104 protein-coding genes, 3 tRNA genes, 1 pseudogene and 1 riboswitch are annotated in these 107,571 nt (G+C 64.6%); of the genes and pseudogenes, 55 read left to right on the top strand and 53 right to left on the bottom strand.

Going from position 1 to position 107,571, the window contains the following annotated elements; genetic code table 11:
* Positions 1–135: transposase (locus F4U95_RS18790; protein ID WP_150426657.1), on the top strand; the 135-nt coding region annotated here is incomplete at its 5' end.
* Positions 136–233: 98 nt separating this feature from the next.
* Positions 234–671, top strand: a complete 438-nt coding sequence (locus F4U95_RS18795; RefSeq protein ID WP_150426658.1) for a hypothetical protein — start codon at positions 234–236, stop codon at positions 669–671.
* 129 nt (positions 672–800) lie between these two features.
* Here the strand turns inward: F4U95_RS18795 and F4U95_RS18800 are convergent, their stop codons facing one another.
* The 3 genes from F4U95_RS18800 to F4U95_RS18810 form a co-directional block, all read right to left on the bottom strand.
* On the bottom strand, positions 801–1,121 hold the full coding sequence (locus F4U95_RS18800) for a DMT family transporter (RefSeq protein ID WP_150426659.1): 321 nt from the start codon (positions 1,119–1,121) through the stop codon (positions 801–803).
* Positions 1,122–1,223: 102 nt separating this feature from the next.
* Positions 1,224–1,299, bottom strand: a tRNA-Lys gene (locus F4U95_RS18805).
* A gap of 56 nt (positions 1,300–1,355) precedes the next feature.
* Positions 1,356–1,442 (bottom strand) — tRNA-Tyr (locus tag F4U95_RS18810).
* Positions 1,443–1,545: 103 nt separating this feature from the next.
* On the opposite strand from F4U95_RS18810, the gene rlmB reads away from it, so the two are divergent.
* Together rlmB and F4U95_RS18820 are read left to right on the top strand one after the other, a co-directional pair.
* Complete coding sequence (gene rlmB, locus F4U95_RS18815; protein ID WP_120250896.1) at positions 1,546–2,286, top strand: 23S rRNA (guanosine(2251)-2'-O)-methyltransferase RlmB; 741 nt, start codon at positions 1,546–1,548, stop codon at positions 2,284–2,286.
* A 27-nt stretch (positions 2,287–2,313) separates the two neighbouring features.
* The gene (locus F4U95_RS18820; RefSeq protein ID WP_150426660.1) at positions 2,314–3,057 is read left to right on the top strand and encodes a hypothetical protein; all 744 of its coding nucleotides are present in this window, start codon (positions 2,314–2,316) and stop codon (positions 3,055–3,057) included.
* A 21-nt stretch (positions 3,058–3,078) separates the two neighbouring features.
* Here the strand turns inward: F4U95_RS18820 and F4U95_RS18825 are convergent, their stop codons facing one another.
* Positions 3,079–3,396 carry a 2Fe-2S iron-sulfur cluster-binding family protein gene (locus F4U95_RS18825; protein ID WP_150426661.1) on the bottom strand — a complete coding sequence of 106 codons (318 nt, stop codon included), beginning with the start codon at positions 3,394–3,396 and terminating at the stop codon, positions 3,079–3,081.
* Between the two features lie 73 nt (positions 3,397–3,469).
* Between F4U95_RS18825 and F4U95_RS18830 the strand changes: the two genes are divergently transcribed.
* The 3 genes from F4U95_RS18830 (at position 3,470) to F4U95_RS18840 (ending at position 4,837) form a co-directional block, all read left to right on the top strand.
* Positions 3,470–4,087 (top strand): DNA-3-methyladenine glycosylase family protein, encoded by a 618-nt coding sequence (locus F4U95_RS18830; RefSeq protein WP_150426662.1) that lies wholly within the window; start codon positions 3,470–3,472, stop codon positions 4,085–4,087.
* A 3-nt stretch (positions 4,088–4,090) separates the two neighbouring features.
* Complete coding sequence (locus tag F4U95_RS18835; RefSeq protein ID WP_120250900.1) at positions 4,091–4,327, top strand: DUF2188 domain-containing protein; 237 nt, start codon at positions 4,091–4,093, stop codon at positions 4,325–4,327.
* A gap of 75 nt (positions 4,328–4,402) precedes the next feature.
* On the top strand, positions 4,403–4,837 hold the full coding sequence (locus F4U95_RS18840; protein ID WP_150426663.1) for a response regulator: 435 nt from the start codon (positions 4,403–4,405) through the stop codon (positions 4,835–4,837).
* Here the strand turns inward: F4U95_RS18840 and F4U95_RS18845 are convergent.
* Positions 4,785–6,311 carry a sensor histidine kinase gene (locus tag F4U95_RS18845; RefSeq protein WP_150426664.1) on the bottom strand — a complete coding sequence of 509 codons (1,527 nt, stop codon included), beginning with the start codon at positions 6,309–6,311 and terminating at the stop codon, positions 4,785–4,787. The genes F4U95_RS18840 and F4U95_RS18845 overlap by 53 nt on opposite strands.
* A gap of 8 nt (positions 6,312–6,319) precedes the next feature.
* Positions 6,320–7,603 (bottom strand): UDP-N-acetylglucosamine 1-carboxyvinyltransferase, encoded by a 1,284-nt coding sequence (gene murA, locus F4U95_RS18850; RefSeq protein ID WP_120250903.1) that lies wholly within the window; start codon positions 7,601–7,603, stop codon positions 6,320–6,322.
* Between the two features lie 206 nt (positions 7,604–7,809).
* Between murA and F4U95_RS18855 the strand changes: the two genes are divergently transcribed.
* Positions 7,810–8,544, top strand: a complete 735-nt coding sequence (locus F4U95_RS18855; RefSeq protein WP_150426665.1) for a Crp/Fnr family transcriptional regulator — start codon at positions 7,810–7,812, stop codon at positions 8,542–8,544.
* Positions 8,545–8,562: 18 nt separating this feature from the next.
* Here the strand turns inward: F4U95_RS18855 and F4U95_RS18860 are convergent, their stop codons facing one another.
* The gene (locus F4U95_RS18860; RefSeq protein WP_150426666.1) at positions 8,563–9,129 is read right to left on the bottom strand and encodes an HNH endonuclease; all 567 of its coding nucleotides are present in this window, start codon (positions 9,127–9,129) and stop codon (positions 8,563–8,565) included.
* Positions 9,130–9,223: 94 nt separating this feature from the next.
* Here F4U95_RS18860 and gluQRS point away from each other — a divergent pair, with 94 nt between their 5' ends.
* The 6 genes from gluQRS to egtD all read left to right on the top strand — a co-directional run bounded on the left by gluQRS (position 9,224) and on the right by egtD (position 14,340).
* A complete protein-coding gene (gene gluQRS / locus F4U95_RS18865; RefSeq protein WP_150426667.1) occupies positions 9,224–10,138 on the top strand; it encodes a tRNA glutamyl-Q(34) synthetase GluQRS in 915 nt (304 codons plus the stop codon).
* A gap of 11 nt (positions 10,139–10,149) precedes the next feature.
* Entirely contained in the window at positions 10,150–10,380 is a 231-nt protein-coding gene (locus F4U95_RS18870; RefSeq protein WP_120250906.1) for a twin transmembrane helix small protein, read from the top strand.
* Positions 10,381–10,459: 79 nt separating this feature from the next.
* Positions 10,460–11,029, top strand: a complete 570-nt coding sequence (locus F4U95_RS18875; protein ID WP_120250907.1) for a cob(I)yrinic acid a,c-diamide adenosyltransferase — start codon at positions 10,460–10,462, stop codon at positions 11,027–11,029.
* A gap of 142 nt (positions 11,030–11,171) precedes the next feature.
* The gene (locus F4U95_RS18880) at positions 11,172–12,026 is read left to right on the top strand and encodes a GGDEF domain-containing protein (protein ID WP_120250908.1); all 855 of its coding nucleotides are present in this window, start codon (positions 11,172–11,174) and stop codon (positions 12,024–12,026) included.
* Between the two features lie 84 nt (positions 12,027–12,110).
* Positions 12,111–13,379: an ergothioneine biosynthesis protein EgtB gene (egtB, locus tag F4U95_RS18885; RefSeq protein WP_150426668.1), complete on the top strand. Its 1,269-nt coding sequence runs from the start codon at positions 12,111–12,113 to the stop codon at positions 13,377–13,379.
* A 1-nt stretch (position 13,380) separates the two neighbouring features.
* Positions 13,381–14,340, top strand: coding sequence for an L-histidine N(alpha)-methyltransferase (gene egtD, locus F4U95_RS18890; protein WP_150426669.1), 960 nt, complete (start codon positions 13,381–13,383; stop codon positions 14,338–14,340).
* Between the two features lie 212 nt (positions 14,341–14,552).
* On the opposite strand, the gene F4U95_RS18895 is transcribed toward egtD, so the two are convergent.
* From F4U95_RS18895 to F4U95_RS18905, 3 genes are all read right to left on the bottom strand, one after another.
* The gene (locus tag F4U95_RS18895) at positions 14,553–15,260 is read right to left on the bottom strand and encodes an HAD family hydrolase (protein WP_150426670.1); all 708 of its coding nucleotides are present in this window, start codon (positions 15,258–15,260) and stop codon (positions 14,553–14,555) included.
* Positions 15,261–15,415: 155 nt separating this feature from the next.
* Entirely contained in the window at positions 15,416–16,462 is a 1,047-nt protein-coding gene (locus tag F4U95_RS18900; RefSeq protein ID WP_150426671.1) for a DUF1176 domain-containing protein, read from the bottom strand.
* 67 nt (positions 16,463–16,529) lie between these two features.
* A complete protein-coding gene (locus F4U95_RS18905) occupies positions 16,530–17,843 on the bottom strand; it encodes a NupC/NupG family nucleoside CNT transporter (RefSeq protein WP_120250912.1) in 1,314 nt (437 codons plus the stop codon).
* Between the two features lie 196 nt (positions 17,844–18,039).
* On the opposite strand from F4U95_RS18905, the gene F4U95_RS18910 reads away from it, so the two are divergent.
* Genes F4U95_RS18910 through F4U95_RS18920 form a run of 3 tightly spaced genes read left to right on the top strand, consistent with a single transcriptional unit; the run spans position 18,040 to position 21,032 of the window.
* Positions 18,040–18,933: a dioxygenase family protein gene (locus tag F4U95_RS18910; protein WP_150426672.1), complete on the top strand. Its 894-nt coding sequence runs from the start codon at positions 18,040–18,042 to the stop codon at positions 18,931–18,933.
* A gap of 18 nt (positions 18,934–18,951) precedes the next feature.
* Positions 18,952–19,719, top strand: coding sequence for a response regulator (locus F4U95_RS18915; protein ID WP_150426673.1), 768 nt, complete (start codon positions 18,952–18,954; stop codon positions 19,717–19,719).
* Positions 19,716–21,032, top strand: coding sequence for an ATP-binding protein (locus F4U95_RS18920; protein ID WP_246171642.1), 1,317 nt, complete (start codon positions 19,716–19,718; stop codon positions 21,030–21,032). The genes F4U95_RS18915 and F4U95_RS18920 overlap by 4 nt, the downstream gene beginning before the upstream one ends.
* Before the next feature lie 10 nt (positions 21,033–21,042).
* Here F4U95_RS18920 and F4U95_RS18925 read toward each other — a convergent pair whose 3' ends face one another.
* From F4U95_RS18925 to typA, 7 genes are all read right to left on the bottom strand, one after another.
* Positions 21,043–21,510: a MarR family transcriptional regulator gene (locus F4U95_RS18925; RefSeq protein WP_150426674.1), complete on the bottom strand. Its 468-nt coding sequence runs from the start codon at positions 21,508–21,510 to the stop codon at positions 21,043–21,045.
* On the bottom strand, positions 21,488–21,925 hold the full coding sequence (locus tag F4U95_RS18930) for a hypothetical protein (protein WP_150426675.1): 438 nt from the start codon (positions 21,923–21,925) through the stop codon (positions 21,488–21,490). Before F4U95_RS18930 ends, F4U95_RS18925 begins: the two co-directional genes overlap by 23 nt.
* Positions 21,926–21,984: 59 nt before the next feature.
* Entirely contained in the window at positions 21,985–22,329 is a 345-nt protein-coding gene (locus F4U95_RS18935) for a hypothetical protein (protein WP_150426676.1), read from the bottom strand.
* A gap of 67 nt (positions 22,330–22,396) precedes the next feature.
* Complete coding sequence (locus F4U95_RS18940; protein WP_150426677.1) at positions 22,397–22,888, bottom strand: helix-turn-helix domain-containing protein; 492 nt, start codon at positions 22,886–22,888, stop codon at positions 22,397–22,399.
* 226 nt (positions 22,889–23,114) lie between these two features.
* Positions 23,115–23,516: a DUF805 domain-containing protein gene (locus tag F4U95_RS18945; RefSeq protein WP_150426678.1), complete on the bottom strand. Its 402-nt coding sequence runs from the start codon at positions 23,514–23,516 to the stop codon at positions 23,115–23,117.
* A gap of 79 nt (positions 23,517–23,595) precedes the next feature.
* Positions 23,596–23,763: a hypothetical protein gene (locus tag F4U95_RS24830; protein WP_170267505.1), complete on the bottom strand. Its 168-nt coding sequence runs from the start codon at positions 23,761–23,763 to the stop codon at positions 23,596–23,598.
* Between the two features lie 147 nt (positions 23,764–23,910).
* Entirely contained in the window at positions 23,911–25,728 is a 1,818-nt protein-coding gene (typA, locus tag F4U95_RS18950) for a translational GTPase TypA (RefSeq protein ID WP_120250918.1), read from the bottom strand.
* A gap of 155 nt (positions 25,729–25,883) precedes the next feature.
* Between typA and F4U95_RS18955 the strand changes: the two genes are divergently transcribed.
* Complete coding sequence (locus F4U95_RS18955) at positions 25,884–27,152, top strand: aminotransferase class V-fold PLP-dependent enzyme (RefSeq protein ID WP_150426679.1); 1,269 nt, start codon at positions 25,884–25,886, stop codon at positions 27,150–27,152.
* Positions 27,153–27,418: 266 nt separating this feature from the next.
* Positions 27,419–28,969 (top strand): S10 family peptidase, encoded by a 1,551-nt coding sequence (locus F4U95_RS18960; protein ID WP_150426680.1) that lies wholly within the window; start codon positions 27,419–27,421, stop codon positions 28,967–28,969.
* 34 nt (positions 28,970–29,003) lie between these two features.
* On the opposite strand, the gene F4U95_RS18965 is transcribed toward F4U95_RS18960, so the two are convergent.
* On the bottom strand, positions 29,004–29,699 hold the full coding sequence (locus F4U95_RS18965; protein ID WP_150426681.1) for a DUF899 family protein: 696 nt from the start codon (positions 29,697–29,699) through the stop codon (positions 29,004–29,006).
* A 132-nt stretch (positions 29,700–29,831) separates the two neighbouring features.
* On the opposite strand from F4U95_RS18965, the gene F4U95_RS18970 reads away from it, so the two are divergent.
* The 4 genes from F4U95_RS18970 to F4U95_RS18980 all read left to right on the top strand — a co-directional run bounded on the left by F4U95_RS18970 (position 29,832) and on the right by F4U95_RS18980 (position 32,403).
* Positions 29,832–31,049, top strand: coding sequence for a toxic anion resistance protein (locus F4U95_RS18970; RefSeq protein ID WP_150426682.1), 1,218 nt, complete (start codon positions 29,832–29,834; stop codon positions 31,047–31,049).
* Positions 31,050–31,146: 97 nt separating this feature from the next.
* Positions 31,147–31,857: a hypothetical protein gene (locus tag F4U95_RS18975; protein ID WP_150426683.1), complete on the top strand. Its 711-nt coding sequence runs from the start codon at positions 31,147–31,149 to the stop codon at positions 31,855–31,857.
* An 18-nt stretch (positions 31,858–31,875) separates the two neighbouring features.
* A complete protein-coding gene (locus tag F4U95_RS24835) occupies positions 31,876–32,028 on the top strand; it encodes a hypothetical protein (RefSeq protein WP_170267506.1) in 153 nt (50 codons plus the stop codon).
* 108 nt (positions 32,029–32,136) lie between these two features.
* Positions 32,137–32,403 carry a hypothetical protein gene (locus F4U95_RS18980; protein ID WP_150426684.1) on the top strand — a complete coding sequence of 89 codons (267 nt, stop codon included), beginning with the start codon at positions 32,137–32,139 and terminating at the stop codon, positions 32,401–32,403.
* Between the two features lie 226 nt (positions 32,404–32,629).
* Here F4U95_RS18980 and F4U95_RS18985 read toward each other — a convergent pair whose 3' ends face one another.
* The gene (locus F4U95_RS18985; protein WP_150426685.1) at positions 32,630–33,487 is read right to left on the bottom strand and encodes an SMP-30/gluconolactonase/LRE family protein; all 858 of its coding nucleotides are present in this window, start codon (positions 33,485–33,487) and stop codon (positions 32,630–32,632) included.
* Positions 33,487–34,632 (bottom strand): aldose epimerase family protein, encoded by a 1,146-nt coding sequence (locus F4U95_RS18990; protein WP_150426686.1) that lies wholly within the window; start codon positions 34,630–34,632, stop codon positions 33,487–33,489. The genes F4U95_RS18985 and F4U95_RS18990 overlap by 1 nt, the downstream gene beginning before the upstream one ends.
* A 122-nt stretch (positions 34,633–34,754) precedes the next feature.
* On the opposite strand from F4U95_RS18990, the gene F4U95_RS18995 reads away from it, so the two are divergent.
* The 3 genes from F4U95_RS18995 to F4U95_RS19005 all read left to right on the top strand — a co-directional run bounded on the left by F4U95_RS18995 (position 34,755) and on the right by F4U95_RS19005 (position 37,431).
* Complete coding sequence (locus F4U95_RS18995) at positions 34,755–36,062, top strand: sugar MFS transporter (protein ID WP_150426687.1); 1,308 nt, start codon at positions 34,755–34,757, stop codon at positions 36,060–36,062.
* A gap of 122 nt (positions 36,063–36,184) precedes the next feature.
* Positions 36,185–36,538, top strand: coding sequence for a gamma-glutamylcyclotransferase family protein (locus F4U95_RS19000; RefSeq protein ID WP_150426688.1), 354 nt, complete (start codon positions 36,185–36,187; stop codon positions 36,536–36,538).
* Positions 36,535–37,431 carry a bestrophin family protein gene (locus F4U95_RS19005; RefSeq protein WP_150426689.1) on the top strand — a complete coding sequence of 299 codons (897 nt, stop codon included), beginning with the start codon at positions 36,535–36,537 and terminating at the stop codon, positions 37,429–37,431. Before F4U95_RS19000 ends, F4U95_RS19005 begins: the two co-directional genes overlap by 4 nt.
* A gap of 3 nt (positions 37,432–37,434) precedes the next feature.
* Here F4U95_RS19005 and F4U95_RS19010 read toward each other — a convergent pair whose 3' ends face one another.
* Positions 37,435–38,199, bottom strand: coding sequence for a FadR/GntR family transcriptional regulator (locus tag F4U95_RS19010; RefSeq protein ID WP_172598781.1), 765 nt, complete (start codon positions 38,197–38,199; stop codon positions 37,435–37,437).
* A gap of 204 nt (positions 38,200–38,403) precedes the next feature.
* On the opposite strand from F4U95_RS19010, the gene araD1 reads away from it, so the two are divergent.
* The 7 genes from araD1 (at position 38,404) to F4U95_RS19045 (ending at position 49,724) form a co-directional block, all read left to right on the top strand.
* On the top strand, positions 38,404–39,396 hold the full coding sequence (gene araD1, locus F4U95_RS19015; protein WP_150426690.1) for an AraD1 family protein: 993 nt from the start codon (positions 38,404–38,406) through the stop codon (positions 39,394–39,396).
* 10 nt (positions 39,397–39,406) lie between these two features.
* Positions 39,407–40,333, top strand: coding sequence for a Gfo/Idh/MocA family protein (locus F4U95_RS19020; RefSeq protein WP_150426691.1), 927 nt, complete (start codon positions 39,407–39,409; stop codon positions 40,331–40,333).
* 19 nt (positions 40,334–40,352) lie between these two features.
* A complete protein-coding gene (locus tag F4U95_RS19025) occupies positions 40,353–41,921 on the top strand; it encodes an alpha-N-arabinofuranosidase (RefSeq protein WP_120250931.1) in 1,569 nt (522 codons plus the stop codon).
* 107 nt (positions 41,922–42,028) lie between these two features.
* Positions 42,029–43,078: an arabinan endo-1,5-alpha-L-arabinosidase gene (locus F4U95_RS19030; RefSeq protein WP_150426692.1), complete on the top strand. Its 1,050-nt coding sequence runs from the start codon at positions 42,029–42,031 to the stop codon at positions 43,076–43,078.
* Between the two features lie 38 nt (positions 43,079–43,116).
* Positions 43,117–44,544, top strand: coding sequence for a glycoside hydrolase family 43 protein (locus tag F4U95_RS19035; RefSeq protein WP_150426693.1), 1,428 nt, complete (start codon positions 43,117–43,119; stop codon positions 44,542–44,544).
* A 251-nt stretch (positions 44,545–44,795) separates the two neighbouring features.
* Positions 44,796–47,582, top strand: a complete 2,787-nt coding sequence (locus F4U95_RS19040; protein ID WP_150426694.1) for a TonB-dependent receptor — start codon at positions 44,796–44,798, stop codon at positions 47,580–47,582.
* Positions 47,583–47,699: 117 nt separating this feature from the next.
* Positions 47,700–49,724 carry an MGH1-like glycoside hydrolase domain-containing protein gene (locus F4U95_RS19045; protein ID WP_150426695.1) on the top strand — a complete coding sequence of 675 codons (2,025 nt, stop codon included), beginning with the start codon at positions 47,700–47,702 and terminating at the stop codon, positions 49,722–49,724.
* Between the two features lie 158 nt (positions 49,725–49,882).
* Here F4U95_RS19045 and F4U95_RS19050 read toward each other — a convergent pair whose 3' ends face one another.
* Complete coding sequence (locus tag F4U95_RS19050) at positions 49,883–50,620, bottom strand: hypothetical protein (protein ID WP_120250934.1); 738 nt, start codon at positions 50,618–50,620, stop codon at positions 49,883–49,885.
* 199 nt (positions 50,621–50,819) lie between these two features.
* A complete protein-coding gene (locus F4U95_RS19055; RefSeq protein ID WP_120250935.1) occupies positions 50,820–51,122 on the bottom strand; it encodes a hypothetical protein in 303 nt (100 codons plus the stop codon).
* 437 nt (positions 51,123–51,559) lie between these two features.
* On the opposite strand from F4U95_RS19055, the gene lptB reads away from it, so the two are divergent.
* Positions 51,560–52,342: an LPS export ABC transporter ATP-binding protein gene (gene lptB / locus F4U95_RS19060; RefSeq protein WP_120250936.1), complete on the top strand. Its 783-nt coding sequence runs from the start codon at positions 51,560–51,562 to the stop codon at positions 52,340–52,342.
* A 45-nt stretch (positions 52,343–52,387) separates the two neighbouring features.
* Entirely contained in the window at positions 52,388–53,923 is a 1,536-nt protein-coding gene (gene rpoN, locus F4U95_RS19065; protein ID WP_150426696.1) for an RNA polymerase factor sigma-54, read from the top strand.
* 273 nt (positions 53,924–54,196) lie between these two features.
* On the opposite strand, the gene F4U95_RS19070 is transcribed toward rpoN, so the two are convergent.
* Positions 54,197–54,409: a helix-turn-helix transcriptional regulator gene (locus tag F4U95_RS19070; RefSeq protein WP_120250939.1), complete on the bottom strand. Its 213-nt coding sequence runs from the start codon at positions 54,407–54,409 to the stop codon at positions 54,197–54,199.
* Positions 54,406–54,825: a hypothetical protein gene (locus tag F4U95_RS19075; protein ID WP_150426697.1), complete on the bottom strand. Its 420-nt coding sequence runs from the start codon at positions 54,823–54,825 to the stop codon at positions 54,406–54,408. Before F4U95_RS19075 ends, F4U95_RS19070 begins: the two co-directional genes overlap by 4 nt.
* Before the next feature lie 316 nt (positions 54,826–55,141).
* Between F4U95_RS19075 and F4U95_RS19080 the strand changes: the two genes are divergently transcribed.
* The 9 genes from F4U95_RS19080 to F4U95_RS19115 all read left to right on the top strand — a co-directional run bounded on the left by F4U95_RS19080 (position 55,142) and on the right by F4U95_RS19115 (position 62,088).
* Positions 55,142–55,996: a D-amino-acid transaminase gene (locus F4U95_RS19080; protein WP_150426698.1), complete on the top strand. Its 855-nt coding sequence runs from the start codon at positions 55,142–55,144 to the stop codon at positions 55,994–55,996.
* A gap of 244 nt (positions 55,997–56,240) precedes the next feature.
* Complete coding sequence (locus tag F4U95_RS19085; protein WP_246171645.1) at positions 56,241–57,284, top strand: MarR family transcriptional regulator; 1,044 nt, start codon at positions 56,241–56,243, stop codon at positions 57,282–57,284.
* A 59-nt stretch (positions 57,285–57,343) separates the two neighbouring features.
* Positions 57,344–57,419 (top strand) — tRNA-Val (locus F4U95_RS19090).
* A gap of 213 nt (positions 57,420–57,632) precedes the next feature.
* Positions 57,633–57,800 (top strand): hypothetical protein, encoded by a 168-nt coding sequence (locus tag F4U95_RS24635; RefSeq protein WP_161600416.1) that lies wholly within the window; start codon positions 57,633–57,635, stop codon positions 57,798–57,800.
* 45 nt (positions 57,801–57,845) lie between these two features.
* Positions 57,846–58,073, top strand: coding sequence for a zinc-finger domain-containing protein (locus F4U95_RS19095; protein ID WP_150426724.1), 228 nt, complete (start codon positions 57,846–57,848; stop codon positions 58,071–58,073).
* A gap of 85 nt (positions 58,074–58,158) precedes the next feature.
* Positions 58,159–59,601 carry a metalloprotease TldD gene (gene tldD / locus F4U95_RS19100; RefSeq protein ID WP_150426699.1) on the top strand — a complete coding sequence of 481 codons (1,443 nt, stop codon included), beginning with the start codon at positions 58,159–58,161 and terminating at the stop codon, positions 59,599–59,601.
* 54 nt (positions 59,602–59,655) lie between these two features.
* Positions 59,656–60,231, top strand: a complete 576-nt coding sequence (locus F4U95_RS19105; protein WP_150426700.1) for a DUF924 family protein — start codon at positions 59,656–59,658, stop codon at positions 60,229–60,231.
* A 158-nt stretch (positions 60,232–60,389) separates the two neighbouring features.
* Complete coding sequence (locus F4U95_RS19110) at positions 60,390–60,728, top strand: P-II family nitrogen regulator (protein ID WP_004209785.1); 339 nt, start codon at positions 60,390–60,392, stop codon at positions 60,726–60,728.
* Positions 60,729–60,741: 13 nt separating this feature from the next.
* Complete coding sequence (locus F4U95_RS19115; RefSeq protein ID WP_150426725.1) at positions 60,742–62,088, top strand: ammonium transporter; 1,347 nt, start codon at positions 60,742–60,744, stop codon at positions 62,086–62,088.
* Between the two features lie 174 nt (positions 62,089–62,262).
* Here the strand turns inward: F4U95_RS19115 and F4U95_RS19120 are convergent, their stop codons facing one another.
* The 4 genes from F4U95_RS19120 to crtY all read right to left on the bottom strand — a co-directional run bounded on the left by F4U95_RS19120 (position 62,263) and on the right by crtY (position 66,622).
* Entirely contained in the window at positions 62,263–63,213 is a 951-nt protein-coding gene (locus tag F4U95_RS19120) for a phytoene/squalene synthase family protein (RefSeq protein ID WP_150426701.1), read from the bottom strand.
* A 162-nt stretch (positions 63,214–63,375) separates the two neighbouring features.
* Positions 63,376–63,957 carry an LOG family protein gene (locus F4U95_RS19125; protein WP_120250947.1) on the bottom strand — a complete coding sequence of 194 codons (582 nt, stop codon included), beginning with the start codon at positions 63,955–63,957 and terminating at the stop codon, positions 63,376–63,378.
* Between the two features lie 26 nt (positions 63,958–63,983).
* Positions 63,984–65,477, bottom strand: coding sequence for a phytoene desaturase (locus tag F4U95_RS19130; protein WP_150426702.1), 1,494 nt, complete (start codon positions 65,475–65,477; stop codon positions 63,984–63,986).
* A complete protein-coding gene (gene crtY / locus F4U95_RS19135; protein WP_150426726.1) occupies positions 65,477–66,622 on the bottom strand; it encodes a lycopene beta-cyclase CrtY in 1,146 nt (381 codons plus the stop codon). The genes F4U95_RS19130 and crtY overlap by 1 nt, the downstream gene beginning before the upstream one ends.
* A gap of 65 nt (positions 66,623–66,687) precedes the next feature.
* On the opposite strand from crtY, the gene F4U95_RS19140 reads away from it, so the two are divergent.
* Positions 66,688–66,960 carry a metal/formaldehyde-sensitive transcriptional repressor gene (locus F4U95_RS19140; RefSeq protein ID WP_120250949.1) on the top strand — a complete coding sequence of 91 codons (273 nt, stop codon included), beginning with the start codon at positions 66,688–66,690 and terminating at the stop codon, positions 66,958–66,960.
* The gene (dmeF, locus tag F4U95_RS19145; protein WP_150426703.1) at positions 66,957–67,988 is read left to right on the top strand and encodes a CDF family Co(II)/Ni(II) efflux transporter DmeF; all 1,032 of its coding nucleotides are present in this window, start codon (positions 66,957–66,959) and stop codon (positions 67,986–67,988) included. Before F4U95_RS19140 ends, dmeF begins: the two co-directional genes overlap by 4 nt.
* A gap of 3 nt (positions 67,989–67,991) precedes the next feature.
* Here the strand turns inward: dmeF and F4U95_RS19150 are convergent, their stop codons facing one another.
* The 4 genes from F4U95_RS19150 to F4U95_RS19165 form a co-directional block, all read right to left on the bottom strand.
* Positions 67,992–68,582: a histidine phosphatase family protein gene (locus F4U95_RS19150; RefSeq protein ID WP_150426704.1), complete on the bottom strand. Its 591-nt coding sequence runs from the start codon at positions 68,580–68,582 to the stop codon at positions 67,992–67,994.
* A gap of 10 nt (positions 68,583–68,592) precedes the next feature.
* Positions 68,593–69,399, bottom strand: a complete 807-nt coding sequence (locus F4U95_RS19155) for a 3-deoxy-manno-octulosonate cytidylyltransferase (RefSeq protein WP_150426705.1) — start codon at positions 69,397–69,399, stop codon at positions 68,593–68,595.
* Entirely contained in the window at positions 69,396–70,355 is a 960-nt protein-coding gene (locus F4U95_RS19160; protein ID WP_150426727.1) for a KpsF/GutQ family sugar-phosphate isomerase, read from the bottom strand. The genes F4U95_RS19155 and F4U95_RS19160 overlap by 4 nt, the downstream gene beginning before the upstream one ends.
* Before the next feature lie 352 nt (positions 70,356–70,707).
* Positions 70,708–71,706, bottom strand: a complete 999-nt coding sequence (locus tag F4U95_RS19165; protein WP_150426706.1) for an NAD-dependent epimerase/dehydratase family protein — start codon at positions 71,704–71,706, stop codon at positions 70,708–70,710.
* A 194-nt stretch (positions 71,707–71,900) separates the two neighbouring features.
* Here F4U95_RS19165 and F4U95_RS19170 point away from each other — a divergent pair, with 194 nt between their 5' ends.
* The gene (locus tag F4U95_RS19170; protein ID WP_150426707.1) at positions 71,901–73,034 is read left to right on the top strand and encodes a GNAT family N-acetyltransferase; all 1,134 of its coding nucleotides are present in this window, start codon (positions 71,901–71,903) and stop codon (positions 73,032–73,034) included.
* Positions 73,031–73,900, top strand: a complete 870-nt coding sequence (locus F4U95_RS19175; RefSeq protein WP_150426708.1) for a cupin-like domain-containing protein — start codon at positions 73,031–73,033, stop codon at positions 73,898–73,900. The genes F4U95_RS19170 and F4U95_RS19175 overlap by 4 nt, the downstream gene beginning before the upstream one ends.
* Here the strand turns inward: F4U95_RS19175 and F4U95_RS19180 are convergent.
* The 3 genes from F4U95_RS19180 to bla are packed head-to-tail and all read right to left on the bottom strand — an operon-like array spanning position 73,878 to position 76,461.
* Positions 73,878–74,945: a GNAT family N-acetyltransferase gene (locus F4U95_RS19180; RefSeq protein ID WP_150426709.1), complete on the bottom strand. Its 1,068-nt coding sequence runs from the start codon at positions 74,943–74,945 to the stop codon at positions 73,878–73,880. The two genes, F4U95_RS19175 and F4U95_RS19180, sit on opposite strands and share 23 nt — an antisense overlap.
* Before the next feature lie 39 nt (positions 74,946–74,984).
* Positions 74,985–75,350, bottom strand: a complete 366-nt coding sequence (locus tag F4U95_RS19185; RefSeq protein ID WP_120250957.1) for an Mpo1-like protein — start codon at positions 75,348–75,350, stop codon at positions 74,985–74,987.
* A gap of 55 nt (positions 75,351–75,405) precedes the next feature.
* The gene (gene bla, locus F4U95_RS19190; RefSeq protein ID WP_150426710.1) at positions 75,406–76,461 is read right to left on the bottom strand and encodes a class A beta-lactamase; all 1,056 of its coding nucleotides are present in this window, start codon (positions 76,459–76,461) and stop codon (positions 75,406–75,408) included.
* 109 nt (positions 76,462–76,570) lie between these two features.
* On the opposite strand from bla, the gene ung reads away from it, so the two are divergent.
* Both ung and F4U95_RS19200 read left to right on the top strand, forming a co-directional pair.
* On the top strand, positions 76,571–77,284 hold the full coding sequence (ung, locus tag F4U95_RS19195) for a uracil-DNA glycosylase (RefSeq protein WP_150426728.1): 714 nt from the start codon (positions 76,571–76,573) through the stop codon (positions 77,282–77,284).
* Positions 77,285–77,398: 114 nt separating this feature from the next.
* Positions 77,399–77,749: a glycine zipper 2TM domain-containing protein gene (locus F4U95_RS19200; protein ID WP_150426711.1), complete on the top strand. Its 351-nt coding sequence runs from the start codon at positions 77,399–77,401 to the stop codon at positions 77,747–77,749.
* Between the two features lie 200 nt (positions 77,750–77,949).
* Here F4U95_RS19200 and rpoZ read toward each other — a convergent pair whose 3' ends face one another.
* The gene (rpoZ, locus tag F4U95_RS19205; RefSeq protein WP_120250960.1) at positions 77,950–78,294 is read right to left on the bottom strand and encodes a DNA-directed RNA polymerase subunit omega; all 345 of its coding nucleotides are present in this window, start codon (positions 78,292–78,294) and stop codon (positions 77,950–77,952) included.
* Positions 78,295–78,422: 128 nt separating this feature from the next.
* Between rpoZ and F4U95_RS19210 the strand changes: the two genes are divergently transcribed.
* Positions 78,423–79,625, top strand: coding sequence for a phospholipase D-like domain-containing protein (locus F4U95_RS19210; protein ID WP_211364015.1), 1,203 nt, complete (start codon positions 78,423–78,425; stop codon positions 79,623–79,625).
* A gap of 36 nt (positions 79,626–79,661) precedes the next feature.
* On the opposite strand, the gene F4U95_RS19215 is transcribed toward F4U95_RS19210, so the two are convergent.
* The 8 genes from F4U95_RS19215 to F4U95_RS19250 all read right to left on the bottom strand — a co-directional run bounded on the left by F4U95_RS19215 (position 79,662) and on the right by F4U95_RS19250 (position 86,229).
* The gene (locus F4U95_RS19215; RefSeq protein WP_120252187.1) at positions 79,662–80,027 is read right to left on the bottom strand and encodes a hypothetical protein; all 366 of its coding nucleotides are present in this window, start codon (positions 80,025–80,027) and stop codon (positions 79,662–79,664) included.
* Between the two features lie 171 nt (positions 80,028–80,198).
* On the bottom strand, positions 80,199–80,759 hold the full coding sequence (locus F4U95_RS19220) for a hypothetical protein (RefSeq protein WP_150426713.1): 561 nt from the start codon (positions 80,757–80,759) through the stop codon (positions 80,199–80,201).
* Complete coding sequence (locus F4U95_RS19225; protein ID WP_150426714.1) at positions 80,752–82,104, bottom strand: sensor histidine kinase; 1,353 nt, start codon at positions 82,102–82,104, stop codon at positions 80,752–80,754. Before F4U95_RS19225 ends, F4U95_RS19220 begins: the two co-directional genes overlap by 8 nt.
* Entirely contained in the window at positions 82,097–82,807 is a 711-nt protein-coding gene (locus tag F4U95_RS19230; protein WP_150426729.1) for a response regulator transcription factor, read from the bottom strand. The genes F4U95_RS19225 and F4U95_RS19230 overlap by 8 nt, the downstream gene beginning before the upstream one ends.
* A 104-nt stretch (positions 82,808–82,911) precedes the next feature.
* Positions 82,912–83,742: a sulfite exporter TauE/SafE family protein gene (locus F4U95_RS19235; protein ID WP_120252189.1), complete on the bottom strand. Its 831-nt coding sequence runs from the start codon at positions 83,740–83,742 to the stop codon at positions 82,912–82,914.
* Positions 83,743–84,054: 312 nt separating this feature from the next.
* The gene (gene ald / locus F4U95_RS19240) at positions 84,055–85,170 is read right to left on the bottom strand and encodes an alanine dehydrogenase (RefSeq protein ID WP_150426715.1); all 1,116 of its coding nucleotides are present in this window, start codon (positions 85,168–85,170) and stop codon (positions 84,055–84,057) included.
* Positions 85,171–85,275: 105 nt separating this feature from the next.
* On the bottom strand, positions 85,276–85,992 hold the full coding sequence (locus F4U95_RS19245) for a CbtA family protein (RefSeq protein ID WP_150426716.1): 717 nt from the start codon (positions 85,990–85,992) through the stop codon (positions 85,276–85,278).
* A gap of 9 nt (positions 85,993–86,001) precedes the next feature.
* Positions 86,002–86,229 (bottom strand): CbtB domain-containing protein, encoded by a 228-nt coding sequence (locus F4U95_RS19250; RefSeq protein WP_120252190.1) that lies wholly within the window; start codon positions 86,227–86,229, stop codon positions 86,002–86,004.
* 198 nt (positions 86,230–86,427) lie between these two features.
* Here F4U95_RS19250 and F4U95_RS19255 point away from each other — a divergent pair, with 198 nt between their 5' ends.
* From F4U95_RS19255 to cobO, 4 genes are all read left to right on the top strand, one after another.
* Positions 86,428–86,994 (top strand): histidine phosphatase family protein, encoded by a 567-nt coding sequence (locus F4U95_RS19255; protein WP_150426717.1) that lies wholly within the window; start codon positions 86,428–86,430, stop codon positions 86,992–86,994.
* Between the two features lie 64 nt (positions 86,995–87,058).
* Positions 87,059–87,308, top strand: a riboswitch (cobalamin riboswitch).
* Between the two features lie 183 nt (positions 87,309–87,491).
* Positions 87,492–88,526, top strand: coding sequence for a cobalamin biosynthesis protein CobW (cobW, locus tag F4U95_RS19260; RefSeq protein WP_150426718.1), 1,035 nt, complete (start codon positions 87,492–87,494; stop codon positions 88,524–88,526).
* Positions 88,526–92,263, top strand: a complete 3,738-nt coding sequence (gene cobN, locus F4U95_RS19265; protein ID WP_150426719.1) for a cobaltochelatase subunit CobN — start codon at positions 88,526–88,528, stop codon at positions 92,261–92,263. Before cobW ends, cobN begins: the two co-directional genes overlap by 1 nt.
* 63 nt (positions 92,264–92,326) lie before the next feature.
* Positions 92,327–92,935 carry a cob(I)yrinic acid a,c-diamide adenosyltransferase gene (gene cobO, locus F4U95_RS19270; protein WP_120252192.1) on the top strand — a complete coding sequence of 203 codons (609 nt, stop codon included), beginning with the start codon at positions 92,327–92,329 and terminating at the stop codon, positions 92,933–92,935.
* A 140-nt stretch (positions 92,936–93,075) separates the two neighbouring features.
* On the opposite strand, the gene F4U95_RS19275 is transcribed toward cobO, so the two are convergent.
* The 8 genes and pseudogenes from F4U95_RS19275 to F4U95_RS19310 form a co-directional block, all read right to left on the bottom strand.
* The gene (locus F4U95_RS19275) at positions 93,076–93,924 is read right to left on the bottom strand and encodes an ABC transporter substrate-binding protein (protein WP_150426720.1); all 849 of its coding nucleotides are present in this window, start codon (positions 93,922–93,924) and stop codon (positions 93,076–93,078) included.
* A gap of 218 nt (positions 93,925–94,142) precedes the next feature.
* Positions 94,143–94,982 (bottom strand): annotated as a pseudogene (locus tag F4U95_RS19280) (cell wall hydrolase); the annotation flags it as partial.
* Between the two features lie 3 nt (positions 94,983–94,985).
* Complete coding sequence (locus tag F4U95_RS19285; RefSeq protein WP_120250969.1) at positions 94,986–95,465, bottom strand: MarR family winged helix-turn-helix transcriptional regulator; 480 nt, start codon at positions 95,463–95,465, stop codon at positions 94,986–94,988.
* A 90-nt stretch (positions 95,466–95,555) separates the two neighbouring features.
* A complete protein-coding gene (locus F4U95_RS19290; RefSeq protein WP_150426722.1) occupies positions 95,556–98,639 on the bottom strand; it encodes a UDP-N-acetylmuramoyl-tripeptide--D-alanyl-D-alanine ligase in 3,084 nt (1,027 codons plus the stop codon).
* Entirely contained in the window at positions 98,636–99,826 is a 1,191-nt protein-coding gene (locus tag F4U95_RS19295; protein WP_120250971.1) for a beta-barrel domain-containing protein, read from the bottom strand. The genes F4U95_RS19290 and F4U95_RS19295 overlap by 4 nt, the downstream gene beginning before the upstream one ends.
* Positions 99,823–102,009: a type I secretion system permease/ATPase gene (locus F4U95_RS19300; RefSeq protein ID WP_246171643.1), complete on the bottom strand. Its 2,187-nt coding sequence runs from the start codon at positions 102,007–102,009 to the stop codon at positions 99,823–99,825. Before F4U95_RS19300 ends, F4U95_RS19295 begins: the two co-directional genes overlap by 4 nt.
* The gene (locus F4U95_RS19305; RefSeq protein WP_246171644.1) at positions 102,006–103,337 is read right to left on the bottom strand and encodes a TolC family protein; all 1,332 of its coding nucleotides are present in this window, start codon (positions 103,335–103,337) and stop codon (positions 102,006–102,008) included. The genes F4U95_RS19300 and F4U95_RS19305 overlap by 4 nt, the downstream gene beginning before the upstream one ends.
* Positions 103,338–103,456: 119 nt before the next feature.
* The gene (locus F4U95_RS19310; RefSeq protein WP_281347242.1) at positions 103,457–107,566 is read right to left on the bottom strand and encodes a BapA/Bap/LapF family large adhesin; all 4,110 of its coding nucleotides are present in this window, start codon (positions 107,564–107,566) and stop codon (positions 103,457–103,459) included.
* Positions 107,567–107,571 lie beyond the last annotated feature (5 nt).

The following is a 107,571-nucleotide window of genomic DNA, read 5'->3' on the forward strand; positions in this document are numbered from 1 at the left end:
AAAAGCCGCAACCGGATCGAGATCATGTTTGGCCGCCTCAAGGACTGGAGGCGCGTTGCAACACGCTACGACAGGTGCCCCAACGTTTTCCTCTCCGCTGTCGCGCTCGCTGCTACCGTCCTGTTCTGGCTATGAGTCCTGACCCTAGCTATTACAGTGATACCAGTCACAACGCTGCAATTCAGGATGATGAAGTCAGTCGGATCTTTTGCATCCCGACCTGGCGGGAACGATTGGACGGCAAGACCTATACCAATATTCAGGGCCACAGGATTGAATACAAGGAGGACGATATCGTCCTACCGGTAGTGTTTAACGACTACTATCTCTACAGCCTATGTGACCACATCTATTACAGGATGCCCACGGACTTCGGAGCGGATGCCGCGCTAGTGATTCACGATCCTGTACGGTTTACTCAACGAGTTATCTCAACATTCCTCGCTGCCCACCCTGATTGGGAGGCGTTAGAAGGGCCGGTCACATATTATGATCCATACTTAGACTACACCAGTTTCCGCGTGCCCGAAATGGCAAAGCCATTTGGCTATTCATACCAGCGGGAAGTGCGGATCGCATTCAAACCTCGACGGCGACCCGCGACAAAGATGGAGCCTGTTTTCCTGAACATCGGGCCGATGGACGACTACGCAGAACTTCTATGGGCATGATGCCGGACCTCAAGGGGATGCCACGTTAAAACGACCGGCTCAGTTTGATACATCCATCTGAATGTCCGTTACTGGGCGCAAACCGAATCTCCGCCTACGGATTGATTTAGGCGCAAACCAGTCCCCCCCTCACCCGTTCCCAAACACCTTCGTCCCCACGACCCCCACCACGATCATCGCCATGAAGCCCACCTGGACCATGTTCACCCGGTCGCCGAAGAAGATCATGCCGCCGATGATGACGCCCACGGCCCCAAGGCCGGTCCAGACCGCATAGGCGGTGCCGGCGGGGATGCCTTTCATCGCCAGCGCGAGCAGGCCCATGTTGAGGAAGCTCAAAGCAATCGGCACGGCGGAGGCTTGCCAGCTGCCGATGGTGGCGGCCCATTTCAGGCTAAGCGCCCAGCAGATTTCGGTGAATACGGCAATGCCGAGGATGAGCCACGCCATGGGGCGCTTCCCTTTCATACAGGGCGGGCTCGGAAAGGCGGCGCGGTGGCCGGAAACCCGAAAGAGGCGGCGCGCCGAAGGACCGTTTTTTAGGAAGGAGGGTGGTGGACACACTTGGGCTCGAACCAAGGACCCGCTGATTAAGAGTCAGCTGCTCTACCAACTGAGCTATGTGTCCACACTGGCCTACCTCCGCCCCTTCGAAAAGGGGGTGACTGCATCGGCCCGATGCAGTGGTGGACAGGGCTGGATTCGAACCAGCGTACGGGAAACCCGGGCAGATTTACAGTCTGCTGCCTTTAACCACTCGGCCACCTGTCCAGTGCCCTACGCTGCGGAAAATTGCGTTCCCGCTGCGTTGGAGGCGGCCTAATGGCGAATGGAGACTTGCCTGTCAATGGCCTGATGTGAAAAGAGCGAAATCATGAAAAAGCCCAATCGCTCCACCAAGCCCAAGAGCGCCTTTCCGCGCTTCTATGGTCGTCACGCCGTTATCGCGGCCCTCGCCAACCCTGACCGCATCGTGCGCAAGATATGGGGGACGCGCGAGGCGCTCGGCGCCCTCGACCTGCCGCCGGTGCTGCCGATCGTCTATTCCGACGTATCCGACATGGGCCGCATGGTCCCGTCCGACGCGCCGCATCAGGGCATCGTCGCCGAAGTCGAGCCGCTGGACGATGTGTGGCTGGGCGATGTTCTGGAACAGGGGCGGGACGACAAGCGGCCGATCCTGGTGCTGGATCAGGTGACGGACCCGCATAATGTGGGCGCGATCCTGCGCTCCGCCGCGGCGTTCGACGCGCTGTGCATCGTGACGCAGGACCGGCATGCGCCGCCCGAATCGGGGGTGCTGGCGCGTGCGGCGTCGGGCGCGCTGGAAAATGTGCCCTGGGTGCGGGTGGTGAACCTGGCCCGCGCGCTGGAGGAGATTGCCGAGGCCGGCTACTGGCGCATCGGGCTGGATGGCGAGGCCGAGACGACGATCGGCGAGGCGATCGGCGAATCGCGCGTCGCCCTGGTGCTGGGGGCCGAGGGCGAAGGGCTGCGCCACAATACGATCGCCCATTGCGACATCATCGCCAAGCTGCCGATCAGCCCGCGCATGGAGAGCCTGAACGTCTCCAACGCGGCGGCGATCGCGCTGTACGCCGCCACGGTGGGCTGACGGGGCTTGAACGGGGGGAGAGTGGCTATGGACCGTCTGTATCGCACTTTGGGCGCGCTGGCGGGGCTGCTGGCGCTCTCCGCCTGTCTGGTGACGCCGGGCCGGTTCGAATCGAGCCTGGATATCCGCGCCGACCGCAGTTTCAGCTTCGCCTATAAGGGCGAGATATTGGCGTCGGACATGGGCAAGGAGGCGCTGACGGGCGCTGCCGCCTCATCCGGTGACGACGCGCCCGAGGGCGAGGCGGAGAACAGCCCGACGCTGATGCAGATTGCGGCGCAGGAAGAGGATTTCAGCGACGCGGTCGATGACGCCAAGGGCGACGACGCGCAGATGCAGGCGATCGCGTCGGCGCTGGCCAAGGAGAAGGGATTTCGGTCGGCCCGCTACATGGGCAACCACAAGTTCGAGATCGACTATGCGATCACGGGCAGGCTGGACCACGCCTTCCTGTTTCCGTTCAACATCGACGCGCAGATCGTCCTGCCCTTCGTCGCGGTGGAAATGCGCGGGGATGACCGGGTGCGCGTGAAGGCGCCGGGCTTTGCCAACGGATTCGACAAGAGCCAGGGGCCGGCCGGTATGGGCGGCGCGGGGGATGAGGCGGCCAAGGCGCTGAACGGCAGCTTCACGCTGACGACGGATGCGGAGATCGTCAGCCAGAATCAGGAAGACGGCGCGCAAAGCACGCCGCAGGGCAAGCGAATCGTCTGGACGATCACGCCGCTGACCAGCGATGCGCCGGCCGCGACGTTGCGGGTGAGGCAGTAACCCGACCTCACCCGAACGGGATCAGTCTTCCGGTGCGATGGTGACGCGCAAGCCGTCCAGTGCGTCGTTCAGCACCACCTGACAGGACAGGCGGCTGCTGTCGTTGCGATGGTCGCTGCTGTCGAGCAGGTCGTTCTCGTCCTCGCTCATCGCCGGAATCGCGTCGGCAAAGGCCGGGTCGACATAGATATGACAGGTCGCGCAGGAGCAGCATCCGCCGCACAGCGCCAGCAATTCGTCAAAGCCATTGTCGCGGATGACTTCCATCACCGACAGGCCATTGTCGCCATCGACAGCTTGTTCTTCACCCGAACGGTTGACCACGATCAGTTTCGGCATCTACCCTATCCCCTAGAATTTTCTCCGCTCTGACCGACAGGGACCGGGAAATCAAGGGTCGAGCTATCGCAACATGGTGAACAATGTAGATCAGTTGCGCGACAGCCTGGATGCGATCGCCGCGCTGGAGCCGGGCTTCGTCGCCGCCATCGCACGGGTCGGCTATCCCGCGCCACGCGTGCGGGAGCCGGGCTATGAGACGCTGTTGCGCACGATCGTGGGCCAGCAGGTCAGCGTCGCGTCCGCCGCCGCCGTGTGGCGCAAGCTGGAGACGGAACTGGGCGAAGGCTGTACGCCGCAAGCGTTGCTGGCGCGGGATTTCGATGCTTTGCGCGCTTGCGGGCTGTCGCGGCAGAAACAGGGCTATGCCCGCAGCCTGGCCGAACTGGTCGTGTCGGGCGCACTCGACCTCCACGCCTTGCCTGCCGATGACGAGGAGGCGATCGCGCAGCTTGTCCAGATCAAGGGCATCGGCCGCTGGTCGGCGGAAATCTATTTGCTGTTCGCCGAAGGGCGGCCCGATATCTGGCCGGCCGGCGATCTGGCCGTGCAGATCGAGATCGGTCGGATATTGGGCATGGCCACACGGCCGAGCGAAAAACTGACCCGTGACGTCGCCGAAGCCTGGCGCCCGCATCGTGGCGCCGCCGCGATCATGGCCTGGCACCATTATAACACCGAGGTACTCTGAAACATGCCCCTGCCCCACGCCCGCTATATCGTTCTGAGCCATGAAGGCGTCTGGAAGATCAATCTGGACAATAAATATTACGGCCCCTTCCCTACCCAGGCACTGGCGGTGGAAAGCGCCACCGGTACGGCGCAAAAGGCGAGCGAGGCGGGCTATCCCGCGTCCGTGCTGCTGATGCAGGGAACACAGTTCGAGACGCTGTGGACCAGCGTCGTCGAGGATGAGCCCAGCGCGCCCTAGAGTCATTTTAGCGCTCGACAGGGAACCGAACGGCCTTGTCGGTATTTACTTGATCCAGATTTAACGGGTCGTGGAATGCGCAAGAAGGTATTGATCGTCGAAGACGAGATTTTCGTCGCACTGGAAATCGAGCAGATCGTCGAGGATGCCGGATTCGCGGTCGGGGCAATCGCCGCCGATCGCGAGAGCGCGCTGGCAAGCGCGGACGATTGCGACATCGCGCTGGTCGACCTGAACCTGCGCGACGGCCCCACCGGGCCGCAGATCGGCATGGAACTGGCCGCACGGCACGGCATCCGCGTCATCTACGTCACCGCCAATCCGGCGCAGATCGGCGAAGCCTCGGTCGCGGCGCTGGGCGTCATCACCAAGCCGTTCCGTGCGCAGAGCATCACCGCCACCTTGCAACTTGCGGCGTCCGAGCAGCCCGACCTGACCGACGCAGAGATTGCCGGCTTTACGCTTTTCCGGCCGCGCGGCTCATGGACCGGGATGGAATCCAGAGGCTGAGCCGCAATCCGTCGGCCGCCCAGTTCCGCTCCATCCGCCCGCCCAATTGCCGTTCGATGCTGAGCGTCATCAGCCGGGTGCCAAAGCCCGCCGCGCCGCCGGGCACGACCGGCGGGCCGCCCTCTTCCTGCCAATCGATGCGGACGTCATCGCCGTCCATCGCCACATGCAGGCGCACCACGCCCTGCGCGACGGAGAGCGCGCCATATTTGGCGGCATTGGTCGCCAGTTCATGGAACAGCAGCGCCAGCGGCGTCGCCGACCGGTCGTCGATCGGGACATTGTCACCCGACAGGATGATGCGCGCCACGCTTTCGCTGCGATAGGGCGCGAAAATCTGATCCAGCACGCCCTGGAGCAGCCCTTCCCCATCGCCGATCTGCGGCGCAGATTCGACGCTGTGCGGGCGGACGAAATCATGGGCGCGGCCGAGCGCCAGGATGCGGTCGCGCAGGTCGTCCGCGACGTCGGCGATCGCCGGATGCTGGCGCGCCGACAGACCGATGAGGCCGGCAATCACGGAGAAGATATTCTTGATCCGATGCGACAGTTCGTGCGCGATCATCTCCCGCTCGTCGATCATCATCTTCTGTTCGTGAATGTCGGTGCAGGTGCCGATCCAGCGGATGATGACGCCATCGGCATCGCGGATCGGCAGGGCGCGGCCCAGCGTCCAGCGATAATCGCCGCCATGATGGCGCAGCCGATATTCGATTTCATAAGGCTCGCCGGTCGCCAGGCTGTTGCGCCAGCGTCCCCAGGCCCGGTCCTGATCGTCGGGATGGAACATGCCGCTCCAGCCGGCGCCGTCGGTCGTTCCGGGCGGGACGCCGGTATAGTCGTACCAGCGGGCATTATAATAATCATGATAGCCGTCCGGCAGCGTCGACCAGACCATTTGCGGCATGGTGTCGGCGAGCGAGCGGAACATCCGATCGCTTTCGGCGACGGCGGCCGCGTCCATCCGCTGGCGCACGATCATGTCGCGGTCGCGGCGGCGCCCCTCCAGTTCCACCATCACCTGCCGGGCGAGCAGCGTCAGCCCCTGCCGCTGCAATGGGGTCAGCCCGTCCCGCGGCACCGTGTCGATGACGCACAGCGCACCCAGCGGCTCACCATCGGCGCCGACGAGCGGCGCACCTGCATAGAAGCGGATATGCGGCGGACCGGTGACGAGGGCGTTGTCGGCGAAACGGGGATCGCCGGTCGCATCGGCCACGGTGAAGATATCGTCGCCCAGCATCGCCAGCGCGCAAAAGGATACGTCGCGCGGCGTTTCTTCCGCATCCAGTCCGACGCGCGCCAGGAAGCGCTGGCGCACATCCTCTACGATGCTGACCAGCGCGATCGGCGCGTCGCACAGCGCCGACGCAAAGCCGGTTATCTCGTCCAGAGTGCGGAAGCCGCCGGCATCCAGATCGTAAAGCGCCAGCAGTGCCGCGCGATCCGTCGCCAAGCCGCGCCCATCAGCCATTATGGGCTTCAGCCATCACTGACGCGTTCGATATCGGCGCCGACGGCGGAGAGTTTCTCCTCCAGCCGTTCATAGCCGCGATCGAGATGATAGACGCGCTGGACCTGCGTTTCCCCTTCGGCGGCGAGGCCAGCGAGGATGAGGCTCATGGAGGCACGCAGATCGGTCGCCATCACCGGCGCGCCGACCAGCTTGTCCACGCCGCGCACCACGGCGGTCCGGCCGTTGACGGCGATGTCCGCGCCCATGCGCGCCAGTTCGGGCACATGCATGTAGCGATTTTCGAAGATGGTTTCGGTCAGCACCGATGCGCCGTCCGCCTTGGTCAGCATCGCCATGAACTGCGCCTGCATGTCGGTCGGGAAGGCCGGGAACGGCGCGGTCGACAGGGTCAGGGGCTTGAGCTTGCCGTCCGACGAAATGCGGATGCCGTCCTTGTGCGGATCGACCTGAACCCCTGCGTCGCGCAGGGCGGCGAGGATAGCGTGCATGTCGTCGGCATTGGCGCCGATCAGATCGACCGACCCGCCAGTGATGGCGGCGGCGCAGGCATAGCTGCCCGCTTCGATCCGGTCTGGCATGACGCTGTAGGTTGCGCCGTGCAGACGCTCACGCCCATGGATGATCAGCTTGTCGGTGCCGATGCCTTCAATGTCCGCGCCCATGGCGACGAGCAGATTGCACAGGTCGACGATTTCCGGTTCGCGCGCCGCATTTTCCAGGATGCAGGTGCCCTTGGCGAGCGAGGCAGCCATGACCGCATTTTCGGTGGCGCCGACCGACACGACCGGGAAGGTGTAGATGCCGCCGGGCAGGCCGCCGTCCGGCACGCTGGCACGGACATAGCCGGCCGTCGTTTCGAGCGTGGCGCCGAAGGCCTCAAGCGCCTTCAAATGCAAGTCGATCGGGCGGTTGCCGATGGCGCAGCCGCCCGGCAGCGACACGCGCGCTTCGCCGACGCGGGCTAGCAGCGGACCCAGCACCAGGATGGATGCGCGCATTTTCCGCACGATGTCATAGGGCGCCTCGGTCGAGGTGACGCGACCGGCGCGCATCGTCAGGACGCGGCCGAAATCCTCCGGCCGAGCGCCTTCGATCATGGTCGATACGCCCAACTGGTTCAGCAGATGGCCGAAGCTGTCTACGTCGGCCAGACGCGGCAGATTGCGCAGCGTCACAGGCTCGTCCGTCAGCAACGCGCAGGGCAGCAGCGTCAGGGCGGCGTTCTTCGCGCCGGAGATGGGAAGGCGGCCATTGAGCGTGTTGCCGCCGCGAATGTGAATGCGGTCCATTGGGCAGGGTTAATAACGTCTAATGCGGCCCGCGCAAGGCGGCTGCGGCGTCATTTGACGGCATCGGGCGGGCGGTTGACGGCAATGTGAAACATTATTGCAAAGCAAAGCCGGACCTTGATCGAGTTTAGTGCGCGTTCTGAAAATGCAGCCAAAAGGCGAAAGGGGCGTTTTGCCATCGTAACGACAACAGGAAAAAGGTGTTTTTGGTGGCAACGAGTTGTTTCGCAGCGAGACTGGCAAAACAGGTGCCGCTGTCCGACGCGGAAAAAAAGGCATTGGCCCGGCTCGAGGAAAATCCCCGCAAGGTGAAGCGCGGCGCGATGATCCAGCGCGTGAACGAGACGGTGACGGAATTGTTCGTCCTGCGCGAAGGCCGCGTGATGAGTTTCGTGATCCTGCCCGACGGCAGCCGCCAGATCCTGCGCGTCTATTTCCCCGGTGATTTCATCGGATCGGCCAGCACCATCTATAGCAAGGCGCCCGAATCGCTGGTCGCCTTGTCCGATGCGATCGTCTGTCCGTTCGACAAGCATGCGGTGCGCCGACTGCTGGAAGATTATCCGCGCGTCGCGGCGTTGCTGTTCCTGCTGTCCAATGCGGAGCGGGTGGCGATGACCGACCGGCTGGCGTCGCTGGGCCGTACGTCGGCCAAGGCGCGCGTCGCGTCCTTCCTGCTCGACATGTTCGACCGGCTGCGCGTGACCGACGACAGCATCACTGACAGTTTCGACCTGAAGCTGACGCAGGAGGAAATCGGCGATTCGATCGGCCTGACGTCGGTGCATGTAAACCGCATGATCCGCCAGATGGAACAGGAAGGGCTGATCAGCCGCACAAACGGGCGCATCATCCTCAACGACATGGCCCGGTTGGAAGAGATCGGCCATTATACCAACCGGCACAAGGACATGGATCTGGACTGGCTGCCGGTCAGCTGAGCCGCCCGGCGCGGTGCATCAGGCCAGCAGTTCGACATCCCAATAGAGCCAGTCGTGCCAGCTTTCGTGCAGATAGCCGGGCGGGAAGGCGCGGCCATGTTCCTGCAATTGCCAGCTGGTCGGGCGGATCGGTTGCACATGCAGGGTCATGCCGGCCTGCCGGGGGGTGCGCCCGCCCTTTCTGAGGTTGCAGGGCGAACAGGCGGTGGCGACATTTTCCCAGGTGGTGCGCCCGCCCGCTCGGCGCGGCACGACATGGTCGAAGGTCAGGTCCGCGCTGGTGCCGCAATATTGGCAGGCGAACTTGTCGCGCAGGAAGAGGTTGAAGCGGGTGAAGGCGGGATGTTCGGACGGGCGCACATATTGTTTGAGCGCGATGACCGACGGGATCTTCATTTCCATGCTGGGACTGTGCACCTGCCGCTCATAGCTGGCGATGATGTCCACCCGGTCCAGAAACACCGCCTTGATCGCCGTCTGCCATGGCCAGAGGCTGAGCGGATAGTAGCTAAGCGGCGTGAAATCCGCATTGAGAACAAGCGCCGGACAATTTTCCGGATGCCGTATGAGGTCGGGATGGTACATAAAAACCTTCTTCCCCCTGGTCCCCGCCGCTGATCGTCCAGCAAGGTGACAAGGGCATGACAGCATTAACGAATATCCCCCGTCAAGAGCCTGTATGACTCATCTTACCGCACCACTGCATATGGTGACCCGCTTCGCCCCCAGCCCCACGGGATTGCTCCATGTCGGCCATGGCTGGTCCGCGCTGATGGCGATGGACCTGGCGCGCACGTCGGGCGGCGCCTTTCGCCTGCGGATCGAGGATATAGACGGCACGCGGAGTCGGCCCGAGCATGTCGCGGGGATCATGGCCGACCTGACATGGCTGGGCGTGGATTGGGATGGCGAAGTCGTGTTCCAGTCGCGGCGGCTGGACCAATATGATGCGGCGCTGGCCCGGTTGCGGGCAGAGGGATTGCTTTACCCCTGTTTTTGCACGCGGGCGGACATACAGGCGAGCTTGACCGCGCCGCATGGACCGGAGGGGCCGGTCTATCCGGGGACGTGCCGGGGGTTGAGCGAGGCCGAACGGACCCGGCGCATCGCGGCGGGCGAGGCGCATGCCTGGCGGATCGACATGGGCCGGGCGGGGGCGCGGGCGGGCGCTCTGGAGTGGACGGCCCTTCCCTTTCCCGTTCAAGCTGAGCCTGTCGAAGGGCGTACGGTGCAAATCGCCGCCGCCGCCCTCCCCCATGGCGACGTCGTGCTGGCGCGCAAGGATGCGCCGGCCAGCTATCATCTGTCCTGCACGCTTGACGATGCCGCCATGGGCGTGACCCATGTGTTGCGCGGCGACGATCTCTATGGCGCGACTCATGTCCACCGGCTGATCCAGGCGCTGCTCGACCTGCCAAGCCCCACCTATATCCACCATCCGCTGTTGCTGGGCGCGGACGGCAAGCGGCTGGCCAAGCGGGACGGCGCGATCGCGCTGGCCGATCTGCGGCGCGATGGCATGGACCCGGCGGCATTGGCGGCGGACCTGCGCGCGGGGCGCTTTCCCATTGGCATCAGCCTCGCAAGCGCCTAGCATCTGCCCCCATGAACACCATCCTCGTCATCGCCCTGATCCTTGCCATGGCCGCGACGCTGTTCGCGCTGATCCGGGGCATCATCGCCTTTCTTCAGACGACCAAGGAAGAGCTGAACCTGCCCGAAGGCACGGTGCGCCCGTCCAGCCTGAAGCAGAACAAGATGATGCTGAACCGCATCCTGTTTCAGGCGGCCGCGATCATCATCGTCGCCATCCTGTTGCTGTCCAAGGGGCATTAAGCGTTGTAAAGTCGGCTGGAACGGTCGACGGTTCACAAAACGCGACACCAAAACACTCTGAAAAACGAGCCGCGCTCCCATGGTCAAGCTGAACAAGATCTACACCCGCACCGGCGACAAGGGGACGACCGGCCTGGTCGACGGATCGCGCCTGCCCAAATATGCGCCGCGCATGCAGGCGGTGGGCGATGTGGATGAAGCGAACAGCGCGATCGGCCTGGCCATCGTCGCCATGGGCGCGGGCGAGGAAGCGGACTGGCTGACGGTCATTCAGAACGACCTGTTCGACCTGGGCGCCGATCTGGCGACGCCCATCCCAGACGGACCGGACGAACCCTGGGCGCTGCGCATCGTGGCGAGCCAGGTGACGCGGCTGGAACAAGAGATCGACGCGATGAACGCGGACCTTGCGCCGCTCGACAGCTTCGTCCTGCCCGGCGGATCGGCGGCCGCCGCAGCCGTCCACCTCGCCCGTGCCATCACCCGCCGGGCCGAGCGCAGCGCGACCGCCGCCGCGGCCGAAATGGCGCTGAACGATCAGGCGCTCGCCTATCTCAATCGCCTGTCCGACCTGCTGTTCGTGATGGCCCGCCGCCTGAACGACAATGGCGCAGCCGATGTGAAATGGGTGCCCGGCGCGTCGCGATGACGGGCCGGCAATCTTCGGGAAACACGGACTGACTCTCGGCGGGCACGGCCTGCCCTATGTCAGACAATTAACCCTGTTTCTTCAGAAGACGTTTAGGGGCAGCCGGAGAATGGGCAACCGTTGATAATAGACGGGGATCGCCATGCACTTTTATCTGGCCACTTCCTTCATTTTTCCGCGTTCGCTTCGGCTGCGCCTGTTTACGCTTTGCTTCCTGGCCACCCATTTGCCGCTGCTGGCCTATCTGGGCTGGGGCTTTGCCAGTGGCCGCATCGCTCTGGCCGAATTCGTCCTGCTGACCATGGCCACGGTGATCGGCACCGGCATCGCCCTGCTGGGCATCGGCGCGCTGCTCAACCCCATTCATGCGCTGGCCGATACGCTCCACCGGGGCGAAGGCGACGCCCCGGCCCTGCCGGAGGTCGGCGACGTCATCCACACCCTCTATGCCGGGGTGCAGCGGGTCGCGAGCGCCACGCGCGACCAGATGGACCATCTGCATCAGGCCGCGCATGAAGACCCGCTGACCGGCATCGCCAACCGGCGCGGTTTCCTTAGCCATATGGAGGCCCTGCCCGAAGACCGGCGCAGGGGCTGCGTCGCGATCATCGACATCGACTATTTCAAGCGGGTCAACGACCTGCTGGGACATGAGGAGGGCGACCGGGTATTGGCCAGTTTCGCCACTCGCCTGTCCGCGCTGGTCCGCCGCGTCGACATGGTATCGCGCTGGGGCGGCGAGGAATTCGCCATCTTCTTCCAGGATTGTATCGAGGATGAGGCGAGCTGGTCGCTGGCCCGCATCGCCAGCCGGATGCGCAGCGAACCGATCGGCGAAGTCAACGACCGGCCGATCAGCTTTTCCGCCGGCATATGCCGCTGGACCGGCGGCGATCTGGACGAAGCGCTGCGCCGCGCCGACGATGCGCTGTACGAAGCCAAGCAATCCGGCCGCGACCGGGTTTGCCGCGCCGTGCCGATCCTGCAAGAAGTGTGACCTTTAGGGCAGCGGTCGGAACCGCGTGCCGCCCTCATGCGCTTGTCTTTCCGAGAACGGCCAACCGTATCGGAAAGGGCAGGCATGGCGAGAAGCTGGACAGAGGCCCATCAGGACGATCTGGAGGAGCGGTATCGCGCGGTGCGCGCGCTGACGCAGGCGCTTACCGCCCCACTGTCCGATGCCGATGCCACGGTCCAGTCCATGGCCGACGCCTCTCCTGCCAAATGGCATCTGGCGCATAGCAGCTGGTTTTTCGAGACATTCGTGCTGCGCGACCATGTGACCGGCTATCGGCCGTTCGACCCGCGCTACGCCTTCCTGTTCAACAGCTATTATGAGGCAGAGGGCGCGCGCCATGCCCGGTCGCTGCGGGGCATGCTGACCCGCCCTTCCCTGACCGAGATTTATGCCTATCGCGCCCATGTCGACGCCGCGCTGACCGACGCGCTGGGCATGTTGCCGCAGGCGGCACGCGCGTTGGTGACGCTGGGTTTGCAGCATGAGCAGCAGCATCAGGAATTGTTGCTGACCGACCTGCTCCACCTCTTTTCGCTCAACCCGCTGGAGCCGGCTTTGTTCGAAGCGCCCAGCGCCGCGCCGGTCGCCCTGCCCGGCCCGCTCCACTGGATCGAGGGGCGCGAAGGGCTGGTGGAAATCGGCGAGGATGGGCGCAGCGCCTTCACCTTCGATTGCGAAGGGCCACGGCACAAGGTCGTGCTGCATCCTCACGCGCTGGCGCATCGACCCATCACCAACGGCGAATGGATCGCCTTCATCGAGGATGGCGGGTACCGCACGGCGGCGCATTGGCTGTCGGATGGCTGGGCCTGGGCACAGGCGGAGGGCATCGACGCGCCGCTTTATTGGAAGCAGGGTGAGATGGGCTGGACCCGCTTCGGCCTGGACGGGCGGCAGCCGGTCAATCCGGCCGCGCCCGTCACCCATATCAGCCTGTATGAGGCCGATGCTTATGCCAGCTGGGCCGGCGCGCGCCTGCCGACCGAGGCGGAGTGGGAAAGCGCGGCGCAAAATGTCGCCGCCGTCAGCGGCAATCAGCTCGACGGCCCGGCCTGCCCCCGTCCCCGCCCGGCCGATGCGGGCACCAGCCTGACGCAGATGTTCGGCGATGTGTGGGAATGGACCGGCAGCGCCTATCGCCCCCATCCCGGTTTTCGCGCGGCCCCCGGCGCGGTGGGCGAATATAATGGCAAGTTCATGTCCGGCCAGTTCGTGCTGAAAGGCAGCAGCTGCGCCACCCCGCGCGGCCATGCACGGGCGAGCTACCGCAATTTCTTCTATCCCCACCAACGCTGGCAGTTCACCGGACTGCGACTGGCCAAGGATCTTTGACATGCTGCTGACCGATCAGGCGCCGACCTTCGCCTCTGCCATCGACCCTGAATTTCGCCACGACATCATGCACGGCCTGTCGCGCAGTCCCAAGGCGACGCCGCCCATCTGGTTTTACGACCGGCGCGGGTCCGAATTGTTCGAGGCGATCACCGACCTGCCCGAATATTATCCCACCCGTACCGAAACCGCGCTGCTGGCGCGGCATGGTGCGGATTTCGCCGCCGCGATCGGCACGGGCCGGGCGGTGGTGGAGTTTGGCGCGGGCAGTTCGCGCAAGACACCCCATCTGCTGCGCGCCATAGCCCCGACCGCCTATGTGCCGATCGACATAAGCGGCGATTTTCTGCACGCGAGCAGTGCCGCGTTGGCGCAGGCCTTTCCCGATCTGCCGGTGCTGCCGGTGGTGGGCGATTTCAATCGGCCGCTGGACCTGCCCTCGGCCATTGAGGGGATGCCGCGCCTTGGCTTCTTCCCCGGCTCCACAATCGGCAATATGGAACCGGATGCGGCGGTCGATCTGCTGCGCGCGATGCGTCGCCTGCTGGGCGATGATGCCAAGCTGCTGATCGGGATGGACCGGATCAAGGATCGCGATCGGTTGGTCGCGGCCTATGACGATGCGCAGGGCGTGACGGCCGCCTTCAACCTCAACCTCATTGAGCGGATCAATCGGGAGCTGGAGGGCGACCTGCCGGTGGAGGAGTTCGCCCATCGCGCGATCTGGAATGATGAGAAGGCACGGATCGAAATGCATCTGGAAGCGCGACGGCCGCTCCATTTTCATGTCGCGGGCCAATGTTTCCATATGGACGCCGGCGAGACGATCCATACCGAGAGCAGCCATAAATATGGCGCGCGCGACGAACGACTGCTGCTGCGCGCGGGCGGATGGGAACCGGCGACGGAGTGGATGGACGATGAAGGGCTGTTCGCGCTGGTGCTGGCGGAGGCGGGGTAACGGGCCGGGAAGGGGTTAAAGGCGGACGCGTTATCTCCCTCTCCCGTTTTTCACGGGAGAGGCTACGGAGACTTGGCAGCTGGCTGCCTAGTCGATGTCGGTGAGGGACTTTCTTGTTACTGGACAAGCACTACCTTCCAGCAAGAAGAAAGATCCTCACCTAACCCTCTCCCGTGAAGACGGGAGAGGGCTAAAAAAGGCTTCCGCCCCCCCTACGCCGTCGCGAGCAGCAGGTCGCGCAGGTCTGTAAGGCTGGGCAGGACTTGCGCGCAGGCGAGGACCAGTTCCTCGGTCGGGGGGAGGAGGTCGGGGACCATCACCGTCGCCATGCCCGCCGCCACCGCCGAGCGGACGCCGGCATGGCTGTCCTCCACCGCGACGATATGGGCCGGATCGACCCCAAGCCTTTGCGCGGCCAGTAGATAGGGTTCGGGATGCGGTTTGGGCTGGTCCACGTCGCTCCGCGTCACGATGACGTCGAAATAATCGAGCAGCCCGCTCTTCTCCAGCCGCTGCTGCGCATAGGGCGCGGCGGTAGAGGTGGCGAGCGCCATGGGGATGTCGGCCTGCTTCAGATGATCGAGCAGCAGCAGCGCGCCGGGGCGCAGCGCGATGCCGGCATCGACTGCCGCTTCGAACAGCGCGTCGCTTTCGGCATAGAAGCGAGCGAGTGGAAAGTCCGGTCCCAGATGCTGGCTAAGCATCCGCTCATTTTCATCGCGATGGATGCCGACCATCGAGAGCAACAAGGCATCCGACATCGGCCAGCCGATCGCCTCGCCCGTTTCGGCAAAGGCGCGGCGGTGCGCCGCCTCCGTATCGATCAGCGTGCCGTCCATGTCGAAGATCACCGCGCGGACCGGGTCCGGCAGGTTGGACGGGCTGAGCGACGGGGCGGATTGGCGAAGCGGCTGGATCATGACACCGATATGGCCGCGTTGCGTCTCAATTCCATTGCAAAATCGGGTGAGGCGATTGCGAATATTGCCCGAAGCGGGAATTATAGCTCGCTCATGTGAAGCGTTCCCCGGCGCAGGCCGGGGAACGGTAAGGCTTCACACCAATGCTGGCGTTATTACTCCGTCACCTGCGCGGACCATGTCCTGATCCAGTGCCAGGCACCGCGACATTCGCCCATGCTGGTCGCTTCGATCAGGCGGAAGCGGGTGCCGTCCCAGACATAGGCTTCGCTGCCGCCGCAATCGCCCAGGCCCCGCCCCTTGGCGAAGCTGTCCAGCCGCAGCTTGTCCTGCGTCCAGCCGGCATTGACCAGCATCGGCCGGGCCTCTTCCTCGCTCCAGCCCGGCTTCATGTCGAATCCCGCAAGGCGGAAGGCGCGACGGCCGGCCTCTCCGGTCGCGATGACGGGAATGGAGGTGAAATTATAGGCGCCGCTGCCGCAGGGGACGAGGATCAACGTTTCAGTGCGGGAAAGGCGATAGAGCTGCGGCGGCTCCGCCCCCTTCATTTCGTCGGCGCAGCGCGTGAATTTGCCGATCGCGGTCAGTTCCTCACGCCACAAGGCTGCGGGCGTTCCCGCACCGGGCAGCAGGGCGCGGCGGATGGTCGGTGCGGCAGGCGCGGCGCGCACCGCGATCGGCCCCATCGCCCCGGTCGCGACCAGCGCGGTGCTGGTCCCGGCCCGGCCCTGCCGCGCATCCATATGGCGTAAGGCCGCGCCCGTGCCGGCGAGCGACGGCTTGCCCAGCGACCGGCTGCCCGCCTTGATCTCCAGCACGCTGCCTCGCGCCATGGCGATGGCCAGCGCCGACGCCTGCGGCCCGCGCAATGTGGCGTCGCCCTCGCGGCTCATGGCGCTGGCGATGCGGCGCCCGTCGACATGGAAGCTGAATTCGCCGCCGCCCTTGGCATCGCGGCTGACCCAGACTTCGGCGGCGGCATCCGGGCCGGCTTCCCGGACCACGCCGACCATGATCGGGCTGTCGGGCCATTCGCCGCCTTCGGGCAATAAGGACACGGCTTCGCATCGGTTGCGATTGTCGCAACCGATGGTCCAGTCCTTGTAGGTTTCCAATGCGCCGGGCTTGGGTGCCTGCGCGGCCCCCACGCCTGTCGAGCCGAGTACCGCCAGCGCGGTCAGGAAAAAATGCTTTGCCCCCATGGGTTAACCATAACCGATTTGCATCGGCAGGGGTAGGCCCAACGTTACGGCATCGTCCCGATCGCGATCAGAGGCTGAGCATCAACCCCGCCAGCGCCGCGCTCATCAGATTGGCGAGGCTGCCGGCGACCAGTGCCTTCAGCCCCAGCTTGGCGATCATCGGCCGCTGATTGGGGGCGAGGTTGCCCGTCACCGCCATCTGGATCGCGATCGAACTGAAATTGGCAAAGCCACAGAGCGCGAAAGTGATGATGGCGATGGTCGCGGGCGACAGCACACCCTGCACCTGGCCCAGGTTGATATAGGCGACGAATTCGTTGAGGACGACCTTCGTGCCGAACAGGCCGCCGGCCACCTGCGCTTCCTGCCAGGGAATGTTGAGCAGATACATGACCGGCGAGAAGACATAGCCGAGCAGCATCTGGAAGCTGAGATCGGGATAGCCGAACCAGGCGCCGATGCCGCCCAATATGCCATTGGCCAGCGCCACCAGCGCGACGAAGGCCAGCACCATGGCGCCGACCGCGACAGCGAGTTTGACACCCGTTTGCGCGCCCTGAGCCGCGGCCATGATCAGGTTGGCGGGCTTTTCTTCGTCATGGGTGGCAACCGGCATGGGTTCGCCCGGCGTCGTTTCCGCGTTCAGCGCCTGCGACACCGCCGCGCTACGGCGCGTTTCGGGCAGGTGGATGTCATCCTCCAGCGGCAGCTCCGGCTCGCATTCCGGTACGTCGGGCATCATGATCTTGGCCATCAGCAGGCCGCCCGGCGCCGCCATGAAGCTGGCCGCGAGCAGATAGTCGATCTTGATCCCCATGGAGGCATAGGCGGCCAGAATGGTGCCCGCGACGCCGGCCATGCCGCTGGTCATCACCGTGAACAGCTGCGGCGGGGTGAGGCCGGCCAGATAGGGGCGGATGACGAGCGGGCTTTCGCTTTGTCCCACGAAGATATTGGCGGCGGCGCACAGGCTTTCCACCTTCGACACGCCCGTCACCTTCTCGATCGCGCCGCCGACCCAGCGGACGATGAACTGCATGATCCCCAGATAATAGAGGATCGACACCAGGCTGGCGAAGAAGATGATGACCGGCAACGCCGCGATGGCGAAGCTGGCGCCGCCGATTTCCGGCTTGGCCAGTGGCCCGAAGATGAAGTCGGTGCCCGCCTGCGCATAGCTGAGCAGATTGGCGACGCCATGCGACATGCCGCCGATGATCGCGCGGCCGGCCGGGACATAGAGCACCAAAATGGCGATCCCCGCCTGCAACAGGAAAGCCGCGCCGACCACGCGCGGACGAATGGCGCGGCGATCCGAAGAGAGGGCGAAAGCGATGGCGAGAATCAATATGATGCCGGCGAGGCCGATAAGAAGATGCATGAAGCGCTTTCGCGGGAAATGACAAACCGCGCGACTATATGGCCCCGGACGCCCGGAAGCCAGACCCGTTTACCAAACCGCCTGCTCCACCCGTCCGACTGCTACAAAGCCGCTACATTGGGCAATCGGCCGGAGACATGGCGCGCCTAGGGACGATCCTGAGGGTCTTTAAACAGGACAAGAGGGACTAGGGTAGATGGCTGATACGACCGACGCGCACGACCATGGGTTGATGCACGACCTGGAACGGATGCGCGATCTGGCGCGGGAAAAGATCGGGCGGCGGCGGACCTTGCGCCTGCTCTTTTCGGCGAGCGGCGCCGCGCTGGTCGGCGCTTGCGGCGGCGGATCGGGATCGTCGAGCGATTCGACCGCTACACCGACGCCCACGCCAACACCGACGCCAACCCCTACACCCACCCCTACGTCAACGGGTAGCTGCGTCGCCGATCCGGAAGAAACCAACGGCCCCTATCCGGCCGACGGGTCCAATAGTCGCAGCGGCACCGTGGTCAATGTGCTGGACGATAGCGGAATCGTGCGCAGCGACATCCGCTCCAGCTTCGGATCGTCCACCACCACGACGAGCGGGCTATACACCACGCTGACGATCACGCTGGTCAACACCAACGGCAGCTGCGCCGCGCTGGCGGGCTATGCCATCTATATCTGGCATTGCGACATCAACGGCAAATATTCGCTCTACGACTATCCGGCGGAAAATTTCCTGCGCGGCGTGGGCGTGACCGACGCGAACGGACAGGTGACCTTCACCACCATCTTTCCCGGCTGCTATGACGGGCGCTACCCGCATATCCATTTCGAGGTCTATCCCAGCCTGGCGCGGGCGACGACCTACGCCAACCGCGTCCTCTGCTCGCAATTTGCGATGCCGGCCGCCGCCTGCACCACCGTCTATGCCACCAGCGCCTATAGCAGCAGCAAGAGCAATTTCGCCGGCGAGAGCATCAGCAGCGACAATGTGTTCGGTGACAATACGAGCGCGCAACAGACGGCGATGACCATCTCCATGACCGGCGACACCACCAACGGCTATACCGGCACGGTGACGGTCGGCGTCGCCATCTGACCATAAAGGGATTTGCGGATGACTTTGCAGGGCGCGCCTTGTGCCGATATGCTGGCCGTCATGGATGGTTCACGCATATTGGTGGTCGACGACGATGCGGACATCCGCACGCTCCTGTCGGATTTTCTGGAACAGCATGGCTTTGCGGTGACGGCGGTGCCCGATGGCGCGCGGATGGACGAAGCGCTGGCCGCGCAGGATTTCGACATCGCGGTGCTGGACGTGATGATGCCGGGCGAAGATGGCCTGTCGATCCTGCGCCGCCTGTCGGCACGGGGCGGCCTGCCGGTCATCATGCTGTCGGCGATCGGCAGCGACATCGACCGGATCGTGGGGCTGGAAATGGGGGCGGAGGATTATTTGCCCAAGCCATGCAACCCGCGCGAACTGCTCGCTCGCGTCCGCACCGTGCTGCGCCGCCACCGGCGACAAATGGCGCAAACGCCGGAGGCCCATGGCAAGCGGCTGCGCTTTGCCGGCTGGCAGGTCGATATGGGCGCGCGGCTGCTGACCGATCCCGACAATGTCGTCGTCACTTTGACCGATGGCGAGTTTCGCCTGCTGCGTGCCTTTATCGAACATCCGCGCCGGGTGCTGAGCCGCGACCAGCTGCTCGACTATTCGGCCGGCAGCGAGAGCGACAGCTATGACCGGGCGATCGATGTGCAGGTCAGCCGCCTGCGTCGCAAGCTGGAGCGCGGCGCGCGCGCGGAGGGGACGGATGAACTGGTCCGCACCATCCGCAACGAAGGCTATATGTTCACGGCCGAGGTTCGCCCGGTTTGACGCCGCCCAACCCGTCCATCCTGACGCGCATCGTCGCGCTGGTCGCCGCGACGTTGCTGCTGGCGTTGGGCGCGATGATGCTGGTCGCCTTTCGCGGCCCTCCGCCCCATGCCCGGCCGATGATGCTGGGCGAAGCCGCCGCGCTGATGCAGGGCGGCCCCGTCCCCACCGGCAGCTGGACGGTGACGCGCTACCGGTCCGACCCGCCGCCGCTGATGGAGCCGGGCCAAATGGAGGATCGGGGCATGGCGGCGCAAATCGCCGGCCTGCTCGGCGCGCGACCGTCGGACGTTCGTGTGCTGCGCGAACAGCCGCCGATGCGAATGGCCGATCCCGACCGGAAACTCTGGCCTCAACCAGGCCCCGATCGAATGATGCTGCATGGATCGGTCCTGCTGGCGCGCCATATAGGCGATGGCTGGCAGGTGGTGCAGGCCCGGCAGGGCGCCAATCTGCGCTGGTACGCCATCACCTTGTCGCTGATGGCGGGGATCTTCATCCTGCTGCTGTTGCCGGCCTATTGGGTGGCGCGGCGCATCACTCAGCCGATCCGCCGTCTGGCAGAGGGCGCCGCGACCGAGCGGCCGGAGCGGGCCGATCCGCTGCCGCTGACCGGCCCGCCGGAGGTGCGCGCGGTCGGCGCCGCCTATAATCATATGCGCGCGCGCATCGCCGACTATCTCAATGAGCGGACGGCGATGCTGGTGGCGATCGCGCACGACCTGCGCACGCCGATGACTCGCCTCTCCTTCCGGCTGGAGGCGTTGCCCGACGGTCCCCGCGCCAAGGCACAGGCGGATGTGGAGGAAATGCGGGCGATGGTTACCGACCTGCTCGACTTCATGCGCGGTCAGGGCGATGCAGCGGCCCATGTGCGCATCGACCTGAGCGCCATCGTGGAGACGCTGGCAGACGATCTGGCCGATATAGGGCAGGATGTGACGGTGACGCGCAGCGCCCGCGCGGTGATACGCGGCGATGCGATCGCGCTGCGCCGATGCGTCGCCAATCTGGTGGAAAATGCGGTCCGCTATGGCGGATCGGCGCGCATCGCGCTGGCGATCGTGGGCGGTCGCGTGACCGTGGCGGTCGAGGATGACGGGCCGGGTGTGCCGCCGGATGCGATCGAACGGCTGTGCGAGCCATTTTATCGCGGGGAAGCATCGCGCAATCGGGAAACCGGCGGGGTCGGGCTGGGCCTGGCGATCGCCCGGCGCATCGCGGACGATCATGGCGGGCGGCTGGACTTCGCCAACCGGACCGAGGGCGGATTGCGCGCGAGCGTGACCCTGCCGCTGGAACGGCAGGGTTAAAGCACCCCGCTCACTCCTCGAACGCGAGCGAGAACCAGGAGGCCATGGCGTCCATCGCCAGCGGCGACAGGCGGATGGCGCGGCGGCGGCGGCTGTTGGGGGAGGTGCGATGTTCGTCCAGCAGGCCGCGCCGTTCCATCGTACCGACCTGCCCCACCACGACGCTCAAGGACAGGCGCAGCGTCTCGCTCAATTGCTCCAGCGTCAGCGCCACGCCTTCCAGTTCCGCCTGATAGAGGGCCAGCAATATGTCCCAGGCCGGATCGGCAAAGAGATTCTGCCCGAACAGCATCGCCCGCACGCGGCGGGCCTCCAGATAGCGGGCGAGAGCGGGAAGCTGATCATTGCCCTCCCCGTCCAATATGGCGGGTTCTTCCTTGCGGGCGTGGAAATTGGTCAGGCAGCGTTGCAGCGCGACCACCAGGTCCACCGCTTCCTGGCTCGGCAGGTGGCGGTCAGGCGGGATATGCGCGGTCATGCATCGCTTTCCGGTCGAGTTCGATACCGATGATCGTGAAGAGCAGCAGCGGGATCACCCAGACGGTGCTGAGGCCCGCATAGATACGCTCCGAAAAGCCGGGCAGCATCATCGTCACCACATGGGTCAATACGGTCATCAACTGGCTGGCCGCCGCCCAGATCGGCCAATAGCGGTTGCTGCGCATCATCAGCCAGATGAGGCAGCCGAGCAGCGCCACGTCGACCAGCATCAGCCATATCTGGGTCGCGTGCCACGACCCGGCCAATTGGGCCGGGATGGTGAGCAGCACGCAGCCCAGAAAAGCGGTGGTGAACCACCGGCCGTCCCGGCCGCCGAACGTAATGGCAAAGACGCAGCCAAAGGCGGTCAGCAACCAGAAGAATAGGGTCAGCCAGAAGGAAGCCACCGACATTCACATTTCCAATTGAGAGGGGGGGCAAAGGTCATGCAAATGCGGTGGCCTCCACCCGGTCAGGCGACCAGGGTCAGGTGACGCGCCGTTTCCTGCTGTTCCAGTTCCAGGCCGATCGGGCAACCGACCGAGGTGACCGGAATGGCGCTGTGTTCGAGGCAGCGGGTAAGAAGAGCGGTCGCGCGGATCATGTCGCCGCGGCCTTCGATGATCTTCGTGGCGCTTTCGTGAATCTGCTTGAGGATGCGCTGGCTTTCGCTGGCGGTCAGGCCCGATCCCTGCGACGCGGCAAGGAAAGCCGTGGTCAGTTGCGCGGCATCGAACAGCGCGCTGTCGAAGGCGGCGAATGCCTGGCGGGTCTGATCGGCGACGGCCTGGGTCTTGATGGGATCGAGGTTGAGCACAAGTCTTCTCCTTCGCACCCACCCTAGCCCGGTGGTGCGTCGTTCGGCGTAGCGATTTCCGGATGGATCAGCCCAGGACCGTGAAGGCCCCGGCAATGAGCAACAGCAGCGTGACGACACCAACCCCGGTCAGAACCGCGGCCCGGATCATCGCCAATATGCGGCCATCTTTACTCAGTTCATTGGTCGATCCCCCGAGCGGCGGGCCGAAGGCGAGGATGCGGCGCAGGAGCGTCTTATGCTCCGTCTGCCCATCCGGCCTGTCCGGCTGAGCAAGGGATGACGCAGGTTCGGGATCGGGCGCAAGCGGCTCCGGTTGATATATCAAAGGCTGATATGTGTCACTTTGGGGCGCCCGTTCCACACCCGAAACGAACAGACGGGCCGCTTCCTTGCGCGATGGCACGCCGAATTTGCGCAAACTGGTGCGGACACGCTGATCGACCGTATGCTCCGACACGTCGAGCTGGCGCGCGATCTCTTTGGAATTGAAGCCCTGGGCCACCAGCCGCAGGCACTGCTTTTCCCCCTCGCTCAAGGCCGGAAGGGTTTCCGCCACGTCTTCATTCCTCCTGCGGGCGCCTCCGGTCTGCGACATCGACCGGCATTGAAGGCCCCACGCCTTCTCTAGCTTGCGAACCACCCGTTATGATTCGGTTCACGCTGCGCATGAATTCGCACGATATGGGCGAGAGGCGCAATGCAGATGGCCGGCGCGCTTGTCCACCGCGCCGGCCATGGGAGGATGTTATTTTGCGGGCGTGCCCCGCAATGGCTGTGACAGTTTAGCTGAACACGTCCGCGACGTCGGCCGCCGTCTGCTTGGGATCGGGTCCGAAGCGATTGTCGCCGCGCGTCCCGTCGAGGCACATGAAGACCAACACGATCAGCCCGCCGACATAGGGCACGAAGTTCAGCAGCACGAACCAGCCGCTCTTGTCCTGATCATGGAAGCGGCGGACCTGCACCGCCAGCGAAGGAATGATGAGCGCCAGCACCAGCAGGATGAGCAGCCAGAAGAAGGGACCGGACGGCGCCCCCTGACCGAAACCGCCCGTCGCGACGGCCAGCAGCGATATGACGATCGCGAGCAGGATATAGCCCAGCGCGAACATCCAATATTCCTTGCGCCGCGACCGGCCCGAAAAGTCGGCATAGCGCTTCAGCGGCAAGAGCATATATTCCATCGACATTCCCCTGAATGGTGAGGGGATGCAGGATAGGAAGGCTTATTGCGTCTGTCTTGCAAAAAGCGCTGTCAGGATTTCAGCTGCCCTTCTTGCCGTCCTGCTTCGCCTTGTGCGCGGCGAGCAGCCCGTCAATCTCGACGATGCGCAAGCGCTGGGGCGTGTCCTTGGCCAGGCCCTTGAGACGACATTCGGCCCACAGAGCCTTGCGCTCGCTATTGAGCGCCTTGGAATAGAGATCGGCCATCCAGATGGCTCCTTTTTCAAAAACAAAGGGCCGACGCCTCGCGACGCCGGCCCTTGTATAACGTGTCAGCCCTGAAAAATCAGGCGGCCTTTGTGCGGGCCATCCTGATAAATCAGGCGGCCCTTCCGTTGAGGCCACCCTGATAGATCAGGCGGCCTTCGAACGGCTCATGCGCTTGCGCTCGTTCGGGTCCAGGTAACGCTTGCGCAGACGGATGGTCTTGGGCGTCACTTCGACCATTTCATCGTCGTCGATGTAAGCGATGGCCTGTTCCAGCGTCGCCTTCTTCGGCGGGGTCAGGCGGACGGCGTCGTCCTTGCCGCTGGCGCGGAAGTTGGTCAGCGCCTTCGACTTCATCGGGTTGACTTCAAGATCTTCCGGCTTGGCGTTTTCGCCGACGATCATGCCTTCATACAGCGCTTCGCCCACGCCCACGAACAGGATGCCGCGCTCTTCCAGCGGACCCAGCGCATAGGCATTGGCTTCGCCGGCACCGTTGGAGATCAGCACGCCGTTCTTGCGGCCTTCGATCTTACCCTTGTGGGGGCCGTACTTTTCGAACAGGCGGTTCATGATGCCCGTGCCGCGCGTGTCGGACAGGAATTCGCCATGATAGCCGATCAGGCCGCGCGAGGGCGCGGAGAAGGTGATGCGGGTCTTGCCACCGCCCGAAGGACGCATGTCGGTCATTTCCGCCTTGCGCACGTTCATCTTGTCGACGACCGTACCGGAGAATTCATCGTCCACGTCGATGACGACAGTTTCGTAAGGCTCGGTCTTGCCGCCATTTTCGTCTTCGCCGAACAACACGCGCGGACGCGAGATGCCCAGTTCAAAGCCTTCGCGGCGCATGGTTTCGATCAGAACGCCCAGCTGCAGTTCGCCACGGCCGGCGACTTCGAAGCTGTCCTTGTCTTCCGATTCGGTCACCTTGATGGCGACGTTCGATTCGGCTTCGCGGGCCAGACGATCGCGGATCATGCGGCTCGTCACCTTGCTGCCTTCGCGGCCGGCCATCGGCGAATCGTTCACGGCAAAGCGCATCGACAGGGTCGGCGGATCGATCGGCTGGGCCTGGATCGGTTCGCTGACGGCGGTGTCGCAAATGGTGTTGGCCACGGTCGCGACGGCGAGGCCGGCGAGCGAGATGATGTCGCCAGCCTTGGCTTCATCGACGGGCACGCGGTCCAGCCCCTGGAACGACATGATCTTCGACGCGCGGCCGGTTTCGATGATGTTGCCGTCCATGTCCAGCGCGTGGATCGGCTGGTTGACCTTGACCGTGCCCGACTGGACGCGGCCGGTCAGGATACGACCCAGGAAGTTGTCGCGGTCGAGCAGCGTGACGAGGAAGCTGAACGGCGCGTCCTGATCCAGCGACGGCGCGGGCACATGGTCCACGATCTTCTGGAACAGCGGCTCCAGCGTGCCTTCGCGGCGCTGCGGATCTTCGCTGGCATAGCCGTTGCGGCCCGACGCGTAGAGGACCGGGAAGTCGAGCTGTTCGTCATTGGCTTCCAGCGTCACGAACAGGTCGAACACTTCGTCCAGCACTTCCTGGATGCGCTCGTCGGGACGGTCGACCTTGTTGACGACGACGATGGGCTTCAGACCCAGCGCCAGCGCCTTGCCGGTGACGAACTTGGTCTGCGGCATCGCGCCTTCCGACGAATCGACCAGCAGGATGACGCCGTCGACCATGGAGAGGATGCGCTCGACTTCACCACCGAAGTCGGCGTGGCCGGGCGTATCGACGATGTTGATGCGCGTGCCGTTCCATTCGACCGAGGTGGGCTTCGCCAGAATGGTGATGCCGCGCTCTTTTTCCAGATCGTTGGAGTCCATCGCGCGTTCTTCGATGCGCTGGTTGTCGCGGAACGTGCCGGACTGGCGGAAAAGCTGGTCGACGAGGGTGGTCTTGCCATGGTCGACGTGCGCGATGATCGCGATATTACGCAGGGACATATTGTGCCTTCGGGATTCGGGTTCTCCCGGCCGGCACCACGCCTGTCCAGGACTATCGGGCGCGCCCCTACAGGAAATGATGCGATGCGGCAAGGGTCGGGTGGCGGATCGCCCTGCCCGATCCGTCAATCCCTATGCCTTATAAGGAGACGCCCATGTCCGACAGCCCGCTCATCAGCCGCCGCACCCTGATGCAGGCCGCAGCGATCGCCGCCCCACTGGCGTTGACGCCCGACATGCTGAGCGCGGCCGGCAAGCCCGCCCTGCGCGATGCGATGATCCTCGACCCCGCCATCCGCTATTTCAACGCAGCCAATATCGCGCCGACATTCCGCAGCGTGGCGGCCGTGCATGCAAACGAAACCCGCGCCTTCCAGATGGACCCTTCGGTCGAGCGGCGTGCGCTGTACCCCAAGGCCGCCGACGCACTGCGCGAGCGGATCGCCAAGCGGCTGAACGTCACGGCGCAGGAAATCGCGCTGGTCCGCAATTCAAGCGAAGCGAACACCGTAGCGGTCCGCGGGCTGGCGCTGAAAGCTGGCGACCGGATCATCCTGACCGACCATAATCATCCGTCGACCTGGGACAGCTGGAAATTGCGCGCAGAGCGGGAGGGGCTGGACCTGCACGTCGTGCCGGTGCCGGTCGAGGCGAAGTCCGCGCAAGAGCTGTTCGACGGCATCGCTGCGGCCGTGACGCCGAACACCAAGGCGATCTTCCTGTCGCATATGAGCAATATCAGCGGCATCGTCTATCCGATGGCGGAGATCGCGAAGCTGGCGCGATCTAAGAATATCTGGCTGCATGCCGATGGCGCGCAGACCTTCGGCTGGATGCAGCTGGACCTCGCGGCGCTGGGCGTGGACAGCTATTCGGGCAGCACGCATAAATGGCTGATGGGGCCGCTGGAGGGCGGGATGCTCTATGTGAAGCGCGAGCGGCAAGCGGAATTGCAGCCGATCATGATGAGCCATGGCTATTGGCTGACCGACGAAGCGAACCTCAACACCGCCCAGAAATACGAGATTTTGGGTCAGCGCGACGATCCGCGCCTGATGGCCTTTGCCGCGACGCTGGATGTGCTGGACGGCGTGGGCCAGGCGGCGATCGAACAGGCGGCGCGGCAGCGGGCGGCCTCGATGCGGCAGGCGCTGTCCGCCGTGCCGGGGGCCAAGCCCTTCGGCAGCGGGGTGGACGCCATTACCGGCCCGGTCATCACCGTCGCTTTCCCCGGCCGCGATGTGGCGGCACTGCGCGCGAAACTATGGCAGGCGAAAATCGCCACCGCCGCGTCGAAAATCAGCGGCGCGGGCGCGATCCGCTTTTCGCCGCATGTCTATAATAGCGATGACGATGTGGCGGCGGTGATCGAGGGGCTGCGGGCGGGTTGCCCCCCCCTCTCCCTTGGAGGGAGAAGGATATGAAGCCTTATCGCGTAGCGATTAGGCGGAGTTGAATGAGGGGGATTGGCGCGATGTCGCCTCATTCCGGCGATGCTGCATCCCCCTCACCCAGCTCCGCCTAGGCAGCAAGCTGCCAAGTCTGCGCAGCCCTCTCCCCCAAGGGGGAGAGGGATCAAAGTCCCCTTGCTTTACACCAGTCAAATTGCCCCTTGCCCCACGGGCCGACCTTTCTATGGTGCCGCCCGTCGCTGATAATATAGCATATCCTTGCAAGGAGCTTTCTCCCGATGCGGTCTGCCGCCACCTTCGCTTTCGCCTCCCTCCTCGTCCTCGCCACCCCGGCCCTCGCGCAGAAGGATGCGCCCGACGCTGCGAAACAGCATGCCGACAAGGTCGCCGAACAGGTCGCCGCCAACTGGGCCAGCGCCCCGATCGAGGAAGTCACCCAGAGCAGCAAGGGCACGGCCCGCGTCGATGGCAAGGCCATCCCCTATACCCAGACCGCCGGCACGCTCACCATCCGCGATGAAAAGGGCAAGCCGGTCGCGAGCATGTTCTACACCGCCTATACGGCCGCCGGTAAGAATCGCCCCCTCACCTTCCTTTATAATGGCGGCCCCGGCTCGTCGTCATTGTGGCTGCGCATGGGCAGCTTCGCGCCCGAACATGTGCGCACCGGCAACCCGGAAGCGGTCAAGCCCGCGCCCTTCGACGTCGGCCCGAACAATGACAGCCTGATCGGCAGCACCGACATGGTGTTCCTCGACACGATCGGGTCTGGCTATTCGCGCATATTGGGCGATGCCAAGCCGTCCGATTTCTACAGCGTCGATGGCGATGTGGACGCCTTTGCCAAGGCGATCATACGCTACACCACCAAGAATGGCCGCTGGGCGTCGCCCAAATATATTTTCGGCGAAAGCTATGGCACGACCCGGTCGGGGGCGCTCGCCTATCAGCTGGAGGATCGCGGGCTGACGCTGAACGGCGTGGTGCTGCTGTCGTCGATCATGAATTACGGCATCCGCCAGTCCGGTTTCGATGCGATCCATGTCGGCTATCTGCCGAGCTATGCCGCGACCGCCTGGTATCATAATCGCGTGCCCGGCGGCCGCCCGGAAAGCCTGGAAGCGTTCGTCGAGGAAGCCCGTATCTTCGCCAACGGCCCCTATGCCACGGCGCTCCTCAAGGGCTCCGACATCAGCGCGCAGGAAAGCGACGCGATCGCCCAGCAGCTGATCCGCTTCACCGGCCTGTCGGTCGATTATCTGAAGCGCGCGAACCTGCGCGTCAGCCTGTCCCGCTTCCGCAAGGAATTGCTGCGCGACGGGCATGAGACGATCGGCCGTTTCGACAGCCGCTACAAGGGGATCGACGCCGATGCCGCCGGCGAGGAACCGGAATATGACGCCTCCAGCACCGGCATCACCGGCCTTTATGTCGGCAGCTTCCTGGATCAGGTGACGAACAGGATCGGCTACAAGACCGACCTCGACTATCGGCTGAGCGCGCGCGAGGGCGGCGACTTCAAATGGGACTGGAGCCATTCGCCCCCGGAAGGCGGCAAGCAGAATGTCGCGGACGTGACCGCCGACCTTTCCGCCGCGATGCGCACCAACCCGCATATGCGCGTGCTGTCGCTCAATGGCTGGTACGATATGGCAACGCCCTTCTTCTCGACCGAGCGCGATTTGAAGCACATGATGCTGGAGCCGCAGTTGCGCCAGAACCTCCAGTTCAAATATTATCCGGCGGGCCACATGGTCTATCTGAACCCGGAAGCGCTGCACCAGATGCGGCTGGATATGGAACGCTATTACGCCGAGGGCGCGCGCTGAACGATGAAGGGGGCGGCGGTGACGCCGCCCCATTTCAATAACGCAATTTCGGATACCATTCCGCCGGTCGCCCTTCCGGCGTCAGGTCCAGGATCGACCAGAGCGAGGCGATATCCGGCGCCTCGCGCGGGTCTTGCCCGGGATCGGCCATCTCGCCCGTCATCTCGCTCATCCAGAAGAGGCGGATGCCCTCGTCGTCCTTGCGGAACACGACCAGCGCGGGATATTCGCCGTCGGGCGTCAGCAGGCCAAGGTCATTGGCATAATCATCGCCGATCGTCTGGATGAAATCGGTATCGCGCCAGCCCCGCTCCTGCGCGAAGGCGAACTGTCGCTCGACCGGGCTGCGACCGAAAATCTTGTAAGCGACGCGCTGCTTGATATCGGCGGCATTGCCATCGACCGATCCGATCCAGTTGGTGCACATCGGGCAGGGCCGCTCGCGTTCCGGGCCATACATCCAGAAATAGGCGACCAGCACGTCCTTGTCACCGAACAGGTCGGACAGGCCGACTTCGAACCCCTGCTCATCCTTGAAGCGATAGTCTTTTTCGATCAACGGGCCGGGCGGCAGCGCCTGCCGCTGTGCGACAAGGCGGGTGGCATGGCGGCGAAATTCGATTTCTTCCGCCAGCAACGCCATGCGGGCTTCGCGATAGGCGGCACTTTCGCCGGGGAAGCGCGGCTTGCGGTGGGTGATGAGGTCGGCGACGGGTTTCAGGCTGGCCATGGCAGGTTCCTCTCCAGTCAAGATTGCCAAGCAATCGCCGGAAGCCCTATATCGTTCCCCGGACCAAGGCTTGCGCCCCAGTGTATTATTACCATATTACACGGCAAGCCGCTCATGGCGACTGGAGACGATATGGCCACCACTGCGCCCACGACGACTGCGACTGCTGATGCGTTGAACCTGACCCCGCCCGATCCGGTACCCGTAGTCGCGCCGGAAAAGGCGTCCGGCCTGGTCCCGATCGAGGATGAGAAAAAGTCGAAGCTGGACGAGAAGGTCGACGCCTTCGTCGCGGACCTCGTGGCGCAGGATGCCAATTCGCCCGAATTCGGCGCACGCGTCGATCAGCTGACCAATATGGGGCGCAAGGAAATTGCCGAGGCGGCGGGCCACTCCAACCGCTTCCTCGATCGCCCGGTGCGGGCGATGGACAGCGATACCAAGGTCGGCGCGGACCTAGCCGAACTGCGCCGCACGGTCGAGGATCTGGACCCCGGCAAGCGCGGCAATCTGCTGGCGCCCAAGAAGCTGTTCGGGATCATCCCGTTCGGCAACAAGATGCGCGACTATTTCGACGGCTATAAGAGCGCGCAGGGCCATATCAATTCGATCCTGGGGTCGTTGGCCAGCGGCAAGGACGTGCTGATCAAGGATAATGCCACGATCGACGTGGAACGCCAGAATATGTGGCAGACCATGGGCCGTCTGGAGCAGATGATCCATATCAGCAAGACGATGGACGCCCGGCTGGAAGACATGGCGCTGGAACTGGATTCGTCCGATCCGGCCAAGGCGAAGGCGATCCGCGAAAGCGCGCTCTTCTATATCCGCCAGCGCACGCAGGATCTGCTGACGCAGATGGCGGTGACGGTGCAGGGCTATCTGGCGCTGGATCTGGTGAAGAAGAATAATGTCGAGCTGGTGAAGGGCGTGGACCGCGCCAGCACCACCACGGTCGCAGCGCTGCGTACGGCGGTGACGGTGGCGCAAGCGCTGGCCGGGCAAAGGCTGGTGCTGGAGCAGATCAGCGCGCTCAACACCACGACCGCGAACATGATCGACCGGACCGGCGAATTGCTCAAGAGCCAGACCGCGCAGATTCACGAGCAGGCCGCGTCCAGCACGATCCCGATCGAAACGCTTCAGCGCGCCTTCCAGAATATCTACGACACGATGGACAATATCGACGCCTTCAAGCTGAAGGCGCTGGAGAATATGAAGACGACGGTGAACACGCTGTCGGGCGAGGTGGAAAAGTCCAAGGGCTATATCGCCCGCGCGGAGGGGCAGGCGCAGGCCGCCAAGGAAGTCCGCGCGGACAATCCGTTGTTGAGCGCGATCGAGGGGTGAACAAAATGCTTCCCCTAACCCCGTTCGGTTCGAGCTTGTCGAGAACTCTTGCGCATCGGTTCTCGACAAGCTCGAACCCAAAGGCGGGGAAGCAAGCATGAGCCGGTCCGACCGCATATTGGCCGATGCGGACGCCGTGCTGCGCCGCCATAGCGAGCGGGGGCAAAGCCTGTCCACGCGCGCGAGGGCGCGGCGCAACGCCGGCCTGATCCGCAAGGTCAAATATGCCTTCTGGGCGGTACTGGCGATAGTGTTGGCCAGTGCGGTGGCTGGCTTCGTCCTGCCGCTGGGCACCACCGGCGTCATGATCGTGCTAGGCGTGATGATCGCCGCGCTGCTGCTGATCGCGCTCGCGCCCACGGAAAGCCGGGTGAAGACGGAAGCTCTGGCGCAGACGGAACTGGCCGCACTGCCGCTCAAGACCGAAATCTGGCTGGAAAACCAGCGCAAGGCCCTGCCCGCCCCGGCGGTCACGCTGGTCGACAGTATCGGCGTGAAGCTGGAGATATTGGCGCCGCAGCTCGAGCGCCTGAGCGAGCAGGAACCGGCCGCGCAGGAGGTGCGCCGGCTGCTGGCCGATCATCTGCCCGAACTGGTGACCGGCTATCAGTCGATCCCCGCCCCGCTGCGGCGCGAGGAGCGCAATGGCCGCGTGCCCGAAAAGCAGCTGGTCGAAGGCCTGTCGGTCATCGACGCCGAAATCGGCCGGATGAGCGAAAGCCTGGCCAGCGGCGACCTCGACAAATTGGCCACACAGAACCGGTTTCTTGAACTCAAATATCAGGAAGCCAAGGAACTCGGGGCTTAGCGCCGTCTTGTTCCTATCATGATCCATCTGACGCTCATCATCGTCGATTTCCTGACGGGCCTGCTGGCGGCCGGCGCATGGGCGCTCGCCTCGGCCGGCGGCGCGATCGCGGCGGTGGTGGGCGGCGGCTTCCTCAGCCTGTCGCTGTTTCGACGCTGGCGTCGGCGATAGGGTGGAATATTACGGCATTTCTATGCCATGCCACTGTTCCTGTTCTTCAAATCCCTCCACAACAGCCGATAGATAGAGCGCCTCTCCGGTCGGGAAGGCACATTCATCATGATCTGTTGGCATCATCGCCTCGTCGCGCGGATAGGGCTGCGACTGATCGGCCTTGCCCTCATCGCCAGCCTGCGACCGCAGGGTGCTGCCCTGCGCGCACTTGTCCAGCAGTCGGCCGCCATCACGCCAGGCCAAATATTGCTGGCGGCGGCATGCGTCGTCAGCGCCAGTGCGGGCGCGATGCTGTTTTTCTGGGGGCCGAACCTGTGGCAACCGGTCGTCATCGCGCGACAATGGCATAGCCATGCAGCGGAGGAAGGGTGACAGGATATCCGGGGGGAAAAATCGTCCCGGACGGCTGATGACGCGTGCAGTTCGCCAGCGGGCCGTCCGGGATCGCAACATCGCATGACTTTGGAGAGGGCATGACAACGTTGTCCTGGCGCTCTAGCCGATTCGTCCAACCGGCGCAACCGGATTTGCATCGCATAAAGAAAGGGCGCGGCTGCCGAATGACAGCCGCGCCCCGAAGGCCCGATGATGGGAAAGCTCAGCCCGCGTAGAGGTTGGTCGGCAGACCGCGTACGCCGCTTTCCACCTCGAAAAAGCCGCCGTCATATTCGGTCGGATCGTCGAGGCCTACGGTCGCCGAACTGACGAACATGCGGTCGAGGTTGGAGCCGGCGAAGGTGATGTTCGTCACCTGCCGCGCCGGCATGGCGATGGCGCGGTCCAGCTTGCCTTCCGGCGTGAAGCGGCTGATCCGGCTGCCGCCCCAATGGGCGACCCAGATATGGCCGTCCGCATCCACGGTCATGCCGTCGGGATAGCCATCCTCCTCACCGAACTGGATGAACGGCTCGCGCTCGGCTGCGCCACCTTCGGTGCGGCGGAAACGGTACATCTGCTTCCTGGCGGTATCGCTGTGATAGAGCCACTGGCCGTCCGGCGAGAAGCAGGGGCCGTTAGGCACGCGATAATCGCTGTCCACGACGGTCCAGCTGCGGTCGGGCGCCAGGCGATAGAGCGCGCCGCGATCATGCTCTTCGCCCATGTCCATCGTGCCGCACCAGATGGCCCCCTGCGCATCCGCCTTGCCATCGTTCATCCGGTTGCCCGGAAAATGCGGCTCCGGATCGCCGAAGGGAGTGATGGTCAGCGGATCGAGGCTGATCTCGGCAAAGCCGATCTGGAACCCGCCGATGAAGCCGCCCGCTTCACGCTCCGCCACCCAGCCCAGCGGCTCGGGCATGGCGAAGCGTTCGACCGTGCTGCTCTCCAGAGACAGCCGGTTGAGCGCCGGGGCGAGGATATCGACCCAATAGACCGCGTTGCCGCGCGCCGACCAGAGCGTCCCCTCGCCCAGCGTGTCGGCGACGCCTCGGTCGATCAGCCGCCATTCCGGCATCAGCGGGCCACGGAAAGGCGATAGACCATTTCATGATGATAGGGCTTGCCGGGATCGACGCGGGCCGAAATGAAGTTCGTCTTGTTGGGCGAGTCCGGGAATTTCTGCGGCTCCAGCGCGATGCCGTCGCCCATGCGATAGACATGGCTGGCCTTGCCGATGAAGGTGCCGTCCAGGAAATTGCCGGTGTAGAATTGCACGCCCGGTTCGGTCGTCAACACTTCGATCACGCGACCCGACACCGGATCTTCCAGCCGTGCGGCCAGTTCGGGGGTCTTGGTCAACCCCTTGTCCAGCGCCCAATTATGGTCGTAACCACGCCCGGCGATGATCTGCGCATCGCGCCCGTCGCGCAGCCCGTCTGCCACGCGGCGGGGCTTGCGGAAATCGAACACGCCGCCTTCGACCGGCTTCAACTCGCCGGTGGGGATGAGGTTCGCGTCGACCGGCGTATAGGCTTTGGCAGGAATCGTGAGCAGATGGCCCATCGCGCCGTCGGGCGACCCTTCGCCCTGGAGGTTGAAGATGGCGTGGTTGGTCATGTTGACGATGGTCGGCTTGTCGGTCTTCGCGTCGAAGGCGATGCCAAGGTTGCCGCTTTCGTCCAGCGTATAGGTGACGGTCACGTCCAGCTTGCCGGGATAGCCCGAATCGCCGTCCGGGCTGGTCAGGCCCAGCACCAGGCTGGCCTTGGGACCGCTCTTCAGGGACACGACCTTCCACACCTGCTTGTCGAAGCCCTTGCCGCCGCCGTGCAGCGTGTTGACCTTGTCATTGAGCGGCAGCTGATAGGCCTTGCCGTCCAGGCTGAATTTGCCGCCGGCGATGCGGTTGGCATAGCGGCCCACGGTCACGCCGAAGAAATTGGGATGATCGACATAGTCCTTGAGGTCGTCATAGCCCAGCAGCACGTCGGCGCTCTTGCCATCCTTGCCCGGACCGGACAGCGACTGGAGCGTCGCGCCATAGGTCAGGATCTTCGCCGAAACGCCTGCGCCATTTTTCAGCGTGATCGTTTCGACCGCAGCGCCATTGGCCGTTCCTGCGGGTGCGCGGCTGGCTTCGGCGGCAAGCGCTGAGCCGCTTGCGAGGCCAAGGACCAGAGCGTATGACAGCGCTGTTTTCAAATCGACGACCTTTCGCATGGACTTCCTCCCGATGACATGCGCCCATTGACGGGCGGTTGAGGGAGATATACTCCGACAAAATAAGCGGGCGCAACCCTTGATCGGGCGGCCTGCTCTGGAACTGCACTGGAGAAGGATGAATGGCAGGACCGATCTCGTCTGGCGCTGCGCCTGTCGCAACGCATAACCCCGGCACACGCTACGGCCCTGCCCTTGCGCTACTTGCCAGCCTCTTCTTCATGTGGGGCTTCATCACCGTCATCAACAACACGCTGCTGCCGCATCTGCGCAGCGTGTTCGAGCTGAGCTATACCCAGACGACCCTGATCGAATCGGTCTGGTTCATCGCCTATTTCGTCGCCTCCATCCCGTCGGCCAAGCTGATCGAACGGGTGGGCTATCAGAAGTCGATGGTCACCGGCCTGCTCATCATGGCGGCCGGCGCGCTGGGCATGACGGTCGCGGCGTCGATCCCGTCCTACGGCGTGACGCTCGTCATGCTGTTCGTGATCGCCAGCGGCATCACCCTGCTTCAGGTTGCGGCCAACCCCTATGTCGCGGTCGTCGGCAAGCCTGAAACCGCCTCGTCGCGCCTCAATCTGGTACAGGCGATGAATTCGGCCGGCACGATGCTGGCCCCGATGTTCGGCGCCTATCTGATCCTGGGCCGGTCGAAGGGCGGCACGGCGCAGGGCGAAGTCGTCCTGACGCAGGCCGAACGACTGGCCGACGCCCAGTCGGTGGTCCTGCCCTACATATTGGTCGCGATCGTTCTGGCCGTATTGGCCGTGGTGATCGCCCGCTTCCCGCTGCCCGCCATGGGCAACGCGACGCAGCGCCACAACAAGGAAGAGCGCAAGAAATATTCGCTCTGGAACCATCGCAACCTGGTGTTCGGCATCCCTGCGATCTTCATCTACCTGATCGCGGAAATCGGCGTCGCCAACCTGTTCATCAACTTCGTCAGCCAGCCCGACATCGCCAATCTGACGCATGAGCAGGCCGGCAATTATCTGTCGCTGCTGTGGGGCGGCATGATGGTCGGCCGGTTCGCGGGTTCGGCGATCATGCAGAAGTTCGACGCGGGCCATGTCCTCGCCGCCTTCTCGATCGGCGCCTTCGTCGTGATGCTGGTCACCGTGTTCACCACCGGCCCCGTCGCCATGTGGTCGCTGATCCTGGTCGGCCTGTTCCATTCGATCATGTTCCCGACCATCTTCACCCTGGGCATCAAGGGCCTTGGCCCGCTGACCGAAGAAGGATCGGGCCTGCTGATCATGGCGATCGCTGGTGGCGCGCTGGTCGTGGTGCAGGGCTATCTGGCGGACCATTATGGTTTGCAGACCAGCTTCCTGCTGACCGCCGCCTGCGAACTCTATGTTCTCTTCTACGCGCTGTGGGGGTCGAAGACGAGCAACGCATTGCCGGAGCAGCAGATCGCGGAATAAAGCCAAGGGCCCAGTACCCAAGGCATGAAAAGGCCGGAGCGGACATGCCGCTCCGGCCTTTTTCCTTTTCGGGGATCGTGCATCGGCCTATCCGGCATGGCTTCGCATATGAGGAACCCGCCATGGCCGACATCCTGCTTTTCTCCTACGGTACGCTGCGGCAGATCGAAGTGCAGATGGCGTTGTTCGGCCGCCCGGTGGAGGGTGAGCCCGACGCCCTGCCCGGCTTTCGCCAGCACATGATCGAGATCAGCGACCCGGACGTGATCGCCAAGAGCGGCACGCGCTGGCACCCGATGGTCGAGCCGAGCGACGATCCGGCCGATGCGGTCGAAGGCCTGCTCTTCCGCCTGACGCCACAGGATATCGCCAGCGCGGACGCCTATGAGGTGGATTATGTCCGCCGCGCCGTGACGTTACGCTCCGGCCTCACCGCCTTCATCTATGGCGACGCGAACGACGGGGGCGGCGCATGATCGTCCGCCCGCGCCCCGGCCTGATGGATGTCGCGTTTGCGCTGCGCGGCTCCGTCCTGCCCCGCATCAAGGGGCGGCTGGCGCTGATCACCCTGCTCAGCGTCGCGGCCGTCATGACGGCGCGGCTGCATCCAGGCATCTTCTCGCAAATCAGCGCCATCCCCTTCACACTGATGGGCATCGCTCTGTCGGTGTTCATGAGCTTTCGCAACAATGCCTGCTATGATCGCTGGTGGGAGGGGCGCAAGCTCTGGGGCTCGCTCATTATCGCCTGCCGTTCCCTGGCGCGGCGCACGACGATATTGGAAATGGCGGACCGGCGCCTTGTGCTCACCGGATTGTGCGGCTTCACCGCCGGCCTTGCGGCACGGTTGCGCGGGGCGGACGAACGCGCGGCCATCGCCCGGCATGCCGGGGACGGACCATGGCTGGGCGCCGTCAATCCGGCCGACGCGCTGCTCCAGCATCTGGGCCGGCACTGTCTGTTGCTGATGCAGGACGGTCGGATCGGGGCCATCCATCACAGCCTGTTGGAGGAGCAATTGCACCTGCTGGCGCAGGTTCAGGCCGGTTGCGAGCGCATCCAGCTGACGCCCCTCCCCTTCAGCTATTCGTTGCTGCTGCATCGCACGGCGACGATATTCTGCCTGACGCTGCCTTTCGCGCTGGCCGGCGCGCTGGGCTGGTGGACGTTGCTGCCCGCCGTTCTGGTCAGCTATACCTTTTTCGGCCTCGACGCGCTGGGCGACCAGTTGGAAGATCCGTTCGGGCTGGAACCCAACGATCTGCCCATCGACGCCATGACGCGCACGGTGGAACGGGAAATGCTGAGCGCGCTAGGCGAAACCATATTGCCTCCGCCGATCGAGGCGAAGGCCAATATCCTGACCTGACTCCTATCCCCCCATGGCGCTGGCCGTATCCTCCAGCGCCAGATCGACCAGCACGCCCATCGCTTCGGCTGCCGCGACCGGATCGCCCGCCGCGATCGCATCATAGACGCGCACATGGTCGGGGATCGGGTTGCGCGGCAGGGCGCGGGCGCGCTGCTTATATTGGGTGGTCCAGTTCACCGCCGCGCCGATGCTGGCGGTCAGCACCAGCAGCGCGTCGTTGCGGGTCGCGTTCAATATCGCATTGTGGAAATCGCGGTCCGCCGCGCGCCCCGCCTCGGTCGCCAGCGTATGGCGGCGCATCGCGGCCAGCGCATCCTTCATGATCCGCAGATCATCCTTGTCGCGCCGTTGCGCCGCCAGCCGGGCGGCGGCAGGCTCCACGATGGCGCGCAGTTCGAACAGGTCGCGCACGAATTGGATGTCCGGCTCCCCGGCAAAGGCCCAGGCCAGCACTTCTGGGTCGAGCAGGTTCCAGCGATTACGCGGCAACACCCGCGTCCCTGCCTTGGGCCGGCTTTCGACCAGCCCCTTGGCGGTCAGCACCTGGATCGCCTCGCGATAGGCGCTGCGGGACACTTCCAGTTCCTCGGCGAAGGCCACTTCGCCCGACAGCGTGTCGCCGGGCGCATATTGGCCGGACAAGATCGCCATGCCCAATTTATGCGCGATCGCACCGTGCAGCCGACGCCCCGGTCCCCGGACCGCCTTGGCCGCGCCACTATTGTCCGTCTCATCCCTGTGCAAAGACGGATTTTCCTTCACCATTTCCGCTCCTCTTACCTCTCCCCAATGAGGCACAACCTTCGGTACAATACAAGCATTGCCATTACCATCATCCTGTAATATGTCGGAGTAATTAACGGATTCACCGCCGCTGCCCTCGTCATCATCGCGATGGCGGGCCTGCGGCGAAAAGTCTTGCACGTTGGATTGAGCGCCATGTTTGAGGCGCGCGGGAGGAGAGTTTTCATGACATTGCGCCTGTTGCAGCACCGTTCGGAAAATGGCGATCGGTCGGTCATCGCCGCTCAGGGCGACGCTGCCTGGTTCGTGCCCGGCTTCACCACCATCCGCGCCTTGGCGCTGCATGCGATCGCGCAGACAATCAGCCTCTCCGCCGCCGTCGACGCCGCCGGCAAGGGCGATGCCATCGATATCGCCGCCGAATTCGAAGCCAATCGCCTGCTCGCCCCTATCGACCATGAAGATGGCGCGCATGTCCAACTGACCGGCACCGGCCTGACCCACCTCGGCTCGGCAGAAGGCCGCGACAAGATGCACCGCGAAGCCGCCGCCGTCGAAAAGCAGACGGACTCGATGCGCATGTTCCTGGAAGGCCTGGAAGGCGGCAAGCCCGCCGCGGGCGAAGTCGGCCAGCAGCCCGAATGGTTCTACAAGGGCGACGGGTCGCAGCTTGTCGGTCCGACCGATCCGCTGACCATGCCCGCCTTCGCCAAGGATGGCGGCGAGGAGCCGGAACTGGCCGGCATCTACCTGATCGGTGAAGACGGCACCCCCTATCGCCTCGGCCTCGCGCTCGCCAACGAGTTTAGCGACCATGTCACCGAGCGTCATAACTATCTGTGGCTGGCCCACTCCAAGCTGCGTCAGGCCGCGCTTGGCCCGGAACTGCTGGTCGGCACCCCGCCCGAGCACATCGAAGGCGCAAGTCGCATCATCCGCGACGGCGAAATCCTCTGGGAAAAGCCGTTCCTGTCGGGCGAAGGCAATATGTCGCACAGCTTCGCGAACCTGGAACATCATCATTTCAAATATGATCTGTTCCGTCGCGCGGGCGACGTGCACGTCCATTTCTTCGGCACCGCCACCCTGTCGTTCAGTGACGGCATCGTGCCGCAGGAAGGCGATGTGTTCGAAATCATCGCCGCGCCCTTCACCCTGCCGGTGCGCAACCCGCTCAAGCGCGCTGCCCCCGTTCAGGTCGCCGTCAAGCAACTCTGAACCCATCGACATGGACCCGATCCGTATCGCGATCGTGGGCATAGGCAAGATCGCGCGCGATCAGCATGTGCCCGCGATCCTGGGCAATAGCGCCTTCAGCCTGGCCGCCACCGTCAGCCCGCATGATGCGGGCCTGGATGGCGTGCCGCATCATGCCAGCCTGGACGACCTGCTCGCCCAGGGGCCGGCCGTGGACGCCATCGCGCTCTGCACCCCGCCGCAGGTTCGCTACGACCTGGCGACGCAGGCGCTCAAGAAGGGCATCCACCTCTTTCTGGAAAAGCCGCCCGGCGCGACTTTGGCCGAGGTCGAGGCCCTGAAGGCGCAGGCCGACAAGGTCGGCGTCAGCTTGTTCGCCGCCTGGCACAGCCGCTTCGCCGCCGGGGTCGCCCCCGCGCGCGCATGGCTGGCCGAACGTCGAATCGAGAAAGTGTCGATCGTCTGGCGGGAGGATGTCCGCGTCTGGCATCCGGGTCAGGCATGGATCTGGCAGCCCGGCGGTCTTGGCGTGTTCGATCCGGGCATCAATGCGCTCTCGATCGTCACGCATATCCTGCCGCGCCCCTTCTTCCTGAAGGATGCGACACTGGTGCTGCCGGAAAACCGCGCCGCGCCGATCGCCGCCGACCTCGCCTTTCGCGACACCGCTGGCGCGCCGATCCACATGGATCTCGACTGGCGCCAGACCGGCCCGCAAAGCTGGGACATCATCGTCGACACCGATGCGGGGACGCTGAAACTGTCCCATGGCGGCGCGGTGCTGACCCTGCCCAGCGGCACGGACCATGGCGAAGATGTCGAATATGCCGGCCTCTACGCCCGTTTCGCCACGCTGATCCGGGGCGGCCGATCGGATGTCGACACCAGCCCGTTGCGGCTGGTCGCCGATGCCTTCCTGCGCGGCACCCGCGAAACGACCGAAGCATTTCACGACTAATTCCAACAGGGAGAGGAATATGATGAAATCTCTGCGCCGCACGACCGCTGCGCTGTTGCTGTGCGCCAGCGCGCTGGCGACCACCACCGCCGTCGCCGACACCAATGGCAAGCCCACCACCGCGACCATCCACGCCGACAAGCCCGGCGCGGTCTATGACAAGGCCATCTTCACCCAGTTCGCCGAGCATCTGGGCACCGGCATCTATGGCGGCCTCTATGTCGGCAACGACAAGTCGATCCCCAACACCAACGGTTTCCGCAACGACGTGATTTCGGCGCTGAAGAATCTATCGGTGCCGATCATCCGCTGGCCCGGTGGCTGCTTCGCCGACGAATATCATTGGCGTGAAGGCATCGGCGCGAAGAACAAGCGCCCGGTCAAGATCAACACCCATTGGGGCGGCGTGACCGAGCCGAACACGGTCGGCACCCATGAGTTTTTCGAGTTGATCCGTCAGGTCGGCGCGCAGGCCTATATCGCCGGCAATGTCGGCAACGGCACGCCGCAGGAAATGGCGGAGTGGGTCGAATATATGACCTCGCCCGCCGGCAGCCTGGCCGACGAACGCGCCAAGAACGGCCATAAGGAGCCGTGGGCGGTGCCCTATTTCGGTGTCGGCAATGAACTCTGGGGCTGCGGCGGCAATATGCGCGCCGAATTCGCCGCAGACGAAACCCGCCGCTACGCCACCTTCGTCAAGGCGCCCGCCAATACCAAGATCCTGAAGATCGCGGCCGGCGCCAATGTCGACGATTATAACTGGACCGAAACGATGATGCGGGTCGCGGGCGACAAGCTCGACGGCGTATCGCTTCATTATTATGTCCACCCCGCCGGTGGCTGGCCGCCGCGCGCGCCCGCCGTCAATTTCGACGAAAATGGCTGGGCCGATGCGCTGAATGGCGCGCGCAAGATGGACGAGCTGATCACCAAGCACAGCGCGATCATGGACAAATATGATCCCGCCAAGCGCGTCTTCCTGGCGGTCGACGAATGGGGCAGCTGGTATGCGCAGGACGAAGGCACCCATCCGGGCTTCCTGCGTCAGCAGAACACGCTGCGCGATGCGCTGATCGCGTCGATCCATCTCGACATCTTCGCGCGTCATGCCGACCGCGTCCGCATGACCGCGATCGCCCAGATGGTGAACGTGCTTCAGGCGATGATCCTGACCGAAGGCAAGAAGATGGTGCTGACGCCCACCTATCATGTCTTCGAAATGTACAAGCCCTGGCAGGATGCGACCGTGCTGCCGATCGACATCCAGACCCCCTGGTATGCCAAGGATCAGTACACCATGCCCGCCGTCAGCGGATCGGCCGTGAAGGGCAAGGATGGCAAGGTCCATGTCGGCCTGTCGAACCTCGACCCGAACCAGCCCAACACCGTCACGGTGAAGCTGGATGGCCTCAATGCCGCGACCGTCACCGGCCGCGTGCTGACCGCCGGTGCGATCAATGCGCACAATACGTTCGATGCGCCCGAAACCGTCAAGCCCGTGGCCTTCACCGGCGCGCAGGTCAGCGGCGGCACGCTGACCGTCACGCTGCCGGCCAAGTCGGTGGTGGTACTGGAACTGAACTAACCTGTTTGGAGCGGGCGGTGGGTGGAATTGCCGCCCGCTCCATCCCCCTGCCGTCATGCCCCTGCCAGCCGGCGGGTGCATGACGCTGACGATAAGGAGAGGCCCGGATGACCCGGCAGATCATGTTCACGCTGGCGGGCCTCGCCCTGTTCGCAACCAATGCCCCGGCCATCGCGCAGCAGGCGGCGGCCCCTGCCGCAGGGACGCTCAACAGCCGCCTGACCGGCGACCTCGTCCCCACCCATGATCCGGTCATCGCGCGCGAAGGTGACACCTATCATGTGTTCAGCACCGGCCATGGCAAGCGGCTGATCGAAACGCGCACGTCGAAGGATCTGGTGACCTGGACCGCGGGCGACCCGATCTTCACCTCGCTCCCCGCCTGGGCGAAGGACGCGATCCCCGGCAGCGACGGCATGTGGGCGCCCGACATTTCCTACGTCAACGGCCGCTATCGGCTTTACTATTCGGTATCGACCTTCGGCTCCAACCGGTCCGCCATTGGCCTGGCCACCAGCCCGACGCTGGACCCCAAGGCGAAAAACTACGCCTGGCGCGACGAAGGCCTGGTCGTCATGTCCACCAAAGACGATGATTATAACGCCATCGACCCCAATTTCATCATCGACCGCGAAGGGCGCCACTGGCTGAGCCTCGGCAGTTTCTGGACCGGCATCAAGCTGTTCGAACTCGACCCCAAGACCGGCAAGCCCAAGAATGCGAAGAAGCCCGTCTCCATCGCGCGCCGCCCCGCCCCCGCCGGCGGCCCGGCTCCGGTGGAGGCGCCCTTCATCGTCGATCATGGCGGCTATTATTGGCTGATGGTCAGCTATGATTATTGCTGCAAGGGCGCGAACAGCACCTATTATACCGTCATGGGCCGCTCCAAGGACATTACCGGCCCCTATCTGGGCAAGGATGGCAGCCCGTTGATGGAGGGTGGCGGCACCATCTTCCTGCGCGCCGACCTTCAGGAACAGCAGCGTTTCCGTGGCCCCGGCCATGCCGGCTGGCTCCACGACGTTGATAGTAAGACCGGGGACGGCAAAGACTATGTCGTCTACCACGCCTATGACAAACAGGCGAACGGCGCCCCCACCTTGCGCATCGCCCCGGTACGCTGGGGGGCTGACGGCTGGCCCCAGGCCGAATATTGAACGCTTTTAGTCCGACTAACCTATTCGGAGAGATTCTGATGTCGATCACCCTGTCCCGCCGTGGCTTTATCGGCAGCGCTGCCGCGCTGTCCGCCACGCCCGCCATCGTCCAGGCCGCGTCCACCCCGGCGGATGCGCCGGTCCCCGTCAATCCGCTGGTCAAGCAGCGCGCTGACGGCCAGGTCTTCCGCCACGACGACGGCTATTATTACCTCACCGGCTCCGTCCCCGAATATGATCGCCTGGTCCTGCGCCGGTCGAAGACGATCGCGGGCCTGGCCACCGCCAAGGAAGCGGTGCTGTGGCGGCATGAAAAGAGCGGCCCGCGTTCGGGCTATATCTGGGCTCCCGAACTGCATCAGATCGATGGCAAATGGTATATGTATTTCGCCGCTGGCCCGGCGGGCGGCGGTGACGACGTGTTCCGCATCCGCACCTTCGCCATCGTCTGCGACGGTCCCGATCCGATCACCGGCAATTGGAGCGTGCTGGGCGAATTGCAGACGCCCTGGGACAGTTTCAACCTCGATTCGACCAGCTTCGTGCACAAGGGCGTGCGCTATTTCGCCTGGGCGCAGCGTGAGCCGGGGATCGAAACGAACAGCAACCTCTATATCGCGAAGCTCGAATCGCCGCTGAAGCTGGGCGAGAAGGTCACGCGCCTGACCGTGCCGACGCTCGACTGGGAAGTGCGCGGCTACAAGGTCGCCGAAGCCCCTGCCGTCCTGCACCGCAACGGCCGCCTGTTCATGACCTATTCGGCCAGCGCCACCGATGCGCGCTATTGCCTGGGCCTGCTGACGGCGGACGAAAATGCCGACCTGCTCGACGCGAACAGCTGGACCAAGTCGCCCCAGCCGGTCTTCGTCTCCAACAGCGCCACCAGCGTCTATGGCCCCGGCCACAACAGCTTCACCGTGGATGAAAAAGGCCGTGACATCCTCGTCTATCATGGCCGCGACTATGAGGCGATCCAGGGCGACCCGCTGCTCAATCCGGACCGCCACACCCGCGTCCAGCGCCTCTATTACACCGCTGACGGCACCCCCGATTTCGGCGTGCCGGTGGGCAATGGCCCGCTGCCCGAACGCTTCGTGTCCTCCACCGATCCGACGCGGTTGATGGCGCATGACGGCACGGCGCTGATCGCAGGCAACCCGTCGCTGGCGCAGACCCAGTTCCGCCAGACGTCCGGCCGCGCCGGCGCGCGCAGCGTCATGCTGTCCCCCATCCTGATGCCCGACCATTATCTGGTCGCCGGCGCGGACGGATCCTTGGCCCTGCAACCCGACAGCAAGAGCGCGGACTTCAATCTGCGCAGCCAGTTCGTCCGCTTCGACGAGAAGACGCTGCATGCGGCGCGCTTCGTATCGATCGCCACGCCGGGCAAGGCGATCGGCATTGCGGCAGATCAGCTGACGCTGGTGCCGAGCCGTGACCCCAGCGCCTGGTGGCATCTCGACTGACATCATAAGTCTGACTATTCAAAGCCTAACGGGCGCCTTGCCAAGAGCGAGGCGCCCGTTTTTCGTCGACGGTATGGCGTGAATACACCGCAAAACGGGGCGTTCCACGCCTGCGACAATAATATCACATCGCTGAAATTTCACTGCAATGAACCGTAATTTTCCGCTTGCGATTCATTTGTCGGAGCAATAATTAGTCCGAGTAATTCATGCATGGCGTAGATGCGCCAGCTTATGGGGAGGATATCCAAATGGCATTCAAGCCGGTCGCACTCGCTTCCGCTTCCATGTTCGCACTGATGCTGTCGGGCGCCGCCCACGCACAGGACGCGGCCACCGTCGCACCGCAGGATGAAGCCGCCGACATCGTCGTCACCGGCGTCCGCGCCTCGATCGTCGGCGCACTCAACGTCCGCAAGCAATCGACCCAGATCGTCGATTCGATCGTGTCGGAAGACGTCGGCAAGCTGCCCGACAACAACGTCATCGAAGCGCTCCAGCGCGTCACCGGCGTCCAGGTCACCAACCGCACCGGCGGCGAAGCGGCCGGCATCTCGATCCGCGGCCTGACCGACGCGCTGACCACCCTCAACGGTCGCAACATCTTTACCGGCACCGGTCAGGCGTTCGCGCTCCAGGATATTTCGGCGAACCTCGTCAACCGCGTCGACGTCTACAAGACCCGTTCGGCCGACCAGATCGAAACCGGCCTGGCCGGTCAGGTCGACGTCCAGACCCGCCGCCCGTTCGATTTCGACGGCTTCGCCATTTCGGGCCTGGCCCGTGGCATCTACAATGAGCAGGCCGACACCTATAATCCCAACGTCGCACTGCTGATCAGCGACCGCTGGGAAACCGGCATCGGCGACATCGGCATCCTGGTGAACGGCAGCTACACCCGCACCAAATATCGTGACCAGACCGTCACGGCGGGCGCACTGGTGCCCTTCGCTGCCGAAGCCGGCAACGGTTTCTCGCGCCTGGAACGCATCTTTCCCGGCCCGGACAATGTGAACTGGCAGCCCGGCCTCGATCGCGGCCTGCCAACGGCCGCCGGCTCGACGCTCAACATCAACGGCGCCGAAGTCCCCTATGTGCTGTCGCGCGACGCCGTGTTCAGCTCGGATCTTTATGGCAAGCGTGAACGCCCCTCGTTCAACGTGGCGCTGCAATGGGCGCCCAACAGCAGTTCGGTCTACACCGCCGAAGTCTATTATGCCGGCTTCCGTGGCGAAACCTTCAACAGCCTCCAGTTCAGCTTTGTCGACTGGTGGGGCAACCCCGGCTCGATCGAAACCTATGATGGCACCAACATCGTCAAGTCGCGTACTGGCGTGGCGGATGTCTATGGCTTCAACAGCGGCGACTTCAACAAGTCGAAGACTGACAGCTTCGTCTATGCGCTGAACGGCAAGTGGGATCTGGGTGATCGCGGCAAGATCGTCGGCGACCTCGCCTATCAGACCAGCAAGACCCAATCCTCCTTCATCGCCATGCGGACCGATCGCGTCGCCAGCTCGATCGACGTCGATTTCAACGCCGCCGGTGGCATCCCCTCCTATCATTTCAGCGACGATAGCCTGCTGAACGACCCCAGCCTCTGGAACGTCGTCCAACTCTACGACAATGCGAACCGCGACAAGGGCAGCGCCATCACCGGTACGCTCGACGGCTATTACACTTGGGATGAAGGCTTCATCCGTCAGGTGAAGGCCGGCATCCGCATCGACCAGCGCAAGGCGTCCAACTATGTGCGCACGCAGGACCGCGGCGCACCGCTGGTCGCCACGACGCTGGCTGGTCTGGGCGAAGGCGCGACCTTCACCAACAAGGATTTCTACCAAGGCCGCGCCGACGTGCCGACCAGCTGGACGCTGGCCAATGGCTACTGGCTCCATGACAATGCCGACACTGTCCGTGGCCTCTATGGCCTGCCGACATCGGAACAACTGTCGCTGCAAAAGACCTTCGACATCGATGAAAGCACGATTGCCATGTATGCGCAGGTGGATGGCGAAGTGTCGATCTTCGGCCGCCCGCTGAAGCTTCAGGCCGGCGCTCGCTATGTCACGGTCGACACCGACTATAATTTCTTCGACCGCTACAACAATGGTGCGCATACCGGCGTTTCGTCGGGTTCGGACCGCTGGCTGCCCAGCTTCACCGCCCGCTACGAGATTTTCGACAATCTGCGCCTGCGCTTCAACTATGGTGAAACGCTGCGTCGCCCCAATTTCGGCGACATCAACCCGAACTACAACCTGACCGGCGACCTCACCAATGTCGGCTACGGCAGCGGTTCGGCCGGTACCGCCAACCTGGCGCCCACCCATTCGAAGAATATCGACGTGGCGCTGGAATGGTATTTCGAGCGCAACAGCGCGATCACGCTGACGGCCTTCCGTCGCAAGATCGACGGGCTGGTCGTGCCGCTGACGGTCATGGAATATATTCCGAACAACGGTATCGAAGCCGGCGCTACGGACTATTTCGCCATCACCCGTCCGGTCAATGCGTCCAACGGCGTGCTCAAGGGACTGGAACTGGGCCTGACCTACTTCCCGTCCTATCTGCCGGGTCCGCTCAACGGACTTGGCTTCGTGGGCAGTGTCACCGTCCTCGACTCCAAGCAGAATATCCCACTCACCAACTCGGCCGGCGAAGTCACGGGTCAGGCTACCTCGTCCTTCTTCGGCGTGTCGGACCTCAGCTACAACGCCACGCTCGCCTATGATAACGGCCCGATCGGCGCGCGCCTGTCCTACATCTGGCGCAAGGAGTTCCTGGCGAACAACGAAGCGCGTCTGTTCGCCAATCCGATCGGCGTGTGGCGCAATCCGGAAAAGAGCCTGGATCTCCAGCTCACCTGGAACGTCAACGACCGTCTGGGCGTGACCTTCGATGCGGTGAACCTCACCAAGTCCAAGCAGCAGACCTATTACAAGTTTGAAGATGTCGGCGGCCCGGACCAGTTCAACCTTGGCACCACGCTATTGTCGCGCACCTTCGCGCTGGGTGTTCGTTATACCTTCAAGTGAGTGCCCATGGGGCACGGCGTCTCCTCGCCGTGCCCCATAACATGGCGGCCGTATCGGGATGCTCTCCAGTCCCGCTACGGCCGCCATATTTGTTTCTGCTACGAAGGAGGACGACCGATGCGCGCGATGAAGATGATCCTGCTGGCGGGGGCCGCCTTGATGAGCATCGGCGCGGCGTCGGCGCCCCCCTCCAAGATGGACACGACCGCCATCGCCGCCCAGCGCTTCGGCAACGACGCACCCTGGTATCGGGACCGTATCCCCTTCTTCGAATCCGCCGACCCCAAGATCGACGCGGTCTATTATTATCGCTGGGCGCTCTATCGCGGGCATCAGCGGGATCTGGGCGCCGAAGGCTATATCACCACCGAATTTTTCGACGATGTCGACTGGCAGCGCCATCCCTATGCCAGCCTGAACGACGCCAGCGGCTTTCACATCGGCGAGGGACGCTGGCTGAACGACCGGCGCTTCGCCGACGATTATATCAATTTCATGTATCGCAGCGGCGGCAACGACCGGCACTTTACCGATCATATGGCCGACAGCGTCTGGGGCCGCTTCCTGGTCGATGGCGACCGGGCGGACGCGATCGCGCATCTGCCGGTGATGAACCATATCTATCGCCTGTGGGACGATAAATATGACTTCGCCAAAGGACTGTATTTCGTGGAGCCGCTGCTGGACGCCACCGAATATACCGTCTCCTCCATCGACGCATCGGGCGGCAAGGACGGGTTCCGGGGCGGCGAGGCTTTCCGCCCTTCGGTCAACAGCTATATGTTCGCCAATGCCCGCGCGCTGTCGAAAATAGCGGCGATGGCCGGCAACAAAGCCATGGCTGCCGACTATGCCGCCCGCGCCGATGCGCTGCAAAAGCGCGTCCTTCACGACCTGTGGAGCGACAAGCTCGGCCACTTCATCGACCGCCACCAGTCGAAGACCGACTTCGCCAACTATTGGGATCCGATCCGTAACCGCGAACTGGTCGGCTATCTGCCCTGGATGTTCGACCTGGTCCCCGACGACGCCAAATATGCGGCGGCCTGGGCGCATCTGCTCGACCCCGCCTCCCTCGCCGGCAAGGCGGGCATGCGCACGGTGGAAGCCAATTACGAATATTATATGCGCCAATATCGCTATCTGGGCAGCGCCCCGGAATGTCAGTGGAACGGCCCGATCTGGCCATATCAGACGACGCAGGTGCTGCACGGCATGGCCAATCTGCTCGACCATCAGACGCAGACCGGTCCGGTCACGCGCAGCGCCTATATGCGTCTGCTGCGCCAATATGCCGCGCTTCACTATCAGGGAAATCACCTCGACATCGAGGAGGATTATCACCCCGAAACCGGCAAGCCGATCGTCGGCCTGGACCGCAGCCATCATTATTTCCATTCCGGCTTCAACGACCTCATCCTGACCGGGCTGGTCGGCATCCGCCCGCGCGCCGATGATGTGCTGGAGGTGAACCCGCTATTGCCGAATGCCGGCGATCCACAGGCGCTCGCCTGGTTCCGGGTGCAGGACGTCCCCTATCATGGCCATAAGGTCGCGGTGACATGGGATGCGGACGGCAGCCATTATAAGCGCGGCAAGGGCCTCTTCATCGAAGTGGATGGCCAGCCTGTCGCCCACCGCGAAACGCTGGGCCGGATCGAGGTGCCGGTGGCCCGCGCGCCCACGCCCGCCATCCAGCGTCCGATCAACCGGGCAGTGCAACTGGTACGCGGGCAGTTCCCGATGGGGTCAGCCTCCAGCAACGCCGACGTCGAAAATGTCCATGATGCGATCGACGGCCGGGTCTGGTTCTTCCCGGAACTGCCCAATGGCTGGTCCTCGGCGCCCTCGCCCGCCGATCAATGGTATGCGATCGACCTGGGCAAGCCCACCGACCTCGCCCGCGCCGAACTCGCCTTCTTCGCCGACGGCAAAAGCTTTGCCGTGCCGCAAAGCTACCGGCTTCAGGCCTGGGTGGACGGCGACTGGCGCGACATCGCCGTGCCGAAGGGTAGCCCGGTCGCCAACGGCGTCACCGACGTCCGCTGGCCCCGGCTTCAGGCGAGCAAGGTCCGCCTGCTCTTCACGCAAGCCAAAGGCAAAGCGATCCGCCTCGCCGAGTTCAAACTGTTCGCGGACTGATCGCTTAGGCTTTTTGGACATGCGTCCTTGACGCATCCGCACCGGCCCGCACCCCCACCCGACCACCCAGACATGGTATCCTGATTGGCGGTCGGGTGGGGGTGTGGGCCGGCACCGCATAGAAAATGCGCTCTTTCGCGCATTTTCCAGCTGGACTCTCAGCCCACATCACTGGTGCGGGCGGCGTTCAGGAAGGGCTGAACCCGTAGCCGGGGGAAAACCTGCTCGATCGGCTTGCTGTCGGGCAGGATATAGACATAGCCGCCCTTGCGCCCGAACAGCGGGCTGACCTTGGCATAAAAAACCTTGGGCACGTTGATGCAGCCGAAGGTGATGCGATTATCCTCGATCCCGGGGGACAGCATCCGCTCCTTGCGCTTTTCCTTGGGATTGCCGGGCGGGATGGTGTGCAGCGCGACAGAGGTCGCATAATCGACCCACAACACCCGCTGCTTGCCCGCCGCGACGCCGAATTTCGCCAGAAAGCGCCCGGCCGGCGTGGTCTTTTCCGCAGGGCCGATTTCGGCCAGGCTCTTGGCACCGATCCCCGGCGTCGCATCATCGCCCGGCGCGATGCCGATCAGCACCGGCGCATGATCCAGCATCTTGCCCTTGGCGTCGAACAGATAGGCGGCAGCCCCCTGCTTATCGATGACGATATAGGGCAGCGCGTGATTGTCCTTTGCCGAAGCCACCCAATCGACCACGCGGGTCGCGCCGTCCGATAATATGGGCGGCGGCGCCTCCACTTTCGCGACGGGGGCAGCCGGCTTCTTCCTGGTCGCCGCCTTCTTCTTTGCGGCGGCGGATTTGGGGGCTGGCTTCTTGACGGCGGCCTCGGCCGGGACGGCGGTGACGAGCGCAAATCCCGCCAGCGCCATGAAAGCACGGATCATCTTTTTATCTACACTCACGAAAAGGGGCCGGCGTCCTAGGGGGAAGACGCCGGCCGGGAAGGTCATGATCTTATGGCGCGGACGAACGCCGACGGGGGTCGGTCGCAAGGGGAATTGCGCGTCCACTTTATGATCGCATCGTCATGGGCGGACAGGTGTGCCCCGCCGTCCATGCGATGCTTGGGGCCGCCCCGCAGGGTCAGTTACGTGCGCGCTTGCGCTGGGCGGCCTGAAGCTGCTGCTCCACACCATCGACACGGCCGTTCAACTGGTCGAGGCGCTGGCTATTCTGCTGCGCCTGGCCGGACGCCGACTGCGCCTCCGCCAAAGCCTGCTGAGCGGTGCCATCGGTGGTCTGCAATTTCGCATCGAGCGCATCGACGCGCTGATTGACGGTCGCGACCTGTTCACGGACGAACCCCTTGGTGGCACAGCCACCCAGACCCAGCGAACCGATCAAAACCACAGCCAGCGGGGCCATTTTCGTCATAGACGGCGACATGTTTTTCTCCTTATTGGTAACACAGCCGCAACAGTCGAAGCTCAGCGCGTCAAAACCGACAACGATATTCTGACCGGCCGTGCGTCCTGCCAGCCGAATGGAGCGATCCTGAAACGCACGCTATTCCGCCAAAAACGGACATGAATTGCGGATTAACCCGGATGGAAATACATCCTTCCGCTGATCCCGCATCGGCAACGGACTGTCGAGCCGGTGCCGACAACGCGGGATGGAATGCGGTGATTCGCCGGTCATGGAATGGGACAGATTTGACCGGTCGATGACAGGTCCGAATTTTGCCCCGCCCACCCCTCTTGCGGCCCATATCGCCATTTTTCCCCTTGCCCCGGCGGCGATCCCATGCACAAAGCTTGCCAACTGCCGTGCGCGTACCAATTTCCCGCGTGCCTGAACGAACGGCTGCAAGGACAAGACGCATGAACGACGTGGTGACCCCGGACCGGACGGCGCAACGCCCGCAAATCCCGCATGAGGTGGGGGAAGGCCTGTCGGTCATCTCGATCGCCAAAAGCTATGACAAGCGCGTCGTGCTGTCGGACGTGTCGCTGACCGTGGGTAAGGGCGAGGTGGTAGGCCTGCTCGGTCCCAATGGCGCAGGCAAGACGACCTGCTTCTATTCGGTGATGGGCCTCGTGCGCCCCGACCATGGCCGCATCGTGCTGGACGGGCAGGATATCACCAACCTGCCCATGTATCGCCGCGCGATTCTGGGCCTGGGCTATCTGCCGCAGGAAACCTCCATCTTTCGCGGGATGACCGTGGCGCAGAATATCGGCGCGGTGCTGGAGCAGGCGGAGCCGGACAAGGCCGCCCGTGCCGCTCGCCTGGAGCAATTGCTGTCCGAATTCGGCCTCACGCGCCTGCGCGATTCCGCCGCCATGGCCCTTTCGGGTGGTGAACGCCGCCGCTGCGAAATCGCCCGCGCGCTGGCGGCCAACCCATCCATCGTGCTGCTGGACGAACCCTTTGCCGGCATCGACCCGCTGTCGATCGCCGACATTCGCGATCTGGTGAAGGATTTGAAGACGCGGGGCATCGGCGTGCTGATCACCGACCATAATGTCCGCGAGACGCTGGAAATCGTCGATCGCGCCTGCATCATCTATGGCGGGCAGGTGCTCTTTGCCGGCAATCCGACCGAACTGGTTGCCAATGCCGACGTCCGCCGCCTCTATCTGGGCGAGAATTTCCAGCTTTGATATGATGACCGCGCGCGCCCTTCTCTATGATCGGAGCGGCGCATAATGGCGCTCGGCCCACGCCTGGACATTCGCCAGAGCCAGTCTCTGGTGATGACGCCCCAGCTCCAGCAGGCGATCAAGCTGCTGGCGCTGTCCAATCTGGAGATCGAGGCGTTCGTCGCGGGCGAACTGGAAAAGAATCCGCTGCTCGAATCGGGCGGCGGCGATGACGGTCCCCCTGCCCCCGACGGCATCGACCAGATGGTCGAGGCGCCCACGCTGTCCGCCGAAACCGGTGGGGCCGACGATCTGATCGCACAGGGGCTGGGCGCGGCCGACAGCCCGCTCGACGTCGATCATGGCGCGGATAGTTTCATCGACGATGGCCCCGGCGATCGGATGGCCGACGGCATCGCGGAGGCGCATGGGGCCAGCGGCGGCGGCACGGATGCACTGTCCGGCAGCTATGCCGAGGACGCGCCCGACTTCGACAGTTTCGCCGCGCCCGACATCGGCTTGCAGGAACATCTGATGGGGCAGGCCCGTGCCACGCTTTCCGGCATGGATCTGCTGATCGCCACCCAGTTGATCGGCCAGATCAGCGAGGCGGGCTATCTGGAGGCGAACCTGCTCCAGACGGCACATGGCCTAAGCATTCCCCTCTTCGACATCGAACGGGTGCTGGGCGTCATCCACACATTCGATCCCATCGGCGTCGGCGCGCGCAGCCTGTCCGAATGCCTTGCGCTGCAAGCCAGGGAGGCCGACCGCTACGACCCCTGTATGGCGCGGCTGCTCGCCAATCTCGACCTGCTGGCCAAGGGCGCCCTGCCCCAGCTGCGCCGGATCTGCGGCGTGGATGAGGAGGATATGGCGGACATGATCGCGGAACTGCGCGGTTACGATCCCAAGCCCGGCCTACAATTTTCGCAGACAAGCGCCGCGCCGGTGACGCCCGACCTGTTCGTGCGGCCGACGCGCGAAGGCTGGGCGATCGAGGTGAACAGCGCCACCCTGCCCCGCGTCCTCATCAACCGCAGCTATTATGTCGAACTGGCCAGCGGTCCGCAGGACAAGACGGCCAAGGCCTGGCTTGCTGATTGCCTCGCCAGCGCCAACTGGCTGGTGAAGGCGCTGGACCAGCGGCAAAAAACGATCATCAAGGTGGCGAGCGAGATCGTCCGCACCCAGGAAGCCTTCTTCCAGCAGGGCGTCGCCCATCTGAAACCGCTGACGCTCAAAGCCGTGGCCGACACGATCGGCATGCACGAAAGCACCGTCAGTCGCGTGACCTCCAACAAATATCTCTCCTGCCCGCGCGGCCTGTACGAACTCAAATATTTCTTCACCAGCGGCGTGGCGTCATCGGGCGGCGATGGCGGGTCCGTCTCGGCCGAAGCGGTCAAGAGCCATATCAAGACGCTGATCGGCGCCGAAGACCCGCAGGCGATCCTGTCCGACGACACGCTGGTCGACCTACTGCGCGCCAAGGGCATGGACATAGCCCGCCGCACCGTCGCCAAATATCGCGAGGCATTGGGGATCGGGTCGTCGGTGCAAAGGCGACGACAGAAGGCATTGAAGGGCAAGGCGGCGTAAGGACGTCTTGGACTGGTTGCGCGCATTCTCGCCATTCCTTCTCCCCCGGAGGGAGAAGGATAAGAAGCCTTGGCGACGAAGGAGCCTAGGCGCAGTTGGATGAGGGGGCTGGCGCAAGACGGGCCTATTACTGTGAGGTTGCTCCCCCTCACCCAGCTTCGACTAGGCAGCGAGCTGCCAAGTCTGCGCAGCCCTCTCCCTCAAGGGAGAGGGGTAAGAAAAGTCTGCTCCCTACGCGTCCAGCCATAATCCAAGCAGGCCCTATCTCCGATGTCACCCCGCATCCCCGATCCAGAACAGCGCTTCGACCGGCTTGCCGATCACCTGCGCAATCCTGATCGCCAGCAGGGCGGACGGCGAAAAGACCAGATTTTCGATCGTGTTGATGGTCTTGCGCGACACACCGACGCGCTGCGCCAGTTCCGCCTGCGTCAGGCCAAGCCGGTCGCGCTCTTCCCGCAGTCCGTTCAGCAGCCGCTCGGTCATGAATGGATCGATACCCGTTCCGACACGCCAAAGCTGATCAGTGCGGAACTGATCCCCACCGTCATGATGATCTGGATCGCGTCGCGCGGGCCATAATCCTTCAAGAAAGACAGCGCATAGCAGACCATCGCCGTCGCCAGCATGTTCCAGAATCCGATCATCAACGATCGCCGCCGGTTCACGTCGCTGCCTTCGTCATTCAGCATGCCGCGCAGGCGCGGATCGCGGAACAGGCCGCTGGCCCACAGCAGGAACAGCGCGATCACAAGGCCTGTGATCCCCCAACTGACCGGCCCCGCCCCGCCATCGTCCATCCTTTGCGACTGGGTCACGATCAATATCGTCCCCATCATGATGGCCGCGGTCGATCTTCGCCGGGCCAGACGTTCCGCCCGATCCGCAACCATGGTCGTCATTTTCACCTCCACGTAACCTATAGGTTACATGTAACTTCAAGGTTACATAGCGTCAACACCGGTGCGCCTGTCCTACTTCGTGCTGTCCCGCTATGATCCCTACGACGCTCTCCAGGCCCCCTGCCCAGCACGGCGTCGCTCGCAACAATATGTCCAACATAGGACATTCCATGTCTCGATCAGCGGGAAATGTGCGAAGTTAAGGCAGGCAAATCCTATTTTGGCGCGTCACCCCGGTCGCTCTTGACCCCGCCCGCGCGACCGGCAAAAGCGGCGGCCAGACACGCCCAAACCAGATCAAAGGATCGCCCATATCATGTCCGTCGCCTATCTGAACGGTGCCTTCTTGCCGCTCGAAGATGTCCGCATCTCCCCCCTCGACCGCGGCTTCCTGTTCGCCGACGGCATTTATGAAGTCGCCGCCGTGATCGACGGCGGGCTGGTCGACAGCGCCAGCCATCTGGCTCGGCTGGAACGCTCCACCGCTGCCATCGGTATCCCCCTGCCCTTGTCGCTCGATGCGATCGAAGCCGCGCAGAAGGAACTGGTCGTCCGCAGCGGCCTGACCGAGGGCCTCGTCTATCTTCAGATCACGCGGGGGGTGGACGCCAGCCGCGACTTCATCGCAGCGCCGGGCCTGCAACCGACCCTGTTCATGTTCATGCAGGACAAGGTCGTGGTCGATCTGCCCGGCGTGAAGACCGGCATCGCGGTGGCGACCATGCCCGACCTGCGCTGGGCACGGCGCGACATCAAGAGCGTCGGCCTGCTCGCCCAGGCCATGGCCAAGCAGACGGCCAAGGATGCCGGCGCGCAGGAAGCCTGGATGATCGAAGACGGCTTCGTCACCGAAGGCGCCTCCTCCACCGCCTTCATCGTCACGGATGAGGGGATCGTCACCCGCCCCTATAGCCAGACGGTGCTGGCGGGTTGTACCGGCGCGGCGCTGACCGCGCTGGCGGAAGAAAGCGGCTTGGCCGTCATTCGCCGCCCCTTCACGCTCGAAGAGGCCCTGGTCGCGAAGGAGGCGTTCATCACCAGCGCCTCAACCCTCTGCCTGCCGGTGGTGCGGATCGACGGCGAGCCGATCGGCGACGGCACGCCCGGCCCGGTCGCCACCCGCCTGCGCAGCCTCTATGTCGATTTCGCCCGCGCGACGTCGGTTCGATAGGCCGGACACGATAATTAACTCCATAATGGAGGAAGCTTCATCCCTTGTTGAGGGATAGGAAACTTCCTTCATTCTGGCGTCGCTCTGGCGGGAAGCTGGACGGACAGCCGGCGCGGATCGGGCCTGTAACCCGCCCAAATGCCGCTTTTCCGGCCAATATCTCCATTATGGCTGATTTCGTGGCTGAAACGATCCGTTCTTGCTTTATTCTACGGAACGAACATAGAACGGGAGTCGGACCATGATGGAAGATTTTTCCTACGCCCAACCCCAAAGGGGACAGCTCCAACCGGGGGCCATACCCCCCCTTGCCGCGCGCGACGATCGTGCCAGCCTGCTGGTGGTGGCAGACCGGATGGAGGCCGCCGATCTGGAACCTGTGGCCGGTGCAGCGGGCTTCCGCCTGCTCGGCGTCACGCCATTGGCCGACGCACCGATCCGGCTCGATCTTCAGGCGCAATGCGACACGATCCTGTTCTTCTGCCCGACGATGACGCCGCTGCTGGAACGACTGTTGGTTCAGGTGGAAACCCAGGCGATCCAGAATGGCATGGCCGTGATCATGGTCGCAGGATGGGAGACGGTGGAACTGGCCTTCGCCTGCCAGCGCAGCCCGCATAGCCAATTGCTGTGCGACCCCGACCGCACCGAACTGGCCGCCGCTCTGGTCGCGGCCGGCGAACATCGCCCCGCCGCCGGTCAGGTCCATGAGGCCGATCGCGAAGGCGCCCGGCTCCAACGACTGAGCGAGGAGGTCGGCCGCCTTGCCCGCACGCTCGACGCGCTGACGGAACGGACGGGCATGGCCATGCCCAGCTTCGACCTTGGTCCGCGCATTTCCGACCGACCGAGCGACTATATCGGCATGCCCGCCCTAGCCACGATCGGCACCGCGATCGGCGCGCCCACCAGCGCCGCGACAGCGATGGGGGACAAGGCAGCGCCGGCCATCACCGCGACGCAGGTGCGCGACCTGCTGCGCGCCCGGCGGATACGTTCCGACTTCCTGCCCGGCGACCTGTTCGCCGATCCCGCCTGGGACATGATGCTGGACCTGCTGGCCGCGCGGCTGGAACATGAGCGGGTGTCGGTATCGAGCCTCTGCATCGCGGCGGCCGTTCCACCGACCACGGCGTTGCGCTGGATTCGCACCCTGACCGACAAGGGGCTGGTGGAGCGTCAGGCCGATCCGCATGACGGTCGCCGCGTCTTCATCGCTCTGGCGCAGGAGGCTACGGATGCGCTGACCCACTGGTTCGGCGCCAGCCGCCGCCTGCTCGCCACCTGATTGCATCCTCACGCTTGACGGCCCGACTTTTTCGCTTAGATAGGCGCTCTCCCGAGAGGGGGCGATTAGCTCAGTTGGTAGAGCGTCTCGTTTACACCGAGAATGTCGGCGGTTCGAGCCCGTCATCGCCCACCAGTTTTTTGGTCTGTAGAGCCCATCCGGGGGGTGGGCGGCCAAAAAACTCCAAGCAGCTATGCTGCAAGGGTGCCGGACAGGAAAATGTCCGGGGGACATTTTCCCGCAAAACTCCTGTATCGAAGCGAAGGGCATCTTCGGCGGACCTACAATATCCAATCCGCATCCGTAACGTTCATCGCGCAGCAAGCCTGCGTGTAGCAATGTTCCTGCATGCCATTCGCAGCCTTCTTCAACGGGACGATCCTGCCTCTCATGCTGATGCTGTCGCCGCTTGCGGTAATGGCGGCCGCGCCTTTCACGGGTTGGCACACCGTCGCCAAGATAACCGAAATGCAGGGCCACAAGCCTTGCACCAGCCATCAACATCCATTGATGTGAAGCCGCATATTGCAGCGCACCGGCACCGCTGCTAACCGCTTTGCCATGATCCAGCCGCCCGAAACCATCCGAGTCTCCAAGTCCCGCGTGTCCTGCGACGGTAGCGGAGACATTCCCGCCGCCCTCGGCCATCCGCGCGTCTTTCTGGAAATCGACGAGCATGGCTATGTCGATTGCGGCTATTGCGATCGCCGTTTCGTGCTGATCGGCGGCGTGGCCGATCATGGCGCGACGACGACGCAGCCGGACATCGCGTCGGGCGCCAGCCTTTAAGGCTTGCCGCCCGCCGGCGTCGTCCGATCGCGCGTCCCCATAAATTTCCATTGGCTTGAGGCCGGTCATCCCTATATCGGACGGCATGACCGATCTCGCCAACCAGTTCACTGACGCCCGCGGCCTGCTCTATCGTCCGGGCCTGCTCGATCCCGATGGCGCGCGCCGCCTGACCGCACAGGCGCTGGGCGCCTGCGACGACGGCGAACTCTATCTGCAATATCGGGCGAGCGAGAGCTTCGGATTTGACGACGGGCGCCTGAAGACCGCCGATTATTCGACCGATGCCGGCTTTGGCCTGCGTGGCGTGTCGGGCGAAATGACCGGTTTCGCCCATGCCAACGACATCAGCGAAGCGGCGATCGCGAAGGCAGCGCAAACGCTGAGCCTGCTCGACCCGGCCAAGGGCCAGCCTGCCCCACCGCCGCCGCACACCAACCGCCATCTCTATACCGACGCCAATCCGCTGGAGATCGTCCCCTTCGCCGAGAAGGTGAAGCTGTGCGCCGAGATCGACGCGGCGGCCCGCGCCCGCGACCCGCGCGTCGCGCAGGTGTCGGTCAGCCTGGCTGGCAGCTGGTCGGTGGTGGAAATCGTTCGCGCCGACGGTTTTACCGCGACCGACATCCGCCCGCTCGTGCGCCTGAACGTCTCCGTCATTCTGGAGGAAAATGGCCGCCGCGAAACCGGCGTGTTCGGCATCGGCGGCCGCTATCTTTATGACGAGGTGATGGCCCCCGCGATCTGGAACCGCGCCATCGACGAGGCGCTGGCCCAGGCGCAGGTCAATCTGCGCTCGATCGCCGCCCCCGCCGGCGAAATGACCGTGCTGCTCGGCCCCGGCTGGCCCGGCGTGCTGGTGCATGAAGCCATCGGCCATGGCCTGGAAGGTGATTTCAACCGCAAGGGCACCAGCGCCTTTTCGGGCCGCATCGGCCAGCGCGTCGCCGCGCCCGGCGTCACCGTCGTGGACGATGGCAGCATCATGAGCCGGCGCGGTTCGCTCTCCATCGATGACGAAGGCACGCCGACGCAGGAAAATATCCTGATCGAGGATGGCATCCTCAAAGGCTATATGCAGGACCGACTGAACGCCCGGCTGATGGGCGTCGCCCCCACCGGCAACGGCCGCCGCGAAAGCTACGCCCACGCCCCCATGCCGCGCATGACCAATACCTTCATCAAGGGCGGCCAGGACGATCCGGAGGAACTGCTGAGCCGCATGAAATCCGGCATCTTCGCCAAGAGCTTTGGCGGCGGGCAGGTCGACATCGTGTCGGGCAAGTTCGTCTTCTCCTGCACCGAGGCCTATAAGGTCGAGAATGGCAAGATCGGCGATCCGATCAAGGGCGCGACCCTGATCGGCGATGGTCCGACCGCGCTGACCAAGGTGATCGGCATCGGCAACGACTGGGCGCTGGACGAGGGCATCGGCATGTGCGGCAAGGGCGGGCAAAGCGTGCCGGCGGGCGTGGGCCAGCCGACATTGCTGCTGGAAGGCCTGACGATCGGCGGCACGGCGACCTGAGCCTGCGACGGCATGAATGGCGGAACGGCATCGGGCATCCGTTGTTGATGGGATATGAACATGCTGACCGATAGCCATGATGCGGTGACGGACGACTGGGCCGCCGCCCTGCTCGATTTCTGGTTCAACCAGGTGGGCGAGCAGGGATGGTTCAGCCATGATCCCGACCTCGATCGGCTTTGCACGGCGCGCTTTCGGACTTTGTGGCAGGAAAAGCAGGCATTGCCTGCCGAAAGCTTTCTCGACCGTGCGGACGATGCGCTGGCGGCGATCCTGCTGTTCGACCAGCTACCCCGCAATATGTTTCGCGATACTGCAGAAGCGTTCGCCACCGACCCCCTCGCGCGCGACGTGGCCCGTGGCGCCATCGCGCTGGGCTATGACATCCAGATCGGCGGCGCAGGGCGCCTGTTTTTCTACATGCCGTTCCAGCATAGCGAAGCGATCGAGGATCAGGATCTGTCGTTGACGCTGTTCGAAGGCGCCGGCGACGAGCGGTCGCTGGATTTCGCGCGCAAACATCATGAAACCATCGCGCGTTTCGGACATTTCCCCCATCGCAACGCGGTACTGGGCCGCCCCACCACGCCGGAAGAAGCGGCAGCGGTGGAAGAAGGCGCACGCTGGTAGGCAAAAGCTGCCCATTTTTTAGGCAGCAAAGTCGCGCTGCACAATTTTTTGGCGCTCTCTCTGGCCGTCCTGCCTCCTAACCCCGCATTAACGCGCCTTTAGCGTTTTGGCACGCCTCTTGCTGAGTATGTCCCCGCACACCAGTAACAGGGGGCGACATGAAACTTGTCATGGCTATCATCAAGCCGTTCAAGCTTGACGATGTCCGCGAGGCACTCTCCTCGCTCGGCATCGCAGGAATGACGGTGAGCGAAGTGAAGGGCTTCGGCCGCCAGAAGGGGCAGACCGAAATCTACCGCGGCGCCGAATATTCGACGAATATGGTCCCGAAGATCAAGATCGAGGTGGTCTGCGACGACGACCTCGCGCCCCGCGTCGTGGAAGCGACCCAGGCGGCCGCCAATTCGGGCGCTATCGGCGATGGCAAGATCTTCGTCCTCGATGTCGGTCAGGCCGTGCGCATCCGCACCGGCGAGACCGGCGAAACCGCGCTGTAAGAAGGGGGGAATGATGACCTTTTCCAAGAAAATCGGCAGCGTGGCGGGGGCGACCGCGCTTTCGCTCTTCGCTGCCCTGCCCGCCTGGGCGCAGGACGCTGCGGCGCCCGCCGCCACGGTCGACAAGGGCGACGTCGCCTGGATGATGACCTCCACCATTTTGGTCCTGGCGATGATCCTGCCGGGCCTGGCCCTGTTCTACGGCGGCCTGGTCCGCAGCAAGAACATGCTGTCGGTCATGACGCAGATCGGTGCGGCCGCGTGTCTCGCGATGCTCATCTGGGTCATGTACGGTTATTCGATGGCCTTCGGCCCCGACTATACCAGCGGCCTTTCCAACTTCGTTTCGACCTTCGACAAGGCGTTCCTGAAGGGCGTCACGCCCGCTTCGCAGGCTGCGACCTTCACTGCCGGCGTCGAAATCCCCGAATATGTGTTCATCAGCTTCCAGATGACCTTTGCCGCGATCACAGTGGCGCTGGTGCTGGGCTCGGTGGTCGAACGCATCAAATTCTCGGCCGTCATGGTGTTCGCCGCCGTGTGGCTGACCATCACCTATTTCCCGATCGCCCATATGGTCTGGGCCGCTTCGGGCTATTTCTTCAAGGCTGGCGCACTCGACTTCGCTGGCGGCACCGTGGTGCACATCAATGCGGGCGTGTCCGCTCTGGTGGCCTGCCTCATCCTGGGCAAGCGTATCGGCTATCCCAAGGAACCGATGGCGCCGCACAGCCTGACGCTGACGGGCGTCGGCACCGGCCTGCTGTGGGTCGGCTGGTTCGGCTTCAACGCCGGTTCGGCGCTGGAAGCCAATGGCTCGGCCGCACTCGCCATGATCAACACCTTCGTCGCCACGGCTTCGGGTGGCCTGTTCTGGATGCTGGCCGAAAAGCTGAACGGTCATAAGGGTTCCGCTCTGGGCTTCTGCTCAGGCATCATCGCCGGCCTCGTCGCCGTGACGCCTGCCGCCGGCAATTCCGGCCCGTTCGGCGCGATCATCCTGGGCGCTGTCGCCTCGATCGTCTGCTTCTACGCCGTCACCGTCCTCAAGCCCAAGCTTGGCTATGACGACTCGCTGGACGCCTTCGGCATCCACGGCATTGGCGGCATGATCGGCGCGATCGGTACCGCCATCGTCTACTCGCCCGCCTTCGGTGGCCCCGGCGCGGAAGACTATGCAATCGGCGCCAAGCTGCTGGTCCAGATCGAAGCGGTGGTCGTGACCATCATCTGGGCATCTATCGGCACCGCCATCGCCATCTTCATCGCCAAGGCCGTCACCGGTCTGCGGGTCAGCCAGGAGGTCGAATATGAAGGCCTCGACCTCGGCGAACATGGCGAGCGCGCCTACAACCAGTAAGTTTTCACTGCATTGGCCGGGCGGCATGGTCCGCCGCCCCGCCTTCCGATGTTCCTCCTGCGAACATGCCTTGGGTCGGTACGAAAGTGCCGACCCTTTTTTTGACAACGCGCCGGTGCGAAAGCATCAGCCCTTGTTTCCGTGCAGCAGTGAAGGCGGCCGTGCTTTGGGCGGTCAGCCCGAGCGGGTCCAAAGCGTCGCGGGACGAGGCGTAGTCGCCGGCCAGCGGCGCGCCCTGCCGACGGTCTGAACGGCTGCCCGTGCCACCCAGCCCAGTTTTTCGCGCTTGAGCGTAACGACGCGATGGTCCCAGGCATGTTGGCCCCGGCGTCCGACCTGGCGAGCGATGTCGCCATAGATGCCGGCCGCTGCCAGCACCGCCCAGGCCGCACGACGCGGCAAGGCCCCCGTGCCGTGGCGGGCGCTCGCCTCATAATCGGCGGCCATGTCGGCCATGCGCCGGGCGAGTATGGCAAGGCGCGGACGGACCCAGGGCTTCATATGCTCGCCCGGCGGGATGTCCATTTCCGCCAGCCACTCCTGCGGCAGGTAGCAGCGATCCGCCGCCTCATCCTCGCTGATGTCGCGGGCGATATTGGCGAGTTGAAAGGCAAGGCCGAGGTCGCAGGCGCGGTCGAGCGTCGCCTGATCGTCCGGATCGACGCCCATCAGCACAGCCATCATGCAACCGACCGCGCCGGCGACATGATAGCAATAGCGCAGCATGTCGGCCTCGCTGCGCGGCCGCCAGTCGCGGGCGTCGAGCGCAAAGCCTTCGATCAGGTCATGGGCATAGACGGCGGGGATGGCGCATTCGCGCATCACCACGCCAAAGCCGTCAAAGGCCGGATCGCCGGTCGGATCGCCGCGCAGTGCCTTGTCGGTCATCACCCGCATCATGGAAAGGCGGGCCTGCGCATCCGACACGCTGGTCATCGCGCCGCCATGATCCTGTCCATCGGCGATATCGTCGCACTTGCGGCACCAGGCATAGAGCAGCCAGGCCCGCTCGCGCGTCACGCGATCGAACAGCTTCGAAGCCATGGCGAAGGATTTGGAGCCGCGCGCGATGCTGTCGCGGGCATGGGTGACGAGGGCGGCGCGGTCGGGGATAGTAGAGGACATGGGCCAGACATGCCCTGCTCGGCACGGAAAGTCACCCAAGCTCCGTTCGTTTCGAGCGTGTCGAGAAACGGATAGCGCTGCGCCAGCGTTTCTCGACCTAGTTTTTCCTGAGCGCCTGCCTTGGCGGGCAGTCGAAGGGCTCGAAACGAACGGATGATATGTTTACAGCCGTGCCGCCTTCATCGCGAAGATCGTCTCATGCGGCTGATAGGCGGCCATGGCGTCGACCAGCCCTTCGATGCTGTCGTCATGGATCAGGATGCCGGCATGCTGGGCGCGGATGAAACCGGCCTCCACCATCTGGCGGTTGAAGCCGATCAGCTGGTCGTAGAAACCCGCGACGTTGAGCAGGCCGACCGGCTTGCTATGATAACCCAGCTGCGCCCAGCTGATCGCTTCCCACAATTCATCCATCGTGCCGACACCGCCCGGCAGAGTCACGAAGCCGTCGGACAGATCGGTGAAGAGCTGCTTGCGCTGATGCATGGTCTGGACGACGTGCAATTCGGTGCAGCCGCGATGCGCGACTTCCGCGCCGACCAGCGCTTCGGGGATCACGCCGATCACCTCGCCGCCCGCCTCCAGCGCCGCATCCGCCACCGCGCCCATCAGGCCCAGCCGCCCGCCGCCATAGACGACGCCGATGCCACGCTCCGCCAGCGTGCGACCGACATGGCGCGCCGCGTCGATATAGGTGAGGTCGGCCGGCGTCGCCGATCCGCAATATACTGCCAGTCTCTTCATTTCGTCCGTCCGTGGGGCCATGCCCCTTATCCTAAATCGTCCAACATCAGCGCCGCGGTCGCCTTGGCGCTGCCCACCACGCCGGGGATGCCAGCGCCGGGATGGGTGCCGGCCCCTACCAGATACAGGTTGGGAATGACATCGTCGCGATTATGCGCACGGAACCAGGCGCTTTGTGTCAGCAACGGCTCCAGACTGAAGGCGCTGCCCATATGTGCGTTGAGATCGCGACTGAAATCGGTCGGCGCATAATGGAAACGGGTGACGATGCGCGAACGAATGTCGGGGATCAGCCGATGCTGAATTTCGTCCAGGATTCGTTCGGCATAGGCATGGCCGAACTGGTCCCAGTCGATCGGCAGCTTGCCCATATGCGGTACGGGAGCGAGCGCATAGAAGGTCGAATAGCCCTCCGGCGCCATCGACGGATCGGTGACGGTCGGATGGTGCAGGTAGAGCGAGAAGTCCTGCGGCAGCACGCCATGATCGTAAATGTCGGTCAGCAAGCCTTCATAGCGCGGCCCGAACAGGATCATGTGATGCGGGATGCCGGGCCAATTGCCCTTGATACCGAAATGCAGCACGAACAGGCTGGGCGACCAGCGTTTTTGCGCCAGCTTCTCGCCCTGCTTCTGGCCGCGCGGGTGGTGGCCGAGCAGGTCGCGATAGCTGTGCATCAGGTCGGCATTGGTGGCGATCGCATCCGCCTCCCCCCGCCAGCCCGAGGCGGTATGCACCGCCGTCGCCTTGTCCCCATAGGTTTCGATTCGCGTGACGGCGTCGCCCAGGCGCAAGGTGCCGCCGAGCCGCTCGAAATGGGTCGCCATCCCTTGAACGAGGCGGTTTGTGCCGCCTTTTGCGAACCAGACGCCGCCATCCTTTTCCAGCTTGTGGATAAGGGCGTAGATGGCGCTGGTGTTCATCGGATTGCCGCCGACCAGCAATGTGTGGAAAGACAGCGCCTCGCGCAGCTTCTCATTCTTCACATGGCTGGCGACGACAGAATAGACCGACCGCCAGGCCTGATATTTGGCCAAGCTGGGCGCCGCCTTGATCATGGAGGCGAAGTCGAGGAAGGCGACCGCGCCGAGCTTGCGATAGCCCTCTTCATACACGCCGGCGGCATAGTCGCAGAAGCGTTCGTAGCCGGCGATGTCGTTCGGATCGAGCTTGGCGATCTCGGCGCGCAGGGCGGCTTCGTCGTTCGAATAATCGAAATTGGTGCCGTCGCGCCAGTTGAGCCGGTAGAAGGGCGACACCGGCATCAAGCTGACGTCCTGCGCCATGTCATGGCCTGACAGGCGCCACAGTTCGGCCAGGCAATCCGGATCGGTGATGACGGTCGGGCCGGCGTCGAAGGTGAAGCCGTCCTTTTCCCACATATAGGCGCGGCCGCCAGGGCGATCGCGCGCCTCGACCAGGGTGGTGTCGATGCCGGCCGATTGCAGCCGGATGGCAAGCGCCAGGCCGCCAAAGCCCGCGCCAATGACGATCGCGCGTCTGGGATTTGGCCTGTTCATCAGGCGGGCGGGTTCCACAATGTTCGCATGGCGTCCCTTATGGGCACGGGCGGCCGTCCGCACAAGATGCGGATGCGATCGGCGATGGTCGACCGACCGGCATAGAAGCGCTGGATCAGCGCGGGGCGCAGGCGGTAGAAGCGCGCGAAGATGCGCCAGCGCTGGTCTGGCCGGGCAGCACCGAACAGCATCTTGCCGAGCAGACGATAATAGCCGCCGCGCCGCCAATGCGCCCTGGCATAGGCGCGGGTCGCGGCAGGGAGGCCATCCAGCGGCTGATCCGCCAGCCAGCGCGCGAATCGCACGGCGTCGGGCAGGGAATAGCCGGTCATCGGCTGGAACAGGCCGGCGCGCACGCCGGCGCGGGCGACGGGATCATCCTTCGGCCAATAACGGTCGAAGTCGCCGCCATGAACGACGGGCAGCACGCCCTGTTCGCGATGGATTACTTCGCCCTGCCAGCCTTTTGCCTGCGCATAGGCGGCGATGCGGGCGTCGATCGTGGCGGTGTCGAGCTGGGGGGCATCGCTATAATAAGTGTCTTCGATGAAGATCGTCCGGTCATCCCAAGGGAGCAGATAGACGAAGCGATAGCCGTCATGCTGATCCACCGTCGCGTCCATGATGACCGGGCGATCGATGCCATGCGGCGCGTCGAGGCGGAGGGCATGGCCGACGAACTTCTGCCAGCCGCAGCGGAGCGTGGACAGATCGCCCGCCCCCCTTGCGTCGATCACGGCCTGCGTCCTGATCTTGCGGCCGTCGGCCAGTTCGACATGGTCGGGAGCGACCGCCGTAACCGTGGCGTGGGTAAGCAATCGTTCGCCCAGCGCACGTTCAAGTGCGACAGCGAGTTGGACAGTATTCACGCTATTATAGGGCGTGGCCAGATCCCGACTATAGCCGGGAAAATCAACATGATGACCCTGCGGCCAGCGATGCGCGACCAGCGGATCGATCAGCCAGCGATCGGCGGGGGCGACGTCGCCGTCGAAGAAGGACCAGACATGGTTTCCGCCGGGGCGCTCCCCCTGTTCGACCAGCAACAGCCGAACCTCCGGGCGCAAGGCGGCAAAGGCAAGCGCGATCAGGCCGCCGGAAAGGCCGCCGCCGATGATCGCCAGGTCGCAGTCGAGTTCGTCCATCATGCCCCCTGTTAGGCGAAGTCGGGGCTAGGCGTCTCTGGAAATATAGTATAGGGGGGTACCCTATGCACATTATCGCGGATCGAGACAAATTGCTGGCGCGGGTACGCCGGATCGCTGGCCAGGTCGCCGCCGTCGAGCGACAGCTGACCGGCGACGCGGGCTGTTCGGAAACATTGCAACTGGTCGCGTCGGTGCGCGGCGCGGTCGGCAGCCTGATGGAAGAACTGATCGAACAGCATATGCGCGAGCATGTTGCCCGGCCGGGCCTGTCGGACGAGGCGCGGACGGCCGCGACCGAGGAAATGCTGGCGTTGATCCGCCGCTACGGGAAATGACGATGCACGATCATGACGACCATTTGCACGGGCACGGACATAGCCATGATCATGGCGACCATAGCCATGATGCGCCGACCACCGCCCGCCCCGCATCCGATGAGGGCGAGGACAGCCATTATTTCGACCATATCTACCTGTCCGCCGGGCATGATCAGAATGCCAAGCGGACCGTGTGGGTCGTATGGCTGACCGCAGCGACCATGGTGGTGGAAATCGCCTTCGGCTGGATCACCGGGTCGATGGCGCTGCTGGCGGACGGCTTTCATATGGCGACCCATGCCGGCGCGCTGGCCGTCGCGGCGGCGGCCTATGGCTATGCCAGGCGCCATGCGCGCAATCCGCGCTACACGTTCGGGACAGGCAAGGTCGGCGATCTGGCCGGCTTCGCCTCCGCCCTGCTGCTACTGGGTACGGCGCTGTTCATCGCCATCGAATCGGGCATGCGCTTTTTTCAGCCGATCCACGTCGCCTTTGGCGAGGCGACCTTGGTGGCGGTTATCGGCCTCATCATCAATATCATCAGCGCCTTCCTGCTGGGGCATGACCATAGCCATGATCATGGGCATGGCGGCCATGATCATGACCACGGGCACGATCATGCGCCTGACCAGAAGCAGGGCCATAGCGACAATAATCTGCGCGCCGCCTATGTGCATGTGCTGACCGATGCGCTGACGTCGGTGCTGGCGATCGGCGCGCTGCTGGCCGGGCGTTATCTGGGCTGGTGGTGGATGGACCCGGCGGTCGGCCTGCTGGGCGCGGTCGTCATCGCCCGTTGGGCCTGGGGCCTGATGAAGGATACCGCCGCTATCCTGCTCGATACTGCCGAGCCGGCGCTGATGGCGCGGGTGCGCGCGTTGGTGGAGGCGGAGGGCGCGACCATCCGCGACCTGCATGTCTGGCGCATCGGGCCGCATGCCCATGCCGCGATCATCAGCCTGGCCCCCGGCGCGGACGGCGCCAGGGTGCGGGCGCGGGTGCGCGCACTGCCTCGCATGGAGCATGTCACGGTGGAGTGCGGTTGAAGATTAGGGGCGTTCGTCCCAACGGACCAGCGTGACCATGCCATCGGGTGCGACGGCCAGTTCGCCGAAGGCGCCGGTGCGCAATTTGAGCGCGCCCAATGGCAGGCCAGCGGCGATCAGGGCGAAACGCGCCGCGCCATTGCTGGTGACGAGCAGGTCGACCCCCGCCCCGCCCTCCGCAAAGAAGACCCGCCAGGCGGCGAGGCGCCGGTCGGCATCGACGATCCAGCCATCCGGCGCGATACCGCGTTCGTCCCAGTCGGCCAGCGCCTGCGCACCGATGCGGGCCAGCACCTCGCTTTCCGGCCTCCCCTCATCCGGGCCGTGGTCGATTTCTCCCAGCCAGTCGAGACTGCCGTCGCGCGCATGACCGGTGGCCGCCGCGATGCGATCGGCCGTTTCGCGGGCGCGTTGCAACGGGCTGGAGAACAGACGGTCGATCGGCAGTCTTTGCTGGGCGAACCAGTCCCCCAGCCGATCGGCCTGGGCGCGCCCGCTTTCCACCAGCGGGATGTCTGTGCGCGCGCCGACGCGGCATGCTTCCGCGCTGCTGGCGAATGTGTTCCCATGACGAATGATGAAGAGGCGGCGCATGGCGGAATGCTCAGAGCGGCGTGGGGTCGCCATGGAGCGCGATCAGCGCCTCGACCCGGCTGATATCCGCCTCCGTATCGATGCCGCTGCTGTCGAAACGCGGCGGATCGACGGCGACGGTCATGACCGGGATGCCGAGTTCGAGCAGACGCAATTGCTCCAGCCCCTCCAGATTTTCCAGCGCGGTCGGCGGGCAGGCCTCGAACCGTTGCAGCGCACCGAGCGCATAGCCATAGAGGCCCACATGCCGCCACACCGGCGAGCGGGGCGTGGTTTCGCGCAGCTTTTCCTCGCCGCGGATGGCGGGGATGATATTTTTGGAAAACCAGAGGGCCTTGCCGTCCGGCGCGCGGGCGCAGGTGGTGCCGCTGAACGGCGAGCGCGTCTTATGGTCGCGCAACGCATCGAGCGCGGGCCAGTCGAGTGCAATCACCGGCGTGGCGACCGACGCGCCCGCCTGCAATGCGGCGATCACGGCCCCCAACGCGCCTTTCGGCTGGAATGGCGAATCGCCCTGAAGGTTGATGACGAAGTCCGGCGTCACCGACTGGACCAGCGCTGCGGCAAGGGCGCGACCCGAGCCGGTGGCGATGGCGCTATCGGTCATCACCGCGTCGCAGCCGACGGCGCGGGCATGATCGGCGATGGCATCGTCATCGGTGGCGACGGTCAGGGCCACGTCGGCGCGATCGCCGATCGCCGCCCGTGCCATGGCGATGGTACGGTGAAGCAGCGTCCGCCCCGCGATCAGGCGGAGCGGCTTGCGCGGCAGGCGGGACGATCCGGCCCGCGCGGGAATGACGACAAGAAGGCTCAGGCAACCCCGGCGTGCAGCAAGTCGTGCATGTGCACGGCGCCGACCAGGCGGCCATTGTCGCAGACGAAGAGCAGCATGATGTTGCGCTCATGCATCAGATGCAGTGCCTCCGAAACCAGTTCGTCCGGCCCCACGGCGAGCGGCGTCATGGTCATGAAGCGTCCGACCGCATCGGTCAGATTTTGTTTGCCGGTGACGGTGCGGCGCAGATCGCCGTCGGTAAAGGCGCCGATCAGGCGGCCATTGCGATCGACGACGGCGGTGCCGCCCAGGCGCGCGCGGGTCATTTCGATGGTGGCGTCCAGCAGCGAGGCATCCTCAGCCACGACCGGCACATCGTCGCCCTTGGCCATCAGTTCGCGCACCTTGAGCAGTTGCGCGCCAAGCTTGCCATTGGGATGGAATTTATAGAAATCGTCCGCCGAAAAACCGCGCATTTCCATCAGCGAAATGGCGAGCGCATCGCCCAGCGCCATCTGAACCGTGGTCGAGGTGGTGGGCGCCAGCGCGTTGGGGCAGGCTTCCTCCACTTCCGGCATCAGCAGCAACATGTCGGCAGCGGTGGCAACCGTGCTTTGCGCCTGCGCCGTGATGGCGACGAGCGGGATGGCGAAGCGCTTGCAATAATGGATGATCGGACCGAGTTCGGTCGATTCGCCGGAATGGGACAACATCAGCACGACGTCGTCCGGCGTGATCATGCCAAGGTCGCCATGCCCCGCATCGGCGGGATGCAGGAAGATGGCAGGCGTACCGGTAGAGGTGAGCGTTGCCGTCATCTTGCGCGAGACGATCCCGCTCTTGCCGATGCCGGTGACGATCACGCGGCCGCGCACCTTCATGATAACGCCGATGACTCGCAGAAATGTGGCAGCGAAATCGCGATCGGCGAATTTGGCCTCCATCGCGTTCAGCCCGGAGGCTGCGATCGCCAGACTGCGACAGGCAGTCTCCACGATGCGGTTGCCCGAACCGAACGGGACTATTTTCGAAGCTGGTGTCGACACGCGTTTGCCCTTTTTTCCGTTTCAACCGACCGGAAGACCCCGTCGGATCCACGGCGACGGACCATCGTGTTCGATGTGCCGTCTTTCCTCGTTCCGCGACCCCTACGCCAGTTCCCCAACTGGCACAGGATGTTGGCTTACGCCGTTTCAGGCACTTATGGCAATATATTTTGCAGGTGCGAAAGAAAATTCGCCAACACTTCACCGAGCAGCGGTAGACGGGCGCAAGATGAAGTGCGCGATCGAAGCGACAAACCGCGGAACCTTTATGCACGCTGCGGGTGTGGTCTTCATGGCGTCATCATGTCGCATGATAATCGCGATACCATTGCACGAATCGCGGAACACCCGAGTCGATCCCCGTGGTCGGCGCAAAACCGATATCCTGCGACAGGGCGCTGATGTCCGCATAGGTGGCATGAACATCGCCCGGCTGCATCGGCTGGAAGTCTATTTCCGCCTTCCGGCCCAGAGCATCTTCCAGAACGGCAATGAGATGCATCAGCTCTTCGGGCTGATTATTGCCGATATTGTAGAGCCGATGCGGCGCGCGGCTGCCGCCGGCCTTGATGGCGCCATCATCGGCAGGAGGATGATCGAGGCAGGCGATGACGCCGCTGACGATATCGTCGATATAGGTGAAGTCGCGCTGCATCCGGCCATGGTTGAACACCGGGATCGGCTCGCCCGCCAATATCTTCTGGGTGAAGATCCACATCGCCATGTCCGGGCGCCCCCAGGGACCATAGACGGTGAAGAAGCGCAGCCCCGTCATGGGGATGCGGAAAAGATGGGCGTAAGTTTCGCTCATCAGTTCGTCGGCGCGCTTGGTCGCGGCATAGAGGGAGACGGGATGGTCGGCGCGATCCTCCACCCGGAAGGGCAGCGTATCATTGCCGCCATAGACGGATGACGATGACGCATAGACCAGATGGCGCACCCGCCGCTCGCGCGCCAGTTCCAGCATGTTCACATGACCGGCCAGGTTGGAACGAACATAGGCATGGGGGTTGATGAGCGAGTAGCGCACACCCGCCTGCGCACCCAGATGCACGATCGCTTCTATCACCTGATCGGCGAGCGCGGCCTGCAGGGCGTTGAGATCGGCGAAGTCCAGTTCGTGGAAGGTGAAGAGCCGACCATGCGCCGCCTGCAACTGGGCGATGCGATCGCGTTTGAGCGATACGGCATAATAGTCGTTCATATTGTCTATGCCGACCACGGCGTGGCCCTGTGCCATGAGGCGGTCGGCGACATGCATGCCGATGAATCCGGCGGCTCCGGTAACTAGGATCGTCATGCATCTTCCTCTCGGCATGGGCCAAGTCATGGTTGGGGCGCATGGCCCCGGCCCCGTCTCGACCCATCCCTCTCGACCAATCTGCGTCGGCTTGTAAACCCCCTTCCACCGGCCGCATGATATGACCGATATGCGGGCGACAGGCTTTCCGGCATCTTTACCGCACCCTAATCTTTGTCGCCTATGGCAGGGCCATGGACATGGCTTCCCATCCCACGCTGCCGACGACCGGTTCCGGCGCCGATCAGGGCCAGCGCGCGCATTGGCTCTCCCTCGCGCTGGAGGCGGCAGAGGCCAACGGTTTTTACGCGCCCGACATGCTGGGCGCGGCGATCGACCATCTGGCCGCCGGGCAGGATGTGCGCCTGATCGAAGCGTATGACGGCGACCGCCTCATCGGGCTGCTGCCGGTAGTGCGCAAAACCCGCCATGGGCGGCTGCCGATCGGCTGCGTCGGCAACTGGATGCACGACCATTGCTTTTTCGGTGCGCCCATCATCCGGCAGGGTGACGAGATCGCGGCGTGGCGCGGTTTTCTGGCGCAGCTGGACGCGGCGCCCTGGGCCGGTGGCTTCCTGCATCTGGAAGGACTGGACGCGGCCGGCGCCAATGCCGCCGCGCTGGAGGCGCTGTGCGTCGAGCAGCGGCGCGGGCGCGTGGAAATTCATCGGTACGACCGGGCAATGCTGCGGTCCGAATTGAGCGCGGACGCCTATTGGGAGGCCCATGTCCGGTCCAAGAAGCGCAAGGAATTGCGGCGCCTGCAAAAAAGGCTGGCGGAACTGGGCGCGGTCGACACGCGGCTGCTGAGCGCGCGGGACGATCTGGCATTGTGGTGCGACGATTTCCTGGCGCTGGAAGCATCGGGATGGAAAGGACAGGAAGGCACGGCATTGGGGTGCAAGCCAGCCGATGCCGCCTTCTTCCGGGCGGCCTGCGTTGCCGCTTTCGACGCCGGGCGGCTGCATATGCTGCGCATCGACCTGGACGGGCGAGCGATCGCGATGCTGGTCAATTTCCGCCATGGCGAGGGCGCCTTCTCCTTCAAGATCGCCTTTGACGAAGCGCTGGGCCGCTTTTCGCCGGGCGTGCTGATCGAGATCGCCAACCTTCATGCGGTGCAGGACGATCCGACGATCGGCTGGATGGACAGTTGTGCCGCCGCCGACCATCCGATGATCGACAGCCTGTGGGCCGAACGGCGGACCATCGTACAATATCGTATCGCGCTGCACGGCAGCGGCATGGCACGGATGCAGCGCAGCGCCGCCTTCGCCATCGCCAATGGCGTCGAGGCACTCGCCCGAAGATTGAAAGGACAGGCATGACCGCCCACAGCCCGATCGCGCCGGCCGCCGGCGCCACCTTCCCCGACGCGGCGCGCACGGCCTTTGCCGCTGCCTATCCCGACCAGTCGGCCAAGCTGAACCATGGGCTGTTCGGCCATGGCCTGCTGACGCTGGACGCGCTGGCGACGCTGGCCGAACGCATGCCGGCGACGTCGGTGGAATATAATCTGGGCAAGCTGCCGCTGGGCGTGACCGCCGAAGATACGCCGTCCAACGGGCTGACGCTGGGCGAAACGATCCGCACGATCGAGACGAACGGCAGCTGGGCTGTGCTCAAGAATGTCGAGCGCGACCCGGCCTATGCCGCGCTGCTGGACGATGCGCTGGCGGAGCTGGAACCGATCGTGGCGGGCAAGACCGGGCCGATGCTGCACCGCGAGGCGTTCATCTTCCTCTCTTCCCCCGGCAGCGTGACGCCGTTCCATATGGACCCGGAGCATAATATCCTGCTCCAGATCATGGGCGTGAAGACGATGACCGTCTTCCCCGCGCGCGACGAGCATCTGGTCCCGGCGCAGAAGAGCGAGGATTTCCACGGGGGCGGGCATCGCAACCTGATCTGGCAGGATGGGTTCAAGGCGCGCGGCAAGGCGGTGCGGCTGGAACCGGGTGACGCCATCCATGTGCCGGTGAAGGCGCCCCATTTCGTGGAAAATGGCCCTACCGTGTCGGTCAGCCTGTCGGTGACATGGCGGTCGGAACGCAGCGTGGCGGAGGGCGAACTGCACAGTTTCAACGCGCTGCTGCGCAAGCGTCGCCTGCCGGTGGGCAAGGTCAGCGCCCAGCCCGAGACGCAGGGCATTCGCCGGCTGGTCTATCGCATCATGCGGAAGCTGGGCGCCTGAGCAGACGGCGCAGCAGCGCTTCGGCTTCGAGGCGCGGACTGAACCGTTCCAGCACCCACCATTCGAGCCTTTCCTCGCAGGTGGCGAGGCTCTGCTTGTAGCGATCCTTGCCCGCGAGCAGCGAATAGCGGCTGAGGTCACGGGCAGCATAATGGCCCACTGCCGCGGCATGGCATAGCAGGCCCGGCTTGTCCTTGGCCGTGCGGGGAGGGGCGAAGGCGGACTGATAGTTCATCGCCGCGCTGCGATGGACGAAATTGACGAGCAGGCCGACCACGCCGCCGGCGTCGGTAAAGCGCAGCAGTTCCACCGCACCCGAAGGCAGGCCGCGCGCGGCGATGGTGGCGACGAAGCTGCGGAAACCGGTATCGTCCCAGGCATTATCGGCATGACGCCCACCATTGAGCGCCGCCATTTCGTCCAGCCAGGGACCGACATCGTCCAGCCCGCCGACGCTGACATCGGGGAGCGGGCCGCCATGATCCTTCATCGCTCGCCTGATCTGGCTGCGGGTATTGCTGCTGAGTAGCGAGAGATAGTCGCCATCGGCGGCGCGCACGGCGTCGAGATCGACCTGGTAGACGGGCGACTGGTCGATGCGGGTGCGGCGGCGGGCCGGAAGGGCGAGGAGCGGCGAATCCGGCGCGATGCCGCTCAATCGCAGCGCGCGCCAATCGCGGCGGCGGGCGAAGGCGGCGAGGGCAGCGGCGGTCGCTTCCCCCTTCCGCCCCTTTTCCATCAGCAAGCCATTATATTCGACATAGGGACGGTCGGCCTGTGGATCGCCGGACTGGTTGAGGCTGAGCGTCGCGACCCGTCCAAGCGGGCGCGGCTGCATGGCATGGCCCACCAGCGCCAGCGCGACGTCCGATCCCGCTGCGTCGGTGATGGCGAGAAGGTCGGGCCGGACCCCATAGCTGTCGAGCCAGGCCGAAACCCATGTCCATCCCAGGAAAAAGCTGCCGTCCGACCGCGCCTCCAGCGCCTGCCAGCGTTGCGCCAGGGTCGCCCGGTCGGGCTGCGAGAAGGTGGCGGACAAGGTCATCGCGCCTCTTGTGGCAGAGCGCGGTGGCGGGTCAAGCCATCAGGCGGACAAGCGCCTTGCAGGATCGACCGTGCCGTCCGGACGCACCCCGGCGCGCGCCAGATCGCGGCCCATGCGGCCGGTGAGGAAGCGATACCACATCACGAAATCGGCCCGCAGCGACCAGAGCGGATAGCGGAAGGTCGCGGGTCGATTGCGCTCGATCAAGCCATGGCCGGCCCAGGCGAAGCCATAGCCCGCCAGCGGCACCGCCGCCGCCATCCACCAACCGCCGGCAAAGGGCAGGCTGGCGAGCAGTCCCACGACCAGGCTGGTGCCCGCATAATGGAGTGCGCGCGTGCCCGGCCGGGCATGTTCCTGCAAATAATAGGGCCAAAAATCGCGGAAACGGGTGATGCGGGTCATGCTTGCCTCTCTGGCATCCTCTCCGACGCCAGCATAACGGGCAAATTGATCTGTGTTAACCGTTATGCGCCAGGCCATGCGCCCGGTCGGGAGCGTAGAGGAAATAATCATAGGCGGCGCGCGACGCCTCCGCGATGATCCGGTCGCGCGACACATGGCCCTTGCTGTCCTTCATGACGAAGACGACGACGGCGAAGCGGCGGCCGTCGGGCAGACGGACGATGCCGACATCATTACCGGTGCCGTTGAGCGAGCCGGTCTTGTGCGCGACCGCCGTGCCGGGCGGCAACATGCCGACGATCCGCGCCTTGCCGGTTTCGCAATGGGCCATGATGGTGAAGAGCCGCTGGGTGCTGGCCGCCGACAAGGCCCGGCCTGATTCATAGGCGGTGATGAGGTCCAGCATCGCCGTGGGCGTAGCGGTATCCTGCGGCTCCATCGCGAAGGCCAGGTTGGGCAGGTCGCGGATATCGCGGGTGACCAATATGGGATTGGCCCGGCGCGCCGCGTCGGCGTTTTGACGGAAGCTGCCAGACTGCGGGTTGATGCCCATGGCGCGATAGAGAAGATGCGCGGTGTCGCTGTCGACGCGCAGGCCGGTGACGCCCAGCTTCGTTACGAAGGCGGTGATCGCCTGCGGCCCGCCGGCGCGCGCCACCAGCACATCGGTCGCATTATTGTCGCTCTTTTGCAGCATCAATTCCAGCAGCCGGTCGACCGAAAGGGTCGCGCCGGGGCGGTTGAACATCCAGGCGATGCCGCCTTCGCTCGCCAGCGCGGGATCGAGCGCCAGTTGATCGTCCAGCCGCACTTCGCCGGCGTCCACCAGCGCGAAGATGCGGCCGGCCACCGCGACCTTGTAAGCGCTGGCCATCGGGAAGAGCGTGTCGCCGTTCAGCGCCTGCGTCTCGCCCGTCTGAAGGTCGCGCACCGCAACGCCGACCGTCCCGTCGGACAAAGTGGAGAAGCGGGTGAATTCGGCGAGCAGCTTGGCCTCCGCCGTCTGCTGGACCAGCGACTTGGGCGGCGGGCCGAAAGCGTCGGCACTGGGCAGGGGCGCGGAGAACAGGCCAAGGGCGGCCAGCAGGCTGATCGAACGGTGGAGTGGCATGATTATCCTGTTACGGATCGCCGCGCGCGAGGCAAGAGCCTTTACCGCGATGGGCGCCAGCAAATGCGCCCGGTTGACAGGGCTTTGCGCCGCGCGCCATCTGGCGGGCATGAGCGATACCATCAAGCTGGACGAAAGCTGGCGCGCGCCGCTGGCCGAACAATTTGCCGCCCCGCATATGCAGGGCCTCAAAAACTTTCTTCAGGCCGAAAAGGCGGCGGGGAAACGCATCTTCCCCAAGGGCAACGAATATTTTCGTGCGCTGGACCTGACGCCGCTGGACCAGGTCAAGGTGGTGATATTGGGGCAAGACCCCTATCATGGTGAGGGGCAGGCGCATGGGCTTTGCTTTTCGGTGCAGCCGGGCGTCCGCACGCCGCCGTCCTTGGTCAACATCTACAAGGAGATGGAGTCGGACTTGGGCATCCTGCGCGCGCGCCACGGCTTTCTGGAACATTGGGCGAAGCAGGGCGTGCTGCTGCTGAACAGCGTGCTGACGGTCGAGATGAGCCGCGCCGCATCGCATCAGGGCAAGGGCTGGGAATTGTTCACCGACGCCATCGTCCGCCTCGTCGCACAGAAAGAAGAGCCGGTCGTCTTCCTTTTGTGGGGCGCCCATGCCCAGCGCAAGGCCAGCTTCGTCGATCAAAGCCGCCATCTGGTGATCAAGTCCGCCCACCCCTCTCCCCTGTCCGCACATAATGGTTTTCTGGGATCGCGGCCTTTTTCCAAGGCCAATGCATTTCTGGAAGCCAATGGGCGCGGCGCGATCGACTGGGCGCTGCCGGAACTGGACGTCGTGCAGCCGGACCTGTCGCTATAGGCCCTGAGCGCCTCTAGCTGAACGGCGGATAACAGGCCGGTTCAGGATCGCAACATGGTGCGCATGGCATAACCCGAATCACAGTTAGAGATTACAGGTTCGAGGAGAAGCACCATGTTCATTCGTAAAGCCATCATGGCCACCGCCCTGGCCGCTGCCACCATGACCGCCGTCGTGCCGTCGGCATCCTTTGCGCGCGATCATGACCGTCGCGGTTATCATCGCGATTATCGCGGCGATCATTATCGTGGCGATCGCTATGCCGACCGCCGCGACTATCGCGACGACCGCCGCTATCGCTGCCGCAAGTCGGGCGGCACGACCGGCCTGCTGGTCGGTGGTGTAGCCGGCGCCCTGCTGGGCCGGGCGGTCGATACGCGGGGCGACCGCGCACCGGGCACGATCATCGGCGCTGGCGCTGGCGCACTGGCCGGCCGCGCGATCGACCGTAACGGCAGCTGCTAAGCGCCTTTGACGTCGGCCGATACGGTTGACGGCGCGAACAATGGAGCATGGTCCGATTCAAGTCGGATCATGCTCCAGGAGCGAAACGAATAAAGGCGCGGAGGATATCCTCCGCGCCTTTTCCTTCTCCTTGAGAAGGTCGAGGCCCGGTCCCGCTTGCGCGGGCCGAGCCTCTTTCCCTCTCCAAACTTGTCGCGCGATCAGCCGTCGTAATCGCCGCCGATATTCTGGTTGCGCGGCGGCGCAGCGGCGGTGAGGCGCAGAGCCTCCGCCGACTGGGCGATCGAGCCGATCTCATCGGGCGTATCGTCATCGTCGATCTGCACCTTCTGCAGCGACGCGACGACCGAATCATGCAGATCGTCGGGCAATACGGTTTCTTCGGCGATTTCGCGCAGGGCGACGACCGGATTCTTGTCACGGTCGCGGTCGAGCGTCAGCTCTGCACCACCGGAAATTTCGCGCGCACGCTGGGCGGCGAGAAGGACGAGGTCAAAACGGTTGGTAACCTTGTCGACGCAATCTTCGACTGTAACGCGGGCCAAACAGGGCCTCCTGCAAACAAGGAATGGAAAAATCCTGAACCGGTCGCCTAGCAGCCCCCCTCCCCAGAGTCAATGAAAAGGCCATAAAGCCATGGCGGCGCAGGGTTAAAATGGGCATGAAGGCAAATATGGCAACGATCGAGCCCGCCCCCGCCTGCGTCAATGCGGACGATATCCGCCTCTCCTTGCAGGACAATCATCTGCGCCTGATCGCGGACGGAGCGGCGCTGCGCGACACGCTGATCGCCCTGATCGACGGGGCGCACCGCAGCCTGAAACTCTATTATTATATCTTTGCCGGCGACGGCAGCGGGACGTTGGTGCGCGATGCGCTGATCGCGGCCCGCGGACGCGGCGTGGCGGTGACGCTGATGGTCGACGGTTTCGGATCATCGCATACGCCCGACAGCTTCTTTGCGCCGCTGATCGAGGCGGGCGCGCATTTTGCACGATTCGGGACCGGCCGCACCACCCGCTACCTGATCCGCAACCATCAGAAGATGGCGATCGCCGACGACAGACGACTCATGATCGGCGGCTTCAATGTCGAGGATGGCTATTTCGGCATCCCGGCGGAGGATTGCTGGCGCGATGTCGGCCTGCTGATCGAAGGCGATCAGGTGGAGGCGATGACGCGATGGTATGGCCAGCTCTGGCGCTGGACGGCGACACGCAAACATCGTTTTCGCACGCTGCGGCACATGGTACGGCAATGGCATCCCTCGCTGCATCATCACCCGGCAGACCCGTTCCGCTGGCTGATCGGCGGGCCGACCCGACGCCTCAGCCCCTGGGCGCAGGTGGTGAAACATGATCTGGAACAGGCGAGCCGGGTCGATATGATCGCCGCCTATTTCTCGCCGGGGCGCGGCATGCTGAAACGCATCGCGCGCGCGGCACAGCGTAAGGGCGCGCGCCTGATCCTGCCGGCAAAATCGGACAATGGCGCCACCGTCGCCGCCGCCCGATTGCTCTATGGGCCGCTGCTGAAGCGCGGCGTGGAGATTTACGAATATCAGCCCTGCAAGCTGCACATGAAGCTGATCGTCATCGACGATGCGGTCTATGTGGGGTCGGCGAATTTCGACATGCGCAGCCTGTTCATCAATCTGGAGGTGATGCTGCGGATCGAGGATGCCGGCTTTGCCGCGCAGGTGCGCGACTTCATCGGGCAGGAGGCCGGGGCGAGCCGGCGCATCGATTTGGAAGCCTATCGATCGGGGCGCAGTGGCCTTACGCTGCTGAAACAGTGGATCAGCTATCTGCTGGTGGGGGTTTTGGATTATACGGTGACGCGTCGACTGAATTTCCGCGATCCGGACTCGGATTGAAGGAGCAGGCCGCGCCCGCCCCTCCCATCGCCAAATTTAGCGTCCGTTGTCGGTCAGGACACGCACTTCGCCGACCGGATAGCCTTTTTCGGCCATTTCCTTGGCATAATCGCCGCGCGCATCGGCCAGTTCGGCGCGATATTCCTCCCAGGCGTCGCGATTATCCTCCGCATCGGAAGAGCCGCGCAGATCCTTGGTCAATTCCTTGCGCGCTTCGGCCAGGTCGGTCTGATAATTGAACCAATAGTCATTTTCGACCCCGGCGATCGGGGCCTGATAGACGAGCTGGGTTTCCACCTGCGCCAGCTGTTCTTCATAGCTGACCGGCCCTTCCTGCGCGACGGCAGCGGCAGGGACCATGGCTAGCAGGGCGGCGGCGGCGAGAATTTTCGAACGAGTCATGGGTTCTTCTCCTCTTTCGATCTGAACCATGACCAGCACAACGCACCACCAGCGGTACTTTACGCCTGAACGGATGTGCAGAATGGATGAAGCGAGAGGCGAAGACGATGGAGCGTAGCGCGAAAATCGCCCCTTTATCGCGATTTTCCGCCTGATATCAGCGCAATATGGTCAGCGAACGACCAGATAGAAGGCGGCCGGCACCGCGCCGCCATTTTCGATGACGATGTCATAGCGGTCGGTAAAAAGCGGCAGCCAGATACAGTCGGCCTGCACGCCCCCGATCGGCTTGGCGCAGAGCGTATTGCCGTCCGCCCCCTGCACCCGCATCGACAGATTGGCGGCCCCACGCGCCGGTGCGACCGAAATCTGAGCCCGTTGCCCCGCAAGGAAAAGCTGGCGCACGGTCATGCTGCCCCCCGCGCCGAGCGAGCCGTGGCGATAGGCCGGTCCCAGCGCACGACCACGAAAGCCCAGCCCCGAATCCGTGACGCCATGATCATGGGCCTCCTGCGTCCATTGGGTGGCCAGATCGGCCTGCCCATCGGCCGGCTTCGCGCCAAGCGCCGTCAATATCTGCGCGGTGTCGAGCAATGCACCATGGTTGCCCATGCCCTCGGCCGCGTCGCCCTCCAACAGCGTGCGCAACACCGGATCGGACGGCGACAGGTCCGCGGCCGGCGCCGCGGGGCCGGCCATCATCAGCAATCCGGGTAGCAGCAGCTTAATCATCGCGAACCTCCGGCTGGAGCACGAAGCGCGCACCGGGCGCTGCGTCCTCCACATGCAGCGACAATTCATGCCGCTCCGCGATCGCCCTGGCGAGCGCGAGGCCCAGGCCATGCCCACCGCCCCGCGCGCCGTCAAGGCGGACATAGCGTTCGAATATCCGTTCCCGGTCGGCCGCAGGGATACCCGGCCCATTATCCTGCACCACGATGCGCGGCCCCGGCGCCAGTTCCAGGACGACCGACCCGCCGCTCGGCACATATTTGAAGGCATTGTCGAGCAGGTTGGACATGAGGCGCGTCATCTGCATCGGGTCGGCGCGGCTGCGCACGCATGGCGCGATCCGCGCATGGAAACCGATGCCCAGATCCTCCGCGCTGGCGCCATAAAGGTCGGCCAGGCTTTCGGCGATGTCGCTCAGATCCACTTCGGCCAGGCCGCGCGGATCGCCGCGCATCGCCTGCGTGCCTGCAATATCGAGCAACGAATCGAGCAGGCGCACGACGCCGCGAATTTCCCCGCGCGACTGGTCGAGCGTCCGCAACAAAGACAGATCCTGCGTGCTTTCCATCGCCTTGAGGATGCGGGTGTCGAGATGCATCAGCGGCGTTCGGATTTCATGCGCGGTCTGGTCCGACACGGCGCGCTGCGCCTCCACCAGCCGCTCGACCTGATCGAGCATGTCGTTGGTGTTGGCGGCCAGTTCCGCCAGTTCGTCATTGGTCCCGGCGCCCGGCGCGCGGGCAGCGATGCGTCCGGCGCGCACGGCGGCGAAGGTGGCATTGACCACCTCCACCCGCGCGCGCAGGCGGCGGGCGGCAAAATGGCCCGCCACCAGGCTGAGCAACGCGATGCCCGCCCCGGCCACGGCAAAGGCGGTAGCAAGGCGACCAAGCAGCGCCTGCCCCCGATAGCTGCTGCGCCCCACCAGCAGGCGGGCGCCGGTCCCCAATTGGGTGGCACGGGCGAACATGCGGTCGCCGTCCGGCAGGGTGATATAGCGCGCCTCCGACACTTCGGATGCGATGACCGGCCAGCGATCGAGATTGCCGGCCAGGCGGCGGCCAGCCGGATCGGTCAACAGATACCAGCTACGTTCGCCATCTTCCCGATTCATGGCTAGGCGATCGGCGATACGTTCCCGCAATTCGGCCACGTCGCTGCTGAGATAGATATCGGCGAGGCCGGCCAGATCGGTATCGACTTCGCGGGCCAGCATCCCCCGGCCGTCGTCATCGACGATCTTCTGCACCACCAGGAACAGTGCCAGCGTGGAGAGCAGGCTGACCAGCAGCGCCGAAAGCGTGACCCGCCCGAAAACCGAGCGGAACAGATCGGGTCTAGGCAAGGCCCGGTCCCGTCGCCGCGATCAACCGATATCCGGTGCCCCAGACGGTTTCCAGCACCGGGCCGTCGAACCCGTCCTCCAGCTTGCGGCGCAGGCGACCGACATTGACGTCGACCACGTTGGTCTGGGGATCGAAGCTGAGTTTCCACACCTGACGCAGCAGCATCTCGCGCGTCACCACTTCGCCGGCATGTTCCATCAGATAACGGAACAGTTCGAATTCCTTGGGCGAGAGCGGCAGATGCTTGCCCTGCCGAAAGGCGGTCCGCGCCTTCACATGGCATTCCAGGTCGCCGAACAGCAGCACCGGTTCATGGCTGCGCCGACTGGCCCGGCGCCACAGCGCGCGGACGCGGGCGACCAGTTCGTCCGGCTCGAACGGCTTGGCGAGATAGTCGTCGACGCCGCTTTCCAGCCCTTCGACCCGATGTTCGCTGCGGCCCAGCGCGGACAGCATCAGCACGGGCGCGCCGACGCCCGCGACGCGCAGGCGGGTGACGATGTCGATACCGGACAAATGGGGCAACATACGGTCGAGGATGATGACGTCGTGGCTGCCACCGCCGGCGCGATTGAGGCCGGTGGCGCCGTCGATCGCCTGTTCCACCACCATGCCGGCGCTGCTCAATATGGTGGCGATGTTGGCGCGTGCCGCCTCGTCATCTTCCACCAGCAATACAGAAATTGCGTCCGCCTGCGCCATCATGGTCCCCCCGCTCGCAGATAACGCGAAAGGCCGCCAGTGACAAAGCCTGTTAAAGCATGTCGCCGGCGGCCTTTCAAAAACCGTCCAATTCCGGGGCTATATCAACCGTGCAGAGCGCCCCGGAACATGATGACCGAGATGATGATCAAATAGACGCCGAAGATCTTCTTCAGCGGGCCGGCCGGCAGGCTGTGCGCGGCGGCGACGCCCAGCGGTGCGGTCAGCATCGACATGGAGGCGATGGCGAGCGTGGCGGGCACGTTGATGTAGCCGAGCGATCCCCAGGGCAGGCCGCCTTCCTTGAAGCCGATGATGGCAAAGCCGATCGTGGTCGGAATGGCGATCAGCGTGCCGATGCCCGACGCCGTCGCAATGGCGCGGTGGATGGTGCGACCGCACAGCGTCATCACCATGATCGCGATCACGCCGCCGCCGATACCGAGCAGCGAGGAGAAGGTGCCAAGGCCGCCGGCGATGCCCATGCGTACGATGCCCGATGGCATGGTGTCGCTGACCACCTTGCCGCTGACGCTGGGCAGGAGGAAGTTGAGGGACATGAGGCCGACGCCGGTGGCGAAGATCATCTTGAGCGTATTGCCGTCGACATGGCCGGCGAGCATCACGCCCACACCGCAACCCAGCACGATCCAGGGCGCCCAGGTCTTGAGCACTTCGAACTCCACCGCGCCGCGCTTGGCATGGGCCAGCAGCGAGCGGATGGAGGTGACGATGATGGTCGCGGCAGACGTGCCGATGGCGACATGGGCGATGGCATCATGCGTGCCGCCCAGCAGCGGCAGCACGACCAGCAGCGCAGGCACCACGACGAAGCCGCCACCGATGCCGAAAATGCCGGCGGCAAAACCCGCCACCAGCCCGGCGGCCAGCATCGAAACGAGCGGAATGAGCCAGATCATGACGTCGCCCTGCATCACCGCGTCCCCTTCTGCCCAGTGCGGCCAGCGCGCATGTTGCTGCGTTCGCCTTTGCGGATCAAGGCGGCGAAAGTAGGGAAATCGACCATGATGTTAGACCATGCCTCTCTTCGGCGAAATCAAGCTGCATGGGGGGCATGTCGTCATGTCCCCCTGCCCCGCTCAACGAACGACGGGCGGTAACCCGCAAGCCCCTCTTCCAAAGTATGACGCATGGGAGAAACAAAATCGCGACGGCGACCTATGAGAAAAACGGCATCGCACCGCAGATGAGCATGATGCCGATCATGATATGGCGGATGACATGGGTCAGTTCAGCGCCTCTTCCGCCGCGGTATAGGGCAGGTTCAGATCGTCGGCCACGGCCCGGTAGGTGACCTTGCCGTCCCAGATATTGAGGCCCGCGCGCAGATGGGGATCATGGCGCAGCGCCGTCTTCCAGCCCTGCTCGGCGATCCGCAGCGCATGGGGCAAGGTCACATTGTTGAGTGCATAGGTGCTGGTCCGCGCGACCGCGCCCGGCATGTTGGCGACGCAATAATGGACGACGCCATCGACGATATAGGTCGGTTCGGCATGGGTCGTGGCGTGGCTGGTTTCGAAACAGCCGCCCTGGTCGATCGCGACGTCGACCAGCACGGCGCCCTTCTTCATCGTCTGAAGCATGGCCGCACTGACCAGTTTGGGCGCGGCCGCACCGGGGATCAGCACCGCGCCGACGACCAGATCCGCGTCGGCCACACATTCGGCCAGATTGGCGCGATTGGAGAAACGGGTCTTGGCCCGTGCCTCGAAATACATGCCGAGCTTTTCGAGCACTTCGGGACTGCGGTCGAGAATGGTGACGTCGGCGCCCAGGCCCACTGCCATCTGTGCCGCATTGAAGCCGACCACGCCGCCGCCGATCACCACCACCTTGGCCGGCAACACGCCCGGCACGCCGCCCAGCAGCACGCCACGCCCGCCATGCGCCTTTTCCAGCGCGGTCGCGCCCGCCTGAATCGCCATGCGGCCCGCGACCTGGCTCATCGGTTTCAGCAGCGGCAGACCGCCATGGCCGTCGGTCACGGTTTCATAAGCGATGCAGGTGGCGCCCGATGCGATCAGGTCGCGCGTCTGTTCAGGGTCCGGCGCCAGATGAAGATAGGTGTAGAGGATCTGACCGGGGCGGAGCATCGCGCGCTCCTGCGACTGCGGCTCCTTCACCTTCACGATCATTTCGGCCGTCGCGAAGATGGCGGCGGCGGTCGCGACGATTTCCGCACCGGCGCGTTCATAAAGCGCGTCGCTGGCGCCGATCCCTTCACCCGCGCCGCTTTCCACCAGCACGCGATGGCCATGTGCGGTCAGTTCATGCACGCTTTCGGGTGTCAAGCCGACCCGATATTCGTGATTCTTGATTTCCTTGACGGTGCCTACGATCATCCGGCCTCTCCAAATTCGGGGCGCGTGGTCGACCCGCCCCATCATGAACGGATGATAGCGCAGGCCGGGCCGCGAATGTTCCCCGATCTTGTCGGTCAGACGAGACTATGCGCGTCGCAGGACAGGTTCCGCCCACAGGCCAAAGGCGATGCCGATCGTGCCCCACAGGACGGCCTGACTGGCGATCGATGCGATCCGGAAATTCCAGAGCAGGGTCGCCGGGAAATCGGCCGGCACTTCATTGATGACGGGCAGCAGATATTGGCCGACGCCCACCACCAGTGCGAAAGCGCCGACGGCCAGCAAGGTCGCGTCGATCGGGCGCAGCGAGCGCAGCAGCGCGGTGCGGACATGGGCCGCGATCACCGCCGCGGCGATCGACAGGCCGATCATCATGAAATAGGCGGCGGTGCGGATGCCCACCGTTTCATGCTGGCCCACGGCCGGCGGCGTCTGGGGATATTTGATCCCCGGCACGATGACGATCAGCAGGAAGGCAAGCCCGGCCAGCAGCAACGCGAAGCTGCGTGGCCCAATCCGACCGAACCGGCCATAGCCATAGGCGAAGACCAGCGAGAAGATGCCGCCGACCGCCGCGCCATAGAGGGCCAGCGCCGTGAACAGCCCGGCGCCCTTCTGCGTATCGCGGCTGACCAGTTCCGGCTCTTCGGCTGCGGCCGGCGCATGGTGCGCGGCATGCGACGCCTCATAGCCGATGGCGAGGTCGATCTGCGGTTCGGCGATCACGCGCGCGACCAGCGTGGCGAGCAGCGCCGCCAGGATGCCGGCCAGCATCCCGCGCCACAATAATGTACGGGTCACGGCCGGGCGTCAGTGACAGGGAAAGCCGAGGAGATGGCGGCCGTCATGCACATATTCATGCACATACATGCCGTCGAACAGCGCAAAGGCACCCTGTTCGGTGCTGACGAAATAGAGGAAGATGAGCGCGATCAGCGTGCCCAGCACGGCCCAGGGCGCGATATCCGCAACCGGGATGGTGGCATCGCCGCGAACGGGGATGAACGGATCGTCGAACAGAGCGGCGGTGTTCGCCATGGCCTGATACTCCTGCACGGGATTGCGCGTCCCCGGAAAATAATGTCGCGGTTCGGAAGGAAGGTCTGGCTCTCGACGTCGGCTATGGACGGCGATAACAGTGGCGCGACCGCGCCGGAATTGCACCGGCTTCTTCTTTCTGAACGACCCGTGCTTTAGGCTGAGCGTAGGGACGCCGTCAATCATCTGCTGGAGGCCATGCTGACGACATCGTTGCTGCTGCTTTGCGCCGGGCCGACGCGCGCCAGCCGACAGGGCGGCTTTCCTGCCATTGATGAGGCGCTGGACGAGGGCGGCCAGCGCGATGCCGCTGCGCTGGTCCTGCCGGTTCGTTTCCGGGACGCGGTACAATCGAGCCCCACCTTGTCGGCGATCGAAACGGCGCAGGCCATGGGCGTCACGCCCCTGCCCCAGCCGGCATTGCGCGACATCGATCACGGCCGATGGGCCGGGCACGACTTTGCGACGATCGCGACAGAGGAACCCGAAGCGCTGGCACAATGGCTGGCCGATCCGGCGCGAGGCGGCCCGGATGGCGAAAGCCTGCACGCCTGTCAGTTGCGGGTCGGTGGCTGGCTCGATGCCCTCGCCGCGACTGGTGCGTCCATCTGTGCCCTGACCCATCCGATGCCGATCCGTGCCGCGATCGCCCATGCGCTCGCCATGCCGCTGCGCGCCAGCCTGTCCATCGACATCGCGCCTCTGTCGCGCACCACCCTGTCCTTCAACGGTCGCTGGCGGCTCCAGTCGCTGGAGCCGGGCTGAAAAGAGTTGCGGACCTTCATTGCCGCCTCTATCCGCATATCCGCCCATGCGTCTTGCGACATATGGGTGAATAGATCGCGCCGGTGCCTCGCAAGAGGCTTAAAATGGGAACGCGGTGCGGGCGGCGACACGCGGCCCTAATCCGAGGCTGTCCCTGCAACTGTAAGTGGCGAGCGCGATACACAGATGCGACGGGGCAAGGCGCCCCGTGCCGCAGCCACTGGGCCGGACGCTGCAACATGCGAGGCCTGGGAAGGCCGTGTATCAAGCGATGACCCATGAGCCAGGAGACCTGCCGGCGTCTGGTCGCTCTTGCTTTGGTCCAGGGGATGGCCGGGGCACGGTCCAACCCGTCTGAGCGACGAACGAAGCGGCAGGGGCCGCACGATGCGCGAGGCCGGCTGCCCTGACATGGGTGCCCGGCCGATCCTGTGCATCGACCGTTCGCGAACGGTTAAGTCCCTGCGTTTTTTAGACGCGCGATAAGGGATAAGATCATGAGCAAAGTGCCGACCACCGTCATCACCGGATTTCTGGGCGCGGGCAAGACCACGCTGATCCGCCATCTGCTGCAAAATGCCAAGGGGCGCCGGCTGGCGCTGATCATCAACGAATTTGGTGATGTCGGCGTCGATGGCGAACTGGTGAAGGGCTGCAATGACGAGGCCTGCCCGGAAGACGACATCGTAGAACTGGCCAATGGCTGCATCTGCTGCACCGTGGCCGACGATTTCCTGCCGACCATGCAGAAGCTGCTCGATCGGCCCAATCCGCCCGAACATATCATCATCGAAACCAGCGGCCTGGCCCTGCCCAAGCCGCTGGTGAAGGCATTCCAATGGCCCGACATCCGCACCCGCGCCACGGTGGACGGGGTGATCGCGTTGATCGACGCCGACGCGGTAGCCGCCGGACGCTTTGCCGCGGACGAAGTGGCACTGGCGGCGGCGCGCGCGGCGGACCCCAATCTGGACCATGACAGCCCGCTGGAGGAATTGTTCGAGGAACAGCTGATCTGCGCCGACATGGTGGTGCTGAACAAGACCGATCTGGTCGACGCCGCCACGCTGGCGACGGTAGAGGCGCAGGTGAAGGCGGAAACCCGCCCCGGCGTGGCGATCATCCACAGCGCGCAGGGGGCCATCGATCCGGCCGCGCTGCTGGGCCTGAGCGCGGCGGCCGAAGATGATCTGGACGCCCGCCCGTCGCATATCGACGGGATGGAGGAGCATGATCATGATGATTTCGACAGCTTCATCCTGTCGGGCGGCGATGTCGCCGATGTCGATGCGCTGGTCACGGGGCTGAACGCCACGATCGCCGCCCACGACATTTTGCGCGTCAAGGGCATGGTGTCGGTGGCCGGCAAGCCGTCGCGGCTGGTGGTGCAGGCAGTCGGCCCGCGCATCCAGCATTATTTCGACCGCGCCTGGAAGGCGGAGGAAGCCCGTCGCACCCAGTTGGTCGTGATCGGCCAGAAGGGGCTGGATCGCGCCGCAATTGAGGGTGCGCTCAAGCCGGTCATCGGCTGATGCACCTTCTGTCCGCCACGCCCGGCACGATATCCAATGGCCAGGAGGCGATCGACCTCGACCAGTCGCCGGGCGATATCGTGATCCTGACGGTAGCGGACAGCGAACTGGCCTGTTTCGCCAAGGCGGCGGCGCGCCTGACAGATGAAGATCCGATGTGCGGGGCGCCCAGCGTGCGCCTCGCCAATCTGCTCCAGCTGCGCCACCCCTATTCGGTCGACCTCTATGTCGAAAAGGTAATCGCCCAGGCGAAATTCGTCTGCGTCATCCTGCTCGGCGGCAAAAGCTACTGGCCCTATGGAATAGACGAGATCGCGCAGGTGGCACGGGAGCGAAACATCGCCTTCGCCGCGATCGCCGACGGGCGGGAGGATGACCCCGCGCTCGACCGGGCTTCGACCGTGCCGGCCGCATTGATCGACCGGCTGCGCGACTATCTGCGGCAGGGCGGGATGGCCAATGCGCTGAGCTTCCTGCGCACGGCGGCGCGCACGATAGGACGCGATGCCGGCACGCCCGACGATCCGGTGCCGGTCGCCGACGCAGGCCTCTATCTCTCCGGCGTCGATCGCCCTGCCCTGTCCGACCTGCGCGCGCGCTGGAGGCAAAGCGCGCCCGTCGCCTGTCTGATCTTCTACCGCGCGCTGATGGTGGCCGGCACGCTGGACGCGGTGGATGCGATGATCGCGGCGCTGGAGGCGCGCGGTTTCAACGTCGCGCCGATCCATGTCCGGGCCTTGCGCGAGCCTTTCGCGATGGACTGGCTGAAAGGCGTACTGGCCGACATCAGGCCGGACGTGATCCTCAACGCCACGAGCTTTGCCGCCTCCACCTCATCCGAACCGCGCACGGCCAGCATATTGGAACGGGCCGACTGCCCCATTCTCCAGCTGGCATTCGCCGGCGTCGAACAGGGCGAATGGCAGGATGCCGCCCGTGGCCTTGGCCCCCGCGACCTGGCCATGAATGTCGTGCTGCCCGAAGTGGACGGCCGCATCTTCACCCGCGCCGTCGCGTTCAAGGCGGCAGAGCGGTTCGACGCGCTGACCCAATGCGGCATCATCGTCCCGCGCGTGGCGCCCGATCGCGTCGCCTTCGTCGCCGATCTTGCCGCCCATTGGGCACGGCTGCGCCGTACGCCAGCAAGCGAACGGCGCGTGGCGCTGGTGCTGGCCAATTATCCCAATCGCGACGGGCGGATCGGCAATGGCGTGGGCCTCGACACGCCGGCCAGCGCCGCCGCGATCCTCGCCGGGCTGGCGGCAGCGGGCTATGATATCGGCAACGCGCCCAGGACCGGCGCCGGGCTTATGGAACTGCTGACCGGCGGCGTCACCAACGACCTGTCTTCATTGGATCGTCCCGGCGAGGTTGCCCTGCCGCTCGCCGATTATCGCATCGCCTTCGCCGCCATTCCGGCGCAAGCGCGCGCCGCCATGGTAGAGCGTTGGGGCGATCCGGAGGCCGATCCCTTCGTACGCGACGGCGCCTTTCGCCTGGCCGTGCATCGCTTTGGGGGTGTCGCACTCGCTGTTCAGCCCGCGCGCGGCTATAATATCGATCCCAAGGCCAGCTATCACGACCCAGCTCTGCCGCCGCCGCACGCCTATCTGGCGTTCCATATCTGGCTGGAGGCGCATTTCGGCGCGCAGGCTGTCGTCCATGTCGGCAAGCATGGCAATCTGGAATGGCTGCCGGGCAAGGCGGTGTCCCTGTCCGAAAATTGCTTCCCGGAAATCTGCGCCGGGCCGCTGCCGCAACTCTATCCCTTCATCGTCAACGATCCGGGCGAAGGCACACAGGCGAAGCGGCGCATCGGCGCGGTGATCGTGGATCATCTGACCCCGCCGCTGACCCGCGCCGAAACCTATGGGCCGCTCAAGCAACTCGAAGCGCTGGTCGACGAATATTATCTGGCAGCCGGCATGGACCCGCGCCGGCTGGACCGGTTGCGACGCGACATCATCGACCTCGCGCAGAGCCAGGGGCTGGACAAGGATGCCGGCGCGCAGGGCGATGACGACGATGCGCTGTCCGCGATCGACAATTATCTGTGCGAACTGAAGGAATTGCAGATCCGTGATGGGCTGCATGTCTTCGGCGTTTCACCCGAAGGCCGGTTGCGCCGCGACCTGCTGATCGCGCTGGCGCGGACGCCGCGTGGATACGACCATGACGGACAGGCCTCGCTGCTAAGAGCGATGGCGCAGGATCTGAACCTCGATTTCGACCCGCTGGATTGCCGGATGGGCGATCGCTGGAGCGGCGCGCGGCCGGAGGCGCTGGCAAGCATGTCCGACGAACCCTGGCGCACCCATGGCGATACGGTGGAACGGCTGGAATGGCTGGCGGCGCTATTGGTGGACAGCATCCATCGCCCGGCGTGGGGCAAGGCGACGGCAAAGGTGCTGGACGCCATTGCCGGCGACCTCGCCCCCCGTGTCGATGCCTGCGGCCAGCGTGAAATGCAGGCGCTGCTCTGCGGCCTCGACGGTCGTTTCGTCGTGCCTGGGCCGTCCGGCGCGCCGACGCGAGGGCGCCCCGATGTGCTGCCGACCGGCCGCAACTTCTTTTCGGTCGATACCCGCGCCGTGCCCACGGCCGTGGCCTGGGAATTGGGGAAGAAGTCGGCGCAGCTATTGGTCGAGGATTATTTCCAGCGGGAGGGCGATTATCCGCGCGCCATGGCCCTGTCCGCCTGGGGCACAGCCAATATGCGCACCGGCGGCGACGATATCGCGCAGGCGCTGGCGCTGATGGGGGTGCGTCCGCGCTGGGACTGGACATCCGGCCGGGTCGTCGGGTTCGAGATGATCACTTTGGCGGAACTCGGCCGGCCGCGTGTGGACGTAACGTTGCGCGTGTCGGGCTTCTTCCGCGATGCCTTTCCCGAACAGATGGACCTGATCGACAGCGCCGCCCGCGCGGTCATGGCACTGGACGAGCCGGAGGAGGATAATCCCGCCGCCGCCCGCCACCGGCGCGAGACTGAAGCCCTGATCGGCGAAGGGCAGGACGACGCAACCGCCGCCCGGCGCGCAGGCGCGCGCGTCTTCGGGTCGAAGCCGGGGGCCTATGGCGCGGGGCTTCAGGCGATGATCGACGAGAAATTGTGGCACAGCCGCGCCGACCTGGCCGACGTCTATCTCGACTGGGGCAGCTATGCCTATGGCGCGGGCGTGGAGGGCGACGCCGAACGAGGCCTGTTCGCCACGCGCCTGAGTGAAGCCGATGCCGTCGTCCAGAATCAGGATAATCGCGAGCATGACCTGCTGGACAGCGACGATTATTATCAGTTCGAAGGCGGCATCGCCGCTGCGGTCGAGCATCTGAAGGGCGCGAAGCCCATCAGCTACCATAACGACCATAGCCGCCCCGAACGCCCGGTCATACGCACGCTGGAGGATGAGATCGGCCGGATCGTGCGCGGGCGCGTGACCAATCCCAAATGGATCGCGGGCGTCATGCGCCATGGCTATAAGGGCGCGTTCGAGATTGCCGCGTCGGTCGATTATCTCTTCGCCTTTGCCGCCACGACCCATGCCGTGCGCGACCATCATTTCGACGCCGTCCATGCCGCCTTCATCGAGGATGAGGCGGTGCGTGCCTTCATGGCGCACGCCAACCCCGCCGCCCTGCGCGAAACCGCCGCGCGCCTGAGCGAGGCGCTGGAGCGCGGCCTGTGGAAACCCAAATCCAACAGTGCGGGCCTGCTGCTCGCCAGCCTTTTGATTTAACGCGTTTTCTTAACCAGCAGATGAAGCCATCTGCTTGGAAAACGCTCTAGCAGGAGCATGACGATGGTGGAACGCACCGAGGAACAGCATAAGGCCAAGATGCAGAAGAAGCAGGCCGCGCATGACAAGATCATCGCCGGCAAGACGGTGGAGAAAGGGCTGCTGGTCGTCCACACCGGCAAGGGCAAGGGCAAGACCACGGCTGCGCTCGGCATGGTGGTGCGCGCGATCGGCCATGGCAAGAAAGTGGGCATCGTCCAGTTCGTGAAGGGCGCGATGACCACGGGCGAGAAGGTCGTGTTCGACGCCTTTCCCGATCAGGTGGAATTCAAGGCAATGGGCGAAGGCTTTACCTGGAACACGCAGGATCGCACCCGCGACATCGCCCTGGCGCGCGAGGCGTGGGAAGAGGTCAAGCGCATGATCGCCGACCCGGCCTATGCCATGGTGCTGGCCGACGAGCTCAATATCGTGCTGCGTTACGACTATCTGCCGCTGGACGAGGTGATCGCGGTGCTGGCCGCGCGGCCGGACATGAAGCATGTCATCGTCACCGGCCGCAACGCGCCCGAAGCGCTGATCGAACAGGCCGATCTGGCCACCGAAATGACGCTGCTCAAGCACCCGTTCCGCGAGCAGGGCGTCAAGGCGCAGCCCGGCATCGAATTTTAGGGCCGACCGACATTCAGTTGTGACGGCCTGCAAATGGCGCTTTTCCGTGCTTCCGGTGCTCACGGACATTTAGTCCGCTGCGCTCCGGGTCACGCAAAAACACCATTTTCGACTCGCCATCTCCTGAATGTCGATCGCCCCTAGGAGACGACGGCCGCCGCCAATGCGCGGGCGGCCTTCACATAGGCCGGGCCGCCGCACACGGTCCAGGCCTGCGGAATGCCGATCCGCTTGATGTTCTGGAGCGCGGGATGGTGCATCATCTCCGTGCCCTGATCGGTGACCCGGTCGGTCGCGCTATCCACGATCAGATAGTCCGGCCGCGCCGCGACAACCTCTTCCAGCCGCATCTGCGACAGGGATGGCCTGCCCAATGTGCCGGCCAGATTGGTGAGGCCAACCCGCTGCATCAGATCGTCGATCAACGTGCCCGTGCCGGTAAGATAGCCGCGACGCTGATAATAGGCCGCGATCCGGCCGGGTGGTACCTTGCCGATATGGCGCAGGTCTGCGTCCATCTGTGCGATGAGCGCCTCGCCCCGCGCGGGATGGCCCACCGCCTTCGCCACATCGCGGATGGAGGCCAGGATCGCGTCGTAACTGTCGGCGCCTTTGAGATCCAGCGCCGGATAATGGCGCGCCTTCAGCACCGCGATCGCTGAATTGCGCCGCACCGGCATGCCGATCATCAGATCGGGATCGGCGGCCAGCACGGCTTCGGCCGATCCGTTCAGGACAGGCAGGCCGCCTACCTGCGCGGCGACGGCGGACATATGCGGATCGGCCGCATTATGCGTCAGCCCGGCAATCTGGTCGCGATCGGCGAGCGCCACCACCAGCTGATCCGCGCACAGGTTGAGCGACACGATCCGGCGAGGCACCGATGGCGCCTTGCGCATGGGCGCGGCGGACAGCGCCCATCCTGTCACGCCTGCCGCCACGGCCAGGATCAGGCCGCCCAGCAACCGGGAAGACGGGACATGCTTCATGGCAACAGCCCATAGCGCCCCGTTTCGGCGACGCAACCATGATGGCATGGGCCGTGCTATCGCCCCACTGGTCCCAGCGCGATCTGCGCGGCCTCACGCCTCGCCCCGCCCTCCACCATCTCCACCGGGGGGCCGCGCCGCACACCTACTGGCAAGGGCACGGCCGGCGCCGGGGTCCAGCTCTTGTTGGCGGGCGGCATGACCTGTCCCACGATCGGCACGGCGCCGCTCGGATCGGCGGGCGCTTGTGCCGCCGCCATGGCCGGCAATGCCCCGTCGCGATGGGCCAGCGACAGGCGCGCGATACGACCGATCATCGGCTCGGCGCCGCCAGCTGCGGTCTGAAAGGCCGGCGGCGTGCCCCACCAGCCGGTCCAGCGAAAAAAGAGGTGCGTGCCCACCTTCGCCGTCTTGTCCAGGCTGGCACTCCAATAGGGCACGACCCAATCGGTATGATAATGGGTGGCAAGGCCCACCGGCCGGAACACCGCCCCGGCCAGCGCCGCCTTGGCGATGCTTTGCGCACGCATCCAGGCGGCGGGCGATGGCGTCCGCGCCAATGCCCCGTCGCAGGTAAAGGTGAACTGGCAGCCGGTCCGCCGTTCCTGCCCCTGAAACACGACGCCGCACACCGATTTGGGAAAAGCGGGATGACGCACGCGGTTGAGCACGACCTGCGCCACCGCCTGTTCGCCGACGGCATCGTCGCCCGCCTCATAGATTTGCGCGGAGGCAAGGCAATCGGTGGCGCGCGCCAGGTCCGCCGTACCGCCGGCAAAGCGGAAAGGACTGGCCGCCGGATTGGAGCGCTGCGAAAAGGGAATGGCTGCATTGAGCGCCCGCGCCTTGTCCGTGCCGAGCGCGTAGATTGTCGATGGTTCGACCTTAGGCACGGGTGGCGCCTTGTCGATCCGCGCGGGCGTGGCACGGGCGGTCACCGGTGCCTGTTCCGGAACGGCGGTGGGCGCCTGCCGCCACAGCGTCAGCATCGCCAAAACCGCGATCAGGATCAGCGCCGACAGGCTGCCAAGGGCGATCCGGTGCGCGGCGGAGGTCATGCGTCAGCTACAGTTGCGCAGACCGCTTGGGGGTCGGCGCGGGGCAAGGGGCACGAAGGAGATGGGTTGGATCGGCGCATCGCCATGCGACGCGGACTCACCCACTTCGAACAGATGCTGGAGGAAGGAGATCATCGCCTCCCGCCCCTTCTCGCTCAGCACCACACGCATCCGGCGATGATCGCGGGGGTCGAAGCGGCGGACGACGAGTTCCGCTTCCTCCAGGCTTTCGATCCGACGCATCGTGCCCGTCGCGCTCTCACCGGATATGGCCATGATGTCCTTCACGCACAGGAAGCGTCCTTCTTCCGCGACGGCGAACAGTTCCAGCATGATGTCCCAGGCGGAATCGCGGAACACATGTTTGGGGAAATGTTCGGAACAGTTGATCCGCGCCTGCTGCGTCTGGCGCGCGAGGGCGAGCAGCGAGGTGCCGGACAGGTCCGGGTTCGATGATCCCTCTCTTCGTTCGCGCGAGGCCATGCCATCTTCCTTGCATCGGTTTCTCGTGGAGCAGGCCCAAGGCTGCGCCTTCCACCTTAACGAATTATAAACAGCGTAATTTTCTTGCGGTCATGCGACCGAAACCATCTCTATTGCGGACATATTTTTCTCCTCTGCTGCTGCCTTCAACTGCGCGACCAGTGCGTGCAGGCAGCTGCCATGCGATCCCTTGATGAGGATGATGTCGCCGTCCCGCGCCGTTTCCCGAAGGCAGGCGCGCAGTTGGCCGATATCGCTGGCATGGAGGCCGCGACAATGGGGCGGCAGGTCGGCCCAGATCGGCGCATAGAGCGCTCCTACGGCATGAACCTGATCTATGCCCTGTTGGCGGATCAGCGGTGCCAGCGCACCATGATAGGCGGCCGCGTCCGGCCCCAGTTCCAGCATCTCGCCCAATATCGCGATCCGCCGTCCGCCGGTCCGTGTGCCGAGCAGTTCCAGCGCCGCCGCCATCGAGGCGGGATTGGCATTATAGGCTTCGTCGATCAGCGTGATCGCGCGGCCGTCTATGGTCAGGGCCACCTCCTCGCCGCGACCGGCGAGCGGGCGGAAATCGGCAAGCGCCGCCAGCCCTTGCCCGGCATCGAGGGATAGCGCGGACAGGGTTGCCAGCACCGCCAGGCTGTTGAGCGCCATATGGTGTCCCGGTGCCTGCAAGCGATAATCCAGCATGCCTGTGGGCGTCATGACCGTCACCCTTCCATCCTGATGGTCCATCAGGCGGAAGTCGGCCTCTGGCGCTTCGCCATAGCTGATGACGCGCAGTTCGTGCGCCAGCGCCAGCGCGCGCACCTGCGGTAGTTCCGCCATGTCCGCGTTGAGGATCGCGACGCCACCGGGCGGCATACCTGCGAAGATGGCGCTCTTGCGCCGCGCGACGGTGGCGAGGTCGTGGTGAAATTCCAGATGCGCCGGCGCGATATTGGTGAAGACCGCGATATCGGGCCGCGTCAGTTGCGCATTCTGGCGCATCCGTCCGATCGCCAGCTCCATCACGATATGGGGCGTATCCCACGGAATGGAGGCGAGATTCCAGGCGATGCCATGCGGCAGATTGGCGTTCAGCCGCGTTTCGCCGACATCACCCCAAGGCCGCAGCGTCTGCGCCAGCATCGCGACCATGGTGGTCTTGCCGGCGCTGCCGGTCACGCCGATCAGCTTGCCGGTCATCGCCGCGCGGGCATGGCGGCCCAGCGCCAATATCGCCTCGTCATTATTGGGTACCGCCAGCACCGGCACGTCCGTAGTGGCCAGCCGGTCGGGCACGCTGGTGATGATCGCCGATGCCTGTGGCCGGAGCCGGTCGATCAGGCGCGGGGGGATGCCCCGCTCCCCTGCCGTGCCGCGCATCATCAGCATCTCGCCATCGCGCAGGCTGGGGGGGAAGATGCACAGGCCTTCCGCGCGCCAGTCGGCCGGCGGCGGCACGACCCAGCGCCCGCCGGTAGCCTGCATCACGTTGCGCGCGGTCCAGCCGCTTTCGACCGGCAGCGCCGCCGCCTCCGCCTGTGTCTCCAGCAGGTGCCGGCGATAGGCGATAAGGCCCGACAGATAATGTTCGACATCGTCGATCCGCACGCGAAAGGCGTGGTGGCGGATGAAGAAGCTGCCGACGATCCGCTGCGGATTGGCGAAGAACATCGCCAGTTCGGGCCAGAAATGGCCGTTGAGCAGATAATGGGCGCGGGCATGGAGCGCACGGTGGAATTTGCCGAGATCGATCGTGTCGAGCAGGTGGCGATGATCGGGGTCGGCGGAGAGGCGCGCGATCATATGCTGCGCCGCCATCATCAGTTCCAGCAGCGTCGGGAAAGTGGTGATGCGATTTTCCACGAAATCCAGATGGTCGCGGACATTGTCCAGGCCGAAGCGGAACCAGGCCTCGTCCGCGCGATATCGGGTCAGTTCATTGACACAGTAGCTGAGCCAATGGTCGTGCGCCGCCGCGTGACCTGCCGCGATGAAATGGGTGAAGGCGCGCGCCACCGCCTCGATCCAGCGCGGATCGCCGGTCAGGCCATAAAGCCGCATCAGCCCGAACGCCGCCTCCCCATCATAATAGATGATGCGGAAGTCCTGCTTCACCGTCAGCGTCGGATAGTCCAGCACATGGACGAAGCGCCCGCTGTCCGCGTCCTGCATATGGAGCATGCCGGCCGCCAGCCGGTCGAGCAGCGGGCGATAGCGGTCGGTCGCCATCAACTCGCTATATTTGACCAATGCGAGCAGGCAGACGGCATTGCCGCCCAGCTTGATCTCATTGCCGGGGTCGATCAGGAAGGCCGCCGGCGTCCCATCCGGCAGGGTCGCCGGGCGAATCAGCTCTTCCTCCAGATAGGTCAGCGCCCGCTCGATCGCGGCCAGCAGATCCGGGGACCGCGTCACCTCCCAGCTTTCCAGCATGGCATAGGTGCTGCTGGCATGGCGCAGGCTGTTATAGGCGGCGATCGGCCGGTCGAAACAGGGATGCCAGCCATAATGGAACCGGCCGCCCGCCTGCACCTGCGAAGCGAGATAGGCGCTGCCATCGTCGATCAGGCTTAGCAGCAGGTCGGGGTCCAGCCGCTCCACCGTCCGCCGACCGGCATTGCGGCCCTGCTCCCGCATCCTGTGGATGACGCCATCCGCGCCCATGAACAGACCGGCGGTCGAAAACAGCCAGATGGGTGCATCATCGCGGAAGTCGATCGCTCCGATGCCATGGCGCAGCCGGGCGTAGCGCAGGAAATTGCCTTCATTGACGATGGCTGTGGGGTGCCCGTTGCCGCCATAGAGCATGGCATTGGCGTTGATTTCCGTTTCCAGAAACGCCTGTTCCAACCCCGCATCCAGCGCGATGCCCAAGCGGAAATAATTGCGTTTGGTCGCATCCAGTCGCTGGCGCAGGCTTTGCCAGTCGGTCCGTTCGATCGCACAGACCCAGTCGACGCGCAGCCAGTCCAGCCGATCCGCCGCCGCCCGCAGCAGCGGCAGCGCCCTGTCCCAGCAACCCGCCGCATCCGGCGCGCTGACGGTGATGGTCTGTGCCCGCGTGGCGCCATCAGTGAAGGAGAAGAACAGCACCACCGTCCGCGCGCCGTCGATCGGTGACGGCGCCACCTGCTGCAATCGCTCGCCGATCGCAGCCAGTCTCTCCTCCAGCGCCACGGTCATCGTTCGCGCAGTCCTTCGCGCGCGCGGTTCAGGGGCTTGAGCAGATATTGCATCACCGTCTTGCTGCCGGTGTGGATATCCACCGTGGCGATCATGCCCGGCACGATCGGAAAGCGTTTGCCCGCCTTGTTGACCACGGCGACCGACTTGGTCCGCACGAAAACGCGATAATAATAGATTTCCGGGTTCACCTCATCCTTGATCGTGTCCGGCGATATGCTCGACACCGTGCCTTCCAGCCCGCCATAAATGGCATAGTCATAGGCGGTGATCTTGACCGTCGCCCGCTGATTGGGGTGGATGAAGGCGATGTCGCGCGGCGAAATGCGCGCTTCGATCAGCAGCTGGTCGTCCAGCGGTACGATCTGCATGATCTCGCCATTGGGTGACACCACGCCGCCGATGGTGGACACGTCGATGCTCTTCACCACGCCGCGTACCGGGGATCGCAGGGTCAGACGCTTCAGCGTATCGGACCGGCCGCGCACCACCGGCGCCAGCGCCTCCACCTCCTCACTGACCTTGGCCAGATCCTGCTGCGCCTCGACCAGATATTGCGAGCGCAGATCGGATTTCTTGAGCGCCAGTTCGGCCTGCTGCCGCTTCAGTCGCAGCACTTCGACATTGCTGGCGGCGCCGACGGCGATCAGCGATTCGCCGATCTTCACTTCCTTGCTGATGAGCGCGAGGGATTCGTCGATCAGCCGGTCGGAACTCATCAGGCTTTCCCGCCGGTCGCGATAGAGGCGCGTTTCCGCCGCCTTCAGCTCCGGATAGGGATCGAGTTCCCGTGAAAAGGCGATGGGCGTTCCACCCACCTCCGCCCGCAGGCGCGCGGCGCTCGCAAGGGCGGCGCGATATTTGGCGGCGCTTTCGTCCACCGTCGATCCCGCCTGGGTCGGGTCCAGCTGCGCCAATATCTGGCCCGGCTTCACGATATCATCCTGCTTGACCATCAGCTTGGCCAATATGCCGCCCTCCAGCGACTGGATGATCTGTTCCCGGCTGGTCGGCACCACCCGTCCACTCCCGCTGGCGACCTCGTCCAGCTTGGCGAACCAAGCCCAGGTGAAGGCGACGACGAACAGGGCCGTGACCAGCCATAGCAGGCGTTTGGCGCCGGTGATGCGGCCGCGCCCTTCATCGTCGAACTGCCATTCGTCATCGATGACCGCGACGCCGCTCATGCTACCCTCGCCCGGTTGGCCTGCATGGTGCGGATCGCCGCATCCTTGGGCTGGTCCAGCAATATGCCGCCATTGTCGATCACGATCACCCGGTCGACCAGATCCAGAACCCGCATCCGGTGCGTCGCGATCACCAGCGTCCGCCCCTGCGCCCATGTCTTGAGGCCGTCGATGAAGTGGCGTTCGGACACCTCGTCCATCGCCGCGGTCGGCTCGTCCAGCAGCGCGACGGTCGGATGGCGCAGCAGCAGGCGCGCCAGCAGGAGCGACTGGATCTGCCCGCCTGACAGGCCGTTGCCGCCTTCCAATATGATATGTTCCAATCCGCTGCGCAGGCGTCGGACGAACTGGATCGCACCGGTCATCGCCAGCATGGACAGGATTTCCTCATTGGAGACATCCGGCGCGCCCAGCGTCAGATTTTCACGGATCGTGCCATGGAACAGCCGGCTGTTCTGCGACAGGAAACTGACGTCGCGGCGCAGGTCGTTGGGGTCGATATGGTGCAGCGCCAGATTGTCGATCAGCACTTCGCCCGACACCGGCTGCATCATGCCCGACAGCGCCTGCAACAGGGTGGATTTGCCCGCGCCGTTGCGACCCAGCAGCGCGATCTTCTCGCCCGCCTTGATCTCCAGCTCCGGGATGGTGAGCGCGGGCGGGCTGTTGGGATCGGCATAGCTGAACACGCCGCCATGGATGGTGATCGCGCCTGCGATCGCATTCACCGAAATGCGATGTTCGGCATCGGGCCGATCGACCGGCAGGCCCATGATCTGGTTCAGGCTGCCGATCGCCACGCGCGACTGCTGGAAACGGCTGAGCAGCGATGTAACCTGCGACATCGGCGCCATCATCCGCGATCCCAGGATGGAAGAAGCGACCAGCGCGCCGGTCGTGATGTCGCCCGCAATCACCATCGGCGCGCCGACGCACACGATCCCGGCATAGACGCCATTCTGCACATTCTGAGTCCAGACGGTCAGGCTGTTGGTCAGGCCGCGCAGCTTCAGCTGTTGCTCCCCCGCCTCCGCATTGTAGCGGTTCCATAGCTGCTGGAAGCGCTCCTCCGCCTGCAAAGCCTTGATATCCTCGATGCCCTGCACCGCCTCCACCAGCATGGCATTGCGCAGCGAGGCTTCGCGCATCGACGCGGTCGCATAGGCGCGCAGTTTGCGCTGGGCGAGCAGTCCGGGCACTAGCAGCAGCACGAGCGCGGCCAGCGGCACCAGCACCAGCGGCCCGCCGATGAACCAGAGGATCACCAGGAAGATCAGGAAGAAGGGCAGATCCGCCATCGCCGCCACGGTGGTGGATGTCAGCAGCTCGCGCACCTGATCCAGGTCGCGCAGCTGGGCGATGAAAGTGCCGGTGGAGGTCGGCCGCGCCCGGTTGCGCACGCGCAGCGCATGGCCGAACACCTTGTCCGACATGCGCAGGTCCGCGCGCTTGCCCAGAACATCGACGATGTTCATCCGCAACCGCCGCAGCAGGAAGTCGAAGCCGATCGCCAGCGCCACGCCCAGCACCAATATGTAGAGCGTCGGGTAGGATTCCGCCGGGACCACCCGGTCATAGACCTGCATCGAGAAGATCACGCCGGACAGGCCCAGCACGTTCGCGATGCAGGACGCCACCATCACATGGACATAGGAGCGACTGTCCTGATGGATGATCCGCCGCAGCCAGTTTTCGTCCTGCTGGTGGATATAGGGATCGACGCGGGCATCGGGTGCCGACCGCACCGGCCGGGCGATGACCAGCAGGGTCGCGCCGCGCGCCACGTCCGCGATCGCCATATGCGCGCGCAGCCCGCCTTCGCCCGCCAGCGACAGGGTCGCTTCGCCATCCTCGGCGATCGAAGTCACCAGCGCCAACGCGCCGTCGCTCATCCGCACGATCATCGGCAAGCGCCAGCCGGACAGCTTGTCGCGCGCGTCGGGCGTGCGGAAACGGATCGACAGGCCCAATGCACGCGCCATGCCGCGCACCTTGGCCTGTTCGCCATCCATCCCGGCCCACAGGCCCGCCAGCTTGGCCCCCTGTTCGCTGTTGGGCAGGCCATAATGGCGCGCCACCTGTTGCAACAGGTCCAGCCAGGCGTCGATGGAGGGGGCAGCGGGGGCCGGACCGCTGGTCGCGCCCGCGCTGCCGACCGGCTTGATCGGCGGCATCATGTTCATAGCGTCACCCCGCGCACCACTGTTCCCGTGAGGTGGAAGGCCGCGCGGGTCCGGCCCGAATTATAGAGGCAATCCATCTGCAACCGCCGCAGGTCGTGGGCGGTATTGGCGGCTTCGAACCGAACCTGCTGAAATTCCTGCTCGGCATTGAGCAGGTCGACCAGCGTGCGCGTACCCATTTCCAGATATTGCATGCGATACAGCTTTCCGGTTTCGTCCATATTGCCTTCCCGCGATGCCAGGGTTGTGAGCAGCGCGCCCAGACTGTCGATCTGCTGCTGCGCCTCGGACAGGCGCTGGGCGGTTTCGTTGCGCGCCCGGTCCGTCGCGGCATCGGCCGCCTCCAGCGCGAAGGACGCCCCGCGCACCCGCGCCTTGGTAATGCCGCCGCCGAACACATTGCTGCTGACGTTGAGGCCCAGCGAATAGGCGCTGCGCCGGCTGGACAGCGGATCGGACACGTCGATCGTGCCGGTGCCGCCGATGGAGATGGTGGGCAGTTGCTCCGCCTTGCGACGCTTGAGGTCCGCGACCGCCTGATCCTTTTGGGCTTCGGCGACCATGACAGCGGGCACATCGTCCCAGTCGGGCGGCGACTGGCGGCAGGCCGCCATCAGCCAGCCGGGTACTTCCTCATCGACCTTGGTCGGCGGCGCGGTTCGCCCCAGCAGATAGGCCAGGTTGCTGGACCAGCGGCGTCGTGATGCCTCGATCTGCGACAGGGTGGCGATCGCGGCCTCCACGCGGGCCTGCGCCTGCAAGCCGTCGGATCGGGTCGCCGCGCCTTTGGTCACGCGGCTGTCGACCAGATCGCTGATCGCGCGAACACGCTCCAGTTGCTCCAGCCCAATCCGGTGCAGCGCTTCGCCGCGTTGCATCTCGATCATCGCATAGCCGGTGTCGCGGATCAGCCCGTCGACCGCCAGCAGCATTTCCGCTTCACCGACCCGCGTGCCGGCGCGCGCCGAAGCCACGGCGCTCGATACCTTGCCGAAATCGAAGAGCATCTGGGACGCGTTGATTTGTGGCCGGGGGCGCCAGTCGGCGGTCAGGCGGCTGTCATAGCCGGTGGCGACGCCGGCGCTGATCTGCGGCGAATAGCCGGCGCGGGCGACATCCACCTCCGTCGCGCGGGCGTTGAGTTCGCCCGCCGCCTGGGTCAGCACCGGGTGCCAGGCGATCGCCTCCCGGGCGGCTTCTTCCAACGTCACCGGATCGGCGGGGTTCACCGCCGGTCCGGTCTGTGCGTATGCGGCCGAAATCATCAGGCCGCCGGCGAGCAATAGATAGGCTCTGCCGTTATGGAACCATGTTCCCTTGCCGGTCATATCCTCATCCAGTTATGACCAGCATGGATGCCATTGGTTACGGACATACTAACATGGCAGCATTAATATTATATCGCTATCGTAACATGTTGTGATTTTACCTATGCTTGGGACATACATCAGAATGTATGACCATTATTTATGCTGTGCTTTTCGATATCATCCGATGTGGAAAGATAAGCCAGTGGATCCTGCGGCACATCCACAGGGGTCAGATCGACGCTTTCTGTGGTCGGCGTCGTTGTCATGTCGATCGGGTCCACCCGCTCCGGCGATGCTGCGCGGTCGAGATAGGCCGACAACACATCCTCCAGCACGCCCTGGCCTTCGAACATCTGATAGGCCAGCTCGCCCAGCACTTCGTCGGAAACCGGCGTATCGGTCGGGTCCGCATCCGGTGTGACAGACTGATCCGTGCTTGGCGCATCGATCGGGTCTGCGGCGGATGCCGCAGCGACCAGATCGGTGCCCGAAACGGTCGGATCGTCCGTGCCGGAAACCGTTGCCTCTTCGGAGAAGGAGGATATCCGGGCTTCGGGCGCCGGGGCGATCGCCTGATCCGTCGTGGTATCCGACGTCAGGCTTGCCGTCTGGTGACTGTCGTCGCTGACCGCCGCCGCCTCATCCATGCGCAGGCTCGCCTGCTCGAACGACATGAAGGCCGACGTCGCACCAGAACCGACATTGATCGTCACGTCCAGCGTAGCCGTGGCCGTGACGCCATTGGGCTGGACGATCTGGTAGGTGAAGCTGTCCACCAGATTGACCGTCGAATGCGGGATCGTCGTGCCGGGCGTGTAGCTATAATGGCCCGTCTCGTTGACGGTCAGCGTCCCATAAGTTCCCTGGATGGTCACCGCCGTCTCGCCAACCTCGACGAAACCGCTACCCGTGCCGACCTTCACCACCGGGAATGCCGTGCCGGTCACGTCGTTGGCCAGCAATTCGCCCTGCGTGCCGGTCACGCCCGATACCGTATATTGGTCCAAATGGGTGATGGACTGGCCGATATAGACGGTCGATCCGTAGCCCGTGCCCAATATGTTCGTGCTGGACACCGTGTAGGTATAGGTACCCGACGGCAGATCGTCGAACGTATGGGTGATGCCCGACCCCAGCGGCAGCCCTGCCACGGCGGTCGCCGTGTAGGTGCCCACGGTCGCGCCTGCCGCATTCTTCACCGTAATGGTGTAGCTGGGCAGGACTGTCAGTGAACCACCGCGGATGACCGTGATCGTCACGTCGGACTGGCTGTTCGCACCCACGGTAAAGCTCTTTGAGCTCGATCCCGTGACGGGTACCAGCACTGCGCCAGCCGTGTTGAAGCTGAAATCCGACGCGGTTGCGACAGTCTGCACGACATTTTGATACTGGACCGCTGCGGTCGCCGTATCGTGATTGGCGACGGGGGCGGCCGTGATGTCGTCGCTGCCGATCCGGATGGACAGGTTCGCCGTTTCCGTTTCACCATCGCTCCGGTCGATCAGCGTATATTGGAACACGTCCGTCTTGCCGATCGACGCGGCGGTCGGCGACGGGGTGTAGCTGTAGCTGCCGTCCAGATTGATGACCAACCGGCCGAAGGCACCGTTCACCACCGTGCCGTTCGCGTTCACCGTCGTCGTCACCCCGTTGACGGTGACGCTTTGGATCACCGTCTGCGGACTGATGATGTCGATATGACCGTCCGGACTTGGATCGGTAATGACATTGCCCTGAATCTGCTGGGGCACGATCCCGCCAATGTCGGTGAAGTCCGAATCGGTCCCTGCGACATTGAGCGATCCGAGCAAACCGACGCCCAACGTCCCATCGAAGGTGACGAAGGCGCGATATTGGCCCGGCCCCAGCGTTTCGGTGCTGACCAGATTGCCGTTCAGCAGGCCCAGTTGCAGTAGCGACGCGCCGTTGCCGCCGCCCACCGCGACCCAGGCCGATCCGTTCCAGCGCTGCACCGCGACGGAATAGCCGCTGAGCACGCCGATGCTGAGCGTCGCGTCATAAGTGAAGACGGCGTTGAGACTATGGCCGTCCGCCACGGTGAAGCCGACGCTGGGCGTCGCCAATACCTGCGCATTGAGATTGAGCAGGCCGAGCGACACCAGCGCCAGATAATTGGCCGTACCATGGTTCACCGCCGTCGATACCGGCAGCAGGTCGATCAGGGCGACCGTGCTATTGTCGAACGCAGCGATGTCGAACGGAGCGCCGACGGCGCCCGGAAGCGACTGATTGCCGGCGACATCGGTCTGCGTAACGGTCAGATTCTGGCCGCCCACCTGCGGGCTGGACAGAGTGACCGAGAAGCGGCCATCCGATCCCACCTGCCCGGTGCCGATCACGGTTCCCGTTCCGTCGCGAACCCTGACCGTCGCCCCAGCTTCACCGATGCCGGTCAGCGTCGTACCCGCCGTGTTGACCGCCAGATTGGCCGGCGCATTGGGCGCGGTGATGTCCGGCGCGATCGCGCTGGTCGATATGGACGGATTCCCGGCGCCATCGGTCTGAACGACGCCGATGGTTTCGCCATTGGCCTGCGCCTGGGTCAACGTCACCGAATAGCTGCCATTGGCGGCGACCAGAGCCGTGCCGATCACGACACCTGCCGCATTGGTCACGGTGACGGTCGCACCCGCTTCACCCGTACCCGTCACCACCGTACCCGTCGCCGAAACGGCGGCAGTGGGGGCGGCAGGCGGGGTATGGTCGGGCGCGGTGACGGCAGCGTTGGGCGATCCGTTGCCCGCCCCGTCCGTCTGGCTCACGCTCAACCGCTCGCCATTCAACTGCGCCGGGCTGAGCGCCGCGGTGTAGCTGCCATTGGCCGCCACCGTCGCGGTGCCCAGGATCGTGCCATCGGCCGCCCGGACGGTGATCGTCGCGCCGGCCTCACCCGTGCCGGTCACAGACCCGCCATTGGCAGAAACCGCCGCAGTGGGTGCCACCGGCGCCGTCGTATCGGGCGCGGTGATCGGCACGACGGGCGACACATTGCCTGCCGGATCGCTCTGCACCAGGGTCAGTTTTTCGCCGTTGGTCTGGGGCGTATTGAGCGTGGCGCTATAGGTTCCATTGGCGGCCACCACCGCCGTACCCAGCAATGTGCCACTCGCATTGGTGATGCGGATGGTTGCGCCAGCCTCACCGGTGCCGTTCACCACCGCGCCATTGCCGGTGATGGTGCCCGTCGGGGCCGCCGGCGGGGTGCTGTCCGGCGCCAGCGTCGTGGCGCGAGGCGACACATTGCCAGCGGCATCCGCCTGGGTGATGCCCAGAGTCTGGCCGTTCGTCTGCGGCGTCGTTAACGTGACGCTGTAGCTGCCGTTGCCGGCCACCGTCGCGGTGCCGATGACGGCCCCGGCCGGATTGGTGATGCTGATCGTCGCGCCAGCCTCACCCGTGCCGTTGACCACCGCACCATCAGCCGTGACCGTCCCGGTCGGCGCCGCCGGCGGCGTGCTGTCCGGTGCGATCGTCGGCACGCGCGGGGACACATTGCCGGCCGCATCCGCCTGGGTGATGCCCAGAGTCTGGCCGTTCGTCTGCGGCGTCGTCAAAGTGACGCTATAGCTGCCATTGCCGGCCACCGTCGCGGTGCCGATGATGGCGCCAGCCGGGCTGGTGATCGTGATGGTCGCACCAGCCTCGCCGCTACCGTTCACCGTCGTGCCATCGGCCGTGACGGCACCGGTCGGCGCTGCGGGTGCCGTGATGTCGGGCGCGATCGTCGGCACCCGGACCGACACGTTGCCGGCACCGTCCGCCTGGGTCACGCCCAGCGTCTCGCCATTCAATTGCGGCGTGGTCAGCGTCGCGCTGTAACTGCCGTTGGCAGCGACGGTCGCGGTACCGATGACCGTCCCGGCCGGGTTGGTGATGCGGATCGTCGCGCCAGCCTCCCCGGTACCGGTGACGGTCGTGCCATCGGATATCACCGTACCGGTCGGCGCGGTCGGCGCAGTCGTGTCGGGTGCGGTGATCGGCACGGTCGGGGATGCATTGCCCGCCCCGTCCCTTTGTATCAGCGTCAACGCTTCGCCGTTGGTCTGCGGCGTCGTCAGGGTCACGCTGTAGCTGCCATTGCCGGCCACCGTCGCGGTGCCCAGCACCGTGCCGGCCGCATTGGTCACGCTGATCGTCGCGCCAGCCTCACCGCTGCCGCTCACCACCGCGCCGTCGCCGCTGATCGTGCCGGTCGGCGCGACCGGCGCCGTGACGTCGGGCGCGATCGTCG

Origin of the sequence: Sphingobium limneticum (assembly GCF_008710165.1) — a bacterium.
GTDB lineage: Bacteria > Pseudomonadota > Alphaproteobacteria > Sphingomonadales > Sphingomonadaceae > Sphingobium > Sphingobium limneticum.

What these genes read in the sequence shown, in the direction of transcription:
- F4U95_RS18800 (WP_150426659.1), bottom strand. Translation starts at nt 1,121, where the DNA reads ATGGCGTGGCTCATCCTCGGCATTGCCGTATTCACCGAAATCTGCTGG.
- rlmB (WP_120250896.1), top strand. Translation starts at nt 1,546, where the DNA reads ATGAAAAAGCCCAATCGCTCCACCAAGCCCAAGAGCGCCTTTCCGCGC.
- F4U95_RS18820 (WP_150426660.1), top strand. Translation starts at nt 2,314, where the DNA reads ATGGACCGTCTGTATCGCACTTTGGGCGCGCTGGCGGGGCTGCTGGCG.
- F4U95_RS18825 (WP_150426661.1), bottom strand. Translation starts at nt 3,396, where the DNA reads ATGCCGAAACTGATCGTGGTCAACCGTTCGGGTGAAGAACAAGCTGTC.
- F4U95_RS18830 (WP_150426662.1), top strand. Translation starts at nt 3,470, where the DNA reads ATGGTGAACAATGTAGATCAGTTGCGCGACAGCCTGGATGCGATCGCC.
- F4U95_RS18835 (WP_120250900.1), top strand. Translation starts at nt 4,091, where the DNA reads ATGCCCCTGCCCCACGCCCGCTATATCGTTCTGAGCCATGAAGGCGTC.
- F4U95_RS18840 (WP_150426663.1), top strand. Translation starts at nt 4,403, where the DNA reads ATGCGCAAGAAGGTATTGATCGTCGAAGACGAGATTTTCGTCGCACTG.
- F4U95_RS18845 (WP_150426664.1), bottom strand. Translation starts at nt 6,311, where the DNA reads ATGGCTGATGGGCGCGGCTTGGCGACGGATCGCGCGGCACTGCTGGCG.
- murA (WP_120250903.1), bottom strand. Translation starts at nt 7,603, where the DNA reads ATGGACCGCATTCACATTCGCGGCGGCAACACGCTCAATGGCCGCCTT.
- F4U95_RS18860 (WP_150426666.1), bottom strand. Translation starts at nt 9,129, where the DNA reads ATGTACCATCCCGACCTCATACGGCATCCGGAAAATTGTCCGGCGCTT.
- gluQRS (WP_150426667.1), top strand. Translation starts at nt 9,224, where the DNA reads ATGACTCATCTTACCGCACCACTGCATATGGTGACCCGCTTCGCCCCC.
- F4U95_RS18870 (WP_120250906.1), top strand. Translation starts at nt 10,150, where the DNA reads ATGAACACCATCCTCGTCATCGCCCTGATCCTTGCCATGGCCGCGACG.
- F4U95_RS18875 (WP_120250907.1), top strand. Translation starts at nt 10,460, where the DNA reads ATGGTCAAGCTGAACAAGATCTACACCCGCACCGGCGACAAGGGGACG.
- F4U95_RS18880 (WP_120250908.1), top strand. Translation starts at nt 11,172, where the DNA reads ATGCACTTTTATCTGGCCACTTCCTTCATTTTTCCGCGTTCGCTTCGG.
- egtB (WP_150426668.1), top strand. Translation starts at nt 12,111, where the DNA reads ATGGCGAGAAGCTGGACAGAGGCCCATCAGGACGATCTGGAGGAGCGG.
- egtD (WP_150426669.1), top strand. Translation starts at nt 13,381, where the DNA reads ATGCTGCTGACCGATCAGGCGCCGACCTTCGCCTCTGCCATCGACCCT.
- F4U95_RS18895 (WP_150426670.1), bottom strand. Translation starts at nt 15,260, where the DNA reads ATGATCCAGCCGCTTCGCCAATCCGCCCCGTCGCTCAGCCCGTCCAAC.
- F4U95_RS18900 (WP_150426671.1), bottom strand. Translation starts at nt 16,462, where the DNA reads ATGGGGGCAAAGCATTTTTTCCTGACCGCGCTGGCGGTACTCGGCTCG.
- F4U95_RS18905 (WP_120250912.1), bottom strand. Translation starts at nt 17,843, where the DNA reads ATGCATCTTCTTATCGGCCTCGCCGGCATCATATTGATTCTCGCCATC.
- F4U95_RS18910 (WP_150426672.1), top strand. Translation starts at nt 18,040, where the DNA reads ATGGCTGATACGACCGACGCGCACGACCATGGGTTGATGCACGACCTG.
- F4U95_RS18915 (WP_150426673.1), top strand. Translation starts at nt 18,952, where the DNA reads ATGACTTTGCAGGGCGCGCCTTGTGCCGATATGCTGGCCGTCATGGAT.
- F4U95_RS18925 (WP_150426674.1), bottom strand. Translation starts at nt 21,510, where the DNA reads ATGACCGCGCATATCCCGCCTGACCGCCACCTGCCGAGCCAGGAAGCG.
- F4U95_RS18930 (WP_150426675.1), bottom strand. Translation starts at nt 21,925, where the DNA reads ATGTCGGTGGCTTCCTTCTGGCTGACCCTATTCTTCTGGTTGCTGACC.
- F4U95_RS18945 (WP_150426678.1), bottom strand. Translation starts at nt 23,516, where the DNA reads ATGGAATATATGCTCTTGCCGCTGAAGCGCTATGCCGACTTTTCGGGC.
- F4U95_RS24830 (WP_170267505.1), bottom strand. Translation starts at nt 23,763, where the DNA reads ATGGCCGATCTCTATTCCAAGGCGCTCAATAGCGAGCGCAAGGCTCTG.
- typA (WP_120250918.1), bottom strand. Translation starts at nt 25,728, where the DNA reads ATGTCCCTGCGTAATATCGCGATCATCGCGCACGTCGACCATGGCAAG.
- F4U95_RS18955 (WP_150426679.1), top strand. Translation starts at nt 25,884, where the DNA reads ATGTCCGACAGCCCGCTCATCAGCCGCCGCACCCTGATGCAGGCCGCA.
- F4U95_RS18960 (WP_150426680.1), top strand. Translation starts at nt 27,419, where the DNA reads ATGCGGTCTGCCGCCACCTTCGCTTTCGCCTCCCTCCTCGTCCTCGCC.
- F4U95_RS18965 (WP_150426681.1), bottom strand. Translation starts at nt 29,699, where the DNA reads ATGGCCAGCCTGAAACCCGTCGCCGACCTCATCACCCACCGCAAGCCG.
- F4U95_RS18970 (WP_150426682.1), top strand. Translation starts at nt 29,832, where the DNA reads ATGGCCACCACTGCGCCCACGACGACTGCGACTGCTGATGCGTTGAAC.
- F4U95_RS18975 (WP_150426683.1), top strand. Translation starts at nt 31,147, where the DNA reads ATGAGCCGGTCCGACCGCATATTGGCCGATGCGGACGCCGTGCTGCGC.
- F4U95_RS24835 (WP_170267506.1), top strand. Translation starts at nt 31,876, where the DNA reads ATGATCCATCTGACGCTCATCATCGTCGATTTCCTGACGGGCCTGCTG.
- F4U95_RS18980 (WP_150426684.1), top strand. Translation starts at nt 32,137, where the DNA reads ATGATCTGTTGGCATCATCGCCTCGTCGCGCGGATAGGGCTGCGACTG.
- F4U95_RS18985 (WP_150426685.1), bottom strand. Translation starts at nt 33,487, where the DNA reads ATGCCGGAATGGCGGCTGATCGACCGAGGCGTCGCCGACACGCTGGGC.
- F4U95_RS18990 (WP_150426686.1), bottom strand. Translation starts at nt 34,632, where the DNA reads ATGCGAAAGGTCGTCGATTTGAAAACAGCGCTGTCATACGCTCTGGTC.
- F4U95_RS18995 (WP_150426687.1), top strand. Translation starts at nt 34,755, where the DNA reads ATGGCAGGACCGATCTCGTCTGGCGCTGCGCCTGTCGCAACGCATAAC.
- F4U95_RS19000 (WP_150426688.1), top strand. Translation starts at nt 36,185, where the DNA reads ATGGCCGACATCCTGCTTTTCTCCTACGGTACGCTGCGGCAGATCGAA.
- F4U95_RS19005 (WP_150426689.1), top strand. Translation starts at nt 36,535, where the DNA reads ATGATCGTCCGCCCGCGCCCCGGCCTGATGGATGTCGCGTTTGCGCTG.
- F4U95_RS19010 (WP_172598781.1), bottom strand. Translation starts at nt 38,199, where the DNA reads ATGGTGAAGGAAAATCCGTCTTTGCACAGGGATGAGACGGACAATAGT.
- araD1 (WP_150426690.1), top strand. Translation starts at nt 38,404, where the DNA reads ATGACATTGCGCCTGTTGCAGCACCGTTCGGAAAATGGCGATCGGTCG.
- F4U95_RS19020 (WP_150426691.1), top strand. Translation starts at nt 39,407, where the DNA reads ATGGACCCGATCCGTATCGCGATCGTGGGCATAGGCAAGATCGCGCGC.
- F4U95_RS19025 (WP_120250931.1), top strand. Translation starts at nt 40,353, where the DNA reads ATGATGAAATCTCTGCGCCGCACGACCGCTGCGCTGTTGCTGTGCGCC.
- F4U95_RS19030 (WP_150426692.1), top strand. Translation starts at nt 42,029, where the DNA reads ATGACCCGGCAGATCATGTTCACGCTGGCGGGCCTCGCCCTGTTCGCA.
- F4U95_RS19035 (WP_150426693.1), top strand. Translation starts at nt 43,117, where the DNA reads ATGTCGATCACCCTGTCCCGCCGTGGCTTTATCGGCAGCGCTGCCGCG.
- F4U95_RS19040 (WP_150426694.1), top strand. Translation starts at nt 44,796, where the DNA reads ATGGCATTCAAGCCGGTCGCACTCGCTTCCGCTTCCATGTTCGCACTG.
- F4U95_RS19045 (WP_150426695.1), top strand. Translation starts at nt 47,700, where the DNA reads ATGCGCGCGATGAAGATGATCCTGCTGGCGGGGGCCGCCTTGATGAGC.
- F4U95_RS19050 (WP_120250934.1), bottom strand. Translation starts at nt 50,620, where the DNA reads ATGATCCGTGCTTTCATGGCGCTGGCGGGATTTGCGCTCGTCACCGCC.
- F4U95_RS19055 (WP_120250935.1), bottom strand. Translation starts at nt 51,122, where the DNA reads ATGTCGCCGTCTATGACGAAAATGGCCCCGCTGGCTGTGGTTTTGATC.
- lptB (WP_120250936.1), top strand. Translation starts at nt 51,560, where the DNA reads ATGAACGACGTGGTGACCCCGGACCGGACGGCGCAACGCCCGCAAATC.
- rpoN (WP_150426696.1), top strand. Translation starts at nt 52,388, where the DNA reads ATGGCGCTCGGCCCACGCCTGGACATTCGCCAGAGCCAGTCTCTGGTG.
- F4U95_RS19070 (WP_120250939.1), bottom strand. Translation starts at nt 54,409, where the DNA reads ATGACCGAGCGGCTGCTGAACGGACTGCGGGAAGAGCGCGACCGGCTT.
- F4U95_RS19075 (WP_150426697.1), bottom strand. Translation starts at nt 54,825, where the DNA reads ATGACGACCATGGTTGCGGATCGGGCGGAACGTCTGGCCCGGCGAAGA.
- F4U95_RS19080 (WP_150426698.1), top strand. Translation starts at nt 55,142, where the DNA reads ATGTCCGTCGCCTATCTGAACGGTGCCTTCTTGCCGCTCGAAGATGTC.
- F4U95_RS19085 (WP_246171645.1), top strand. Translation starts at nt 56,241, where the DNA reads ATGGAAGATTTTTCCTACGCCCAACCCCAAAGGGGACAGCTCCAACCG.
- F4U95_RS24635 (WP_161600416.1), top strand. Translation starts at nt 57,633, where the DNA reads ATGCCATTCGCAGCCTTCTTCAACGGGACGATCCTGCCTCTCATGCTG.
- F4U95_RS19095 (WP_150426724.1), top strand. Translation starts at nt 57,846, where the DNA reads ATGATCCAGCCGCCCGAAACCATCCGAGTCTCCAAGTCCCGCGTGTCC.
- tldD (WP_150426699.1), top strand. Translation starts at nt 58,159, where the DNA reads ATGACCGATCTCGCCAACCAGTTCACTGACGCCCGCGGCCTGCTCTAT.
- F4U95_RS19105 (WP_150426700.1), top strand. Translation starts at nt 59,656, where the DNA reads ATGAACATGCTGACCGATAGCCATGATGCGGTGACGGACGACTGGGCC.
- F4U95_RS19110 (WP_004209785.1), top strand. Translation starts at nt 60,390, where the DNA reads ATGAAACTTGTCATGGCTATCATCAAGCCGTTCAAGCTTGACGATGTC.
- F4U95_RS19115 (WP_150426725.1), top strand. Translation starts at nt 60,742, where the DNA reads ATGACCTTTTCCAAGAAAATCGGCAGCGTGGCGGGGGCGACCGCGCTT.
- F4U95_RS19120 (WP_150426701.1), bottom strand. Translation starts at nt 63,213, where the DNA reads ATGTCCTCTACTATCCCCGACCGCGCCGCCCTCGTCACCCATGCCCGC.
- F4U95_RS19125 (WP_120250947.1), bottom strand. Translation starts at nt 63,957, where the DNA reads ATGAAGAGACTGGCAGTATATTGCGGATCGGCGACGCCGGCCGACCTC.
- F4U95_RS19130 (WP_150426702.1), bottom strand. Translation starts at nt 65,477, where the DNA reads ATGAACAGGCCAAATCCCAGACGCGCGATCGTCATTGGCGCGGGCTTT.
- crtY (WP_150426726.1), bottom strand. Translation starts at nt 66,622, where the DNA reads ATGGACGAACTCGACTGCGACCTGGCGATCATCGGCGGCGGCCTTTCC.
- F4U95_RS19140 (WP_120250949.1), top strand. Translation starts at nt 66,688, where the DNA reads ATGCACATTATCGCGGATCGAGACAAATTGCTGGCGCGGGTACGCCGG.
- dmeF (WP_150426703.1), top strand. Translation starts at nt 66,957, where the DNA reads ATGACGATGCACGATCATGACGACCATTTGCACGGGCACGGACATAGC.
- F4U95_RS19150 (WP_150426704.1), bottom strand. Translation starts at nt 68,582, where the DNA reads ATGCGCCGCCTCTTCATCATTCGTCATGGGAACACATTCGCCAGCAGC.
- F4U95_RS19165 (WP_150426706.1), bottom strand. Translation starts at nt 71,706, where the DNA reads ATGACGATCCTAGTTACCGGAGCCGCCGGATTCATCGGCATGCATGTC.
- F4U95_RS19170 (WP_150426707.1), top strand. Translation starts at nt 71,901, where the DNA reads ATGGACATGGCTTCCCATCCCACGCTGCCGACGACCGGTTCCGGCGCC.
- F4U95_RS19175 (WP_150426708.1), top strand. Translation starts at nt 73,031, where the DNA reads ATGACCGCCCACAGCCCGATCGCGCCGGCCGCCGGCGCCACCTTCCCC.
- F4U95_RS19180 (WP_150426709.1), bottom strand. Translation starts at nt 74,945, where the DNA reads ATGACCTTGTCCGCCACCTTCTCGCAGCCCGACCGGGCGACCCTGGCG.
- F4U95_RS19185 (WP_120250957.1), bottom strand. Translation starts at nt 75,350, where the DNA reads ATGACCCGCATCACCCGTTTCCGCGATTTTTGGCCCTATTATTTGCAG.
- bla (WP_150426710.1), bottom strand. Translation starts at nt 76,461, where the DNA reads ATGCCACTCCACCGTTCGATCAGCCTGCTGGCCGCCCTTGGCCTGTTC.
- ung (WP_150426728.1), top strand. Translation starts at nt 76,571, where the DNA reads ATGAGCGATACCATCAAGCTGGACGAAAGCTGGCGCGCGCCGCTGGCC.
- F4U95_RS19200 (WP_150426711.1), top strand. Translation starts at nt 77,399, where the DNA reads ATGTTCATTCGTAAAGCCATCATGGCCACCGCCCTGGCCGCTGCCACC.
- F4U95_RS19210 (WP_211364015.1), top strand. Translation starts at nt 78,423, where the DNA reads ATGGCAACGATCGAGCCCGCCCCCGCCTGCGTCAATGCGGACGATATC.
- F4U95_RS19215 (WP_120252187.1), bottom strand. Translation starts at nt 80,027, where the DNA reads ATGACTCGTTCGAAAATTCTCGCCGCCGCCGCCCTGCTAGCCATGGTC.
- F4U95_RS19220 (WP_150426713.1), bottom strand. Translation starts at nt 80,759, where the DNA reads ATGATTAAGCTGCTGCTACCCGGATTGCTGATGATGGCCGGCCCCGCG.
- F4U95_RS19230 (WP_150426729.1), bottom strand. Translation starts at nt 82,807, where the DNA reads ATGGCGCAGGCGGACGCAATTTCTGTATTGCTGGTGGAAGATGACGAG.
- F4U95_RS19235 (WP_120252189.1), bottom strand. Translation starts at nt 83,742, where the DNA reads ATGCAGGGCGACGTCATGATCTGGCTCATTCCGCTCGTTTCGATGCTG.
- ald (WP_150426715.1), bottom strand. Translation starts at nt 85,170, where the DNA reads ATGATCGTAGGCACCGTCAAGGAAATCAAGAATCACGAATATCGGGTC.
- F4U95_RS19250 (WP_120252190.1), bottom strand. Translation starts at nt 86,229, where the DNA reads ATGGCGAACACCGCCGCTCTGTTCGACGATCCGTTCATCCCCGTTCGC.
- F4U95_RS19255 (WP_150426717.1), top strand. Translation starts at nt 86,428, where the DNA reads ATGCTGACGACATCGTTGCTGCTGCTTTGCGCCGGGCCGACGCGCGCC.
- cobW (WP_150426718.1), top strand. Translation starts at nt 87,492, where the DNA reads ATGAGCAAAGTGCCGACCACCGTCATCACCGGATTTCTGGGCGCGGGC.
- cobN (WP_150426719.1), top strand. Translation starts at nt 88,526, where the DNA reads ATGCACCTTCTGTCCGCCACGCCCGGCACGATATCCAATGGCCAGGAG.
- cobO (WP_120252192.1), top strand. Translation starts at nt 92,327, where the DNA reads ATGGTGGAACGCACCGAGGAACAGCATAAGGCCAAGATGCAGAAGAAG.
- F4U95_RS19275 (WP_150426720.1), bottom strand. Translation starts at nt 93,924, where the DNA reads ATGAAGCATGTCCCGTCTTCCCGGTTGCTGGGCGGCCTGATCCTGGCC.
- F4U95_RS19285 (WP_120250969.1), bottom strand. Translation starts at nt 95,465, where the DNA reads ATGGCCTCGCGCGAACGAAGAGAGGGATCATCGAACCCGGACCTGTCC.
- F4U95_RS19290 (WP_150426722.1), bottom strand. Translation starts at nt 98,639, where the DNA reads ATGACCGTGGCGCTGGAGGAGAGACTGGCTGCGATCGGCGAGCGATTG.
- F4U95_RS19295 (WP_120250971.1), bottom strand. Translation starts at nt 99,826, where the DNA reads ATGAGCGGCGTCGCGGTCATCGATGACGAATGGCAGTTCGACGATGAA.
- F4U95_RS19300 (WP_246171643.1), bottom strand. Translation starts at nt 102,009, where the DNA reads ATGAACATGATGCCGCCGATCAAGCCGGTCGGCAGCGCGGGCGCGACC.
- F4U95_RS19305 (WP_246171644.1), bottom strand. Translation starts at nt 103,337, where the DNA reads ATGACCGGCAAGGGAACATGGTTCCATAACGGCAGAGCCTATCTATTG.